At 72.4% G+C, this 113,946-nt stretch carries 106 protein-coding genes and 3 tRNA genes (1 of these 109 only partly in view); 52 read left to right on the plus strand and 57 right to left on the minus strand.

What is annotated here, in order from left to right; genetic code table 11:
- Positions 1-777 precede the first annotated feature (777 nt).
- The 5 genes from GMA12_RS07000 to dnaB all read right to left on the minus strand — a co-directional run bounded on the left by GMA12_RS07000 (position 778) and on the right by dnaB (position 4,523).
- Positions 778-850, minus strand: a tRNA-Gly gene (locus tag GMA12_RS07000).
- A 165-nt stretch (positions 851-1,015) separates the two neighbouring features.
- Entirely contained in the window at positions 1,016-1,288 is a 273-nt protein-coding gene (locus GMA12_RS07005) for a DUF6458 family protein (protein ID WP_156268555.1), read from the minus strand.
- Between the two features lie 124 nt (positions 1,289-1,412).
- Positions 1,413-2,183, minus strand: a complete 771-nt coding sequence (locus GMA12_RS07010; RefSeq protein ID WP_156268557.1) for a hypothetical protein — start codon at positions 2,181-2,183, stop codon at positions 1,413-1,415.
- Positions 2,164-2,802: a calcium-binding protein gene (locus GMA12_RS07015; RefSeq protein ID WP_156268559.1), complete on the minus strand. Its 639-nt coding sequence runs from the start codon at positions 2,800-2,802 to the stop codon at positions 2,164-2,166. The genes GMA12_RS07010 and GMA12_RS07015 overlap by 20 nt, the downstream gene beginning before the upstream one ends.
- Positions 2,803-3,167: 365 nt before the next feature.
- Positions 3,168-4,523: a replicative DNA helicase gene (gene dnaB, locus GMA12_RS07020; RefSeq protein ID WP_442354863.1), complete on the minus strand. Its 1,356-nt coding sequence runs from the start codon at positions 4,521-4,523 to the stop codon at positions 3,168-3,170.
- Between the two features lie 140 nt (positions 4,524-4,663).
- Here dnaB and GMA12_RS07025 point away from each other — a divergent pair, with 140 nt between their 5' ends.
- Positions 4,664-6,094 carry an amidase family protein gene (locus GMA12_RS07025; RefSeq protein WP_156268561.1) on the plus strand — a complete coding sequence of 477 codons (1,431 nt, stop codon included), beginning with the start codon at positions 4,664-4,666 and terminating at the stop codon, positions 6,092-6,094.
- Positions 6,095-6,158: 64 nt separating this feature from the next.
- Here GMA12_RS07025 and GMA12_RS07030 read toward each other — a convergent pair whose 3' ends face one another.
- From GMA12_RS07030 to GMA12_RS07065, 8 genes are all read right to left on the minus strand, one after another.
- On the minus strand, positions 6,159-7,199 hold the full coding sequence (locus tag GMA12_RS07030) for a LacI family DNA-binding transcriptional regulator (RefSeq protein ID WP_162459593.1): 1,041 nt from the start codon (positions 7,197-7,199) through the stop codon (positions 6,159-6,161).
- A gap of 186 nt (positions 7,200-7,385) precedes the next feature.
- Positions 7,386-8,876, minus strand: coding sequence for an aldehyde dehydrogenase family protein (locus GMA12_RS07035; RefSeq protein WP_240898685.1), 1,491 nt, complete (start codon positions 8,874-8,876; stop codon positions 7,386-7,388).
- A gap of 84 nt (positions 8,877-8,960) precedes the next feature.
- A complete protein-coding gene (locus tag GMA12_RS07040; protein ID WP_156268563.1) occupies positions 8,961-9,740 on the minus strand; it encodes a glucose 1-dehydrogenase in 780 nt (259 codons plus the stop codon).
- Between the two features lie 56 nt (positions 9,741-9,796).
- Positions 9,797-10,780, minus strand: coding sequence for an ABC transporter permease (locus GMA12_RS07045; protein WP_156268565.1), 984 nt, complete (start codon positions 10,778-10,780; stop codon positions 9,797-9,799).
- Positions 10,777-11,769 carry an ABC transporter permease gene (locus GMA12_RS07050; RefSeq protein WP_156268567.1) on the minus strand — a complete coding sequence of 331 codons (993 nt, stop codon included), beginning with the start codon at positions 11,767-11,769 and terminating at the stop codon, positions 10,777-10,779. The genes GMA12_RS07045 and GMA12_RS07050 overlap by 4 nt, the downstream gene beginning before the upstream one ends.
- On the minus strand, positions 11,766-13,334 hold the full coding sequence (locus tag GMA12_RS07055) for a sugar ABC transporter ATP-binding protein (RefSeq protein ID WP_156268569.1): 1,569 nt from the start codon (positions 13,332-13,334) through the stop codon (positions 11,766-11,768). The genes GMA12_RS07050 and GMA12_RS07055 overlap by 4 nt, the downstream gene beginning before the upstream one ends.
- A 41-nt stretch (positions 13,335-13,375) precedes the next feature.
- The gene (locus GMA12_RS07060) at positions 13,376-14,449 is read right to left on the minus strand and encodes an ABC transporter substrate-binding protein (RefSeq protein WP_156268571.1); all 1,074 of its coding nucleotides are present in this window, start codon (positions 14,447-14,449) and stop codon (positions 13,376-13,378) included.
- A 37-nt stretch (positions 14,450-14,486) separates the two neighbouring features.
- On the minus strand, positions 14,487-15,575 hold the full coding sequence (locus GMA12_RS07065; protein ID WP_156268573.1) for a mandelate racemase/muconate lactonizing enzyme family protein: 1,089 nt from the start codon (positions 15,573-15,575) through the stop codon (positions 14,487-14,489).
- Positions 15,576-15,790: 215 nt separating this feature from the next.
- Between GMA12_RS07065 and GMA12_RS07070 the strand changes: the two genes are divergently transcribed.
- From GMA12_RS07070 to GMA12_RS07090, 5 genes are read left to right on the plus strand one after another with little or no spacing between them, the layout of a single operon-like run.
- A complete protein-coding gene (locus GMA12_RS07070; RefSeq protein ID WP_156268575.1) occupies positions 15,791-16,753 on the plus strand; it encodes a C-terminal binding protein in 963 nt (320 codons plus the stop codon).
- Complete coding sequence (locus GMA12_RS07075; protein WP_240898686.1) at positions 16,750-17,841, plus strand: zinc-dependent alcohol dehydrogenase; 1,092 nt, start codon at positions 16,750-16,752, stop codon at positions 17,839-17,841. The genes GMA12_RS07070 and GMA12_RS07075 overlap by 4 nt, the downstream gene beginning before the upstream one ends.
- Positions 17,838-18,593: an SDR family oxidoreductase gene (locus tag GMA12_RS07080; protein WP_156268577.1), complete on the plus strand. Its 756-nt coding sequence runs from the start codon at positions 17,838-17,840 to the stop codon at positions 18,591-18,593. The genes GMA12_RS07075 and GMA12_RS07080 overlap by 4 nt, the downstream gene beginning before the upstream one ends.
- Positions 18,590-19,255, plus strand: coding sequence for a bifunctional 4-hydroxy-2-oxoglutarate aldolase/2-dehydro-3-deoxy-phosphogluconate aldolase (locus tag GMA12_RS07085; protein WP_156268579.1), 666 nt, complete (start codon positions 18,590-18,592; stop codon positions 19,253-19,255). Before GMA12_RS07080 ends, GMA12_RS07085 begins: the two co-directional genes overlap by 4 nt.
- The gene (locus GMA12_RS07090) at positions 19,252-20,220 is read left to right on the plus strand and encodes a sugar kinase (protein WP_156268581.1); all 969 of its coding nucleotides are present in this window, start codon (positions 19,252-19,254) and stop codon (positions 20,218-20,220) included. The genes GMA12_RS07085 and GMA12_RS07090 overlap by 4 nt, the downstream gene beginning before the upstream one ends.
- Before the next feature lie 37 nt (positions 20,221-20,257).
- Here the strand turns inward: GMA12_RS07090 and GMA12_RS07095 are convergent, their stop codons facing one another.
- Both GMA12_RS07095 and GMA12_RS07100 read right to left on the minus strand, forming a co-directional pair.
- A complete protein-coding gene (locus GMA12_RS07095) occupies positions 20,258-21,337 on the minus strand; it encodes a patatin-like phospholipase family protein (RefSeq protein ID WP_156268583.1) in 1,080 nt (359 codons plus the stop codon).
- A 306-nt stretch (positions 21,338-21,643) separates the two neighbouring features.
- A complete protein-coding gene (locus GMA12_RS07100; RefSeq protein ID WP_156268585.1) occupies positions 21,644-21,952 on the minus strand; it encodes a hypothetical protein in 309 nt (102 codons plus the stop codon).
- 86 nt (positions 21,953-22,038) lie between these two features.
- On the opposite strand from GMA12_RS07100, the gene GMA12_RS07105 reads away from it, so the two are divergent.
- Entirely contained in the window at positions 22,039-22,656 is a 618-nt protein-coding gene (locus GMA12_RS07105; RefSeq protein WP_156268587.1) for a class I SAM-dependent methyltransferase, read from the plus strand.
- A 74-nt stretch (positions 22,657-22,730) separates the two neighbouring features.
- On the opposite strand, the gene rplI is transcribed toward GMA12_RS07105, so the two are convergent.
- From rplI to GMA12_RS07135, 6 genes are all read right to left on the minus strand, one after another.
- On the minus strand, positions 22,731-23,180 hold the full coding sequence (gene rplI, locus GMA12_RS07110; RefSeq protein ID WP_047805112.1) for a 50S ribosomal protein L9: 450 nt from the start codon (positions 23,178-23,180) through the stop codon (positions 22,731-22,733).
- 19 nt (positions 23,181-23,199) lie between these two features.
- Complete coding sequence (rpsR, locus tag GMA12_RS07115; RefSeq protein WP_017835048.1) at positions 23,200-23,436, minus strand: 30S ribosomal protein S18; 237 nt, start codon at positions 23,434-23,436, stop codon at positions 23,200-23,202.
- Between the two features lie 81 nt (positions 23,437-23,517).
- Positions 23,518-24,150, minus strand: coding sequence for a single-stranded DNA-binding protein (locus GMA12_RS07120; RefSeq protein ID WP_047805111.1), 633 nt, complete (start codon positions 24,148-24,150; stop codon positions 23,518-23,520).
- Between the two features lie 112 nt (positions 24,151-24,262).
- Positions 24,263-24,568 (minus strand): 30S ribosomal protein S6, encoded by a 306-nt coding sequence (gene rpsF, locus GMA12_RS07125; protein WP_156268589.1) that lies wholly within the window; start codon positions 24,566-24,568, stop codon positions 24,263-24,265.
- A gap of 185 nt (positions 24,569-24,753) precedes the next feature.
- Positions 24,754-25,212 (minus strand): TM2 domain-containing protein, encoded by a 459-nt coding sequence (locus GMA12_RS07130; protein ID WP_370830632.1) that lies wholly within the window; start codon positions 25,210-25,212, stop codon positions 24,754-24,756.
- 95 nt (positions 25,213-25,307) lie between these two features.
- Entirely contained in the window at positions 25,308-25,652 is a 345-nt protein-coding gene (locus GMA12_RS07135) for a GNAT family N-acetyltransferase (protein ID WP_162459595.1), read from the minus strand.
- Between the two features lie 136 nt (positions 25,653-25,788).
- Between GMA12_RS07135 and GMA12_RS07140 the strand changes: the two genes are divergently transcribed.
- From GMA12_RS07140 to GMA12_RS07155, 4 genes are read left to right on the plus strand one after another with little or no spacing between them, the layout of a single operon-like run.
- Positions 25,789-26,817 (plus strand): extracellular solute-binding protein, encoded by a 1,029-nt coding sequence (locus GMA12_RS07140; protein ID WP_156268591.1) that lies wholly within the window; start codon positions 25,789-25,791, stop codon positions 26,815-26,817.
- A complete protein-coding gene (locus GMA12_RS07145) occupies positions 26,814-28,505 on the plus strand; it encodes an ABC transporter permease (RefSeq protein WP_156268593.1) in 1,692 nt (563 codons plus the stop codon). The genes GMA12_RS07140 and GMA12_RS07145 overlap by 4 nt, the downstream gene beginning before the upstream one ends.
- On the plus strand, positions 28,502-29,683 hold the full coding sequence (locus tag GMA12_RS07150; protein ID WP_156268595.1) for an ABC transporter ATP-binding protein: 1,182 nt from the start codon (positions 28,502-28,504) through the stop codon (positions 29,681-29,683). Before GMA12_RS07145 ends, GMA12_RS07150 begins: the two co-directional genes overlap by 4 nt.
- 22 nt (positions 29,684-29,705) lie before the next feature.
- On the plus strand, positions 29,706-32,318 hold the full coding sequence (locus GMA12_RS07155) for an AMP-binding protein (protein WP_162459596.1): 2,613 nt from the start codon (positions 29,706-29,708) through the stop codon (positions 32,316-32,318).
- Here GMA12_RS07155 and GMA12_RS07160 read toward each other — a convergent pair.
- The 5 genes from GMA12_RS07160 to GMA12_RS07180 form a co-directional block, all read right to left on the minus strand.
- Positions 32,299-33,432, minus strand: coding sequence for a hypothetical protein (locus GMA12_RS07160; protein WP_156268597.1), 1,134 nt, complete (start codon positions 33,430-33,432; stop codon positions 32,299-32,301). The two genes, GMA12_RS07155 and GMA12_RS07160, sit on opposite strands and share 20 nt — an antisense overlap.
- A 114-nt stretch (positions 33,433-33,546) precedes the next feature.
- Entirely contained in the window at positions 33,547-34,563 is a 1,017-nt protein-coding gene (locus GMA12_RS07165) for an ABC transporter permease subunit (RefSeq protein ID WP_156268599.1), read from the minus strand.
- The gene (locus GMA12_RS07170; protein ID WP_162459597.1) at positions 34,560-35,525 is read right to left on the minus strand and encodes an ABC transporter ATP-binding protein; all 966 of its coding nucleotides are present in this window, start codon (positions 35,523-35,525) and stop codon (positions 34,560-34,562) included. Before GMA12_RS07170 ends, GMA12_RS07165 begins: the two co-directional genes overlap by 4 nt.
- 141 nt (positions 35,526-35,666) lie before the next feature.
- A complete protein-coding gene (locus GMA12_RS19255) occupies positions 35,667-36,899 on the minus strand; it encodes a glycosyltransferase 87 family protein (protein ID WP_370830641.1) in 1,233 nt (410 codons plus the stop codon).
- Between the two features lie 277 nt (positions 36,900-37,176).
- Complete coding sequence (locus GMA12_RS07180; RefSeq protein WP_156268603.1) at positions 37,177-38,601, minus strand: CCA tRNA nucleotidyltransferase; 1,425 nt, start codon at positions 38,599-38,601, stop codon at positions 37,177-37,179.
- 167 nt (positions 38,602-38,768) lie between these two features.
- Here GMA12_RS07180 and GMA12_RS07185 point away from each other — a divergent pair, with 167 nt between their 5' ends.
- From GMA12_RS07185 to GMA12_RS07210, 6 genes are all read left to right on the plus strand, one after another.
- The gene (locus GMA12_RS07185) at positions 38,769-39,269 is read left to right on the plus strand and encodes an NUDIX domain-containing protein (protein ID WP_062735775.1); all 501 of its coding nucleotides are present in this window, start codon (positions 38,769-38,771) and stop codon (positions 39,267-39,269) included.
- Between the two features lie 79 nt (positions 39,270-39,348).
- Positions 39,349-40,971, plus strand: a complete 1,623-nt coding sequence (murJ, locus tag GMA12_RS07190) for a murein biosynthesis integral membrane protein MurJ (protein ID WP_156268917.1) — start codon at positions 39,349-39,351, stop codon at positions 40,969-40,971.
- Positions 40,972-41,125: 154 nt separating this feature from the next.
- Positions 41,126-42,562, plus strand: coding sequence for a hypothetical protein (locus GMA12_RS07195; RefSeq protein ID WP_162459598.1), 1,437 nt, complete (start codon positions 41,126-41,128; stop codon positions 42,560-42,562).
- A 133-nt stretch (positions 42,563-42,695) separates the two neighbouring features.
- The gene (gene trxB / locus GMA12_RS07200) at positions 42,696-43,727 is read left to right on the plus strand and encodes a thioredoxin-disulfide reductase (RefSeq protein ID WP_162459599.1); all 1,032 of its coding nucleotides are present in this window, start codon (positions 42,696-42,698) and stop codon (positions 43,725-43,727) included.
- 146 nt (positions 43,728-43,873) lie between these two features.
- Positions 43,874-44,209 (plus strand): thioredoxin, encoded by a 336-nt coding sequence (trxA, locus tag GMA12_RS07205; RefSeq protein WP_156268605.1) that lies wholly within the window; start codon positions 43,874-43,876, stop codon positions 44,207-44,209.
- A 156-nt stretch (positions 44,210-44,365) separates the two neighbouring features.
- Positions 44,366-45,532, plus strand: a complete 1,167-nt coding sequence (locus GMA12_RS07210; RefSeq protein WP_156268607.1) for an N-acetylmuramoyl-L-alanine amidase — start codon at positions 44,366-44,368, stop codon at positions 45,530-45,532.
- 71 nt (positions 45,533-45,603) lie between these two features.
- Here GMA12_RS07210 and GMA12_RS07215 read toward each other — a convergent pair whose 3' ends face one another.
- The 8 genes from GMA12_RS07215 to rpmH all read right to left on the minus strand — a co-directional run bounded on the left by GMA12_RS07215 (position 45,604) and on the right by rpmH (position 52,583).
- Positions 45,604-46,938 carry a ParB/RepB/Spo0J family partition protein gene (locus tag GMA12_RS07215; RefSeq protein WP_442354864.1) on the minus strand — a complete coding sequence of 445 codons (1,335 nt, stop codon included), beginning with the start codon at positions 46,936-46,938 and terminating at the stop codon, positions 45,604-45,606.
- Between the two features lie 989 nt (positions 46,939-47,927).
- Positions 47,928-48,779, minus strand: a complete 852-nt coding sequence (locus GMA12_RS07220; RefSeq protein ID WP_370830649.1) for a ParA family protein — start codon at positions 48,777-48,779, stop codon at positions 47,928-47,930.
- Positions 48,780-49,147: 368 nt separating this feature from the next.
- A complete protein-coding gene (gene rsmG / locus GMA12_RS07225; protein ID WP_156268611.1) occupies positions 49,148-49,819 on the minus strand; it encodes a 16S rRNA (guanine(527)-N(7))-methyltransferase RsmG in 672 nt (223 codons plus the stop codon).
- Positions 49,819-50,427, minus strand: a complete 609-nt coding sequence (locus GMA12_RS07230) for a Jag family protein (protein WP_156268613.1) — start codon at positions 50,425-50,427, stop codon at positions 49,819-49,821. Before GMA12_RS07230 ends, rsmG begins: the two co-directional genes overlap by 1 nt.
- Before the next feature lie 82 nt (positions 50,428-50,509).
- Complete coding sequence (gene yidC, locus GMA12_RS07235; RefSeq protein WP_156268615.1) at positions 50,510-51,496, minus strand: membrane protein insertase YidC; 987 nt, start codon at positions 51,494-51,496, stop codon at positions 50,510-50,512.
- Complete coding sequence (yidD, locus tag GMA12_RS07240) at positions 51,493-51,933, minus strand: membrane protein insertion efficiency factor YidD (RefSeq protein WP_156268617.1); 441 nt, start codon at positions 51,931-51,933, stop codon at positions 51,493-51,495. The genes yidC and yidD overlap by 4 nt, the downstream gene beginning before the upstream one ends.
- On the minus strand, positions 51,930-52,343 hold the full coding sequence (gene rnpA / locus GMA12_RS07245; protein WP_162459601.1) for a ribonuclease P protein component: 414 nt from the start codon (positions 52,341-52,343) through the stop codon (positions 51,930-51,932). Before rnpA ends, yidD begins: the two co-directional genes overlap by 4 nt.
- A 102-nt stretch (positions 52,344-52,445) precedes the next feature.
- Complete coding sequence (gene rpmH / locus GMA12_RS07250) at positions 52,446-52,583, minus strand: 50S ribosomal protein L34 (protein WP_019181680.1); 138 nt, start codon at positions 52,581-52,583, stop codon at positions 52,446-52,448.
- Between the two features lie 653 nt (positions 52,584-53,236).
- On the opposite strand from rpmH, the gene dnaA reads away from it, so the two are divergent.
- The 10 genes from dnaA (at position 53,237) to GMA12_RS07295 (ending at position 64,689) form a co-directional block, all read left to right on the plus strand.
- Complete coding sequence (dnaA, locus tag GMA12_RS07255) at positions 53,237-54,784, plus strand: chromosomal replication initiator protein DnaA (RefSeq protein ID WP_156268927.1); 1,548 nt, start codon at positions 53,237-53,239, stop codon at positions 54,782-54,784.
- A 619-nt stretch (positions 54,785-55,403) separates the two neighbouring features.
- The gene (dnaN, locus tag GMA12_RS07260) at positions 55,404-56,528 is read left to right on the plus strand and encodes a DNA polymerase III subunit beta (protein WP_162459602.1); all 1,125 of its coding nucleotides are present in this window, start codon (positions 55,404-55,406) and stop codon (positions 56,526-56,528) included.
- A gap of 36 nt (positions 56,529-56,564) precedes the next feature.
- Positions 56,565-57,785 carry a DNA replication/repair protein RecF gene (gene recF / locus GMA12_RS07265; protein WP_162459603.1) on the plus strand — a complete coding sequence of 407 codons (1,221 nt, stop codon included), beginning with the start codon at positions 56,565-56,567 and terminating at the stop codon, positions 57,783-57,785.
- On the plus strand, positions 57,782-58,459 hold the full coding sequence (locus GMA12_RS07270) for a DciA family protein (protein WP_370830659.1): 678 nt from the start codon (positions 57,782-57,784) through the stop codon (positions 58,457-58,459). Before recF ends, GMA12_RS07270 begins: the two co-directional genes overlap by 4 nt.
- A 346-nt stretch (positions 58,460-58,805) precedes the next feature.
- Complete coding sequence (gene gyrB / locus GMA12_RS07275) at positions 58,806-60,905, plus strand: DNA topoisomerase (ATP-hydrolyzing) subunit B (RefSeq protein ID WP_162459604.1); 2,100 nt, start codon at positions 58,806-58,808, stop codon at positions 60,903-60,905.
- Positions 60,906-60,994: 89 nt separating this feature from the next.
- Complete coding sequence (gene gyrA / locus GMA12_RS07280; protein ID WP_156268619.1) at positions 60,995-63,688, plus strand: DNA gyrase subunit A; 2,694 nt, start codon at positions 60,995-60,997, stop codon at positions 63,686-63,688.
- Positions 63,685-64,272, plus strand: coding sequence for a DUF3566 domain-containing protein (locus GMA12_RS07285; protein ID WP_156268621.1), 588 nt, complete (start codon positions 63,685-63,687; stop codon positions 64,270-64,272). Before gyrA ends, GMA12_RS07285 begins: the two co-directional genes overlap by 4 nt.
- Before the next feature lie 100 nt (positions 64,273-64,372).
- Positions 64,373-64,446: transfer RNA gene (locus GMA12_RS07290), tRNA-Ile, on the plus strand.
- A 32-nt stretch (positions 64,447-64,478) separates the two neighbouring features.
- Positions 64,479-64,601 (plus strand): hypothetical protein, encoded by a 123-nt coding sequence (locus GMA12_RS19260; RefSeq protein ID WP_276607371.1) that lies wholly within the window; start codon positions 64,479-64,481, stop codon positions 64,599-64,601.
- 12 nt (positions 64,602-64,613) lie between these two features.
- Positions 64,614-64,689, plus strand: a tRNA-Ala gene (locus GMA12_RS07295).
- 176 nt (positions 64,690-64,865) lie between these two features.
- Here the strand turns inward: GMA12_RS07295 and GMA12_RS07300 are convergent.
- Positions 64,866-65,738, minus strand: coding sequence for a hypothetical protein (locus GMA12_RS07300; protein WP_156268623.1), 873 nt, complete (start codon positions 65,736-65,738; stop codon positions 64,866-64,868).
- 158 nt (positions 65,739-65,896) lie between these two features.
- Here GMA12_RS07300 and GMA12_RS07305 point away from each other — a divergent pair, with 158 nt between their 5' ends.
- From GMA12_RS07305 to GMA12_RS19535, 4 genes are all read left to right on the plus strand, one after another.
- The gene (locus GMA12_RS07305) at positions 65,897-66,442 is read left to right on the plus strand and encodes a peptidylprolyl isomerase (RefSeq protein WP_062735760.1); all 546 of its coding nucleotides are present in this window, start codon (positions 65,897-65,899) and stop codon (positions 66,440-66,442) included.
- Between the two features lie 156 nt (positions 66,443-66,598).
- Entirely contained in the window at positions 66,599-67,393 is a 795-nt protein-coding gene (locus GMA12_RS07310; RefSeq protein ID WP_162459605.1) for a rhomboid family intramembrane serine protease, read from the plus strand.
- A gap of 308 nt (positions 67,394-67,701) precedes the next feature.
- Positions 67,702-68,394 (plus strand): response regulator transcription factor, encoded by a 693-nt coding sequence (locus GMA12_RS07315; protein ID WP_162459606.1) that lies wholly within the window; start codon positions 67,702-67,704, stop codon positions 68,392-68,394.
- On the plus strand, positions 68,391-69,839 hold the full coding sequence (locus GMA12_RS19535; RefSeq protein WP_156268627.1) for a sensor histidine kinase: 1,449 nt from the start codon (positions 68,391-68,393) through the stop codon (positions 69,837-69,839). Before GMA12_RS07315 ends, GMA12_RS19535 begins: the two co-directional genes overlap by 4 nt.
- Before the next feature lie 7 nt (positions 69,840-69,846).
- Here the strand turns inward: GMA12_RS19535 and GMA12_RS07325 are convergent, their stop codons facing one another.
- From GMA12_RS07325 to GMA12_RS07340, 4 genes are all read right to left on the minus strand, one after another.
- A complete protein-coding gene (locus GMA12_RS07325; RefSeq protein WP_156268629.1) occupies positions 69,847-70,647 on the minus strand; it encodes a GntR family transcriptional regulator in 801 nt (266 codons plus the stop codon).
- A complete protein-coding gene (locus GMA12_RS07330) occupies positions 70,644-71,645 on the minus strand; it encodes a zinc-binding dehydrogenase (protein WP_156268631.1) in 1,002 nt (333 codons plus the stop codon). The genes GMA12_RS07325 and GMA12_RS07330 overlap by 4 nt, the downstream gene beginning before the upstream one ends.
- Positions 71,646-71,761: 116 nt before the next feature.
- A complete protein-coding gene (locus GMA12_RS07335; RefSeq protein WP_370830669.1) occupies positions 71,762-72,385 on the minus strand; it encodes a LysE/ArgO family amino acid transporter in 624 nt (207 codons plus the stop codon).
- Positions 72,382-73,212, minus strand: a complete 831-nt coding sequence (locus tag GMA12_RS07340; RefSeq protein WP_156268633.1) for an MSMEG_6728 family protein — start codon at positions 73,210-73,212, stop codon at positions 72,382-72,384. Before GMA12_RS07340 ends, GMA12_RS07335 begins: the two co-directional genes overlap by 4 nt.
- A 73-nt stretch (positions 73,213-73,285) precedes the next feature.
- Between GMA12_RS07340 and GMA12_RS07345 the strand changes: the two genes are divergently transcribed.
- Positions 73,286-74,707, plus strand: a complete 1,422-nt coding sequence (locus GMA12_RS07345) for an MFS transporter (RefSeq protein ID WP_156268635.1) — start codon at positions 73,286-73,288, stop codon at positions 74,705-74,707.
- Positions 74,708-74,969: 262 nt separating this feature from the next.
- On the opposite strand, the gene GMA12_RS07350 is transcribed toward GMA12_RS07345, so the two are convergent.
- The 4 genes from GMA12_RS07350 to GMA12_RS18530 all read right to left on the minus strand — a co-directional run bounded on the left by GMA12_RS07350 (position 74,970) and on the right by GMA12_RS18530 (position 80,209).
- Positions 74,970-76,658 (minus strand): thiamine pyrophosphate-dependent enzyme, encoded by a 1,689-nt coding sequence (locus GMA12_RS07350; protein WP_156268637.1) that lies wholly within the window; start codon positions 76,656-76,658, stop codon positions 74,970-74,972.
- Positions 76,659-76,947: 289 nt separating this feature from the next.
- On the minus strand, positions 76,948-78,363 hold the full coding sequence (locus tag GMA12_RS07355; protein ID WP_156268639.1) for a sugar porter family MFS transporter: 1,416 nt from the start codon (positions 78,361-78,363) through the stop codon (positions 76,948-76,950).
- 169 nt (positions 78,364-78,532) lie between these two features.
- Positions 78,533-79,726 carry an ROK family transcriptional regulator gene (locus GMA12_RS07360; protein ID WP_156268641.1) on the minus strand — a complete coding sequence of 398 codons (1,194 nt, stop codon included), beginning with the start codon at positions 79,724-79,726 and terminating at the stop codon, positions 78,533-78,535.
- Between the two features lie 150 nt (positions 79,727-79,876).
- On the minus strand, positions 79,877-80,209 hold the full coding sequence (locus GMA12_RS18530) for a glutaredoxin domain-containing protein (RefSeq protein WP_162459607.1): 333 nt from the start codon (positions 80,207-80,209) through the stop codon (positions 79,877-79,879).
- Positions 80,210-80,639: 430 nt separating this feature from the next.
- Here GMA12_RS18530 and GMA12_RS07370 point away from each other — a divergent pair, with 430 nt between their 5' ends.
- Positions 80,640-81,473, plus strand: coding sequence for a phosphatase PAP2 family protein (locus GMA12_RS07370; RefSeq protein ID WP_240898688.1), 834 nt, complete (start codon positions 80,640-80,642; stop codon positions 81,471-81,473).
- A gap of 25 nt (positions 81,474-81,498) precedes the next feature.
- Here the strand turns inward: GMA12_RS07370 and GMA12_RS07375 are convergent, their stop codons facing one another.
- From GMA12_RS07375 to GMA12_RS07385, 3 genes are all read right to left on the minus strand, one after another.
- Positions 81,499-83,730 (minus strand): MMPL family transporter, encoded by a 2,232-nt coding sequence (locus tag GMA12_RS07375; protein WP_156268645.1) that lies wholly within the window; start codon positions 83,728-83,730, stop codon positions 81,499-81,501.
- A 123-nt stretch (positions 83,731-83,853) separates the two neighbouring features.
- Entirely contained in the window at positions 83,854-84,243 is a 390-nt protein-coding gene (locus GMA12_RS07380; RefSeq protein WP_162459608.1) for a universal stress protein, read from the minus strand.
- 42 nt (positions 84,244-84,285) lie between these two features.
- Positions 84,286-85,749, minus strand: a complete 1,464-nt coding sequence (locus tag GMA12_RS07385) for an APC family permease (protein WP_240898689.1) — start codon at positions 85,747-85,749, stop codon at positions 84,286-84,288.
- 127 nt (positions 85,750-85,876) lie between these two features.
- Between GMA12_RS07385 and GMA12_RS07390 the strand changes: the two genes are divergently transcribed.
- Positions 85,877-86,944, plus strand: coding sequence for a nitronate monooxygenase (locus GMA12_RS07390; RefSeq protein ID WP_156268647.1), 1,068 nt, complete (start codon positions 85,877-85,879; stop codon positions 86,942-86,944).
- Positions 86,945-87,101: 157 nt separating this feature from the next.
- Here the strand turns inward: GMA12_RS07390 and GMA12_RS07395 are convergent, their stop codons facing one another.
- Positions 87,102-88,628 (minus strand): peptide MFS transporter, encoded by a 1,527-nt coding sequence (locus GMA12_RS07395; RefSeq protein ID WP_156268649.1) that lies wholly within the window; start codon positions 88,626-88,628, stop codon positions 87,102-87,104.
- Positions 88,629-88,790: 162 nt separating this feature from the next.
- On the opposite strand from GMA12_RS07395, the gene GMA12_RS07400 reads away from it, so the two are divergent.
- Positions 88,791-89,405, plus strand: coding sequence for a dihydrofolate reductase family protein (locus GMA12_RS07400; RefSeq protein WP_162459609.1), 615 nt, complete (start codon positions 88,791-88,793; stop codon positions 89,403-89,405).
- A gap of 54 nt (positions 89,406-89,459) precedes the next feature.
- On the opposite strand, the gene GMA12_RS07405 is transcribed toward GMA12_RS07400, so the two are convergent.
- A complete protein-coding gene (locus GMA12_RS07405) occupies positions 89,460-90,287 on the minus strand; it encodes an aldo/keto reductase (RefSeq protein WP_156268945.1) in 828 nt (275 codons plus the stop codon).
- Positions 90,288-90,477: 190 nt separating this feature from the next.
- Positions 90,478-91,293, minus strand: a complete 816-nt coding sequence (locus tag GMA12_RS07410; protein WP_156268651.1) for an NAD-dependent deacylase — start codon at positions 91,291-91,293, stop codon at positions 90,478-90,480.
- Positions 91,294-91,425: 132 nt separating this feature from the next.
- Here GMA12_RS07410 and GMA12_RS07415 point away from each other — a divergent pair, with 132 nt between their 5' ends.
- Together GMA12_RS07415 and GMA12_RS19265 are read left to right on the plus strand one after the other, a co-directional pair.
- Positions 91,426-91,839 carry a hypothetical protein gene (locus GMA12_RS07415; protein WP_156268653.1) on the plus strand — a complete coding sequence of 138 codons (414 nt, stop codon included), beginning with the start codon at positions 91,426-91,428 and terminating at the stop codon, positions 91,837-91,839.
- Positions 91,840-91,939: 100 nt separating this feature from the next.
- Positions 91,940-92,632: an MOSC domain-containing protein gene (locus GMA12_RS19265; protein WP_156268655.1), complete on the plus strand. Its 693-nt coding sequence runs from the start codon at positions 91,940-91,942 to the stop codon at positions 92,630-92,632.
- Here the strand turns inward: GMA12_RS19265 and GMA12_RS07425 are convergent.
- Positions 92,625-93,281, minus strand: a complete 657-nt coding sequence (locus GMA12_RS07425) for a hypothetical protein (protein ID WP_240898690.1) — start codon at positions 93,279-93,281, stop codon at positions 92,625-92,627. The two genes, GMA12_RS19265 and GMA12_RS07425, sit on opposite strands and share 8 nt — an antisense overlap.
- Positions 93,282-93,348: 67 nt before the next feature.
- On the opposite strand from GMA12_RS07425, the gene GMA12_RS07430 reads away from it, so the two are divergent.
- The 3 genes from GMA12_RS07430 to GMA12_RS07440 all read left to right on the plus strand — a co-directional run bounded on the left by GMA12_RS07430 (position 93,349) and on the right by GMA12_RS07440 (position 96,475).
- Positions 93,349-93,837: a MarR family winged helix-turn-helix transcriptional regulator gene (locus GMA12_RS07430; protein WP_156268659.1), complete on the plus strand. Its 489-nt coding sequence runs from the start codon at positions 93,349-93,351 to the stop codon at positions 93,835-93,837.
- A gap of 60 nt (positions 93,838-93,897) precedes the next feature.
- Complete coding sequence (locus GMA12_RS07435) at positions 93,898-94,386, plus strand: DoxX family protein (protein ID WP_156268661.1); 489 nt, start codon at positions 93,898-93,900, stop codon at positions 94,384-94,386.
- Between the two features lie 217 nt (positions 94,387-94,603).
- Positions 94,604-96,475 (plus strand): ABC transporter ATP-binding protein, encoded by a 1,872-nt coding sequence (locus GMA12_RS07440; protein WP_170301033.1) that lies wholly within the window; start codon positions 94,604-94,606, stop codon positions 96,473-96,475.
- Positions 96,476-96,595: 120 nt separating this feature from the next.
- On the opposite strand, the gene GMA12_RS07445 is transcribed toward GMA12_RS07440, so the two are convergent.
- The gene (locus GMA12_RS07445) at positions 96,596-97,168 is read right to left on the minus strand and encodes a mycothiol transferase (RefSeq protein ID WP_156268663.1); all 573 of its coding nucleotides are present in this window, start codon (positions 97,166-97,168) and stop codon (positions 96,596-96,598) included.
- Positions 97,169-97,209: 41 nt separating this feature from the next.
- Positions 97,210-97,773 (minus strand): DinB family protein, encoded by a 564-nt coding sequence (locus GMA12_RS07450; RefSeq protein ID WP_156268665.1) that lies wholly within the window; start codon positions 97,771-97,773, stop codon positions 97,210-97,212.
- 104 nt (positions 97,774-97,877) lie between these two features.
- Here GMA12_RS07450 and GMA12_RS07455 point away from each other — a divergent pair, with 104 nt between their 5' ends.
- Complete coding sequence (locus GMA12_RS07455; RefSeq protein ID WP_156268667.1) at positions 97,878-98,834, plus strand: helix-turn-helix transcriptional regulator; 957 nt, start codon at positions 97,878-97,880, stop codon at positions 98,832-98,834.
- A 12-nt stretch (positions 98,835-98,846) separates the two neighbouring features.
- On the opposite strand, the gene GMA12_RS07460 is transcribed toward GMA12_RS07455, so the two are convergent.
- Together GMA12_RS07460 and GMA12_RS07465 are read right to left on the minus strand one after the other, a co-directional pair.
- Positions 98,847-99,083: a DUF6953 family protein gene (locus GMA12_RS07460; RefSeq protein WP_156268669.1), complete on the minus strand. Its 237-nt coding sequence runs from the start codon at positions 99,081-99,083 to the stop codon at positions 98,847-98,849.
- A gap of 91 nt (positions 99,084-99,174) precedes the next feature.
- Entirely contained in the window at positions 99,175-99,702 is a 528-nt protein-coding gene (locus GMA12_RS07465; RefSeq protein WP_156268671.1) for a 2'-5' RNA ligase family protein, read from the minus strand.
- Positions 99,703-99,807: 105 nt separating this feature from the next.
- Here GMA12_RS07465 and GMA12_RS07470 point away from each other — a divergent pair, with 105 nt between their 5' ends.
- The 11 genes from GMA12_RS07470 to GMA12_RS07520 all read left to right on the plus strand — a co-directional run bounded on the left by GMA12_RS07470 (position 99,808) and on the right by GMA12_RS07520 (position 110,406).
- Positions 99,808-100,917, plus strand: coding sequence for an ABC transporter ATP-binding protein (locus GMA12_RS07470; protein ID WP_156268673.1), 1,110 nt, complete (start codon positions 99,808-99,810; stop codon positions 100,915-100,917).
- Positions 100,914-101,594 (plus strand): ABC transporter permease, encoded by a 681-nt coding sequence (locus GMA12_RS07475; RefSeq protein ID WP_162459610.1) that lies wholly within the window; start codon positions 100,914-100,916, stop codon positions 101,592-101,594. The genes GMA12_RS07470 and GMA12_RS07475 overlap by 4 nt, the downstream gene beginning before the upstream one ends.
- Positions 101,591-102,262: an ABC transporter permease gene (locus GMA12_RS07480; RefSeq protein ID WP_156268675.1), complete on the plus strand. Its 672-nt coding sequence runs from the start codon at positions 101,591-101,593 to the stop codon at positions 102,260-102,262. The genes GMA12_RS07475 and GMA12_RS07480 overlap by 4 nt, the downstream gene beginning before the upstream one ends.
- A 70-nt stretch (positions 102,263-102,332) precedes the next feature.
- Positions 102,333-103,271, plus strand: a complete 939-nt coding sequence (locus GMA12_RS07485) for an ABC transporter substrate-binding protein (protein WP_156268677.1) — start codon at positions 102,333-102,335, stop codon at positions 103,269-103,271.
- A gap of 412 nt (positions 103,272-103,683) precedes the next feature.
- Positions 103,684-105,582, plus strand: coding sequence for an amylosucrase (locus GMA12_RS07490; protein WP_162459632.1), 1,899 nt, complete (start codon positions 103,684-103,686; stop codon positions 105,580-105,582).
- 4 nt (positions 105,583-105,586) lie between these two features.
- A complete protein-coding gene (locus GMA12_RS07495; RefSeq protein WP_162459611.1) occupies positions 105,587-105,904 on the plus strand; it encodes a DMT family transporter in 318 nt (105 codons plus the stop codon).
- Positions 105,905-105,911: 7 nt separating this feature from the next.
- Positions 105,912-106,331 carry a DMT family transporter gene (locus GMA12_RS07500; RefSeq protein WP_162459612.1) on the plus strand — a complete coding sequence of 140 codons (420 nt, stop codon included), beginning with the start codon at positions 105,912-105,914 and terminating at the stop codon, positions 106,329-106,331.
- Positions 106,328-107,788, plus strand: a complete 1,461-nt coding sequence (locus GMA12_RS07505) for an MFS transporter (RefSeq protein ID WP_156268682.1) — start codon at positions 106,328-106,330, stop codon at positions 107,786-107,788. The genes GMA12_RS07500 and GMA12_RS07505 overlap by 4 nt, the downstream gene beginning before the upstream one ends.
- Before the next feature lie 510 nt (positions 107,789-108,298).
- The gene (locus GMA12_RS07510) at positions 108,299-108,829 is read left to right on the plus strand and encodes an SRPBCC family protein (protein ID WP_162459613.1); all 531 of its coding nucleotides are present in this window, start codon (positions 108,299-108,301) and stop codon (positions 108,827-108,829) included.
- A 114-nt stretch (positions 108,830-108,943) separates the two neighbouring features.
- Positions 108,944-109,564 carry a superoxide dismutase gene (locus tag GMA12_RS07515; RefSeq protein WP_156268686.1) on the plus strand — a complete coding sequence of 207 codons (621 nt, stop codon included), beginning with the start codon at positions 108,944-108,946 and terminating at the stop codon, positions 109,562-109,564.
- 320 nt (positions 109,565-109,884) lie between these two features.
- Positions 109,885-110,406 carry a hypothetical protein gene (locus GMA12_RS07520; RefSeq protein WP_156268692.1) on the plus strand — a complete coding sequence of 174 codons (522 nt, stop codon included), beginning with the start codon at positions 109,885-109,887 and terminating at the stop codon, positions 110,404-110,406.
- A gap of 9 nt (positions 110,407-110,415) precedes the next feature.
- On the opposite strand, the gene GMA12_RS07525 is transcribed toward GMA12_RS07520, so the two are convergent.
- The 3 genes in view from GMA12_RS07525 to GMA12_RS07535 are tightly spaced (at most 2 nt apart) and all read right to left on the minus strand, a layout consistent with a single transcriptional unit that may run on beyond the window.
- Positions 110,416-111,585, minus strand: coding sequence for a cysteine desulfurase family protein (locus GMA12_RS07525; protein WP_162459614.1), 1,170 nt, complete (start codon positions 111,583-111,585; stop codon positions 110,416-110,418).
- Positions 111,586-111,587: 2 nt separating this feature from the next.
- A complete protein-coding gene (gene nadC / locus GMA12_RS07530) occupies positions 111,588-112,499 on the minus strand; it encodes a carboxylating nicotinate-nucleotide diphosphorylase (protein ID WP_156268694.1) in 912 nt (303 codons plus the stop codon).
- A protein-coding gene (locus GMA12_RS07535; protein ID WP_162459615.1) for an L-aspartate oxidase crosses the window boundary here: on the minus strand, positions 112,493-113,946 show its 3' portion. The gene runs 343 nt beyond the window's last position; 1,454 of the gene's 1,797 nt are visible here — the last part of the coding sequence; its start codon lies beyond the right edge, outside the window — the gene reads right to left on this strand; the stop codon is at positions 112,493-112,495. The genes nadC and GMA12_RS07535 overlap by 7 nt, the downstream gene beginning before the upstream one ends.

The raw sequence follows: 113,946 nt of genomic DNA on the forward strand, positions 1-113,946 counted from the left end.
CGCCTCCCGGCCCCGGACAACCCGTCCCGGCCGCAGCGACTCAGCTAATTTACCTCCCCGCCCCGCCCCGCGCAACTTGCGCACCCCGCTCAGCAGGACACGACAACACCAGAACGACCTCGGAGAACAACCAGCCACCGGTACAACCGGCCGCCACCACGGGGCCACAACCTCGCCCACCCGCAGCAACTCGGAAGACACTACACCCACCCCCACACACCGTCAAAACACCCGTCACGGGCGCACGTGCGAGCTGTACCCGCAGACTCGGACAGGCATCGGGCAGCTTTCCTGCGACGGACTTTCAGATGCCGAGGGTCCGTGCTGACGGACCACACAGCCCCCTCCCCGACAGCCGCCGGTCGGACGGTGGGGCACTGGCGGCGTCGTCGTGCTGATCCGTGAGCCACCCGAGGATGTGGTGCCGGATCGATGCGGCACCATGCGCCGGCGTGAGCTCCCTCTACTGAGCAACGCGGGCCGGGCCCGGCCGGAACGGTGGCCATGGGAGCTGTGGTGCCTGCCGGGCCGCTCGGCGACGTCGTCGGCTGTTGGAGCCGGCCGCTACCCGGGGGGGGCGAGGCATCGCTGCGGGCGGGGCTGCAGCGGACGTGCTGTGGACGAGGGGTCGGTTCGTGGTGATCGAGCGGTGCGCATCCGCGTGATCACGCGCCACCTCTGTGGCGAGGACATCGGCGGCCGGCGAATGCGTTCTACACCTGGACCCGTCGATGACGGGCAGGTCCTCCGTCTCACCCTGCGAGAGGGGACGGGAAGAGCGGCAGACGGGAGTCGAACCCGCGACCTCCACCATGGCAAGGTGGCGCTCTACCAGCTGAGCTACTGCCGCATTCGTGGCTCCATCAGGAGCCACGGGAAGACATTACCCGATTCTCGCGGCGTGTGCGTCACGCCGGCCACGAAGGCCCGGGTGCGCTCCCCTTTTCCGTGGTCCCGGTCTGTCCCGTGACCGTGGCCATTACGCCTCAGGAGCGCAGGGTCCGCCCGGCCGGGCTCAGAGGTGCGAGTCGCGCTCGGTGACGGACTCCCGGCCGGTGTGGTCGACGTGCCGGGTCTGGGTGGTGGTGCGCCGCGGGATCAGGGAGATCACCAGCAGCACCGCGCCGACGACGGTGAGGATCCACCCCACCGTGACCAGGCTGATGGCGAAGGAGCCCAGGCTGATCGTGTTGCCGCTGGTGGCGAAGACCAGGATCAGTCCCAGAACGAGCGTGATGGCGGCACCGGCGGAGAAGTTGCGGTTCATGGCGGGCTCCTGGTCGTTCATGACAAAGGCATGTGCTTTGCGATTGCGATCATCCTACAGGTGGGTCAGCACGCTGATAAGTGCTGTCGGGATCGAACACGGACCGGCCGGACCGCCGTCGCCCCTCACGGACCGAACCGCCGGCTCAGGGCCAACGGTTGCGGGGCACCCGGTCGAAAGGCTCGGCCGGGCGACGGAGGAGGACGGCTCGGGGGCCGTAGAACTGCGCGTTGAACGGGTCGATGCCCAGAGCTCGGCAGTAGGCCACCACCCGTTCCGGAGTGAGGCGGTCGGGGATGCGCTGGAGTTCATAGGCGGCGGGGTCCTCGAAGTCCAGGTACTCCCCGTCGTCGGTGAACTCCCACTGGTCGTAGGCGTACTCGGCGTGCAGCTGCCGGAGGTAGAAGTCGGGCGGTCCGGCGGACGGGTCGGTGATCGCGAACCCGGTCACCCCGGCCCCACCGAGGGCGTCCTCGTCCAGGTACTGCCCGTCGGCGTCGACCTCCTCCGCCTCGGTGCCCGCCGGGTGCGGGCGCCAGGCCGCCACCACGCCCCTGGTCCCCAGCTGCTCGGCCAGCACACCCACGGCTCGGTCCACGGCCGGGTCGGCCGCCGAGGAGTCGAAGAGCGCCGTCCACCGCCCGCCACCGGTCTCCGCCAGCAGTTCCATGGTCGCCTCGGGGCCCATGTCCAGCGGGTCCAGTCGCCCCAGCAGCTCGGCCAGATCACTATTGAGCGGTTCTACGGCCACGGTGGCCGGACCGTGTATCCGCTCCCGCTCGGGTCTGTCCTTGTTCCGTTCCAGCCGGGTCCGCTCCCGCTCGGTCTCAAAGGTGGTGATCCGCTCCAGGGGCGCGTTCACGAAGACTGCGCACGAAGTGGTCGGTGCGAACTCTTCATCGAGAATGGTCAGCATTCCAGCCTTCCGGAGCCATGGGGCCGTCTTCAGGACAATGATGGCGTCGGGGCCAGCTGGTGCTCCTGGCCGTCAGTGAGGCCATCGGCGTCCGTGTCGGAGGTCGCGGCCGAGGACCCGTACTGGCGCTCCTGGCTGTCGTCGGGTCCGCCGCGGCCCCCGGTTTGCCGTCCTCGACCGACAAGCCCGCCGGCTCGGCGGACTCGCAGCCGGACAGCACGTCGCCGTCGGAGACGCCGTCGCACTCGTCCTTGGCGTTGCCGCCGTCGACGGTGTCCCGGCCGGTGCCGCCGATCAGCAGATCCTTGCCGTTTCCGCCCTGCAGGACATCTGCCCCTGGGCCGCCGAAAAGGACGTCCTGCCCGTTGCCGCCGACCACGGTGTCGTCGCCGCCACCGCCGGAGACGAGGTCGTCCCCCTGTTCCCCGCAGATGACATCGTCCTGGGGAGTCCCCACGAGACGGTCCGCGCCGCTGGTGCCCTGGATCGTGCACCCTGCTCCATGGCGCGGAGCCGCGAACACGGGTTGGTGCGGAGCCAGCCCCAAGATCAGGGACACTGCAGTCAGAAGACTGAGCACCAGGGGAAGAGGGCGTCGATCAGAGGCGAGGTCCGACATGGCAGTTCTCCGTCATCAGGAATCAGTCATCTTCCCTGCGGACGGGTGAGGGGCAACCGCAGGAAGCGTTCCGAGCGGGCTGCTGCGCGCACCGGTCATGCTGATGACAGACATGTGCCAATGCAAATACAAGTAGACGGGCGGCTCGCCGCACCGACGGTGTCCTGATCGACGCCTGCGGAGAGCGAATGCCCAGGTGGCCATCGCGCTGCGGTGCACGAGGACGCCGAATGACGCGGCGCGCGGACGGATCCGGTCATCCTCCGGGACGCCGGATGTACCTCCGGCGAGGGACCCCTGCAAGCGGCCCGTGTGCGGTGGGCACCGAGATCCGAGCTCGCGTCCGGCCGGACGCCGGACGCGCTCTACAGCCCCTCGTGGGCCATGTTGGCGAACCGGGAGTAGTGGCCCTGGAACGCCACCACGATCGTCTTCGTGGGACCGTTGCGGTGCTTGGCCACGATCACGTCGGCCTCGCCCGCGCGCGGGGACTCCTTGTCGTAGACGTCGTCGCGGTGCAGCAGGATCACCATGTCGGCGTCCTGCTCGATCGAGCCCGACTCACGGAGGTCCGAGACCATCGGCTTCTTGTCCTGGCGCTGCTCGGAGCCACGGTTCAGCTGGGACAGCGCGATGACCGGCACCTCGAGCTCCTTGGCCAGCAGCTTGAGGGCACGGGAGAACTCCGAGACCTCCTGCTGACGGGACTCGACCTTCTTGCCCGAGCTCATCAGCTGGAGGTAGTCCAGCACCACGAGCTTGAGGTCGTGCTTCTGCTTGAGCCGGCGGCACTTCGCCCGGATCTCCATCAGCGACATGTTCGGGGAGTCGTCGATGAACAGCGGGGCGGAGTCCATCTTGCCCATCGTGGTGGCGATCTTCGCCCACTGCTCGTCCTGCAGGCGCCCCTTGCGCAGGTCCTGCATGTTCAGCGTCGCCTCGGCGGAGAGCAGACGCATGGCGATCTCGTTGCGGCTCATCTCGAGGGAGAAGATCACCGTGGTCTGGTTGTGCTTGATCGCCGCGGACCGCGCGACGTCGAGGGCCAGCGTCGACTTGCCCATCGCCGGCCGCGCCGCGATCACGATCATCTGGCCGCCCTGGAAGCCCTGGGTGAGCTCGTCGAGCTCGATGAAGCCGGTGGGCACCCCGCGCATGCCCTCCCCGCGGGAACCGGCGGCCTCGATCTCATCGACGGTGGACTCGATGACCTCCTTGAGCACCGTGTAGTCCTCGGAGGAGCGCCGCTCGGCCACCTGGTAGATCTCGGCCTGGGCGGCGTTGACGATGTCGTCGACCTCGCCGTCGGAGCTGTAGCCCAGCTGCACGATCTTCGTGCCGGCCTCCACGAGGCGGCGCAGCACCCCGCGCTCGCGCACGATCTCGGCGTAGAACCCGGCGTTGGCGGCGGTCGGGACGGAGGAGATGAGGGTGTGCAGGTACGCGGGTCCGCCCACGCGCTCGATCTCGCCGCGCTTGGTCAGCTCGTCGGCCACCGTGATGGCGTCGGCGGGCTCGCCGCGCCCGTACAGGGAGATGACGGCCTCGTAGATGGACTCGTGGGCCGGCTTGTAGAAGTCGACGCCGCGCAGCACCTCCACGACGTCCGCGATCGCGTCCTTGGACAGCATCATGCCGCCGAGCACCGACTGCTCCGCGACGTTGTCCTGCGGCGGGGTCCGTCCGAACTCCCGATCGCTCCCGGACGACTGCTCCGACACGTGCCCACCTCTCCCCGCGCCCGCGCGGGGGCACGGGCGAACGAACGACGACGCCGCCTCGTCTGCGGGCGGCCCCACCATTCTCGCACCGACCGCGGACACCGCTTGCCGCCCGGTGGCGTCCGTGGACACCATGGACCATGACGCTCACCACAGACCTCAGCGGTCCCTGTTCGTGGGACATCCGCACCACCCGGGAGGAGCTGGCCGCGGGCCGGATCAGCCATGTGGAGCACCTCGACGCCCTGCTGGAGCGCCTGCCGCCGGCCCAGCGGCTCGGGGCCGTGATCAGCGTGGACCCCGAGCTGGCGCGGGCCCTCGCCCACGCCCTGGACCGCCTGGAGACGTGGGGTCCCCTGACGGGGATCCCCCTGGGCGTCAAGGACATCGTGGACGTGGCCGGGTTCCCCACCACGGGCGGCACGCGGGCGCTGGAGGACCACGTGGTGGTCCGGGACGCCCCCGCGGTGCGGCGTCTGCGGGAGGCCGGCGCCCTCCTGTTCCTGAAGACCAACCTGCACGAGCTGTCCTTCGGCATCACCTCGAACAACGGCTCCTTCGGCCCGGTGCACCACCCGCTGGACCCCGCGCTGGCCGCCGGCGGCAGCAGCGGGGGCTCGGCGGTGGCCGTGGCGGTCGGCCTGGTCCCGGCGGCGGTCGCCGCGGACACGGGCGGCTCCTCCCGCATCCCCGCGGCCCTCTGCGGGATCGTGGGGTTCCGGCCCACGCTGGGCCGCTATCCGTCGTCGGGCGTCCTGCCGATCGCCCACTCCCGGGACACGATCGGCCCCATGGCCCGGACCGTGGACGACATCGTCCTGCTGGACGCGCTGCTGGCCGGCGAGCGCCCGAGCGGTCCGCCCCCCGCCCGGCACCTGGAGGTCGACGACGGCGGTCCCGGCCCGCTGCACGGAGTCCGGCTGGGCGTCCCCGAGCTGTTCCTCCGGGACCTGGAGCCCGGGGTGGACACGGTGTTCGGCGCGGCCCTGCGAACGCTCGAGGCCGCCGGCGCGGAGCTCGTCGAGGTGGACATCTCCCCGGCCCGGGACCACGCGGCTCCCGCCGGGATGGCGATCGCCCTGCACGAGTTCCTGCCGGACCTGGAGGCGTACCTGGCGGACGGGGGCGGCAGACACTCCCTGGAGCAGGTCCGGGGCGGGATCGGCAGCCCGGACGTCCGGCGGATCTGGGAGCTGGCCGAGGTGTTCCGCGCCGCCGAGGACGAGTACCGGGCCGCCCAGCAGGCGCGCCGGCTGGCCCTGCGGCTGTACACCGGGGCGCTGGAGGCCCGGGGCGTCACGGCCCTGGTGCAGCCGACCTGCCCGGTGACGGCCCGCCCGCTCGGCGACGACGAGACGGTGGAGCTCAACGGCCGCCGCGTGCCCACGTTCGAGACCTTCACCCGCCACTCCGACCTCGCGGGCATCATCGGCACACCGGGGATCAGCCTTCCCGCCGGGCGCACCGTGGCGGGACTGCCCGTGGGCCTCGAGCTGGCGGGCGGTCCGGGCTCGGACGCCGTCCTGCTGGACCTCGCCCGGACGGTGGAGGCGCTGCTGCGGGAGCAGTGAGGCTGCGGCGACGCGCTCCTGGACGGGGGCGCCGGGCCGTGGCTGCGGGCGGGGAGCCCCGCGGTCACGCGGTGCCGGGAGACCTCACCGTCGCCGTCGACTCGCGCTCCAGGATGATCGGCTTCTCCGGCAGGACGATGTCCCGCGGCGGCGTCCCCTGCAGCTGGGCCACCAGGGCATCGACGGCCAGCTGTCCCAGTCCCAGCAGGGGGAGCGACATGGTGGTCAGCGACGGTTCCAGGTACTCCGCCAGAGGCAGGTCGTCGTAGGAGAGCACGGACACGTCGCCTGGGACGTCGACGCCCGAGCGCCGGAGCGCCTTCAGGGCGCCGACCGACTGCGAGAAGGTCCCGGCGTAGACGGCTGTGACGTCGGGCCGCGCCTCGATGATCTGCTGGGCGGCGCGGAAGCCGCCTGCCTCGTCGAAGATCTCCCGCACCACGAACGGTGCGGGGTAGCCCGCCGCAGAGGCGGCCGCCACGAAGCCCTTCTCGCGCTCCTGCGCGGGCATCAGGACACCGGGTCCGGAGATGTGGGCCATGCGCTCGTGGCCGAGGCCCTTCAGGTAGTCGAACGCGATCTGGCTCGCGCCCTGCAGGTCCACCGTCAGGCTCCGTCCCGAGCCAGGCACCGAGCGGTTGACGAAGACGTGGGGAATGGCGTCGAGCTGCCCGGAGTCCAGCAGGGGGTGTCCCTGCCGGGCGGAGGCGATGAGCAGTCCCTCCACGCGTCCGGCGCCGACCAGGTCCGTGTAGTCGGACTGGGCGTTCGAGTCCACCGTGTCCTCCGCGAGGAGCACGACGTATCCGTGCTCGCGGGCACGCTGATAGGCGCCGCGCGCAATCCGGGCGTAGACCGCGTTCATCAGGTCCGGGACCAGCAGCGCCAGGGCCTTGGTCCGGGCGCCGGCCAGGGCCTTGGCCCCGGCGTGCGGCGCGTAGTTCAGGGTCCGCGCGGCATCGAGGATCCGCTGCTTGGTGCTGGGTCGCACGTTGATGGTCGTGTCCCCGTTGAGGACGCGCGAGGCCACCGACTTCGTCACTCCGGCCAGCTCGGCGACGTCGACGAGACGGACACGCGTCCGGACGGGCGTGGCGGGTTCCACGGCTGCTCCCCCTGCAGGTCGGTGTGTGCGGTGGACGACGGGCTTCCGGACCCGGTCCGGTGCCGCCCGTGGTTCGAGTGAACCACGACGCCGACCGTCCCGCGTCCGGGGGCGATCGGGACGGGAGCGCCGGGTCCTCGTGCGAGGGACCCGGCGCTCCGCCCGGTTGCCGGCCGGAGGTGGGCCCTACCGCTGCGGACCGTAGTCGACGTAGACGGTCTTGCGGTGGGTGTAGCGCTCGAACCCGTGCTGGCCGTCGTCACCGCCCATGCCGGAGAGCTTCCAGCCGGTGTGGAAGCCGCCGACCTCCTCGGGACCGATCCGGTTGATGTAGACCTCGCCGAACTCGAGGTCGTCGGTGGCGGTCATCGCGACCCGCATGTTCTCCGTGTACACGTGCGAGGTGAGCCCGTAGACCGTGGAGTTCGCCCACTCGATGACCTCCTCGTAGGTGTCGAACGGGATGATCGGCAGCACGGGGCCGAAGACCTCGTGCTGCACGATCTCCATGTCGTTGGTGACACCGGTCAGCACGGTGGGGGCGAACCAGTACCCGCCCTCGTCGACCCCGTCGGGCCGGTCGCCCCCGATCTCGATCTTCGCGCCCTCGGCGACGGCGTTGTCCACGAACTCCTTGACCTTGGCCCACTCCGGCGCGGAGACCTTGGGGCCCATCTGGGACGACTCGTCGGTGGGGTCCCCGACCCTGAGACTCCGCACCTTGTCGACGAAGCGCCGGACGAACTCGTCGTACACGCCCCGCTGGACGTACGTGCGCTCGTTGCAGGTGCAGACCTGCCCGCAGTTCCAGAACCGTGCTTCGAAGGCGTCCTGCACGGCCAGGTCCAGGTCGGCGTCGTCGAACACGATGACGGGGGCCTTGCCGCCCAGCTCCAGGGAGACCGGGATGATCTTCTCGGCCGCCTGGGCGAGGATCTCGCGGCCCGCCCGGGTGGACCCGGTCACGGTGACCATGTCGGTGACGGGGTGCTCCACGAGGGCCTTGCCGATGCTGCGGCCGGGGCCGGTGACGACGCTGAGGAGACCGTCCGGCACCCCTGCCAGCTGGCAGACCCTCGCCATGGCCAGCGCCGAGAGCGGCGTCACCTCGCTGGGCTTGAGGACGATGGCGTTGCCGGCCATGAGCGCCGGGGCGACCTTCCGCGCGAAGATCGCCGCGGGGAAGTTCCAGGGGATGATCGCGACCACGACGCCGACCGGCTCCTCCCGGATCGTCAGCTGGGCCCCGGGCCGGGACGGCGCCACGACCTCGCCCACGTTGCGGTACTTCTGGCTGAGGGCGAAGTCGAAGAAGCTCTTGACGCCCTGGATCTCCCCCCGCGCCTCCGTGATCGTCTTGCCCTGCTCGGCGACGACGATCCGGGCCAGTTCCTCGGCGTGCAGGTCGACCTGCCGCACGATCTCGGCGAGGACGTCGGCGCGCTGCGCCAGGGGGAGGCGGCCCCACGTCCGCTGCGCGGCCCGGGCGCGCCGCAGGGCCTGGTCGACGTGCTCCTCCTCGGCCTCGGGCACGCCGGTGAAGACGTCGCCGGTGGCCGGGTTGTCGACGGGGCGGGTGGCGGGGGTGGAGATCCACTCGCCTCCGACCAGCATCCTGGGCTCGGGCCCCAGGAGCGTGCCGCTGCCCAGGATCGAAGTCGTTGTCGTGGTGGTCAAGATGTCCTCCATCTGTGTCCGTGGCTGGAGTCCCTCCCGGCGCCGGGTCGGGCCGGGGGCTGTGCTCATGACGGCCGGGGACCGTCAGTTGAAGTAGGTGCCGCCCTCGACGTTGTACGTCTGGCCGGTGATGTAGTCGGAGCCCGGTCCGGCGAGGAAGACCGCCAGCGGCACGACGTCGGCCGGCACGGAGGTGCGGCCGAGCGGGATGGTCTCGGCGACGCTCTTGAAGGTCTCGCCCTCGGCCTTGCCGGTGATCTCACCGAACTGCTTGTCGACCTCCTTCCAGTAGGGGGTGTCGACCACGCCGGGCGCCATGGCGTTGACGTTGACGCCGTAGGGGGCCAGGGCGAGCGCCACGGACTGGGTGATGGAGATGACCGTGGCCTTGGACGCGCAGTACGCCGACACCAGGCCCTCGCCGCGCCGGCCGGCCACGGAGGCCATGTTGATGATCTTCCCGCTGCCCTGCCGGCGCATCGGTTCGCTGGCGGCCTGGGAGAGGAAGAACAGGCCCTTGACGTTGACGTCGAAGATCCTGTCCCACTCCGCGGGCGTCGTCTCCCACACGGTCTTGATCAAGCCGATGCCGGCGTTGTTGACGAGGATGTCCAGGCTTCCCTGCTCCGTCACGATCGCGTCCACGAGCTCCTTCGACGCCTCGGTGTCGGTGACGTTGAAGGCCTTGGCCGATGCCGCGCCCCCGGCGCTGCGGATCTCCTCGGCCACGGCCTCGGCGCCGGCCAGGTTGAGGTCCGCGATGACGACGTGCGCTCCCTCGGCCGCGTAGCCGTGTGCCATCGCCTTGCCCATGCCGGAGGCTGCGCCGGTGATGAGGGCGACCTTGTTCTCGAGCGTTCCCATGCTGTTTCCCTTCGTGGTGGTGAGTGGTGTGTGGCGGTGGCCCGGCGCGGACGCGGTCATTGTCTGCGCCGGTTGGTCAGGACGCCCTGGACCACGACGGCCAGGACGAGGAAGAGGCCGGTGGCCAGATCCTGGTAGTAGGCGTTGAGGGAGCCGATCTGGTTGATGACGTTGCCGATGGTGGCGATGAGCAGGGCGCCGCAGAGCGCGCCGAGCATGCTGCCCACGCCGCCCGTCAGCAGGACCCCTCCGATCACGGCTGCCGCGATGGAACGGAGTTCGTAGCCGGTGCCGAGCGTGGCGACGCCGGAGGAGAGGCGGGACGCGAGCAGCGCTCCGGCCAGACCGGCCAGTGCGCCGCTGATCGTGTAGACCGCGACCTTGACGTTGCCCACGTCCACGCCCAGCATCTTGGCCGCGTCCTCGTTCCCGCCCAGGGCGAAGACCCTCGATCCGAAGGTGGTTCGATTGAGCACCAGGGCAGCCAGGGCGAAGGCGGCGAGGAGGATCCAGATCAGGTTCGAGACTCCGAGCAGGGAACCGTTGCCGATCGTGGTGAAGGTCCCTCCGGTGATGACGATGCTGGAGCCCGCGAGGACCAGGGCGATGCCTTTCACCGCGAGCAGCGCCGAGAGCGTGACGATGAACGGCGCCATGCGGGCCTTGCCGATCAGCAGCCCGTTGATCAGCCCCATGACTGCACCCGCCAGGATGGGAGCGGTCAGGGCAAGACCCCACCCGTACGGGGCGGCCAGGGCTGCGACGACCGTTCCGAGCCCGACCATCGATCCGACGGAGAGGTCGATCCCGCCGGAGATGAGCACGAAGCTCTGACCGATGGTGATCAGGCCGATGAAACAGGCCGCCGTGACGATGCCGGTGAGGTTGCCCGGGTTGGCGAAGCTGGGCGAGAAGGCCGTGGCGACGAGTCCGAGCAGGAGGAGCGCGCCGATCACGCCGTAGGACTGGACGAGTTCCAGCAGTCGCCGGCGCCTGGCCGTGGCATCGGAGGTCGTGCGAGAGGAGACCGTGGTGGTCATCGTGCGTCCTTCCACGAACGCTGCAGATACAGGGCGGCCACGATGAGCGCAGCCTTCAGGATCTGGGCGTAGGCAAAGTTGATGTCGTTCATCACGAATGTCGTGTCGATCAGCTGCAGGAACAGTGCGGCGGCCACGGTCCCGAGGACGGTGATTCGTCCTCCGACGAGCGGGGTGCCGCCGATCACGACCGCCGCGATGGCCGTCAGTTCGAGGTTGATGCCGATGAAGCTGGGGTCCGAGGCGCCGATGCGAGCCGAGGCCATGACGCCGGCAATTCCGGCGAGCGTGGCACTGAGCGTGTAGATGCTCACCAGCATGGTGTTGCGCGGTGTGCCCGTCAGGAAGGCGGCGTCCCGGTTGGATCCGGCGAACAGTGCGTAGCGGCCGAACGTGGTGCGGCGGACCAGCAGTGCGACGATCCCGGCCACCGCGAAGGCGATGACTGCCACGGCGGGGATCCCGGACCACGCGGCGGTGCCCAGCCAGGTGAAGAGGCCCCCCGGTGGGATGCTGTTGCGCGAGCCGCCGGAGACCGCCTGGGCGAGACCGCGGACCGCCACCAGCAGGCCGAGCCCGGTGATCAGCGGATTGATTTTCAGGAACGCGATCAAGGACCCGTTGAAGGTGCCGATCAATGCTGCCGCGAGGACGGCGATGATCAGCGCCGCGACCTCTCCGTAGCCGAGGTACAGGGCGATCACAGCGGAGGAGAAGGCCATCACTGAGCCGACGGACAGGTCGATGCCCCCGGTGCCGATCGCCAGGGTCTGGCCCACGGCGATGAGGATGATGGGTGCCGCGCCGAAGAGGATGTTCTCCAGCGTCAGGACGCTGGCGAAGCCGTTGGTCACGACGAGGTTGACGAGGACCAGCGCCACCAGGGCGAGGTAGACGGAGTACTTGCCTGCCCATTCCAGCGCGGTGCCGTGCCTCGGCGGTTTCTGTGTCTGGCCTGGAGCCGTCTGCTCCTGTGTCTGCGTGGTCATGCGGTTCCTCCAGCAGGTGGTGTCCCGGCCTCGGTCTGGGCCCCCTGGCCGGCCAGCAGGGACAGGATGTCCTCGTACTCGATGTCGTGCGGATCCATCTCGCCGGTGGCCCGGCCCTCGTTGAGGACGATCAGCCGGTCGCACAGTGACAGCAGCTCCTCGGTCTCGCTCGAGGTCATCACCACGGCGATGCCGCGGTCGGCCAGGGCCCGGACCACCCGGTGGACCTCCGCCTTCGCGCCCACGTCGATGCCGCGGGTGGGGTCGTCCAGCAGGACGACCTTCGGGTCGATGGCCAGCCAGCGGGCGAGCAGGACCTTCTGCTGGTTGCCGCCGGAGAGCTCGCTGACGGGTTGCTCGCTGTCGGCGGCCTTGACGCGCAGCTCCTCGGAGTACTGCTGCACGAGGTCGTCCTGCGCGGACCGGGGCACGAGACCGAACGTGGAGATCTTCCGGAGCACGGCTGCCGTCATGTTCTCCTTTACGCTCAGCCCGGGGAAGATGCCTTCGTTTCGGCGGTCCTCGGACAGGTAAGCCAACCCTGCGGCCAGCGCCTTGGCGGGTGTGGGCCGGGTCAGTGGCTTGCCGTCGATGAGGATCTCACCGCTGTCGGCCTTCACCGCACCGTAGATCGATTTGCAGGTCTCGGTGCGCCCTGACCCCAGCAGTCCGAGCAGGCCCACGATCTCGCCCTTGCGCACGTCGAAGGAGACATCACGGACACGGCTGGTCCAGTTCAGACGGCGCACCGACAGCCCGATCTCGGCGTGAGCCAGACGGTCGATCCGCTCCCGTTCGTGGTCGGGGTCGTCGGCGCCTTCCGTCAGCTCGACGCCGCCGAGCATCGCGTTGACCAGCTCGGCCCGGGGGAGTTCGGCCGGGGTGCTCTCCAGGACGAACTGCCCGTCCCGCAGGACGGTGAAACGGTCGCACAGCTCGTAGAGCTCGGACATCCGGTGGCTGACGAACAGCAGGGCGACGCCCTCGTCGCGGAGCCTGCGGATGACCTTGAAGAGCACCTCGATCTCGTTGCCGTTCAGCGCGGACGTCGGCTCGTCGAGGATCACGACCTTGGCCTCGAAGGCCACGGCCCGCACGATGGCCACCATCTGCTGCAGGCCCAGGCCCAGGGAGGAGAGCTTGCTGCGCGGATCGATGCTCAGCTCGAAGCGGTCCATGATCTTCTGGGTCTGTTCGACGGCAGCCTTCTTGTCCAGCAGCCCCGCCCGGCGCGGTTCCCGGCCGAGCAGGATGTTCTCGGCCACGGTCCGCTCCGGGATCAGGTTGATCTCCTGGTACACGGTGTTCACACCGGCGTGCTGGGACTCCAACGGTTTGCCGAAGGACACCGGGACACCGTCGAGGAGCAGTTCCCCCTCGTCCGGCTGGTGGAACCCGGTGATGATCTTGATCAGGGTGGACTTTCCGGCGCCGTTCTCCCCGTTGAGTCCGTGCACCTCCCCGGCCCGCAGCGTCAGGGAGGCGCCTTCGAGGGCGTGCACCCCGTTGAAGGACTTGTGGATGTTTCGGGCTTCCAGAACTACTGGTTTCTCGTGCTGGGACATCGATGTCTCTTCTCGTTCGGCTCAACCGGTCGAGGCCCGGGTCAGTAGGCCTTCCCGGAGTCCAGGGCTTCCTGAGCGTTGTCCTCGGTGTAGAGGGAATCCTTCATGATCACTTCCTGCGGCACCTCCTCACCGGCGAACCAGTCCTCGAGCATCTGGATCGCCGCCGGCCCGAACCGCGGGTTGGTCTCCACGACGGCATGGATCTCCCCCTCGGCCACCCGCGAGACGGCGTCCCGCGTGCCGTCGATGGAGACCACTTGGATGTCTTCTCCCGCGGTCTTGCCGGAGTTCTGGATCGCGGTCAGCGCCCCGAGGGCCATGGTGTCGCTGTGCGTGTACACACCGTTGATGTCGGGGTTGGAGATGAGGAGCTGGCTCATGACCTGCTGCGCCTCGCTGGTGGACCAGTTGCCCGGCTGCTGGGCGACGATCTGCATGTCCGGGTTCTCGGAGATGACCGACTCGAACCCTTCGGTGCGCAACGTCGCGACGTCGCTTCCCGGCGCGCCTTGGATCTCGGCGATGCGGCCTTCACCGTCGATGGCCTCGACCATGGCCTCGGCCGCACGCACCCCCTGCTCCCGGAAGTCGGAGCCCAGGAAGGTGAGATAGTCCTCGCACGGGGTGCCCTCGGTCTGCCGGTCGATCGTCACGACCGGAATGCCGGCTTCGTTGGCCGCGTCGAAGGCACTCTGCAGTCCGGTGGCACTGATGGGGGCGACGATCAGCGCGTCGACTCCCTGGTTGATCATCGAACGGATGTCGCTGAGCTGCTTGGCCTGGTCGCTGTTGGCGTTGGTGTACACGAGCTCCTGCGCGTTCTCCTCCACGGCGGCGCGCACGGACTCGGTCTCCGTCGCGCGGAAGGGGTTCTGCTCGTTCTCCGACTGGGAGAAGCCCACCTTCATCTCCGACAGCTGCATGTCCGAGGGGGACGGGTTCGTGCAGGTCTCCGACGACGTCCGCTCGATCACCTGCGAGGCCTCCTCGCTGGTGGCCGCGCCCCCGGAGCCGCCGGAGGCCTCCTCGGCGCTCTTGGTGCAGCCGGTGACAGCGATGGTCGTCGCCGCAGCGAGGACAGCTGTGGTGCGGAGAATGTGCGTGCGTGCCATGGGATCGTCCTTTGCTGGTACGGAAAGGGTGGGTGGATCAGGCTCGGTGGGGCTCGAGGGCCGCGAAGTCGAGGTCGATGCCGTGCCCGGGTGCGTCCGGGGCCGTGACGAAACCGTCCACCACGGGCATCGGCTCGGCGATGTAGGGCTCCAGGCTGAACCCGTGCGCCTCCATGTGGGCGCGGTTCGGGGCGGCGGCCAGGCAGTGCACGGTCAGGTCGTGCACGCCGTGGCTGGTGACGGGAAGGTTGTGCGCCTCGGCCAGGCCTGCGATCTTCCGGAAGACGGTCATCCCGCCGCAGTTGCTGACGTCGGGCTCCGGATAGGAGATCGCCCGCGCGTCGATGGCGGCCCGGAACTCGTGGAGCGTGTGCAGGTTCTCCCCGCCGGCCACGGGGATGCCGCCGTCGCGCAGGATGCGGGCGTGGCCGGGCAGGTCGTCGGGAATGGTCGGCTCCTCGAGCCAGACGAGGTCGAACGCGCGGAGCTCCCGGGCGGCGGCGATGGCCTGGTCGGCGCTCCAGCGCATGTTGGCGTCGGCCATGAGCGGGAACTCGTCGCCGAGGTGCTCCCGCATGCGCTGCACCCGTTCGACGTCCTCGCGCACGTTGGCGCGGCCGACCTTCATCTTGATGGCCCGGAAGCCCTGCTCGAGGAAGCCGTCGGCCTGCTCGAGCAGGCGCTCCGTGCTGAACTGCAGGTCGATGCCGCCCGCGTAGACGGGGACCTTGGGGTCGTAGCCGCCGAAGAGCTTCCACAGCGGCATGCCCGATCGGCGGCCCTTGAGGTCCCACAGGGCGACGTCGATCGCGGAGATCGCCGAGGTCTGGTGCCCGCCGCGGCCGGCGTAGTGCAGGTGCCACCACATCTTCTCCCACAGCGCCTCGATGCGCTCCGGGTCCGCGCCGACGAGCACGTCGGACAGGTACCGGTCGATCATCACCGCCACCGCCGCGCCGCCGGCGTTGACGGTGTAGGTGTAGCCCATTCCCTGGACCCCGTCCGTGTCCGTGATGCGGACGGTGATCAGCTCGAAGTCGTCCATGTCGCCGTGCATGCTGTCGGTCAGCTTGACGGGCAGAGGGACGCGGTAGTGGTCGGTGACGACCGACTCGATCTTCGCCATGGGCACCTTCCAGCGGTGGGGAGTTCTCGGAAAACTGTTTAGAAAACCGGTTTCCTACTGTGGCACGCCTCGGTTAGTGTGTCTAGGGTCACGTTGAAAATCGCTTCTGTGACGGACTCCCCCGACAGCTTCCGTTCGCCGGCACACCCGGCGTCCGGCACCAGGGGTCCCGATCACGGCAGTGCTCGAACGATGGATGTGAGGGGTGGATGCGCATGAGGATCGTCATCACGGACTGTGACCACGAGACGATCGAGGAGGAACTGGACGTCGCGGCGGCGCACGGGGTGGAGGTGGTGCAGGCCCGGTGCCGCTCCGAGGACGAGGTCATCGAGGCCGCGCGCGACGCCGACGGCATCCTGGTGCAGTACGCCCCGGTCACCGACCGCGTCCTCGAGGCGCTCCCCCGGCTCCGGGCGATCGGCAGGTACGGCGTCGGCGTCGACACGGTCGACGTCGACGCGGCCACGGCGCGCCGGGTCGCGGTGAGCAACGTACCGGACTACGGCACCGAGGACGTCAGCGACCACGCGGTCGCACTGGCGCTCGCCCTGGTCCGCGGGGTGGTCCAGCTCGACCGCGGCGTGCGCGCGGGAGAACACGCACTGACGCCCGTCAAGCCGCTGCACCGGGTCAAGGAGCTCGTCTTCGGCGTGGTGGGGATGGGCCGGATCGGCGCCGCCACCGCGGTCAAGGCCCGCGCCCTGGGCTTCACCGTGATCGGCTGCGACCCGCACGTCCCGCCGCGCACGGAGGCGGAGGAGGGGATCGAGGCGGTCGAGTTCGACGCCCTGCTGGAACGGGCGGACGTCGTGTCCCTGCACGTCCCCCTGGACGCGAGCACCCACCACCTCGTCGACGACGCCGCCCTGTCCCGGACCAAGGAGGGCGCCGTGCTGGTCAACACCTGCCGCGGCGGCGTGGTCGACACGGCGGCCGTCGTGCGGGCCCTGCGGTCGGGCCGGCTCAAGGGCGCCGCCCTCGACGTGTTCGAGGAGGAGCCCCTGCCGCTGGACAGTCCGCTCGTCGGGCTGCCCAACACGGTCCTCACCCCGCATGCCGCCTGGTACAGCGAGGAGTCCTACAGCGAGCTCAAGCGCCGCACCATCGAGAACGTGGTGGACGTGTGCGCGGGCCGCACGCCGCGCAACATCCTGAACCCCGAGGTGCTCTCATGACATCCGCGCTCCCCACGTCCGCCACCCGGGCCACCATGCGGGCCGCCGTGTGGACCGGCCCGGACCGCCTGGAGAACCAGCAGGTGCCGCTGCCCGAGCCGCACGACGGCCGGGCTGTGATCCGGGTCGAGTACACCGGTCTGTGCGGGACGGACTTCTCCATCCTGCACGGCACCCACCCGCGAGCGCAGGCCCCGCTCATCATGGGTCACGAGATCACCGGCGTCGTGGAGACCGCTGCGCCGACCGGCCCTGCGGCAGGCACCCGCGTCACGGTGGAGCCCTTGATCTCCTGCGGGACGTGCTCGGCCTGCCGCAGCGGTGCCACCCACGTGTGCCGCCGCCTGGGGCTCTACGGCATCGACGAGCCGGGTTCCCTCGCCGAGTACGTGGCGCTGCCGCCGGAAGCCCTCGTGCCGATCGGCCCCGACGTCCCCGTGCTGGAGGCGGCTCTCGCCGAGCCGCTCGCCGTGGCCGTCCACGCCGTCGCCCGCTCCGGGCTGACCGGTGGGGAGCAGGTCATGGTCTTCGGCGCGGGGCCCATCGGCATGCTCACCGCCCTGGTGGCCCGGCACGCCGGGGCCGGGCACGTCCTCGTCGCCGAGCCGAGCGAGGAGCGGCGCCGGGTCGCCGAGAGCCTCGGGTTCGACACCGTCCCCGCCGGCACGGATCCGGTGGACGCCGTCCTGCGCGCGACCGACGGCGACGGCGCCGACATCGTCTTCGACTCGGCCGCCCACCCCTCCGTGGCCGCCGCCCTCGGCCGCGCCGTGTCCGTTCTGGGGACGGTCGTCCTCGTGGGCGTCTACAAGAAGCCCGCGGAGGTGGACCTCCAGGCCCTGACCTTCGCGGAGAACACCGTGGTCGGCGTCCGGGTCTACACCCGCGCGGACGTGGAGCGGGCGGTGCAGCTGCTGGAGACCGATGCGCTGGGGCTGGGCCGCCTGCCGGTGGAGGTCTTCCCGCTCGAGGACATCGAGGAAGCCTTCGAGAAGGCCATGTCGGCCGGCGGCGTGCTCAAGGTCCTCGTCAGTCCCGCCCGGCCACCCCTCGACCACGACCGTGCAAGGAGCGTGCGCACATCATGACCAGTCCTTTCGACCTGAGCGGGCGAACCGCCGTCATCACCGGGGCCTCCCGCGGCATCGGCCTCGGCATCGCCGCCGGCCTGATCGAGGCCGGCGCGAACGTCGTCGCGATGCAGCGCGCCGCACCCCCCGGTGAACTGCTCGACCGGGCGCGGGCGGCCGGTGCGCGGCTGGACCACGTCGCCGTGGACCTCAGCAGCGAGGCGTCCGTCGCCGCGGCCATCGCGGACACGCTCGCCGAGCACCGGGTCGACATCCTCGTGAACAACGCGGGGACGCAGATCCGGCACGACTCCACCGACTTCCCGCTGGAGGACTTCGACGCAGTCATGAACATCAACCTGCGGTCCGTCTTCCAGCTGTGCCGCGGGTTCGCGCCCGCGATGCTGGAGCGCGGATACGGCCGGATCGTGAACCTGGCCTCCCTGCTCAGCTTCCAGGGCGGCTACCGGGTCCCCGCCTACGCGGCGTCCAAGGGCGCCGTGGCCCAGCTCACCAAGGCGCTGTGCAACGAGTGGGCCGGCCGCGGGGTGAACGTCAACGCCGTGGCACCGGGATACTTCGCCACCGACATGAACGCCGCGCTGCTGACGGACAGCGAGCGCAACGAGCAGATCTCCGCCCGGATCCCGGCAGGCCGCTGGGGCGTGGGCCAGGACCTGGCCGGAGCGGTCGTCTTCCTGGCGTCCCCCGCCGCCGACTACGTCCACGGCGTGGTCCTCCCCGTCGACGGGGGGTGGCTGGCCCGATGAGCGCAGTCGACAGAGCTGCCGCGGCGCAGCACCTGCGGCGGAACCCGGTCATCGCGGTGCTGCGCGCCGACCACGCCCGCGAATACGAACCGGTCGTCGCGGCCCTGGTGCGCGGTGGAGTGCGGAGCATCGAGCTCACCCTGAGCACCCGCGGCGTGTTCGAGCTGCTGCCCGTGCTCGTGGACCGTTTCGGCGACGAGGCGGAGATCGGGGTGGGCACCGTCACCACACCGGAGCAGGCGGAGCGTGCGATGGACGGCGGAGCGCGGTTCCTGGTCACCCCCACGATGGCCCTGCCCGTCGTGGCGAGCGCGGTGGCACGAGGAGTTCCCGTGCTGCCCGGCGGGCTGACGCCCACCGAGCTGCTGTCCGGATGGGAGGCGGGCGCCACCGCCGTGAAGCTGTTCCCGGCCTCCACCGTGGGTCCCGGCTACATCGGTCAGCTGCGAGGCCCTTTCCCGGACCTCCAGGTCGTCCCCTCCGGGGGCGTCGGGATCGAGGACGCGGCGGACTGGATCGCTGCCGGCGCGCTCGCCGTGAGCCTGGGCGGGCCGCTGCTCCGGGACGCCTTCCGGGGCGGGGACCTCGGCGAGCTGTCCGACCGCGCCGGCAGGCTGAGCGCCCTCGTGGCCGAGGCCGTCGCGGCGAAGGAGTCGGCATGAGCGGCGTCGTCCACGGCGGGGCCCCGGACGTCGTCACGTTCGGCGAGACGATGGCGCTGTTCACGGCGGACACTCCCGGACCCCTGCCCCACGTCCCCTCCCTGAGCCTCGGCATCGGCGGAGCCGAGAGCAACGTCGCCGTCGCCCTGCGGCGCCTCGGCACGTCCGTGGCCTGGGTGGGACGTGTCGGTGCGGACAGCTTGGGCGAGCTGGTCGTGCGCGAACTGCGCGGCGAGGGGATCGACGTCGTGCCCGTCCGGGACGAGTCCGCTCCCACCGGGCTGATGATCAAGGAGCGCCGAACCGCCGACGCGCTCAAGGTCTGGTACTACCGTGCGGGCAGCGCCGGCTCCCGGCTCGAGCCCGAGGACGTGCCGGACGATCTCGTCACGGGGGCGCGGCTGCTGCACGTCACCGGCATCACGCCCGCCCTGTCGCCGTCGGCGGCCGCGGCGACCCACCACGCCATCGACCTCGCCCGGGAGGCCGGCGTCCCGGTGTCCTTCGATCTCAACTACCGTGCCGCCCTGTGGTCGCGGGAGGAGGCCGGTGAGCAGTTCCGCCGCATCATGGCCAAGGTGGACATCGTCTTCGCGGGTGACGACGAGGCCGGGATCGCCGTCGGCCCGGCCTCCGACCCCCGGGAGCTCGCGCGCCGGATGGCCGCGGAGGGTCCGTCCCAGGCCGTCCTCAAGCGCGGCGACCAGGGGTGCCTGGCACTGATCGACGGGAAGGAGTACGCCCGGGAGGCCGTGCCGGTGCGCGTGGTCGACACGGTGGGCGCGGGCGACGCCTTCGTCGGCGGCTACCTCGCGGAGCTGCTCGGGGGCGCGGAGGCCGACCGGCGGCTGCGCACCGCGACACAGGTCGGGGCTTTCGCCTGTCTGGTGCCCGGCGACTGGGAGGGCATGCCCCGGCGGTCCGAGCTGCACCTGCTGGCCCCGGAGGACCCGGTGTCGCGGTGACCGGCCGTCGACCCTCGGCGCGGGCAGCCCGCCGCTCCTAGGGGGCGGACCGCGGACCGGGCCGCGGCGCCGGGAAGCCCTCGGCGCGGTCGAGGGCCTCCTCGGTCGCCCGGCGCCCGAAGGCGATGAGCTCCCCGGCGCGGTGGAAGTCCAGGAGGCGGCCGGTCTGCTTGGGCACCGTGATGAGCAGGTCGGGAGGGTAGCCGGCCAGCCGGTAGCGCAGCACCATGGACTGCAGCGCCTCGAGGGAGAGCTGCATGACGTCGAGGGTGCGCAGGCCAGCGGGGAGGGCCCCGAGCACGTCCTCGGCCGCCTCCTCGAGGAGCTCGTCGTCGAGGAGCTGCGGGAGCTCCTCCGGGACCACCCCGGGGAGGTCCTCCCCGAGCCGGCGGGCGCGGGCCGCGGCCCCGCGGCCGCGCGTCTCCGCGATGCGGTCCATGACGGTGCGCGTCAGCTCCCGGTCCAGGAGGTGGGCGGCGCTGCGGCGGAACCGCTCCGCCCGCTCCTCCGCGGGGCGCGCCGCGGCCGTCTCCCGGGCCGGCACCCTGCCCTCTCCGGGCATCCGCTCCCCCGACAGGGTGACCGCCACGGTGACGTCCGCGCGCGAGGCGACGGTCGCGGCGATGGGCACGGGATTCAGGATGCCGCCGTCGGCGAGCAGCCGGCCGTTGATCATGACGGGGGTGATGATGCTGGGCAGGGCGATCGACGCCCGCACGGCGACGTCGACCGGACCCTCCTGGAACCAGACCTCCTTGCGGGCCAGCAGGTCGGTGGCCACGGCGGTGAAGGGCACGGGCAGGTCCTCGATCAGGGTGCCGTCCAGCAGCTCGCGCACCTTGGCCATGATCTTCTCGGCCCGGATCACCCCGGGCGACGACGGCGAGGGATCGAGCAGCCGGAGCACGTCCCGCTGGGTCAGTCCCTGCACCCACTGCGCGTACGGGTCCAGGCGTCCCGCCGCGTGCAGCCCGCCGACGAGCGCCCCCATGGAGCTGCCCGCGATGGTCACGATCTCGTAGCCCCGCTCCTCGAGCACCTCGATCACACCGATGTGGGCGTAGCCGCGGGCACCTCCGCTGCCCAGTGCCAGGGCCACGCGCGTGGTGCTGCTCATCAGCCGTTCCTTCCCCGGCAGCCGGGCTGCCCGTGCGGATCTCCCGCCCAGCCTGACAGGGTCCTCCGCGGGAGGAAAGGTCGGCGTCCGCGGGCCTCGACAGCGCCACCGAGTTTTCCACCCTGTGGACAACCGGTGGAAAACGCCGTGGGCGGCTGTGCACAGGGTGGGGGAAACCCTGTGGAAAGTTGTCCACAGGAGGGCTTCATTCCCGTTGTGACTAGGGCAAACAGTTGCTCACAGGCTGTGCAGGACCGCTCGGGACATCGCCGGTGTCATCCACAGCACAGACGCGCCCGGACATCCTCAGAGCACCGAGGAGACCACGCCCAGCCACAGCAGCGGGTGACACAGCACGGACAGCACCAGCAGCACCAGGAAGCGGACCCGGGCGCCCGCGAACCCGACGGCTCCGGCCAGCGCGACCACCGCCGTCACGGTGGCCCCCACCGCCGCGGCCACGAAGCCGACCACGAAGACCGTCATCGCGGTCTCGGCTCCCCCGGAGTTGCCTCCCAGGAAAGCGACGACGAAAGCCAGTACGGTGAAGAGCAGGCACCCCACCCCGAACCAGTACAGGGCGGACGGTGTGACGCGCGAGATCAGGGACGGCATGCATTCATTGTCCCCCGAGGATCTGCGCGGCACCGGCACACCGCTCCAGGAGCGCCCCCGGGCGCCCGAGCCGCCGAGGAGGCCCCGTGGACGACAGCCAGCGCATGTGGGAGGACCGGTACGCCTCCGGGAAGGACTCCCCGGACGGCACCCGGCCGCACCCGGAGGTCGCCGCCCTCCTGGAGCGGACGGCCGGGGAGCACGCGGGCCGCACCCCGGCCGCGCTCGACCTCGGGGCGGGCACGGGCCGGCACACTCTCGCCCTGGCCCTGGCGGGCTACGACCCCACGGCCGTCGACTTCTCCCCCAGCGCCGCGCGCGTCCTCGCCGACGCGCTGGCCGAGCGGGGCCTGCCCGGCCGCGCCCTGGTGGCGGACCTGCGGACCTGGACCCCCGAGCAGGAGCAGCTCTCCGGGCCCGACGTGGTGCCCCGCCAGTTCGACCTGGTGCTCGCCGTCTACTTCCAGCACGATCTCTCGCTGCTGCGCCGCGCGGCCGAGTGGCTCGTGCCCGGAGGACGGCTGCTGTGGATCACCCACGCCCCCGGCAGCGTGGAGGGCCCGCCGCCGACCGTGCCGCGCCCGGACCTGGAGGAGACGGTGGCCGTGCTCGAGGGCAAGGGCCTGGACCTGCTGCGCGCCGAGCAGGTCCGCACGACGCCGACCGCGCTCGACGTCGTCGTCGAAGGGGTCCGGCCCCGCTGAGGCCCCCGGACATGCGGAAGGGCCCCCGCGGCGCACCGCGGGGGCCCTTCTGCCGTGCAGGACCGGGGGACCGGTCAGGCGGGGACGACCTCGAACTCGACGTTCGCGTTGACGTCCTCGTGCAGGCGCACGGAGGCCTGGTACACACCGGTGGTCTTGATGTGCTGGTTGAGCTCGACCTTGCGCTTGTCCACGGAGCCGAGGCCGGCGGCCTCGACGGCGTGGGCGACGTCCTCGGCCTTGACGGTGCCGAAGAGACGCCCCTCGGCGCCGGCCTTGACCGGGATGGTCACGGTGGCGGAGGTCAGCTTCTGGGCCAGGGCCTGGGCGTCCTCGAGCGAGGCGACCTCGCGCGCGGCACGGGCGGCCTTGATGCTCTCGATCTGCTTCTCGCCGCCGCGGGACCACGGGGTCGCGAAGCCGCGCGGGAAGAGGTAGTTGCGGGCGTACCCGTTCTTGACCTCGACCACGTCACCGGCAGCGCCGAGGCCGGTGACCTCGGTCGTCAGGATGATCTTTGCCATGAGTATCTGTCCTCTCTGATCAGCGGCCGGCGCCGGAGTAGGGCAGCAGCGCGACCTCACGGGCGTTCTTGATCGCCAGAGCGATCTTGCGCTGCTCCTGCACGGTCACACCGGTGACGCGGCGGGCGCGGATCTTGCCGCGATCGGAGATGAACTTGCGCAGCAGCGCAACGTCCTTGTAGTCGATCTCAGTGACTTTGGCAGCCTTGAGCGGGTTCTGCTTTGGTTTGGGCTTACGAAGTTCAGCCTTGGCCATCGTGGTGCTCCTTGTTCTTCAAGTGGAGCCCGCGGCTGGTCACCGCGGGATGGGGTGTGTGTCGGGAAAAGCGGGGAAGGCCTAGAACGGCGGCTCGTCGTCCTGTCCGCTGCCCCAGTCGTAGTTGCCGCCGGAGGACTGGCTCCAGGGATCGTTCTGGGGCGCGGCCTGCGGAGCGGGCTGACGCCCGCCGCCGCCACCGCGGCCGCCGCCGAAGCCGCCGCCCTGCTGGCCGCCGCCGAACCCGGAGTCGCCCCCGAATCCACCGCCGCCCTGCGGGGCGCCGCCGCCGAAGCCGCCGCCCTGCTGGCCGCCGCCGCCGCCGAAGCCGCCGCCCTGCCCGCCGGAGCGGGCGTTGCGGTTGACCTTGGCGGACGCGTAGCGCAGCGAGGGACCGACCTCGTCGACGTCGAGCTCCGTGACGGTGCGCCGCTCGCCTTCCTTGGTCTCGTACGAGCGCGACTTGAGCCGACCCTGGACGATGACGCGCATGCCCTTCTGCAGGGACTCCGCCACGTTCTCGGCCGCCTCGCGCCACACGGAGCAGCGCAGGAACAGGGTCTCCCCGTCCTTCCACTCGTTGGACTGGCGGTCGAAGGTGCGGGGCGTGGACGCAACGGTGAAGTTGGCCACGGCCGCACCCGACGGGGTGAAGCGCAGCTCGGGGTCAGCGGTCAGGTTGCCGATTACGGTGATGACGGTGTCACCAGCCATGTGGACCTCCCGGGTCGAAGAAGTTCGCGGTCGTACGGGACGTGCTGGGGATTTCCAGCATCTCACCGGTGGGCCCTCGGGGGGCACCCTCGGCGATCAGCCTGTGAAGTCCTTACTCGGCGGAGATCTTCTGCTCTTCCGGGCGGATGATCTTGGTGCGCATGATCGCCTCGTTGAGGTTCAGCACACGGTCGAGCTCCTGGGCGGTCTGCGGGGTCGCGGTGAAGCGGACCACGGCGTAGATGCCCTCGGACTTCTTCTGGATCTCGTAGGCGAGGCGACGGCGGCCCCAGATGTCGATGTTGTCGACGGTGCCGTTGTCCTTGGTGACGACCTCGAGGAACTTCTTGAGAGTCGGCTCCACGGCACGATCCTCGACCTCGGGGTTGATGATCACCATCAGTTCGTATTCACGCATGTTCGAACCCACCTCCTTCGGGCTGAGCGGCTGCGGTCCTTCCGCAGCAGGAGGTTCTGTAGCGTCGTCCGCGCGCCGGCGCCGCACGTCGGGCGGCGGGCACACAGACCTCACAACACTACTACATCCGCGGCTCCGCGCCGAACGGGTCGCACGGCCGGGGGCACCGGCGCCCGGCGGGACGCTCACCGGCGGTAGGCGCTCCGGGCGATCGAGGCGTTCACGAAGGCGGTGCGGAACGGCATGGTGAAGACGTCCAGGAACATCAGCAGCGCCCACGGCACGAGGAAGAGCAGGCCGATGCCGATGCCCACGGTGCTCCAGCCCAGACCGCCCAGGAACAGGTAGATCAGGCCCCAGACGGGCTGGCGGAGGTAGAACTTGTGCACGCCCAGCGAGCCCAGGAAGAACCACAGCACGTAGGCCAGGAGCAGGGACTTGCCGCCCACCACGTTCACCACGGGCGCCCCGGCGGGCACGCCGGGGCCGCTCCCGTACGGCTGCCCGTACGGCGCGCGGGAATACCCGCTGGGCGCCTGGTGACCGGTCCCGAACGGCTGGCCGTAGGGCGCGCCGCGGAACCCAGCGCGGCCGGGATCGTCGTTCAGCGGAACGGGGCGGTAGTACTCGGGCTCGGGAGCCACGGGGGTCCTCTCGGGGCGGGCCGTCGGTGCGGACGGGATGTCGGGGGGCCGCCCGGGGGACGGCCTCGACCAGCACAACGACCGGCCGGTAAGCGCTATTCCGGGCGGCGGACGGCCGCGAGGTGCTCGGGCCGCACCGGGCCCACGTGCCCGGTGAAATCCTCGCGCCCGCGCAGCCAGGCGGCGATGAACGGGCACACGGGCACGATCGTCAGGCCTGCGGCCACGGTGTCCTCGAGCGCGGCGGCGGCCAGCCGGCTGCCCAGGCCCTCGCCCTCCCGGTCGTCGTCCACCGTGGTGTGGAAGAAGATCCGCTGGGGTCCGGCCGGAGTCCCGAAGGGGCGGTAGTGGGCCTCCCCGACGACCGTGCCGCCGTCGAGCAGCTCGTAGCGGTGCCGGTCGGGGGCGTGGCGGACGGTGAACGAGGCATCCTGCGGCACGGGTGCTCCTGTCGGGTCGGCGGCGGGCCCCCCGGAGCCGGCCGTGGCCCGGGGGTATTCCGATTAGGCTACGCTTTTCTTGTCAAATGATCGTCGTGCGGTCTCCCGGATCGCCGCGCCCGAGGAAGAGGCCCCGATGCGCCGTCGCCCCCTGTACGTCACCACCGGCATTCTGACCGCGATGACGGCGCTCGTCACGGGTTGCGGCACGCTCGGCCTGGGCGAGCAGCCCGCCGACCTGCAGATCTACTCGGCACGGCACTACGACCTCGAGGGCGCGTTCGGGGAGTTCACGGACGAGACCGGGATCACGGTGGAGTTCATCAGCGGCGACGACGCCGAGCTGCTCGAGCGGCTCAAGGCCGAGGGCGACGACACCCCGGCGGACGTGTTCATGACCGTCGACGCGGGCAACCTCTGGAACGCCGCCCGGCAGGACGAGCTCGCCGCGGTCTCCTCCCCCGCCCTGGACGAGGCGGTGCCCGAGGACCTCCGGGACCCCCAGGACCGCTGGTTCGGCCTGGCGATGCGGGCGCGCACGCTCACCTACAACCCGGACAACGTCGACCCCGCCGAGTTCGACACCCAGGAGAGCTACGCCGGGCTGGCCGACCCGAAGTGGAAGGGACGGCTGTGCATGCGGGACGCCACCTCCGCCTACACCCAGTCCCTGGTCGCGAGCCTGATCGACCTGCACGGCCGGGAGAAGGCCCTGGAGATCGTGGAGGGCTGGGTGGCCAACGGGGTGGAGATCATGAGCAACGACGTCCTGCTGCTCGAGTCCATCGACGCCGGCACCTGCGACGTGGGGATCAACAACCACTACTACCTGGCGCGCACCCTCGAGGAGAACCCGGAGCTGAACGTCGACCTGTTCTGGGCCAGCCAGGACGGCGCCGGCACCCACGTGAACATCTCCGGGGCGGGCGTGGTCGACGGGTCCGACAACGCCGAGGACGCGCAGCGGCTCATCGAGTGGCTGGCCACCGACGGCCAGAACGCGTTCGTCGACGCGAACCACGAGTTCCCCGTCAACCCCGCGGTGGAGCCCGAGCCGACGATCGCCGCCTTCGGGGAGTTCGAGCGCATGCCGCTCAACGCGGAGGCCTACGGGGATCTCAACGCCGAGGCGGTCGATCTGCTGGCCGAGGCCGGATACCGGTGACCGAGACGGCCGTCCTCGCCGAGGCCCGGCCACCCGTCCCGTGCCCGCGCCGGGGCGCGGGCACGGGCCGCCCGTGGTGGACGGCCCTCGTCGTCCTCGTCGCGGTCCTCGTGGCGACCCCGGTCCTGGCCGTGGTGGCCGACGGCCTCGGCAGCCTGGGCGAGGGCAGCCCGCCGCGCGGGCTCGGCCGGATGGTGCTCACCACCCTGACGCTCATGCTCGGCGTCGGGGCGGGGACGCTGGTCGTGGGCGGGGGGCTGGCGTGGCTGGTCACCGCCTACCGCTTCCCGCTGCGCGACGTCCTCGTGTGGCTGCTGGTCGTGCCGCTGGCCATGCCGGCCTACATCCTCGGCTTCGTGTTCCTGTCCACCTTCGACGTCTCCGGGCCGGTGCAGTCCGCCCTGCGGGCGGTGCTGGGCACGGACGCGTGGATGCCCGAGGTGCGCTCGCTGCCCGCCGCGGTCCTGGTGATGACCCTGACCCTCTACCCCTACGTCTACCTCCTGGCGCGGGCCGCGCTGGTCGAGCAGACGGCAGGCACCTACGACGCCGCCCGGACGCTGGGCGCCGGCCGGGCCCGGGCGCTGCGCCGCGTCCTGCTGCCCCTGGCCCGCCCCTCCTTGGCGGCCGGGCTGGCGCTGGTGATGATGGAGACGCTCACCGACTTCGCCACCGTGCAGTACTTCAACGTGCAGACGGTCTCCGTGGGGGTCTACCTGGTGTGGAAGGGCAGCTTCGACTTCCACGCGGCGACCCAGCTCGCCGTGCTGGTGCTGCTCTTCGCGGTGGCCGTCCTGGCCGGCGAGCGCCTGCTCCGCGGCCGGGCCCGGTTCCACCAGCGGGGCGGCCGCGGCCAGGGGCTGCAGCCGGTGCGGCTCTCCGGGTGGCGGGCCGGGGGCGCCACCCTCCTCGGCGTCGCCGCCCTGTCCGCGGGCTTCCTCCTGCCCGTGCTCCAGCTGCTCGTGTGGGCCCTCGGCGAGGTGGTCGGCGATCCCGCCACCCTGACCGACCCCCGCTTCGCGGACCACCTGACCAACAGCCTCGTGGTCGCGGCGATCGCCGCCGCGGCCTGCGTGGTGCTCTCCCTGGCGATCGCGCACGGCGTGCGGATGAGCGGCGGGCGGCTGGCGGCCTCCGCGGCCCAGCTCACCACGTTCGGCTACGCCGTCCCGGGCGCGGTGGTGGGCATCGGCGTCCTCATCGCCTTCGCCGGGCTCGACACCGCCCTGGAGCGCGCGGGCGTCCCGGGCGGCACCGGGCTGCTGGTGACGGGATCGGTCCTGGGGATCCTCTACGCCTACGTGATCCGCTTCCTCGCCCCGGCCTACCAGGCCGTGGACGCGAGCCTGGGCAAGATCTCCCCGACGATCACCTCCTCCGCGCTCAGCCTGGGCGCCTCCCCGCTGCGGGTCCTGGCCCGGGTGCACCTGCCCTTGGCCCGCCCCGGCGTGGCGGTGGCCCTGGTGCTCGTGCTCATCGACGCGGTCAAGGAGCTGCCCATCGTGCTGCTGCTGCGCCCGTTCGGGTTCACCACCACGTCCGTGTGGGTCTACGAGCTCGCCCGCGAGAACTTCTGGGAACGGGCGGCCCTGCCGGCGCTGGTGATCGTGGCGGCGGCGGTCGTGCCCGTGTTCGTCCTGGTCCGGCAGACGCGCCGGGCCGAGCACCACGGAAAGGTGGGCCGATGACCGTGCAGACCGTGAGCGCGGACCGCGCACCCCGCGCCGAGCAGGCGCCCCCCGCCCTGGTCCTCGACCGGGTCAGCAAGCACTACGGGGACTCCGTCGGCGCCAGCGCCCTGGACCTGACGGTGGCGCCCGGGGAGCTGGTGACGCTGATCGGGCCCTCCGGATGCGGGAAGTCCACGACGCTGCGGCTGGTGGCCGGGCTCGAACGGCCCGACGAGGGGACGATCCGCATCGCGGGGGAGGTGGTGGCGGACGGGCGCCGGTTCCAGGAGCCGGAGCACCGCCGGGTCGGCCTGGTCTTCCAGGACCACGCGCTGTTCCCGCACCTGACGGTCGCGAAGAACGTGGCCTTCGGGCTGGACCGGTCCCCGCGCGCCGAGCGCCGGGCGCGGGTCGGGGAGGTCCTCGAGCTCGTGCGGCTGAGCCACCTCGCCGACCGCTACCCGCACGAGCTCTCCGGGGGCGAGCAGCAGCGCGTGGCCCTGGCCCGGGCGCTGGCGCCCCGGCCGGCCGTCGTCCTGCTCGACGAGCCGTTCTCCAGCCTCGACGAGTCCCTCCGCGCCCAGGTGCGCCGCGACACCACGGCCACGCTGCGCGAGACCGGCACCACCGCGGTGCTGGTCACCCACGACCAGACGGAGGCCCTCTCCGTGGGCCACCGCGTGGTGGTCATGCACGACGGGGTGATCGAGCAGGCCGACACCCCGGAGAAGGTCTTCGAGCAGCCCAGCACCCGGTTCGTCGCCTCGTTCATGGGCGACGCGGACTTCCTCCCGGCGCGGGTGCACCGGGCGCTGCTGACCTGCGAGATCGGCATCGTCTCCACGGTGCCGGGCTGGGCCGACAGCGACGTGGCGGTCGACGTGGTGCTGCGCCCGCACGAGGTGGCCCTGCGCCCGGACCCGGACTCCCCCGCACGGGTGTCGGCGGTCGAGTACCACGGCGCGTTCGTGCTCCACCACGTGCGCCTGGCCTCCGGCCGGACGCTGCGCTCCTGGCAGCCCCACAACGTCCGCCACCCCGTGGGGACCCCCGTCGCCGTGACGGTGGCCGCGGGCACCACCCCGACGCTGCTCGTCGACGACCGGGCGGTCACCGCCCCGCCGCGGACCCGGTCGGGGGCACCGGTGGGGCGTTCCCCCATGTCGGACGAACTGGACCAGACCTTTCTTCGCTGATCGACTCCTCTGAGGTGACGCCGTGACCACGCAACCGGATCTGGCCCGCATCCCCTTCGTGGCCGGGCTCGCCCGGCACGGGGACCGTCCTGCCGTCCTCACCCGGGACGGGACGCTGAGCTACCGGGAACTGGCCGGGCGCGTCGACGCCGTCGCCGCCCGCCTGGGCGGTGGACGCCGGCTGGCGGTCCTGGCCGCGGCCAACGACCTCGACTCCCTCGTCGCCTATCTCGGCGCCCTCGCCGCGGGCCACCCCCTGCTGCTGGTCCCGGCGGACAAGCCGGAGGCCCTGGCCTCCCTCGTGGCCGCCTACGACCCCGACGTCGTGCTCCGGTCCGGCAACGGCTCCCCCGTGGTGGAGGAGCGGCGCCCCGGCACCTGCCACGACCTGCACCCCGACCTGGCGCTGCTGCTGAGCACCTCCGGCTCGACCGGCTCCCCGAAGCTGGTGCGCCTCTCGCACGAGAACCTGGCCGCCAACGCCGAGGCGATCGCCGAGTACCTGGCCATCGGTCCCGGCGACCGCGCCGCGACCACGCTGCCGATGTCCTACTGCTACGGGCTGTCGGTGATCAACAGCCACCTGCTGCGCGGGGCCGGGCTCGTGCTGACGGACCTGTCGGTGGTCGACCCCTGCTTCTGGGAGCTGTTCCGCGAGCACGGGGCCACGTCCTTCGCCGCGGTGCCCTACACCTTCGAGCTGCTGGAGCGCGTGGGCTTCGCCGGGATGGATCTGCCCCGGCTGCGCTGCGTCACCCAGGCCGGCGGGCGGCTGGCGCCCGAGAAGGTCCGCCACTACGCCGAACTCGGCCGCCGCCGCGGCTGGGACCTGTTCGTCATGTACGGGGCCACGGAGGCCACCGCCCGGATGGCCTATCTGCCCCCCGACCTGGCGGCCGAGCGCCCCGGGTGCATCGGCGTGCCCGTGCCCGGCGGGGCCTTCCGCCTCGAACCGGTGGAGGACCTGGCCGACGGCGAGCTCGTCTACACCGGCCCCAACGTCATGCTCGGCTACGCCGAGCGCCCGGCCGACCTCGCTGCCGGGCGCACCGTCGCGGAGCTGCGCACCGGCGACCTGGCCCGCCGGCACCCCGACGGGCTGTACGAGGTCGTGGGGCGGCGCAGCCGCTTCGTGAAGATCGTGGGCCTGCGCGTGGACCTCGGGCAGGTCGAGCGCACCCTCGCCGAGCTCGGCGTGACGGCGGCGGCCGCCGGATCGGGCCCGGGCTCGGGCGCGGACGAAGGGCTCGTGGTCGCCGTCGAGGGCGACCACGACCCGCGGATGTTGGGCAAGGTCCTCGCCCAGAGCGTGGGACTGCCCCGCACCGCCGTCGCGGTGCACGCCGTGGAGCGGCTGCCGCGCCTGGCCACCGGCAAGGTGGACTATCCCGCCGTCGCCGCGCTCGCCGCCCCCCGGACCGTTCCCACCCCGCCCGCCGGCAGCGCGGCGGAGGGGCCGCAGGACGTCAAGCGGATCTTCGCGGAGGTGCTGGACCGCCCCGACGTCGACGACGACGACACGTTCGTCTCCCTCGAGGGCGACTCGCTGTCCTACGTGGCGGCCTCGGTCCGGCTGGAGCACGCCCTCGGGCACCTGCCGCCGGACTGGCACGTCACGCCCGTCCGGGACCTGCTCCCCCGGCCGGCCCGGCCCCGGCGGCGCCTGGTGTCGTTCCTGGAGACCGGCATCGTCCTGCGGGCGGTCGCGATCGTGTGCATCGTCTGCACCCACGTGGAGCTGTTCACCTTCCAGACCGCCCACCTGCTGTTCGCGGTGGCCGGCTACAACTTCGCCCGGTTCCAGCTGACCGGGCGGCGCCTGCCCCGCCTGCGGCGCCAGCTGCGCAGCCTGGGCCGGATCGTGGTCCCCTCCGTGGCCTTCATCGCCGTGGCCCACCTGCTCACCGACGACTACACGGCGGCCAACGTGGTGCTGCTCAACGGGATCGTGGGCCCGCAGGAGCTGACGAGCCAGTGGCACTTCTGGTTCGTCGAGATGCTCGTCTACGTCCTGGTGGCCGTCACGGCCCTCATGGCGCTGCCCTGGGCCGACCGCGCCGAGCGGCGCCTCCCCTTCGCCTTCCCGCTGCTCCTGCTCGGCGTGGGGCTGCTCAGCCGCTACGACCTGGTGGACCCCGGCCTGCCCAAACCGGCCCCGGTGTTCTGGATCTTCGCCCTGGGCTGGGCTGCCGCCCGGTCCCGGACCACGCTGCAGCGGTGCCTGGTGTCGGCCCTGACGGTGCTGAGCATCCCGGGCTACTTCGACAGCGCGCTGCGGGAGGGCACGCTGGCCGTGGGGATCCTGCTGCTCCTGTGGGTGCCGACCCTGCCCGTGCCGGCGGGGCTGCGGCGCCTGACCGGCCGGCTGGCCGCGGCGTCCCTGTGCATCTACCTGACGCACTGGCTGGTCTATCCCGTGCTGCTGCCGGTGCACCCGGTCCTGGCCGTGGTCGCCTCGCTCGCCGCGGGCGTGGCCTACTGGCTCCTGGCCGAACGGGTGCTCCGCAGCAGGATGTTCGGGGGTGGGGCGCTCGGCGGCCGGGTGCTCGGCGGCCGCGCGCCGGGGCGCCGCCGGCGGCCTCGGGCGGGCACGCCGGACCCGGTCCGGCCCGCGGCTACTCCAGGCCCACGCTGATCTCCGCGCTCTGTCCGGTGGAGCGCACGGTGGCGGGCACCGGGAACTCCACGCGCTCCGTGACCGGCTCACCGTCCTCCAGGTAGCTCAGCCGCGCCTCGGCGGGCCGGTACGGGTCCGCGACCCAGCGCAGGGGGTCCTCCGGGGAGCCGACCAGCACCAGGGCGGGCCGGGAGACGAGCCGCCAGCGGACGTCGGTGATCCCCGGGTCCGCCACCTCGTCCGCGTCGGGAAGGCCCGCGGCGGCGTCCGGGGACCCCTCCGGACCGGTGTGGCGCGCCGAGCCCGGGCAGCCCTCCGGGGCGAGCTCCTCCGAGGCCATGCAGGTGCGCAGCCACTGGGTGATCCGTTCCTCGGTCTCCTGCCACATCCGCGGGGAGGGCTCGATCCGCAGGTCCACGGACGCCGGGCGCGGATCGCGGAAGGCCATCCGCACCGGGGGCAGGGGCACGGGCACCCGGTAGTAGGAGTTGCCGGGCAGTCCGATCGCGTAGTCCCCGGGCAGGGCCTCGAAGCGCCACGCGCCGCCGGGGCCGGTGGGGTCCGGCACGCGCTCGTCGGGGTCCGGGCGGATGCTCTCCCCGTTGACGGAGATCTCGTCCAGGGGCGCCGGGAGGTGGACGGCGAGGGGCGCCACGTCCGGGGCGTCCAGCTCCCAGTGGTCATTGAAGGGACCGCTGCGCTCCACCCGGTGCACGCCGTAGGTGTGCACCTCCTCCCGGACCCGGTCCCCGCTCCCGGGCCCGTCCCACCACACGCGCGCCCGGATCTCGGCGTGGTCGCCCTGCACGTCCACGCGGAGCACCTCGTGGCCGCTGATCCGCCCGGCCGCGTTGCGGTAGACCCGGTTGGCGAAGATGTTGAGGGCGGGATCGGCGACCACGGCCTCCGCCCGGGACAGCAGCTGCCGCGAGCGCCCGTCCTCGAGGCCGCCGAGCCAGGTGTGCACGGGGTCCTGGGGGGCGCGGTCCACGAAGAACCAGTTGAACGCCGAGCTCAGCCCGGTGACCAGGACGACGACCGCCGCCAGCCAGGTCAGCAGCGTCCGGCGCAGCCCGTGGGCGTCCTCGGCGGTGAGGACCGCGCCGGGCTCCCGTTCCCGTGGCACCGTCACCGCAGCCTCCCCGTCCGACGCCAGTTCGTCCGGCGCGCGCCGGTGCTCCGGGCCGCGCGGCGGCCCACCGGCTCACATCGTAGATCGGGCGCCGGGGCGGTGGGCGGAGGAGCCCTACAGTGCGCGTTTCTTCGTGACGAGGATCCCGGCGAGCACGAAGAGCAGTCCCCAGGCGCCGTAGACCAGACCGGACTCCACGTGGTTGAGCACGGCGTCCGAGGGCTGGTACACCGCGGTGAGCTGGGCCCCGGCCGCGGCCGGGGAGTAGGGCTTGGCGTCCTCGAGCCACTCGAAGGACAGGGCGAAGAGGACGATCTCCAGGACCAGCAGCAGCACCACGAGCACCACGATCCCCCAGGTGGTGGACTTCAGCAGGGCGCCCAGCCCGAAGCCCAGCCACGCGGTGATCATGTAGAACAGGCCCACGGCGAGGATGTTCAGCAGGATGGGCTCCTGCCACAGGTCGTAGCCCAGGTCCCCGCCGGCGAGGATCGGCTGGACGAGCAGGTGGCACAGGACGGCGCTGATCAGCCCGAACAGGAAGGTGACGACCGAGAGCACCGCCACCTTGGCGAGCATCACCGGGGTGCGCCGCGGCACCGCCGTCATGGTGGTCTGGATCGACCGGGTGGCGTACTCGGAGCCGATGAACAGCACGGCGAGCGCGCCCAGCAGCAGCATGACCAGCTGCAGGCCGCCGTTGGCGCTGGACATGGCCATGTACTCGCCGAAGCCCATGCCGTCGGGCAGGGACAGGCCGGAGCCCTCCGCCATCTGCTGCTCGGACTGGGCCAGGAACTCGTCCCGCTGCTGCTGGACCTGCTCCTCGGTGAGGCCGATCTCCTCCGGGCTGCGGCCGTCCAGCATGTCGTCGACCTGCTGCTGGGCGGCCTGCTCGTTGATGTCGATGAAGGTCAGCGTGCTGGAGGCCGAGAGGGCGGCGAAGCCGAGGGAGAGCAGCAGCGCCACGGCCAGCAGGATCCAGTGCGAGCGCAGGGAGCGGAACTTGATCCACTCCGAGCGCAGGACCCGGCCGAAGCCCAGCCGGGCGTCGAACGCGGGGCCGGCGTGCCCGGTGGGGCCCGGGGTGGTGGTCTCCGGGCGGGGTGCGGTCGAGGTGCTGGTGCTCATGCTCGGTCTCCGGTTCGTGCGGCGGCGCCCGCCCAGGGCGCCCGGGTGGTCTCGACGGGGGCGCCGCCGGAGCGGTACTCGACCTCGTCCTGCGTCATGGCCATGTAGACGTCCTCGAGGGTCTCGGTCTGCGGGGTGAGCTCGTAGATCAGCACCCCGGCGGACAGCGCGGCCTCGGCGATCCGCCGCGGCGCGGGCCCGGTGACCAGGGCCCCGTCGTCGTCGAACTCCGTGATCTCGGCGCCCTCCTCCCGCAGGGCCCGGCGCAGGGCCTCCCGGTCGGTGGTGCGCACGCGGGTGCGGTTGCGCTCCCCGGCCAGCAGCTGCCCGATGGGCGCGTCGGCGAGGATCCGGCCGCGGCCGATCACCACGAGGTGGTCGGCCGTCTGTGCCATCTCCGACATCAGGTGGGAGGAGAGGAAGACCGTGCGGCCCTCCGAGGCGAGGTACTTGGCGAGGTGGCGCACCCACACGACGCCCTCGGGGTCGAGGCCGTTGACGGGCTCGTCGAGGACCACGGTGTGGGGGTCGCCGATCAGGGCGGCGGCGATGCCCAGCCGCTGGCCCATGCCCAGGGAGAAGCCGCCCACCCGCTTGTCCGCCGCGGCGCCGAGCCCGGTGAGGTCCACGACCTCCTGGACGCGGGAGCGGGGAATGCCGTGGGTCGCAGCGAGCGCGGACAGGTGAGCCCGGGCCGTGCGCCGGGGGTGGACGGCCTTGGCGTCGAGGAGCACGCCGACCTCCGAGAGCGGAGCGCGGTGCTCGGCGTACGGGCGGCCGTTGACGCGGGCGTGCCCGCTTGTGGCGGACTCCAGGCCCACCAGCAGGCGCATGGTGGTCGACTTGCCGGCCCCGTTGGGCCCCAGGAACCCGGTGACCCGGCCCGGACGGACGGTGAAGCTGACGTCGTCCACCGCCGTCTTGCCACCGTAGGTCTTCGTCAGGTTCTCGATCTCGATCACCGGCGCTCCTCCCGAGCACTCGTCATTGCGGTCCACCCTCAACCTACGGGACCCGGGACGCCGTCCGGCACCCTCGGAAGGATGAGCTCTGCGGCCCTCCGCGGGCCCGCTCTCCCTCTTCCGGAGGAGGGGCGCCGGCGTTCACTCCGCCTCGGGTACGCCGATCTGCATCGCCCGGCGTCCGCGCAGGACGTCGACGGCCACCACGACCAGGAACCAGACCAGGAACAGCACCCGCACGGCCGCCAGCAGGTCCTGGGCGTCCCAGCCCGTGCGGCCGGTCCACGGCAGGACCGGCCACGCCGCCTCCGGCAGCACCAGCGTGGTCCACCACAGCACCTCGACGAGCTGCCAGGCCCCGAACTCGATCCAGTTGCGCCGGCTGAGCACCACCAGCGGGGCGAGCCACAGCGCGTGGACCAGCGAGTAGCCCGGGCCGGTGAGCACCAGCACGGTGAGCAGCAGGAACGCCACCTGGACGACGCTGGGCTCCTGGCGGGTGAGCAGGGTGAGCACCAGCACCGCCGCGCAGCCGAGCACGAGGGCCAGGAGCACGTGCTGCCCGGTCTCCGCCGCCCCGGGGACGGCGTCCGCACGGCTCCACACGCTCCACAGGGAGGAGCCTGCCACCGGGCGGTCGGCCGCCGCCCGGAACCGGCCGAGCCACTGCTCCCACGCCGCGATCATGAACGGGCCGTTGACCAGCAGCCAGGCGGCCAGGGTCCCGGCCAGGACCACCGCGAAGTCCCGGAACTGTCGGTACCGGGCGGCGAGGAACAGCACGGCCAGCAGGACCACCAGGGGGAACAGCGCCACGGACGCCCCCAGGCCGAGGAACACCCCGGCCGGTCCGGGGCGGCCGCGCACGTGGAAGAGCAGCGCCAGCACCATGAGCAGCACCGCCCAGAGGTCCCACGTGGTGAAGCCCACCAGCGCCGCCACCGGGGCCAGGGCCAGGACGAAGGCGTCGGCCCGGCGGCGGCCGGAGAGCCCGGAGACCACGGCGACCGTGGCCAGCCACAGGAGGGCGAGCAGCACCACGGACAGGTTCGCGAACACGCCGCCGCCCACGTCCGTGCCGAGCAGCGCGGAGAGCCGGGCCGCGACCCACCCGAGCACCGTGGTGATCATGCCGACCAGGGCGGGCTGGTCCCCGGTGGGACCTCCCGTGAAGAACCCGTCCAGCGTCCCGGCCGTGGCCGCCGGGGTCACCTCGGTGGCGCACAGCGCGGGGAGCTGCTCGGCGGCCGCCCCACCGGGCACCCGGCAGGGCAGCCGCAGCAGGTAGGCCACCATGACCGTGTAGAGGCACAGGCCGGCCAGCTGCAGCCCGTGCCCGCCGAGGCGCCCGCCCAGCCGGCTCACCGGGTCCACCGCCGTCCGCGCGGCCCGTGCGCCGCGACCCGGGCCGGTGGAGGGGCCACCGCCGCCGGGTGCAGGACCCCGTCGGCCCGGACGCCCGCCGAGAGCAGGACATGGACGCCCGGATATATGCCGTGAACGACATTCGCGCTGCTGGTCCCGGTGCCGCGGACGGGCGTCGGGCCTCCGGTGGGGCGCGTCCGCGGCACCGGGTGCTCCAGCAGCGCGGGGTGCCGCCCCGGGTCCGGGGCGGTGCGGGGGGCGTCCGGGGCGGGCTCCACCCGGGTGCTCACAGTGCGTCCGCCGCCCAGGCCCGCAGCCGCCGCTCCGCCTCCTCGGGGCCCAGCTCCCCCTCGTCGAGACGCAGGTCCAGCAGGAAGCGGTAGGCCCGCCCGACCACGGGACCCGGCGGGACGCCGAGCACGGCCATGATCTGCTGGCCGTCCAGCTCGGGCCGCACCGCGTCGAGCTCCTCCCGCGCGGAGAGCTCGGCGATGCGCTGCTCCAGGTCGTCGTAGGCGGCGGACAGCCGTGCCACCTTCCGCCGGTTCCGGGAGGTCACGTCCGCCCGCGTGAGCCGGTGCAGCCGCTCGAGGCACTCCCCCGCGTCCCGGACGTAGCGGCGCACGGCGGAGTCGGTCCACCCGGCGTCCCCGTAGCCGTAGAAGCGCATGTGCAGCTCCACCAGCCGGCTCACGGTGCGGATCGTGTCGTTGTCGAAGCGCAGCGCCCGCATCCGCTTCGCGGTGAGCTTGGCGCCCACCACCTCGTGGTGGCGGAAGCTCACCGCGCCGTCGGCCCCGAAGCGGCGGGTCGCGGGCTTGCCGACGTCGTGCACGAGGGCCGCGAAGCGCAGGGCGAAGTCCGGGGCGGGCACGGGACCGTCCGGTCCGGACTCCAGCTCCGCCGCCTGCTCGAGGACGGTGAGGGAGTGCTGGTAGACGTCCTTGTGCCGGTGGTGCTCGTCCGTCTCGAGCTGCAGGGCGGGCACCTCGGGCAGCACGACCGCGGCGAGCCCCGTCCCCACGAGGAGATCGACCCCCTGCCGGGGCCGGCGCCCGCAGATCAGCTTGACGAGCTCGTCCCGGACGCGCTCGGCCGAGACGATCGCGATCCGCTCCGCCATGTCCGTCATGGCCGCGCGCACCTCCGGGGCGACCTCGACGTCGAGCTGGGAGGCGAAGCGGGCGGCGCGCATCATCCGCAGGGGGTCGTCCGAGAACGAGTCCTCCGGGGCCCCGGGGGTGCGCAGCACCCGGGCGTGCAGGTCCTTGACCCCGCCGTGCGGGTCGACGAGCTCGAGCCCGGGCAGCCGCAGCGCCATCGCGTTGATCGTGAAGTCGCGGCGGAACAGGTCGTCCTCCAGGGAGGTGCCGAAGGCCACCTGCGGCTTGCGGGAGTCCGCGTCGTAGGCCTCGGCCCGGTAGGTGGTCACCTCCAGCTGCACGTCGCCCCGGCGCATCCCGATGGTCCCGAAGTCCCGGCCGATCTCCCACACCGCGTCGGCCCAGCCCGCGACCACGCGGAGGGTCTGGTCGGGCGTGGCGTCGGTCGTGAAGTCCAGGTCCAGGGCGGGCCGGCCGAGGAAGAGGTCGCGCACGGGCCCGCCCACGAGCGAGAGCTCGTGGCCGGCGTCGGCGAACCGCCGCCCCAGGTCGAGGGCGGTGGGGTGGATCGCGTCGATGTCGGGGAGCTGCGTCATGGTGCCGCCCATTGTTCCAGACCCGGGAGCGCCGGCCCGTCCGGGCGGGCCCCTCGGGCGGGCCGGGAACCGGTCCGCGGACCTGTGCCCGACCGGGTGCACCGGCGCGTCGGGGGGCCCCTGCACGGAGCCTCCGGTGCTCGGGCGGGAGCCCGGGGGATTGTGGCAAGGTAGGAGACATGGCTTTCCCCGTCCCCAGCGCACCGAAGAAGCGGCCCACCGCGCCGGCCGCCGCGCTGCCCACGGTCGAGGAAGTCTCCGCCGGGGGGATCGTCGTCGACCTCGCCACGCCCTCCCACCCGGTGGCCATCATCGCCCGGATCAACCGGGGCGGACGCCTCGAGTGGTGCCTGCCCAAGGGCCACCCTGAGGGCGAGGAGACGAACGAGGAAGCCGCGATCCGCGAGATCGAGGAGGAGACCGGCATCGCCGGGGAGGTGCTGAGCCCGTTGGGCAGCATCGACTACTGGTTCACGGTCTCCGGGCACCGAGTGCACAAGACGGTGCACCACTTCCTGCTGCGCGCCACCGGCGGGCACCTCACCACGGACAACGACCCCGACCACGAGGCCGTGGACGTCGCGTGGGTGGACATCGACGACCTCGGCCGGAAGCTCTCCTTCCCCAACGAACGGCGCATCGCCGACATCGCCCGTGAATACATCATCCATCAGCTCTGAGACCGTGCGCTCCCCCGGCGAGGGCCAGGACGCACCCCCCGCCCCGGCCCGGCGCTCGGGCGCGGCCTCCAGTGCCATCATGGCCTCCGGCACGCTCGTCTCCCGCGCGCTGGGGTTCGTCAAGACCGTGCTGATCACGGTGGCCATCGGCTCGGTCACCACCGTCTCCGACGTCTTCGAGCTGGCGAACACGCTGCCGAACCTGATCTACGTCCTCGTGGCCGGCGGCATCTTCAACGCCGTCCTGGTGCCCCAGATCATCAAGGCCTCCAGGACCGCCGACGACGGCGGGGCCGACTACATCTCCCGCCTGCTCACCCTGGCCGTGCTCGCGCTGCTGGGGGTCACGGCGGTCGTGGTGGCCCTGGCGGGACCCATCGTGCGGACCATGGGCACCGACTGGACCGAGGCGCAGCTCTCGCTCGGTCTGACCTTCGCGCTGTTCACGTTCCCGCAGATCTTCTTCTACGGCCTCTACACCGTGGTGGGGCAGGTGCTCAACGCCCGCGGCGCCTTCGGCTGGTACATGTGGGCGCCGGTGGTCAACAACGTGGTGGCCATCGCGGCGCTGCTCGTGTTCATCCAGCAGTTCGGGGCGTTCGCCGAGGCGGAGCACTCCCTGGACAACTGGACGCCGGCCAAGACGTTCTGGCTGGCGGCCATGGCCACCCTGGGCGTCGCCACCCAGGCCCTCGTGCTGTTCTGGCCGCTGGGCCGGCTGGGACTGCGGCTGCGCCCCCGCTTCGGCTGGCGCGGCATCGGGCTCTCCACCGCCGCGCGGCTGGCCGGCTGGACCCTGGCCACGGGGATCATCGCCAACCTGGCGTTCCTGGCCCTCACCAAGGTCGCCGCGATCCCCACCGGCTCCCGCCCGGAGTACCTCGCCATGGACCCGCCGCAGCAGATCGCGGGCGTCGCAGCACTCAACCAGGCCTCGATGCTGTACTCCCTGCCGCACGGGGTGATCGGGCTGTCCATCGCCACGGTGCTGTTCAACCGGATGGCCGCCGCCTCCACGGAGGGGGACCGGGCCGGCATGGTGGCGTCCCTGTCCTCGAGCCTGCGCATCACGGGCGTGGCCACGGTCTTCGCCACCGTCGCCCTCATCGTCTTCGCGGGACCCCTCGGCATGCTCTTCAGCGGCGGCGTGCCCTCCGCCGGAGCCGTGATCGGCCAGGTGGTCACGGTGATCGCCATCGGCGCGCCCTTCATGTCCACCTCCTTCATGCTCGGCCGGGCCTTCTACGCGCAGGAGGACGCCCGCACCCCGTTCCTGGTGCAGGTGGGCGTGGCCCTCTTCACCGTCGCCTGCGCGCTGCTGATCGCCTCGCTGGCCCCGCCGCACCTCGTCATCTTCGCGGTCGCCGGCTGCTACGCGGCCCAGAACATCCTGAGCACGCTCATCTACCACCTGGTCCTGGTCCGCCGGATCGGGGACTACGACCTCGCCCGGATCATGGACTCCCACGCCCGGATCCTCGTGGCGTCCCTGCTCGCCGGCGTGGTGGGCGCCGTGGCCCTGTTCCTGCTCGGCGGCTACGACCCGGACGGCTTCCCCTGGACCAACCAGCTGACCGCGATCGCGACCGTCGCCGTGGGCGGGACCGTCATGGGCATCGCCTATCTGGGCGCCCTCAGGCTCTGCCGCGTCCGGGAGCTCGACAGCCTCGTGCGCCCGGTCCTCGCCCGGCTCGGCCGCTGACCGTGTGACACGGCTCTCCGCCGCGGGCCGCCGGGACCGGTAAAGTGCTGAGTGGTCGGTGACGTGGGTCAGGAACACCCCTTCTGCCCCGCCGGCCACCCCCGCCCGCGAATTCCGGCCCCCTCCGCGAATTCCCGACCCCCAGGGAGCCAACGTGCCCGCACCGATGAAGCTCGGTTCCGTCCTCGGCGGCCGCTACAAGGTGGTCACCGACGTGCTGGCCACCGCCGAGGGCGACCACGTGCTCGAGGGCCAGGACCAGATCCTGGGCCGACGCGTCTCGATCCTGCTGCCCGCGGAGCGGCACACCTCCCTGCTGGTGGAGAACGCCCGCTCGATGGCCAACGGCAGCATCGGCGCCCCGTTCCAGATCCTCGACCTGGGGCAGGCGGAGGCCCACACCTACCTCGTGACCTCGCACACCCCGGCCGCAGACATGCTGGACTCCCTGCTCGTGGAGCCCGACGAGATCGAGGACGAGTCGCTCGGCGACGACATCTTCGGCGCACCGCGCGGCACCGGCAGCGCCTCGTACGTCTACGACGAGCCGGACCCCACCAGCCCGACGCCGGTGGTCGCCACCGAGCCCTCGGACGACCTCGGCGCCGCGGCCCCCGAGCCCAAGGTCACCCGGTGGCGGGACGACGACTCCTACGACGACGCCGCGCCCGCGCCCTCGGTGCGCACCCGCCTCGGCCGGCCGGTGCGGGTCAGCGCCACCTCGACCCGCTCCACGCTCTTCGACCGGGCGGCCGCGAGCGGCACCGCCGCCGTGGCCGGCCGCACCGCCGGCACCGACATCGATCCCGGCTACGACGGCGACAACCGCTACGACAGCTACTACGAGGAGCACCAGGAGGCTCCCCACCGCGAGCCGGAGACGGCCGTGGGCCCGCCGCCGCGCGGCAAGGACACCGCTGCGCGCACCCGGAGGAGCGGCAAGGGCCTCCTCCTGCTGGTCGTGGTGCTTCTGGCCCTGCTGATCGGGGCCGTGGTGTTCAGCTTCGACCGCCTGGGCGGGCTCTTCAACGGGCTGAACGCCTCCGACCCGGCCGCCAGCGCCCCCGCCGGGGAGGAGGGGGCGGACCAGTCCCCGCCGAGCGCGGAGGCCGAGCCGGCGGCCCCGGAGGCGGACCCGCAGCCCACGGCCGTGACCCGGATCGTGCCCGGCAACGCGAACTTCATGGCCGACCAGGACGCCCAGCTGGGCCAGACCGTGGACGGGAACCCCTCCACCTACTGGATCAGCTACGGGTTCTCCGACCAGAGCTTCAGCAACCAGGCGCCCAGTGTGGGCCTGGCCGTCCAGCTCGAGGAGGCCGCACCGGTGGAGACCCTGCGGCTGAGCCAGTCCGCCGGCTCCGGCGGCATGTTCGACGTCTATGTCAACGACGCCCCGACCCTGGACGGCGCCCGGCAGGTGGGCTCCGGCTCCTTCACCGGCCCGGAGATCACCGTTCCGCTGGCCGCCGGGGCCCAGGAGGAGAGCCACCAGTACGTGATCGTCAACTGGACCCAGCTGCCGCAGCTGACCAACCCCATCGCCGGGTTCAACTACGGCCTGCGGGTCGGGGAGATCCAGCTGGACTGACGGCCCCACTCCCCCGGCGGACGCGGCCGGGCGTGCGCGGCACCGGAATATCCGCCGTGCGCGCCCGGTTGTGCCAGTGGTCCCCGCGGCCGGACCCGTCCGGCCGCTCCCTGTACGGAAGGTCAGCAGAACAGTGAGCCCCGACTTCGGTCCCGTGATCAACGCCCTGGATCTCACCCCGCGCGACGGCGAGCCGACGTCCGCCCCCGAGGACGAGACCGTCCACGAGGTGATCGTCGTCGGCTCCGGCCCCGCCGGGTACACCGCCGCGATCTACGCCGCGCGCGCCAACCTCCACCCCGTCGTGTTCGCGGGCTCCGTGACCGCCGGCGGCGAGCTGATGAACACCACCGAGGTCGAGAACTACCCCGGTTTCATCGACGGCATCCAGGGCCCGGAACTGATGTCCAACATGCAGCAGCAGGCCGAGCGCTTCGGCGCCGACATCCGCTACGAGGACGTCGTCGCCCTGGAGCTCGAGGGCGAGGTCAAGACCGTGACCCTCGAGGACGGCTCGGTGCACCGCGCGCACGCCGTGATCATCGCGACCGGCTCCGCGTACCGGGAGCTCGGTCTGCCGGACGAGAAGCGGCTCTCCGGCCACGGCGTGAGCTGGTGCGCCACCTGCGACGGCTTCTTCTTCAAGGAGCAGCACATCGCGGTCGTCGGCGGCGGGGACTCCGCCCTCGAGGAGGCCACCTTCCTCTCCCGCTTCGCCTCGAAGGTGACCATCATCCACCGGCGGGACAGCTTCCGCGCCTCCGAGATCATGCAGCAGCGGGCCTTCGAGGACCCGAAGATCGAGGTGCTCTGGAACGCCGAGGTCGTGGCCATCAACGGCGAGGAGAAGGTCCGCTCCGTCACCGTGCGCGACACCGAGTCCCGGGAGACCTCGGAGCTGCCCGTGACGGGGCTGTTCGTCGCGATCGGCTCCGATCCGCGCACCGCGCTGGTCGCCGACCAGCTCGAGCTCACCGTCGACGGCACGATCCGGGTGGACGGACGCGGCTCCACCACGAGCCTCGCCGGAGTCTTCGCCGCGGGCGACGTCGTGGACGCGACCTACCGCCAGGCCATCACCGCCGCCGGCTCCGGGTGCGTGGCCGCGGTCGACGCCGAGCACTACCTCGCCGCACTGCACGACCGCTCGGTGCTGCACAGCTGAGCGTCCCCGGCCCCGCGGCCGGTCGGGACGGCTCCGACCGCCCCGCCCGGCATGGGCCATAATCGAACCAGTTCCGCCCCTCGCACCAGTTGCACAGAGCGCGCCGAGCACGCCACGAGCGTGCCGGCGCCCGGACAAGGAGAAACATGAGCGCCGCCAAGAACGTCACCGACGCCGACTTCCGGACCGAGGTCCTCGAGTCGGACAAGCCCGTGATCGTCGACTTCTGGGCCGAGTGGTGCGGCCCGTGCCGCATGGTCGGTCCCGTCCTCGACGCGATCGCCGCCGAGCACGCCGAGGCCATCGAGGTCGTCAAGCTCAACGTGGACGAGAACCCTGCGGTGGCCTCCCAGTACGGCATCACCTCGATCCCCGCGATCTACCTGTTCTCGGGCGGCGAGGTCGTCAAGAAGGCCATCGGGGCGAAGCCCAAGAGCGCCCTCGAGAAGGAGTTCGCCGACTACCTGACCCCCGGGAGCTGATCGGTCGCACCGACATCCTGGCCACCTCGCGCTCATCCGTCCTCTCCCCCGAGCGGGAGGGGACGGATGAGCCGTTGTACTGGCACTGACGACGACCCGACGACCCGTGGGACACCTGTGAAACTCGACGACACCGAACCGATGCTGCGCCGGACCATGACAAACCGGCGCGTGGTGGGCCTCCGGGAGCGTCTGCTCCGCGCCGGCGTCACCGTGGCCTACCTCGCGCCGCAGGACGTGAACAACCCCTCCTACTTCGACGACCACGTCGACGCCGCCGTGCGGGCCTTCCAGCAGGAGCGCGGCCTGATCGTCGACGGACTGGTCGGCCCCGAGACCGACCGCTGCCTCAACGAGGCCCAGTACGCACTCGGCGACCGCCCCCTCTATCTCGACGAGGACCGCCCGATGCGCGGCGACGACGTCACCAGGCTCCAGCACAACCTGTCCAGGTTGGGTTTCTACTACGGGCACCTCAACGGCGTGTTCACCCGCAGCACGCACCATGCCGTGCTGGAGCTGCAGCAGAGCCTCGGCGTGGCCGACACCGGGGTGGTGGACCTCGACACCATCGCGGCCCTCGCCCGGATCAACAAGAACATCACGTCCTCGAAGGCCTTCTCGCTGCGGGACTACCACCGCCTGGAGCGCGCCACCTCGGCCCTCCGGGGGCGGTCCGTGGTCCTCGTGCCCTCGCGCGCCGCCGGTCAGCAGCCACCGGCCTCGGCCGCCCCGGACTTCGCCGCGCACGCGGACGAGGTCACCACCGACGTCGCCGTCCTGGCCTTCGGCCTGCTGCAGGAGATCGGCGCCGACCCGGCGATCGTGGCACCGGAGCCGACCCTCCGGGACCGCCGCGGTGAGCTGGTCCGCTGCGTGTCCTCCGTGCACGAGGCCACCGGCGACCGACCCGACTCCGTGGTCGTGTCCCTGCACTGCGACTGGAACGAGTCGCCCGCCGCCACGGGACTCGCCTCGTACTACTGGGGCGAGCAGGACCACTCGGAGGTCTACTCCCCCATCGGTGAGCGGGCCGCCGGGCTCGTGCTCCGGGAGATGGTCGCCCGCACCGGTGCTCTCGACCTCGGCAGCCACGCCCGGCAGTGGGAGCTGCTGCGCACCCACGACGCCCCGACCGTCTGGCTGGACCTCGGCTACCTCTCCAGCGCCACGGACCGCGCGGCTCTGGCGGATCCCGAGCACCGCAGCCACCTCGCGGAAGCCATCGTGTTCGGACTGCAGCGGATGTTCCTGCTCGCGGAGGACGACGTGCCCACGGGGACCATGCGCCTGGACGACGTGGCGGAGTTCAACGGACGCTGAGAACGTCTCCACCCAGCACGGAGCCCCGGTGTTTCACGTGAAACACCGGGGCTCCGTCGTGCACGGCTCGGTCAGGAACGCTCGATCCCCGGATCCAGGACCTCGATGATCCGGTTCAGGTCCTCCACCGAGGCGAACTCGATGGTCATCTTGCCCTTCCGCGCTCCGAGGGCGATCTTGACGCTGGTGTCCAGACGGTCGGCGAAGGCCTCGGCGATGTAGTCGAGCCGCTCCTTGTGCCGACCGGCCGGCGCCGCCGCACGCGGGACCTTCCGCTCCGTCCCCTCGGCCAGTGCCACGGCCTCCTCGGTGGCCCGGACGGAGAGCCCCTCCGCGACGATGCGCTGCGCCAGGCGCTCCATCTCCGCGGGGTCGGCCAGGGACAGGAGTGCTCGCGCATGCCCGGACGAGAGCACACCGGCCGCCACCCGGCGCTGGACGAGCGGAGGCAGCCGCAGCAGGCGAATGGTGTTGCTGATCTGCGGGCGGGACCGCCCGATGCGGCGCGAGAGCTCCTCCTGCGTGGTGCCGAACTCCTGCATGAGCTGCTGGTACGCGGCGGCCTCCTCCAGGGGGTTCAGCTGGCTGCGGTGCAGGTTCTCCAGCAGCGCGTCGCGGAGCAGGTCGTCGTCGGCGGTCTCCCGGACGATCGCCGGAATCGTGCTCAGGCCGGCGCGCTGGGTGGCCCGCCAGCGCCGCTCCCCCATCACCAGCTCGTACGAGGTGTCACCGTCCTCGCGGCTGGGCCGCACGACGATGGGCTGCAGCACGCCGAGCTCGCCGATCGAGTAGGCCAGCTCCGCGAGCTCCTCCTCGTCGAAGACCTGGCGCGGCTGCTTGCGGTTCGGATGGATCGCGGCGACGGCGATCTCGGCGAACGAGGCACCGGGAACGGCCGTCAGCTCCTCGACCGAGGTCTCCGTTTCACGTGAAACACGAGCGGCGCCCTCCGGTTCTCCGCCTGTGGCGACGTCGTTCTCATCGCGGAGTGAAGGCGTGGGCGTCTTCTGGTCGGCAGCAGCCTTGCGGGGCCGCGACGCCGTTTCACGTGAAACGTCGTCCGCCGGGGACGCCGGATCCGGCGTGCGGGTCCGCGATCGATCACCGCGCGCGGGCGTGACGTCGTCCGCCGTGTCGGTGGTTCCGCTCGCCGCGTCCTCGCCGTCAGGACGGTGACCGGTCGCCTCCCTGTCCGCGGACCCCGTCGGCGAGCCCGAGGGCAGGAAGAACATGTCGGACGGACGACTGACCAGCGTCGTGTTGCGCAGCGCCTCGCCCATGTCCATCCGGGACTTCATGGCCTTCTGGCGCGCCGCCGGGCTCACCGCCCGGCCGCGCGGACCGGTGCCCGCACGGCCGGTCGGCGCGGCGGTCTCCTCGGAGCGGCTCGGGGCCGCGTCGTTCACCCCGGCGGCGGACTCCGTCGTCCCGCTCCGGGAATGGTCCGTGCCAGGAGCACTCCGGCCGGCGGTGTCCTGCGCCGCGGCCCGGCCGGACGCACTCGGCGACGGCTCAGCGGACTGGGCGGACGCCGTTCCGGCGCCGGTGGCGGACCCGGTCGGCCGCTTCGTCGCCGCATCCGCCCGCCGTGTGGGCGCGGTGCCGCCGGACCCCGACGCCGGCCGTGCTGTGCCACTGCTGCGGTCGTCCTCCGCGGTCGAGGTGTCCGGCGTTTCACGTGAAACATCCGCGGGGGCGGTCGCGGAAGCCGGGGGAGTGGAGTGCAGCCGCTCGGACTGCCCTGCCACTGCCGTATCGGCCGGCGACGCCGGTCCGTCCGGAGCCTCCGTCGGTGCCTCTGCGGCCGGAGCGCTCGGAATGAGCGCTCCCAGTCCCCGACCCAGACCACGTCGTCGTTCGCTCACGGTGTTCCTCTCTTCGCGCGGCAATCCGGTCAATTCTAGCGGAGGAGGCGTCGGGGCCCGGTCGCTGCCCACCCCGCGCCGCACCACTGGAGAAGCGCCGCTGGGGCGCCGGAGAGCAGGCCGCCGGTCACGGCGGCATCAGGCCCTGCACGGATGGAGCCCCGCACGCCGGGCCGGCGTGCGGGGCTCCATCAGCAGTTCGGGCCGTGGTCGACGCTCGAGTCACGCCGGTGGCCGGATGCCGACCAGCACGTGAGCCTCGATTTTCTGGTGCAGGACTTCGGCCGCCTGCAGCAGTCCCGCAGCGGAGTTCGCGTGCACGTCGCCCGCGGCTCCGAAGGGCCGAGCGCCCCCGCACGGTTGCCCAGGTGCCCCCGGGCGGTTCCCGGCCCGGCGGGTGGGGCATGCGCCGGACCGCGTTTCACGTGAAACATGCTGACGCCTGGGCCTCGGTACGACCTGTCGCGACGGTGGGCACACAGCAGAGCGCCCGCCTCCGGCGGAGGCGGGCGCTCGGGGAGTGGGGTCGTTCAGCGAGCGGCGCGCTGTGCGATCTCGGCGGCGGCCTCGAGATAGGACAGGGCGCCGGTCGAGCTGGGGTCGTAGTTGATGACGCTCTGCTGATAGCTCGGCGCCTCGGAGATCCGCACCGAGCGGGGGATCACGGTCTCGAGCACCTCGGCCGGGAAGTGGGTCCGCACTTCCTCGGCCACCTGGGACGCCAGGTTGGTCCGGCCGTCGTACATGGTGAGCAGGATGGTGGACACCGTGAGCTCCGGGTTCAGGTGCTTCTGGATCATCTCGATGTTCTTCAGCAGCTGGCTCAGTCCCTCCAGTGCGTAGTACTCGCACTGGATGGGGATGAGCACCTCGGTGGCCGCGACGAACGCATTGAGGGTCAGCAGGCCCAGGCTGGGCGGGCAGTCGATGAAGACGTAGTCGAGCCGCTCCAGACCGTCCGCCTCCCGCTGCCGCGCGTAGGCCTCCAGTGCTCGTCGCAGCCGGTGCTCCCGCGCCACCATGGACACCAGCTCGATCTCGGCGCCGGCGAGGTCGATGGTCGCCGGCACCACCCACAGGTTCTCGGCCTCGACGGAGGTCTTCACCACGTCGGCGATCGGCATCTCGTCGATGAGGACGTCGTAGGTGCTGTCCACCTCGGAGTTGTGCTCCACGCCGAGGGCGGTCGAGGCGTTGCCCTGGGGATCGTTGTCGATCACCAGGACGTTCTGCCCCTGCCGCGCCAGGGCCACGGCGAGGTTCACGGAGGTGCTCGTCTTGCCGACGCCGCCCTTCTGGTTGCTGATGGTGAAGACCCGCGTCGCGGCGGGCTTCTCCAGCTGGACCTTCTTCAGCCTGGCGCGTCGCCTGGTCTCTTCCACGAGCGTCCTCCCCAGCGGCGTGTCGTCCGCCATCGTCGTCATCTTGGACAGCTGTCCGTCGGTTTCACGTGAAACACGGGTGCCACGGTCAGGAACAACCTTCAAAGGTTGATCCGCCGGATCCGGCGGGAACTCCTCGCCGAAGCCCACCGGGCTTTCCTCGCCGTCGTCGATCGGCATCTGACTGCGCACCTTCCCGGTTCGTCTCGATGTGGTTCCGTCCGGGCACAGCCTCCCGCGGGAGGGCGTCCGGGTCCGGCCGCCGGGCGGGGGAGCGGGGACCACCCCGAGGGGACAGCCACGGCGCCACGCCCGCGGCACACGCCCCCCAGCCTACCGTCGCCGCACGTCGCCGACGGCGGGACCGCTCAGAGTCGCACCCGGACCACCGTGGTCGGCTCCGCCAGCAGGTCGTCGCCCACGGTGAGGACCTCGGTGGAGCGGGCGCCGTGGCGGGCCAGCTTCTTCTGCGCCTTCTCGATCTCCTGCTCGGCGGAGCGTCCCTTGAGCGCGAGGAGCTCGCCCGTGCCGCGCAGCAGCGGGAGGGTGATGTCGAGCAGGCCCACGAGCGCGGAGACGGCTCGGGCCGTGACGACGTCCACCTCGCCCACCTCGTCCTTGGCCTGTTCGGCCCGGGCGCGCAGCACCCGGACGTTGGTCAGTCCGAGGTCGGCCACGACCTCGTCGAGCCACTGCACCCGGCGCTCCAGCGGCTCGATCAGCGTGAGCCGCAGATCGGGCCGGGCCAGTGCCAGGCACAGCCCCGGCAGCCCCGCTCCGGAGCCGACGTCCGCCACGCGCGCGTCCTGCGGGACGAGCTCCTCCACCACGGCGCAGTTGAGCACGTGGCGGCTCCAGAGCCGCGGCACCTCGCGGGGACCGATGAGACCGCGCACGATCCCCGAGGACGCCAGGTGCGCGACGTAGCGCTCCGCGAGGGCCAGCCGGTCCCCGAACAGCCGCTCGGCGGCCAGACGCTCCTGGGGATCCGCCAGCGGGGGCTCCTGCGCGGTGGGGGAGGGGCGGGGGTCGCCGGCCATCAGGCCTGCTCGGCGGAGACGACGATGTGCCGCCCCGCCCCCTCGCCCTCGGACTCGCTGACCAGTCCCTGCTCCGCGACCACGTCGTGCACGATCTTGCGCTCGTAGGCGGACAGGGGCTCGAGGTGCACCCGCCCCCCGGTCTCCTGCGCCTCCCGGACGGCGGCGAGGGCCATCTCCTGGAGCGCGGAGGACCGACGCTGCCGGTAGCCCGCGACGTCGAGCACGAGCCGGGAGCGGCGTCCGGTCGCGGCCAGGACGGACAGCCGCACGAGCTCCTGCAGCGCCTCGAGGACCTCTCCGTCCTCGCCGACGAGCACGGACAGGCTCTCGTCGTCGTCACCCTCCGCGACGACGGACAGGTACGTGCGGCCGTCGCGGACCTCGATGTCGATGTCCCCGTCGAGGTCCGCCGTGTCCAGCAGCTCCTCGAGGTAGTCCGCCGCGACCTCTCCCTCCTCCTCGAGGGGATCGAGCGCAGGGTCCGTGCCCGGATCCTGCTCCTGGCCGGTCTGCGCGGCGTCGCCCGCCGGCGCGTCGTCCCCGACGGGGAGGGGGGTCGCCTGCGCCTCGTCGGCGTCCTGGGTGGTCTGCCGGATGTCGCTCATGTCGTCTCCTGGGGCCGTGGAAGCACGGGGCCGGGAATCCCGGCCCCGTGCGGGGAGGAAGTCGCGGGGTGACCCGCAGCGGTCATCGCGCCTGTTTCTTCTTCGCCTGCTGCCGCTGACGCTTCTTGCCGACCGGCTGCTGACGCTGCCCGGCGGCGGCGCGGGCACGCTGCTCCTCGACCTCCGCCTCGTGCTCCTCGGCGGTCTTGCCGAACGGGGGCAGGCCCTTGGCGGCGCGGCGCTCGTTGAGCTCCTGCTCCGCCTGGGAACCGGGGGTCGGGTTGTTGCGGATGACCCACCACTGCTGGCCCATGGACCACACGTTGGAGACGGTCCAGTAGATGAGGACGCCGATGGGGAAGTTGATGCCGCCGATCGCGAAGACGAGCGGGAACAGGTAGAGCATCATCTGCTGCTGGCGGTACATGGGGGAGGCCTTGGCGGTCTCGCTCATGTTCTTGGCCGTCAGCTGCTTCTGGGTGAAGAACTGCGAGGCGGACATCGCGATGATCATCACGACGGCCAGGACGATGGTCGCGACGTGGTTGCCGTCGCCCGGGTTGAGCAGGGTGGAGAAGAGCGGGGCGCCGAAGAAGGTGGCCTCGTTGAAGGACTGCACGGTGGCGGCGTTGAGCACGTGCACGCCCTCGCCGGCCGCCGCCGACGTGGGCACCCCGTTGAGGACCTGGAACAGGCCGAAGAAGATCGGCATCTGCACCAGGATCGGCAGGCAGGCGGAGAACGGGTTGGAGCCGTGCCGCTTGTACAGCTCCATCTGCTCCTGGGCCATGGCCTGGCGGGAGAGCTGGTCCTTCTTGCCCTTGTACTTGGCCTGCAGCTTGGCCATCTCGGGCTGCAGCTCCTGCATGCCGCGCATGGACTTGATCTGCTTGAGGAACAGCGGGATGGTCAGCGTGCGCATGACCAGGGTGAGGCCCACGATGCACAGCACCCAGGTGATGCCCGCGGCGGGATCCATCCCGACGGCCGTCAGCAGCTCGTGGAAGACCCACAGCACGGCGGAGACGACCCACCTGAAGGGGAAGAGGATCAGTTCGAACAGATTCATGGGGAAGGCTCTCCTTGGGCCGCGGGGCCGGTGCCTCCGGCGGGGTGGTGCTGGTGGCGCTCGGCAAGGGTGGGGTGGTTCAGCAGGACGATCTTGGGCAGGGACGTGAAGTCGGGAAAGCTCCGACCGCCGTCCGGGACCCTGTCGATCCCACCGGCCGCCCAGGGGTGGCAGCGCAGGAGCCGGCGGACGCTGAGGCCGAGACCGCGCACGGCGCCGTGCACCGTGACGGACTCGAGGGCGTAGGCCGAACAGGAGGGGAAGTACCGGCAGACGTCCCCGTACAGGGGGGAGACGATGGTCCGGTAGAGCTTCAGGCCCGCGATGAGCGCGTTCTGCGGCAGGAACCAGAGAGCCTGCCACGCCGACGCCGGGCGGACGTACTCGTGGGGAGCCGCGGCGAGGAGGTCCTCGTGCCCATGGGCGTGCTCGCTCATGACGCTGGCTCCTCCCGTCCGGGTCGGTGGTCTTCTGCCGGGCACGTCCCGGTCGCGGCGCGGGGCGCGCCCGCGCGCGCGGACGCCGTCCGCCAGGCCTTGGCGTAGTCGGCGGCCAGCTCCGCCCAGTCCGCGGCGGAGGCGGGCGGGAGCGCACGGACGACCACGTCATAACCGTACGGGACCTGTCTGACCGTGGTCTGGGCGAGTTCCCGCAGGCGCCGCTTCACCTTGTTGCGCCGGACGGCGTTGCCCACCGCCTTCGAGACGACGAACCCGAAGCGCGCCGGGCGGTCCTCGGCGGTGGGACGCACATATACGACGACGTTCCGGCGCCCGTTGCGGGCGCCGGAACGCGTGGTGGCCGAGAACTGGGCCGAGGTCCGGATCCGGTGCTGGTCAGGCAGCACGGTGAGGCTCCTGATGGGCCCTGTGCTCCGTCGGTCCCGGCACGGGTCCTGCCACCCGGGGAGGGGTGGTCGTCCGGGACGCCGGTGCCGACACGGGCCGGCTCAGGCCGAGAGTTCGGTGCGGCCCTTGCTGCGGCGGGCGGCGAGGATGGCGCGGCCGGCGCGGGTGCGCATCCGGGCGCGGAAGCCGTGCTTCTTGGCGCGACGGCGGTTATTCGGCTGAAAAGTCCGCTTGCTCACTGGTTACTCCAAAGGCGTCGGGGTGTGCGCCGCGTGGTCCTCGGCGCACCGGGTCGGTACGGCGAGGGGGCGAGCGCAGCAGTGCTGGTGGATGCGTCCGAGCATGCGGAAGGCATGACAGGGGACACAAGAGACTAGCTCACCCTAGACAACGGGCCGGGGACGGTCAAATCCGCGGACGACGACACCCCTGCGCGCCGGCTCCTCCGAGCGGTCCCGCAGTGCGCCGGAGGGAACGTGACGGGCACCGGTGCGGCTTCCGGGGACCGGGCGGTGCTGTGCAGTGCACATCCTACCCACAGCTGTGCACGGATCTTGCTCACATCCTGTGGAAAACCCGTGCGGTCCCGGCCGCGGAACGGCGCGGATCAGGGCCTGAACTACACGTCTGTAGTTCCCGGAGCCCCAGCAGATCAGCTATGAACAGCTTCGCGGCATGTTCTAGGCTGGCAGTCGCGGTCGGCCCCCGAACAGCTTTTCCACCGTTGTGAACAACTCTGTGGAAAAGGCCACCGCAGCAGGGCCGGGACGACCCGTCAACCGCCTCGTCATCCCGACGACATCTCGATGACATCCCGACGACAGCAGGAGTACGCGTGGGCACGCAGGACAATCAGGCGCTCAGCGCGCAGTGGGCCGAATGCGTGCAGTACATGTACGAGGACCCCATGACCACGGGTCGGTACCGGGGGTTCATCTCCCTGGCCCAGCCGCAGGGGCTCATCGGCACCACGCTGCTCGTCGCGGTTCCCAACGAGCTGACCCGGGAGTTCTTCCAGAACCAGATGGCCTCGGTCCTGCGCTCCTCCGTGGGGCGGGCCTTCAGCCCGGAGACGCTCGTGGCATTCGTCGTGGACGCCGACCTGGAGGCCGCTCCCGCCCCGGAACCGGGACCGCAGACGGCCGCGCTGCCGCCGATCGGTGAGCTCGAGGCCGAGCGCAATCGCACCGACGGCCCCACCCGGAGCGATCCCGGGAACACCGCCGACGCCATGGGGATCGACCAGCGCATGCTCGACCTCGCCGCGGTGCGCCCGGAGCCGGTCGCACCGGCCGTCGGCGACCGTACCCTGCCCCCGCCGCGGGATCCGCAGGCCGCCCCGCCCCGCCGCCCCGTGCAGGACACCGGCACCGCCCCCGCGGTGGTGGGGGAGTGGGACAGCTCCGCGCGGCTGAACCCGAAGTACGTCTTCGACTCCTTCGTGATCGGGCAGTCCAACCGGTTCGCCCACGCCGCGGCGTTCGCGGTGGCCGAGACCCCGGCGAAGGCCTACAACCCGCTGTTCATCTACGGGGAATCCGGCCTGGGCAAGACCCACCTGCTGCACGCCATCGGCCACTACGCCAAGCGGCTGTATCCGCAGGTGCGCGTGCGCTACGTGAACTCGGAGGAGTTCACCAACGACTTCATCAACTCGATCCGCGACGACGAGGGCTCCTCCTTCAAGGAGATCTACCGCAACGTGGACATGCTGCTGATCGACGACATCCAGTTCCTGGCGGGCAAGGAGCACACGCAGGAGGAGTTCTTCCACACCTTCAACGCGCTGCACAACCACGAGAAGCAGATCGTGATCACCTCGGACATGCCACCCAAGCAGCTCACCGGATTCGCCGAGCGCATGCGCTCCCGGTTCGAGTGGGGCCTGATCACCGACGTGCAGCCCCCGGAGCTCGAGACCCGCATCGCGATCCTGCGCAAGAAGGCCACCAGCGAGGGCATGGACGCTCCCGACGACGTGCTGGAGTACATCGCCTCCCACATCTCCACCAACATCCGCGAGCTCGAGGGCGCCCTGATCCGCGTCACCGCCTTCGCCTCGCTGAACAAGCAGGCCGTGGACCTGCCCCTGGCCGAGCTGGTGCTCAAGGACCTCATCACCGACGACGGGGCGCAGGAGATCACCGCGGCCTCGATCCTGGCCCAGACCGCGGTCTACTTCGACATCACCCTCGAGGAGCTCAAGAGCAAGTCCCGCACCCGTACCCTGGTCACGGCGCGGCAGATCGCCATGTACCTGCTGCGCGAGCTCACCGACATGTCCCTGCCGAAGATCGGCCAGGAGCTCGGCGGCCGCGACCACACCACGGTGATGCACGCCGACCGCAAGATCCGCACCCTGATGGCCGAGCGCCGGCAGATCTTCAACCAGGTGACCGAGCTGACGAACCGCATCAAGCAGCAGCAGCGCGAGGGCTGAACGCCGCGCACCCGTCGCCGACGGGCCCGCCGGGACACCGGTGGGCCCGTTTTTTGTCATTCGTCCACAGGCCGCCGCCGCGCCGTTCCGGGCCGGGCACGTCTCTTCTGCACAGGAATCGGCCCCTTGTGGAGCGCCTGTGCACAGGACAGAACCCACACCTGTGGATAAAATTGTGGAATACCGCCGCGCTGCGGTGGAGAACCTCGGCACAACTGCGGCCCGGGCTGTGGAACCCGCGGAACCGCGCGGATCTTGTCCACCGGGAGCACGGCTTCCGGTGGACCGCGAATCACAGGAACTCAACAGGGCGCTGCCGCCCGGCGTCTGGCCGAGAGGCAGTTATCCACAGATTCCACAGCGGTTATTAACACTCCCGTCCTTAAAGAGATCTCCGGCCAAACAACAAGAATCCTGTGCTCCCGGCCCCCGGCGAGCCCTTCGGGACCGCCGAACCACAAGAAGTCCGCCACGGCCGGCCGAATGGCCGTCCGCCGAAACGGACGGATACGATGCAGGGGGCGAAGCCCCGGTCGGCCGCACCTCGCGGCGCGGCGGACGCCGTCCTCCGGGCGCGGGCTCCGCCGCCCCTGCTCAGACTGAAAGGCAGCAACCTCTCGTGAAGTTCTCCGTCGAACGCGATGTTCTCGCCGAGGCCGTGACCTGGACCGCCCGGTCCCTCTCTCCTCGGCCCCCGGTGCCCGTGCTGTCCGGTCTGCTCATCCGGGCGGAGGGCGGGTCGCTGTCCATCGCCAGCTTCGACTACGAGATCTCGGCACGGCTGTCGATCAGCGCCGACGTCCAGGAGGAGGGCACCACGCTCGTCTCCGGGCGGCTGCTCGCGGACATCTGCCGCTCGCTGCCCTCCGCACCGGTCGAGGTCCAGGCCGACGAGGGCAAGGTCACGCTGACCTGCCGTTCCTCGCGGTTCAACCTCGCCGCGATGCCCGTGGGCGACTACCCCGAGCTGCCGGCCCTGCCGGACGTCTCCGGCGTGGTCGCCGGCGACGAGTTCGCCCTTGCCGTGTCCCAGGTCAACATCGCGGCCAGCAAGGACGACACCCTCCCGATCCTCACCGGCGTGCGCGTGGAGATCGAGGGCGAGAAGATGACCCTCCTGGCCACCGACCGGTACCGGCTCGCCATGCGGGAGCTGACCTGGAGGCCCTCCTCCCACGACATCTCCACGGCCGCCCTGATCAAGGCCCGCACGCTCAACGACATCGCCAAGACCCTGGGCCCCGCCGGGGACATCAACATCGCGCTGTCCGACTCCGCCGAGCTCGTCGGCTTCGAGTCCGGCGGACGCCGGACCACCAGCCTGCTCATCGACGGCGAGTACCCCAAGATCCGCTCGCTGTTCCCCGAGCACACCCCGATCACGGCCGCGGTGCGCACCACCGAGCTCGTGGAGGCGGTGCGGCGCGTCTCGCTCGTGGCCGAGCGCAACACGCCCGTCCGCCTGGCCTTCACCCAGGGCCAGGTGGCCCTGGACGCCGGGACCGGCGAGGACGCCCAGGCCTCGGAGGTCCTGGACGCCCACCTGATCGGGGAGGACATCACCGTGGCCTTCAACCCCACGTACCTGTCCGAAGGCCTGCACGCCTTCTCCTCGGACTACGTGCGGTTCTCCTTCACCGCCCCGCCCAAGCCGGCGGTGCTCTCCGCGCAGGCCGAGCCGGAGGGCGAGGACCGGGACGACTACAAGTACCTGCTGATGCCGGTCCGGCTCCCGAGCCAGTGACCGGCCGGCCCCGAAGCGGAAGCTGCTGATCCGGGCGTGTTCGTCGACCACCTCTCCCTGCTGGACTACCGGACGTATGCCCTGCTGGACATACGTCTGGGGCCCGGGACCACCGTGTTCCTGGGCCCCAACGGCGTGGGCAAGACGAACATCGTCGAGGCCCTGGACTACACGGCAGGGCTCTCCTCGCACCGCGTGTCCTCGGACGCGCCGCTGATCCGCTTCGGCGCCGAACGGGCGATCGTGCGGGTGCGGGTGCGGCGCGGCGGCCAGCAGACGGTCCTCGAGCTCGAGCTCAACGACGGCCGCGCCAACCGGGTGCGCATCAACCGGGCCGCCCCCGTCCGCGCCCGGGACGCCCTCGGCATCGTGCGGACGGTCCTGTTCTCCCCGGAGGACCTCTCCCTGGTCAAGGGCGACCCCTCGCACCGGCGGCGGTTCCTGGACGACCTCGCCCGGTCCATGCGCCCGGTCCTCGCCGGCACCATGGCCGACTACGAGAAGGTGCTCAAGCAGCGCAACGCCCTGCTGAAGTCGGCCCGCCGCAGCGGTCGCTTCACCGAGACCCACCGCTCGACGCTGGCCGCGTGGAACGACCAGTTCGCCCGCACCGGGGCCGTCATCCTGCACGCGCGCCTGCAGCTGATCGACGCCCTGGCCCCGCAGGTGGCCACCGCCTACGACCAGCTCACCGACGGCACGAAGCCCACCGCGCTGCGCTACGTGTCCTCGGTCCTGCCGGAGAGCGCCGGCGGGGACGTCGGGCAGCTGCGCGACTTCACCCCGGCGGACCTGCACCGGCTGATCCTCGAGGCGTGCGAGGACGCCGAGCAGCGGGAGCTCGAGCGGGGCCTGACCCTGATCGGCCCGCACCGCGACGAGCTCGAGCTGCTGCTGGGTCCGGCCCCCGCCCGCGGCTACGCCTCGCACGGGGAGACCTGGTCCTACGCCCTCGCCCTCCGGCTGGGCTCGTGGTACGTCCACCTCGCGGACGATCCCACGGAGGGCGCCGCGCCCATCCTGCTGCTCGACGACGTGTTCGCGGAGCTCGACGCCCGGCGCCGGAGCCGCCTGGCCGCGATCGTGGCCTCCGCGGAGCAGGTTCTGGTCACCGCCGCGGTCGAGGAGGACCTGCCCGCCGAGCTCGTGGCCGGCCCGCACGACGTGGTGCGGGTGGGGCCCGGGACGGCCGTGCGCGACGACGAGCGCCCGCCCGCGGTGACCGGCCCGGAGGCGGGGGAGGCTCCGTCGTCGTGAGCGGGCCCGAGCGCGGGGACCGGCTCCCCGGTCCCCCGGACGATCTCCCGGCGGACCCCTCGGCGGCCCCGCCGGAGGCGAACGTCGTGCGGATCGAGGACGAGATCGACGCCCCCGCGGCGCTGCTGACCCGGATGCGCCACGCCGCCGAGGCGCGCGGGGACGGCCGGCTCTACGGGGCGGCCGCGCGGCGCAACCTCAAGAACTTCGGGGCGGCGATGGAGTCGGCCACCGCGTCCCCCGCCGAACGCCTGGGGCGCCGCGGCAACGACGTGGACCCCCGGGCGCTCGGCGGGTACTCCGGGGCGGGCCGCTCCGCCCGCGACCCCCGGGGCGTGGGCTCGGTGCTGGACGCCCTCGTGTCGGGGCGGGGCTGGAAGTCGCCGGTCGCCGTCGGCTCGGTGCTCTCCCGCTGGGACGAGCTCGTGGGCCCGGGGATCGCGGGGCACTGCCGGCCGGAGAGCTTCGACGAGACGGTGGTGCGCGTCCGCTGCGACTCGACCGCCTACGCCGCCAACCTGCGGCTCATGGTCCCGCAGCTGCTGCGCATGTTCGACGAGCACCTGGGGGAGGGCATCGTCACCCGGATCGAGATCCTCGGCCCGGCCGCGCCCAGCTGGAAGCGCGGCCGCCGGTCGGTGCAGGGCCGGGGCCCCCGGGACACCTACGGGTGAGGCCGGCGCCGCGGAGCGCTGAGCGGCCTCGTGGCGCGCTGCGGCCCCCCGGGAACGATCAGCTGGTGGTGGAGAGCAGGAAAATTCGTCCTGAGGGCCTTTTCCGGCCGCTCAGGGGCATCTGCGGGCACCCCCGGCCCGTCGTTTTCCGATAGAATCGGTGTCAGACAGGAATCGACGGACCGGGCCCCCACGGCCGATCGCGGCACCCGCCCGCGGCGCGGACGCCCGGAGTCGTCGAACCGTTCCGACCCTGCACGAGCCGATGAGTCGTCGAGCGTCTCATCGGCGTTCTCTTGTGCTGTCCGGAGCGGCCGGAACGCCCAACAGGAGGAGCCAGGAACCCGTGGCAACAGAGGATCCGCAGAAGCGCGAGTACGGTGCCGGTGACATCACCGTCCTGGAGGGGCTCGAGGCCGTCCGGAAACGACCCGGCATGTACATCGGCTCGACCGGCCCGCGCGGGCTGCACCACCTCGTGTACGAGGTGGTCGACAACTCGGTCGACGAGGCGCTGGCCGGCTACTGCGACCACATCGAGGTGACGCTGCAGGCCGACGGCGGGGTGCGGGTCGTCGACAACGGCCGCGGCATCCCCGTGGACGTCCACCCGACCGAGGGCCGGCCGACCGTCGAGGTCGTCATGACGATCCTGCACGCGGGCGGCAAGTTCGGCGGCGGCGGCTACGCCGTCTCCGGCGGCCTCCACGGCGTGGGCATCTCGGTGGTCAACGCCCTGTCGCGCCGCGTGGAGACCGAGGTCCGCCGCCAGGGCCACGTCTGGCGGATGGTCTTCGCCGACGGCGGCCGGCCGCAGGGCGAGCTGGTCCGGGGCGAGGAGACCGAGGAGACCGGCACGACCCAGGTCTTCTACCCCGACCCCGAGATCTTCGAGACCGTGGACTTCGACTTCGAGACCCTGCGGGCGCGCTTCCAGCAGATGGCGTTCCTCAACAAGGGCCTCAAGATCAGCCTGACGGACGAGCGCGTGGCCGAGGAGTCCGGTGAGGAGATCGCCGGTTCCGCCTCCGACCACTCGGCGGTCCGCCCGGCCGGCGGCGCGGCCGCGGAGCCCGTCGAGGGCCGCGACGGCGGCACGGACGTCCCCCGGCTCAACCACGAGGACGAGAACGACTCCGGCCACCGCCGGGTCGTCTACAAGTACGACCACGGCCTGCTTGACTACGTCACCTTCCTGAACACGTCCAAGAAGGCCGATCTCGTCCACGACGACGTCATCGCGATCGAGACCGAGGACGCCGACCGCAGGATGTCCCTCGAGCTCGCCATGCAGTGGACCACCGCCTACACCGAGTCGGTGCACACCTACGCGAACACGATCAACACCCACGAGGGCGGCACCCACGAGGAGGGCTTCCGCTCGGCCATGACCTCGCTGGTGAACCGGTACGCGCGGGAGAACAAGCTGCTGCGGGACAAGGACGAGAACCTCACCGGCGACGACGTGCGGGAGGGCCTGACCGCGGTCATCTCGATCAAGCTCGCCGAGCCGCAGTTCGAGGGCCAGACCAAGACCAAGCTCGGCAACTCCGAGGCGAAGGCCTTCGTCCAGCGCGAGGTCAACGACCGGTTCGGCGACTGGCTCGAGCGCAACCCGGCCGCGGCGCGGGAGATCATCCGCAAGGCCATCAACGCCTCGCAGGCGCGGCTCGCGGCCCGGAAGGCGCGCGAGACCACCCGCCGCAAGGGTCTCCTCGAGTCCGGCGGGATGCCGGGGAAGCTCAAGGACTGCTCCTCCAAGGACCCGTCCCTGTCCGAGATCTACATCGTGGAGGGCGACTCCGCGGGCGGCTCCGCGGTGCAGGGCCGGGACCCCGCCCACCAGGCGATCCTGCCGCTGCGCGGCAAGATCCTCAACGTGGAGCGGGCGCGGCTGGACCGGGCGCTGTCCAACGCCGAGGTCCAGTCGATGATCACCGCCTTCGGCGCGGGGATCGGCGACGACTTCGACATCGAGAAGGCGCGCTACCACAAGATCGTGCTCATGGCCGACGCCGACGTGGACGGCCAGCACATCACCACCCTGCTGCTGACGCTGCTGTTCCGCTTCATGCGCCCGCTCATCGAGCACGGCTTCGTCTACCTGGCCCAGCCGCCGCTGTACCGGATCAAGTGGTCCAACGCACCGCACGACTACGTCTACTCGGACGCCGAGCGGGACCAGGCCCTCGCCCGGGGCCTGGCCAACAACCAGCGCATCCCCAAGGACAACGGGATCCAGCGCTACAAGGGTCTCGGCGAGATGGACTACACCGAGCTCTGGGACACCACGATGGACCCCGACCACCGCACGCTGCTCCAGGTGACCATGGAGGACGCCGCGGCCGCGGACCAGGTCTTCTCCGTGCTCATGGGCGAGGACGTCGAGTCCCGCCGCGAGTTCATCCAGCAGAACGCCAAGGACATCCGGTTCCTCGACATCTGACCCGCGACATATAACCGTTTCGGCACATTCAGCCGGGACCGGGACGCCGGCCGGACACCGAGAACCAGCAGACAGAACGGAAAGACCGTATGAGTGACGAGAACCAGGACGGACAGACCCCGGAGGACGCCGGCCTCGCCGGCGACCTCGAGACCTCGCCCGTGCTGACCGACCGCGTGGAGCAGGTGGACCTGCAGACCGAGATGCAGCGCTCCTACCTCGACTACGCCATGGCCGTCATCGTCGGCCGCGCCCTCCCGGACGTCCGGGACGGGCTCAAGCCGGTGCACCGCCGCGTCCTCTACGCGATGTACGACGGCGGCTACCGCCCGGACCGGTCCTTCAACAAGTGCGCCCGCGTGGTGGGCGAGGTCATGGGCCAGTACCACCCGCACGGCGACTCCGCCATCTACGACGCCCTGGTGCGCCTCATCCAGCACTGGGTGATGCGCTACCCGCTCGCGCTGGGACAGGGCAACTTCGGCTCCCCGGGCAACGACGGCGCGGCGGCCCCCCGGTACACCGAGACGAAGATGGCGCCCATCGCCATGGAGATGGTCCGGGACATCCACGAGGAGACCGTGGACTTCCAGGACAACTACGACGGCAAGAACCAGGAGCCGTCGGTGCTGCCGTCCCGGTTCCCGAACCTGCTGGTCAACGGGTCCTCCGGCATCGCGGTGGGCATGGCCACCAACATCCCGCCGCACAACCTGCGCGAGGTCGCCGACGGCGTGCAGTGGTACCTCCGCAACCCGGACGTCTCCAACGAGGAGCTGCTCGAGGAGCTGCTGCAGCGGATCAAGGGCCCGGACTTCCCGACCGGGGCGCAGATCCTCGGCCACAAGGGCATCGAGGAGGCCTACCGGACCGGGCGCGGCTCGATCCCGATGCGGGCCGTGGTCAACGTCGAGGAGATCCACGGCCGCACGTGCCTGGTGGTCACGGAGCTGCCCTACCAGGCGAACCCGGACAACCTCGCGATGAAGATCGCCGACCTCGTCAAGGACGGCCGGATCACCGGCATCGCCGACATCCGGGACGAGACCTCCGGGCGCACCGGGCAGCGCCTGGTGATCGTGCTCAAGCGGGACGCCGTGGCCAAGGTGGTGCTCAACAACCTCTACAAGCACACGCAGCTGCAGGACAACTTCTCCGCCAACATGCTCGCCCTGGTGGACGGGGTGCCCCGCACCCTCAGCCTCGACGCCTTCATCCGGCACTGGGTCACCCACCAGATGGACGTCATCGTGCGGCGCACCCGCTACCGGCTGCGCCAGGCCGAGGCGGAGGCCCACATCCTGCGGGGCCTGCTCAAGGCCCTCGACGCCCTCGACGAGGTCATCGCGCTCATCCGCCGCTCCCCGACGGCCGACGACGCCCGCACCGGGCTCATGGAGCTGCTGCAGATCGACGAGGACCAGGCACAGGCCATCCTCAACATGCAGCTGCGCCGGCTCGCCGCCCTCGAGCGGCAGAAGATCCAGGACCGGCACGCGGAGCTGGAGCGGCTGATCGCCGAGTACACCGAGATCATCGCCTCCGAGGCCCGCCAGCGCGACATCATCTCGACCGAGCTCGAGGAGATCGTGGGCCGCTACGGCGACGACCGTCGCTCCGAGATCCAGTACGGCTACGACGGCGACATGTCGATGGAGGACCTGATCCCCGAGGAGGAGATGGTCGTGACCATCACCCGCGGCGGATACGTCAAGCGCACCCGCTCGGACCAGTACCGGTCCCAGCGCCGCGGCGGCAAGGGGGTCCGGGGTGCGCAGCTGCGCGCGGACGACGTCGTCGAGCACTTCTTCGTGACCACCACGCACAACTGGATCCTGTTCTTCACGAACCTGGGCCGGGTCTACCGGACCAAGGCCTACGAGCTGCTCGAGGCCGGCCGGGACGCCAAGGGCCAGCACGTGGCCAACCTGATGGCCTTCCAGCCGGGGGAGCGGATCGCCCAGGTCATGGAGCTGCGCTCCTACGACGACGCCCCCTACCTCGTGCTCGCCACCCGCAACGGGCTGGTGAAGAAGACCCGGCTGCTGGACTACGACACCAACCGCTCGGCCGGCGTGATCGCGATCAACCTGCGCGAGGACGACGAGCTGGTCTCCGCGCAGCTGGCCTCCGCGGAGGACGACCTGCTGCTCGTCTCCCGCAACGGGATGTCCCTGCGCTTCACCGCGTCGGACGACGTGCTGCGCCCCATGGGCCGGGCCACCTCCGGGGTCACCGGCATGAAGTTCCGCGACGGCGACGAGCTGCTCTCGGCCAACGTGGTGACCGACGACGCCTACGTCTTCGTGGTCACCGAGGGCGGCTACGCCAAGCGCACCAAGGTGGACGAATACCGGGTGCAGGGCCGCGGCGGGCTCGGCATCAAGGTGGCGAAGCTCGCGGAGCAGCGCGGCCGTCTGGTCGGCGGCCTGATCGTGGGCGAGGAGGACGAGGTCCTCGTGGTCATGGAGTCCGGGAAGGTCGTGCGCACCGGGGCCTCCGAGGTCCCCGCCAAGGGCCGGGACACGATGGGCGTGATCTTCGCCAAGCCGTCCGCGGGCGACTCGATCACGGGCGTGGCCCACAACGCCGACCGCGAGATCGCCCAGGAGGTCGACGCCGAGGCCGTGGCCGAGATCGACGTCCAGCAGGACGAGTCCATGGAGACGGCCGACGTGCAGCAGGCCGAGGACACCGATGAGCTCGATTCCGTCCCCGGAACCGGGGACACGTCGGACGATGAAGTAGCGTTGGACGCGAACAACAACGGAGGTAACGCATGAGCTCGAGTTCCGGCTCCAACGCCGCCGGCAAGTCCGGACGCGCCCCCCTCGCGTCCGCGCCCCGGCCCGGTGCCGCGGCGCAGCCGGGCCCGGCCACGTCCGCGAGGTCCGGGACGGCCGCCCGCACCGCCCCCAGGCCGGTGAAGTCCGCCCCGGCCCCGGCCAAGAGCAGCCGGCCGGCCGGCTCCACGAAGGGACTGGTCCGCCCCGCGCCGCGCCCGAGGGTCCGCCGGGCGCGCCTCGTGGTCTCGAAGGTGGACACCTGGTCGGTGCTCAAGCTCGCGTTCCTGCTCTCGGTGGCGCTCGGGATCATCACCGTGGTCGCCTCCGTGGTGCTGTGGATCGTCCTGGACCTCACCGGGATGTTCGACGGCATCAACGAGCTGCTCGGCATGCTGGGCGGCGCGGGCGGGGCGCTGAACGTGAAGGACTTCCTCTCGCTGGGTCAGATCGCGATCTTCGCGACCATCGTCTCGGTGGTCAACGTGATCCTCCTGACCGCTCTCTCGGTGCTCGCGGCACTGCTCTACAACATCGCCGCGGCCCTCGTGGGCGGGGTCGGTCTCACCCTCACGGACGACTGACCCGGCGCGGTGCGGCACCGGGCGCCGGCCCGTGCCGGGCTGGATTTGGCACGGGTCGGCAACTCCGGTATCGTTTCTTCTCGGTCCGCAAGGGCCGGAAGGGCGTATAGCTCAGACGGTTAGAGCGCTTCGCTGATAACGAAGAGGTCCCAGGTTCAATTCCTGGTACGCCCACGGTTCCCTTTTTCGCATGTCAGGAGGCAGGCGTGAACAGGAAAGTGGCTGCGGTTCTCGCCGTGGTCGGAGCGTCGGTCGCGGTGCTCTCCAAGCTGCGGGAGACCGACGCCGACCGTACCGCGTGGGCGGACGCCACCGACGAGGTGGAGTAGTCCGGGCACTGCGGGGGCGTGGCGCAATTGGTAGCGCATCTGCTTTGCAAGCAGAGGGTTAGGGGTTCGAGTCCCCTCGCCTCCACCACCTGAGATCCCGATCGAGCGCCTGCTCGGTCGGGATTTTCTGTGCCCGGCCGCCGGGCCGATCCGACCGCCGGTGACGCGACGCACCGTCCCGGTGCCGCGTCCCCGATCCTGCACCACGGCGAAGGCCCCCGCTCCCGGGACGGGAGCGGGGGCCTTCGCGGCGGGAGCGAGGGCTCAGGACTCGTTGTCGTCCTTCTTGCCCTGGATCTGCTCCTTGACCTCGTGGATCGTGGCCTTGGCGTCCTCGCCCACGGACTGGGCGTTGTCCTTGACCTCGGCGGCGGCCCCGGAGACACCACCGGACTGGCCGGCCGGAGTGGTGGCGTCCTTGACGTCGTCCACCTGCACGCCGGTGCCGGCGGCCACGGTGGTCTGCTGGGCGACCGGGGAGGCCGTCACGCGCGGGGACGTGGCCGCGGGGGTCTTCCAGGGGTCCTCGACCGGGCGGGACGCCTTCCAGGCGGCCACGCCGGCGACGCCGCCGGCGACCAGCAGGCCCAGCACCAGCAGGCCCTTGTGCGAGCTCTCGGCCTTCTTCTGCTGCTTGGCGTAGTCCTTGGCGACCTTCGCGGCGGCCTTCTTGGCGTTGGCCACGGCCTTCTTGTCACCGGTCAGCTTGGCGACGATGGCCTCGAGCTGCTCGGGGGTGTCCGCGTCCGCGAACTTGCCCGCGAGCAGGGCGGCGGCACCGGCGTACTTCGCCTGCACCGCGGCGCGGCCCTCGGCGGCGCGGTCGGCGGCCTTCGCGGCGACGGGGGCCGCGGCCTTGGACGCCTTCGCGGCGACCGGTGCGGTGACGGCGGCGGCCTTCAGCTTCGCGGAGCCGGACAGGTCGTGCGCCCGGCCGAGGCTCTCCTGGACCTTCGGCCCGGCGGTCGCCACACCACCGGCGAGGGCGGCGGCACCCGCCTCGACGCTGTGCTGCAGGCGGGGTGCCAGCTCGCCGATCTCCTTGGACGCCCACTTGCCGGCGTCGAGCACCTTGCTCTCCGCGGCCTTCTGCGCCGCGGTGGCCTTCTTCTCGCTCTTGGACTTCGTGAAGCTCATGAATCCATCCCTCCTCGGGTCGTGACAATCCATGGTCAGCATACGGGCAGATCCCACCCGGATGGAGGCGCTCCCGCGCGATACCGGGGCTTTTCACTGTGCGCTGAACGCCACGGGACGTCACGGAGCGGCCTCTGCCCGCGTGCAAGAATGACCCCATGACTTCTGCCATCCCCACCGCCAAGGCGACGATCCACACGAACCACGGTGACATCGTCGTGAACCTGTTCGGCAACCACGCCCCGAAGACCGTCAAGAACTTCATCGGCCTCGCGGACGGCACCCAGGAGTGGAGCGACCCGCGCACCGGCGAGAAGCAGACCGGTCCCCTGTACCAGGACGTGGTCTTCCACCGCATCATCCGCGACTTCATGATCCAGGGCGGGGACCCCCTGGGCCAGGGCATCGGCGGGCCGGGCTACGAGTTCGACGACGAGATCCACCCCGAGCTCAACTTCAACGAGCCCTACATCCTCGCCATGGCCAACGCGGGCAAGCGCAACGGACGGGGCACCAACGGGTCCCAGTTCTTCATCACCACGGCCCCCACCACCTGGCTGCAGGGCAAGCACACCATCTTCGGCGAGGTCGCCGACGACGCGTCGCGGAAGGTCGTCGACGAGCTGAACAACGTCCGCACCGGCGGCATGGACCGTCCGGTCGAGGACTGCGTGATCACCTCGATCGACGTCGAGCAGCTCTAGGCCCCAGCAGGACCCCCGCCCCGGCGCCGCCGGGGCCACGGCGCAGGCCCGTCCGGAGCGATCCGGGCGGGCCTGCGCCGTACTCGTCCACCGAATCCTCTGCCACCGATCCTTTTCACCGATGCCGGCCCGCGGGCCGGGCCACGAGGAGTCCCAGTGAGCGGCGAGCGACCGCAGTACGGCGCGTCCACCGGGGGAGCGGTCCCCGTGTGCCCGCGCCACCCGGACCGCCCCAGCTACGTCACCTGCCAGCGGTGCGGCCGCCCGGTGTGCCCGGAGTGCCAGCGCACGGCCGCGGTGGGGGTGCACTGCGTCGACTGCGTGCAGGAGGCCTCGCGCCGCCGCCCCGCCGTGCGCACCGGCCTGGGCGGCCGGGCGCCGCAGGGCTCGCCGATGCTCGTCACGTGGTGGCTCATCGGCGCCAACGCCGTGGTCTACGCCCTGCAGTGGCTGGTCCAGGCCGCGGGCGTGAGCCTGCTCCAGATGTTCGCCTACGCTCCCGTGATGACCACGTCCGAGCCGTGGCGGATGCTCACGAGCGGCTTCCTGCACTCGATGTCCAGCCCGTTCCACCTGCTCCTGAACATGTACATGCTCTACCTGTTCGGACGGATGCTGGAGCCCGCGCTGGGCCGCACCCGGTTCCTGGTGCTGTTCCTGCTCTCCGTCCTCGGCGGGTCGGTGGGCGTCCTGCTGCTCTCCCACCCGCTGAGCCTGGTGGTCGGCGCCTCGGGCGGCGTCTTCGGGCTCTTCGGCGCCCTCTTCGTCCTCCAGCGGCACCTCGGGCAGTCGATCACCCCCATCGCCGTGCTCATCGGCGTCAACATCGTCTTCGGCTTCCTCTTCCCCGGCATCGCCTGGCAGGCCCACCTCGGCGGACTGCTCACCGGGGCCCTCGTGGCCTTCGGCTACACCGCGGCCGCACGACGGCGCGCGGGCCGCCGGCGCTGATCCGCACGGGTCCTGCCACAGGGTTCTCCACAGGCTCTGTCCCCAGCTGTCGACAAGTTACAGCCGTGGAATTCCACACCTGTGACCCCTGCTGTGGACGGCGCCACGGCGGCGTCCACAGCTGTTAATAACGCTGTGGAGAGACGGCTGTGCACACGGTTCTCCACACCTGTGGACAACGTTGTGCACCGGTTGGGGAGAAGGCGCCGGCGGAGCGGGCGCGCCGTCCTCAACGGATCCTCAGGGCGGTGCGGGACACTGGAGGCGGGCCGCACGGTCCCGTGACGGCCGGTGAGGAGGGAGGACGCGTGCGCGTGCTGCTGGTGGAGGACGAGGTGGACCTCGCGGAGTCGGTGCGCCGCGGCCTGACGAACGAGGGCTTCGTGGTCGACGTGGCCCACGACGGCATCACCGGGGCGTGGCTGGCCCGGGAGAACCCCTACGACGTCGTGGTCCTGGACCTCATGCTGCCCGGCAAGAACGGCTACGCCGTCCTCGAGGAGATGCGCGCCGCCGAGAACTGGGTCCCCGTCCTGATGCTCACCGCCAAGGACGGCGAGTACGACCAGACCGACGCGTTCGACCTGGGCGCCGACGACTACCTGACCAAGCCCTTCAGCTTCCTCGTCCTCGTCGCCCGGCTGCGGGCGCTCATCCGCCGGGGCGCCCCCGAGCGGCCGGTGGTGCTCTCCGCCGGCTCCCTGGAGCTGGATCCCGTCCGCCGCACCGTGACCCGCCGCGGGCAGCGCCTGGAGCTGACCGCGAAGGAGTACGTCATCCTGCAGTACCTCCTGCAGAACAAGGAGAAGGTGGTCTCCAAGCTCCAGATCATGGACAACGCCTGGGACGCCGGCTTCGAGGGCTCGGAGAACATCGTGGAGGTCTACGTGGGCTACCTCCGGAAGAAGATCGACGCCCCCTTCGGCCTGTCCACCCTCCAGACGGTCCGCGGCATGGGCTACCGCCTGGTGCCCGACGAGCCGGGGGCACCGGGCGCGTGACCGCCCGCCGGAGGTCGCCGTTCGAGCGGTGGGGCGTGCGCCGGCGCAGCACGGCCGCCGCGGGCCTGCTCATCCTGCTCGTGGTCGCCGTGGCCGGGGCCGTGCTGCTCGAGCTCCTGCACCGCACCGCCGTGGGGGCCGCCCACGACCAGGCCGTGGCCCGGCAGGCCGAGATCCTGCAGGACCTCGGCGTTCCCTGGCAGCCGCGGACGGCCGGCGGCACCGCCCGGGAGACGGCCGTCTACACGACCTCCGGCCTCGGGGAGCTGATGCAGCGGATGGCGCGGCCGGGCGTGCTCGTGCAGCTGCAGGACGCCGACGGGCGGCTGGTCGCCGCCTCGCCCGCCTCCACACTGGACGCCGGCCTGTCCCCGCCCACGCTCGAGCCGGGGCAGTCCTTCGACTCCGCGGGGGACACCGCCGGACCGGGTCCGCGAGCCGACGACTTCGTCTATGTCTCGCACGGCATGTACATCAACGACGTGCCCTTCACGCTCACCGTGGCCGTGCCCATGGCGCTGCAGCAGACCACGATCCGGACCGTGAGCCTGTTCCTGGTCGTCGGCGGGCCGGTGCTGGCCCTGCTCGGGTCCGCCCTCATGTGGTTCCTGGTCGGCCGCTCCCTCGCCCCGGTGCGGCGGATCACCGGGCAGGTGCGCCGGATCGGCACCGCCAACCTCGGGGAGCGGGTGGACGTGCCGCCCACCGGGGACGAGGTCGCCGCGCTCGCCGGGACGATGAACGGGATGCTCGACCGGCTGGAGGCCTCCGACCGGGCCCAGCGCCGGTTCGTGGCGGACGCCTCCCACGAGCTGCGCAGCCCGCTGGCGACCCTGACGACCACCATCGAGGTGGCCGCCTCGGACCCGTCCGCCACGATGTGGCCCGAGGTCGCTCCCGTGCTCCGGTCCCAGTCCCGCCGGATGGGCCGGCTCGTGGAGGATCTCCTGACCCTGGCGAAGGTCGACGACGCCGGGCTGCGGCTGCGCGTCGCGGACACCGACCTCGACGAGGTGGTGCGGGAGGAGGTCGCCCGGATGCGGCCCGCGTCGCGGCACGAGGTCCGTGTGCACGTGGAGCCGGTGCGGATCCGCGGGGACGGGAGCCGGCTGCAGCAGGTGCTGCGCAACCTGCTCTCCAACGCGGAGCGGCACGCCGAGTCGTGGATCGCCGTGTCCCTGCGGACGGAGGGACAGGAGGCGGTCGTGACCGTGGACAACGACGGCACGGGCATCGCCCCGCAGGACCGGGAGCGGGTCTTCGAGCGGTTCGTGCGCCTGGACGACTCCCGGACCCGGGACACTGGCGGCTCCGGTCTGGGACTGGCGATCAGCCGGGAGATCGCGTCGGCCCACGGGGGCACGATCACCGCGGGCGACGACGGGAAGGGCCACTGCCGCTTCGAGCTCCGGCTCCCGCTCGGGCCCGGCGGCGCCGGGATCTGAGCCGCGCTCAGTACCCCGAGGAGGCCTCGCCCCAGATCCGGTGCACCAGGTCCGGGACGTCCTGCTCGGGGGTGCCCCGGGCGCGCAGCGCCTGGCCGATCTGCCGCTCTGCCGTCGAGGCGAGGTGCTCGCGCATCGCCTCTCCCGCGGCGTCCCCGTCCCGGGCGAGCACCGCCTGCACCAGGGCGTCGTGCTCCCCGGCGAGCTCGCCGACCGGGCGGAGCGTCGTGGCCGTCACGACGCCCAGGAAGGACGTGGTGGCGCGCAGCCGCTCCACGAGCCGCGCCGCCTGCTGGTTCCCGGCGAGCTGGAGCAGGACCAGGTGCAGCCCCTCGTCGGCCCCGGCGGTCGCTTCGAGGTCCTGCGCCCGCGCGGCCGCGTGCATCGTCTCCCACTGCGCCCGGACCCCCTCGAGGTCCGGCGGCTGCGCGAGGCCCGCCGCCCGCCGGGCGGCGGGGACCTCCAGGGCGGTGCGCACGGCGAGGATCTGCGCGACGTCGGTGGGGCTGACCTCGACGATCTCGAAGCCGCGGTTGCGGTGGAACCGGATCAGCCCGGCCTCGCCCAGCCGGAGGAGGCCCTCCCGCACGGGGCTGCGGGAGACGTTCATGACGGAGGCCAGCTGCTGCACGGAGTACAGCCGCCCGGGCTCCATCTGCCCGGCCATGACGGCCCGCCGCACCGCCGCCATCACCTGGACGGCGAGCGAGCTCTGGGTCGTGGCGGTCACGGCGGGCAGGGCGGGGGTGCCGGTGGAGGGGCGGTCGTCCGCCGCGGAGCCGGCGAGGGGACGGAGGCGCTCGGTCACGGCGTCACGGTGAGCTTGATGTCGCCGGGGCGGTGCTCCTCGGCCCGCCGCATGGCCTCGGGCAGCCGCTCGAGGGGGAGCTCGGGGCCCAGGCAGTGCTCCACGTCGATCTCGCCCTCCGAGATCCGGCGCAGCGCCTCGCGGAAGGACGTCAGCCCCGGCTCGGCCTGCGCCGCCACGGAGCACTGCAGCCGCAGGTTCTTGCGGAACGCCGTCCACAGCGGGATGTCCGTGGGCCCGTGCCGCTCCGGCAGGCCGAAGAAGCCCACCACGCCCCGGTGGGCCGCGAGGTCGACGGCCTGGTCGCGCAGCACGTCGTGCCCCACGGCCTCGATCACGAGGTCGGCGCCGCGCCCGCCGCTCACCTGGGCCACGACCTCGCCCAGGTCCTGCTCCGGCACGTGCACGGGGGTGGCGCCGAGTCCCCGGGCGACCTCGAGCCGGCCGGGGTCGAGGTCGGAGGCGACGACGCGCTCGAAGCCCAGCCGCCGGGCCTCCTCCACGAAGAACAGCCCCGCGGAGCCGGCGCCCATCACCACGCAGGTGTGCGCACGCCGGGCGGGCGTCTCCACGGGCCAGAACTGGCGCATGGCGTAGAGGCAGGTGCCGTACTGCTGGGCCATCATGAGCCGACGCAGCTGCCGGGAGTCGGTGGGGTCGGTGCCGGCGGGAAGCTCGACGACGTGCCGGTCGTCCAGCAGCTGCAGCTCGGCGAAGCACCCGCCCGTCTCCCCCTGCGGAACGGTGAGCACGAGCGCGCCCTCCGGGACGTGCTTCGACCGGGACTGCACCACCACCCCGACCCCTTCGTGACCGGGATAGCCGGGTCGGCGGGGGCCCTCGGCGTGCAGCAGGCCGTGGAAGACCACGTGCAGGTCCGAGCCGCAGATCGAGGCGTGCAGCATCCGCACCACCAGCTGACCCGGCTCCGTGGCCTGCGGATCCGGCCAGTCCGTGACGGTGATCGTCCCCGTGGCGGGAACGTGGGACCCTCGCATGTGCGCCTCCTGCCGTCCGGCACGACGGGCACCGGGTGAGTGACATGCTACCGACCCTTTGCCTCGGTGCTCCCGCATGACAGGAGATGAATGGGGGCGCGCCCGCCGGGTGCCCGTCAGGCGCCCAGCGCGAGCTCCAGGGCGAGCACGAGCATGAGCAGCGCGAGCGCGCCGTCGAGCACCCGCCAGGAGGCGGGCGCCGCGAAGAACCGCCGCAGACGGGTGGCGCACCACCCCAGACCCCCGAACCACAGCACGCTGGCGGTCATCGCCCCGGCGGCGAACCACCAGCGCAGCTGCTCGCCCTGGGCATTGGCCAGCGATCCCATGACCAGGACGGTGTCCACGTAGACGTGGGGGTTGAGCCAGGTCAGGGCCAGCGCGGTGAGCGCCACCCGGCCGCGGCCGGGCGGCGCCGCACCTGCCGCCACCAGGCCGCCCGCGGGTCGCAGCGCCCGCCGGGCGGCCAGCAGCCCGTAGCCCAGCAGGAACGCCGCCCCGGCCCAGCGCAGGGCGCTCATCAGCCAGGGCGCCACCTGCTCCAGGAGGGAGGTGCCGGCCACGGAGGCGGCGATCAGGATCAGGTCGGAGACCGCGCACAGCGCCACCACGGTGCCGACGAACTCGCGGCGCAGGCCCTGCCGGAGGACGAAGGCGTTCTGCGCCCCGATGGCCACGATGAGGGCCAGGCCCGAGCCCAGGCCCAGCAGGGCCGGGCCGAGCACGACGGCCGGGCTCACGCGCCGGCGCCCACGGCCTCGGCGGGGACGGCGAAGACTGGGCGCGGGGACTGCAGCCGTGCGGGGGCCGGCAGCTCCCGGCGCAGGACCCGTTCCCCGGGCTCGAGCTCGAGGGAGAACCCCGCGACGGCGTGGTGCACGTTCTCGCGCAGCACGGTCCGCTCCACGAGCTGCTCGGGGCCGGGCGGCCCGTGCAGCAGGAGCACGGGCTCACCCTCCTGCAGCTCCTGCTCGACGCGTGCCACCGCCGCCATCCAGTGGTTCTCCCGCACCCCCTCCGGCACGCGGAACGGGACGAGGACGGCGCCGCCGGCGGCCTCGTGCGTCCCCGGCGCCAGGACCCAGGCGCGCCGGCCGTGCGGCGGCTCGGCGGGAGGAGTGCGGGCCTGCGCGGGTTCCGGCCACACGTAGTCCAGGCCGGCGGTGTCGTCCGGGAACACGTCCCGGTAGAGCTCCTCGTCCTTGCTCAGCAGCTTGGACCGGTGGGAGCGGTGGAACGCGTCGTCGCCCAGCCACGGGGGCGGCTGCGCCACTCCGTCGTCGGGATACCGGTCCCAGGCCTCCGGGGCGAACTCCCGGATCTGCCACGCGGTGCTGTCGGCCCCGCCGCGGGCGGTCCACTCGTCGACCATCGCCCGCCCGTAGGCCACCAGTGCGGGCACGTGCCCGGTCCACATCGCCGTGGCCGGGTGCCGGTACCAGCCGTAGCCGGGAACCGTGGCCGCGCGCAGCACCTGGAGGGCCTCCACCCGCTGCTTGCCGAGCCGCTTGCGGTCCAGGGCACGGGCGGAGCGGGCGAAGTCCGGGTAGGGGAGGAAGGTCTGCACCGCCCCAGTCTGCTACGGACCGGGCGGTGGCCACCACCGCGGCGTCCCGTGGACCGCTCCGTAGACTGGCACCATGCCCCTGCCCCGCGCGCTGGAGCCCTTCCGGCTCGGCGAGTACCGTGTGCTCGCCTTCGCGATGTTCGTCAGCGTCTTCGGCGCGGGGATGTGGGCGGTGGCCCTGGTGAACCAGGTCCTGGAGCTGGACGGGACGGCCGTGGACCTCTCGGCCGTGACGGCCGTGGGTGCCCTGGGCATGCTGGTGGTCGTGCTCGTGGGCGGCATCGCGGCGGACCGCTTCCCGCTGGCGGCCCTGCTGCGCCTGGTCGAGACCGCGAATGCCCTCACGGCGGGGACGGTCGCGGTGCTCGCCCTGACCGGTGGGCTGCGACTGTGGCACCTCGGCGCCGCGGCGTTCGTGTTCGGCGCCGGCGTGGGTTTCTTCTACCCGGCGTACTCGGCCGCGCTGCCCCGGGTCCTGCCCGCGCGGCAGCTGCTCGCCGCCAACGGGGTGGAGGGCACGGCGCGCCCGCTGCTGCAGCAGGCGGCCGGCCCCGCCGTGGCCGGCGTGCTCATCGGGCTCCTGGCTCCCGGCGGGGCGGTCGCCCTGATCGCCGCCTGCCACCTCGCGGCGCTCGTGCTGCTGCTGCGCCTGCACGTGCCCGAGCGGGAGTCGCTGCCCGTGACGGGCCCGACGGCCCGGGCGCAGCTCGGGGACCCGGCCGCGGCATCGACGGTGGAGCCGACGGTGGAGCCGGAGGTGAGGTCGGCTGCGGAGTCGGCCGTGGAGTCGGCTGCGGAGCCGGTCGCCGGCTCGGTGCCGGGCGCGGAGTCCGTCGCGGGGACGTCGGAGACGTCCGGGGGCGTGTTCGCGTCCGTGCGGCGCGATCTCATGGAGGGCGTGCGCTACACCGTGCACACGCCGTGGCTGCTGTGGACCCTGCTGTGGGCGGTGTGCGCGGTCTTCCTGCTGCTGGGGCCCCTGGAGGTGCTCGTCCCTTTCCTCGTGCGGGACCGGCTGGGCGGGGACGCCGCCACCTTCGGCTACCTGCTGGCGTGCTACGGCGGGGCCAGTGCGCTGGCCTCGCTGGTGGTGGCCTCACTGCCCCTGCCGCGGCGCTATCTCAGCTGGATGATCGGGCTCTGGGGGCTCGGGACGCTGCCGTTCGGTCTGGTGGCGACCACGGAGTCGTTCTGGGTCATGGCGGTGTGTCTCGCGTGCGTCGGCGCCGGTGACGGCGCGGGCATGGTGCTGTGGGGCACGCTACTGCAGCGCCGGGTCCCGCGGCACATGCTCGGACGGGTCTCCAGCCTCGACTTCTTCGTCTCCATCGCCCTCATGCCGGTGTCGATGGCGATCGCGGGGCCCGTCGCCCAGGTCGTGCCGCTGCCGGTGATCTTCTGGACCGTGGCCGTGCTGACCCCCGTGCTGGGGTTCGTGGCGCTGTGGGCCGGCCGGATGCGCGAGGACGAGCTGGCGCACCCCTTGGCGGGCTGAGGCCCCCCGGGCGCTGCGGCCTCCGCCGACGGGCCGAGCCCGCCCGGTCCGCGGCATCCGCCGGCGGTGTCTGCGTGCGCCCGCGCGCTCTGCGGCCTCCGCCGGGAGCCGGATCCGCCCGAACACGCCGGCGCCCCGGGAGCGTCGGCACCCCGGGGCGCCGACGCTCCGGGAACGCCACCAGTGGCGCGCCGGCGGCCGTCTCCCGTGACAGGGATCGGTCGCCGGCGCGCGCCGGTCAGGTGCGCCGGCCGGAGCCGGGTCAGTAGGCCTTGACGCGCTGTTCGACGATGAGGTGGATCAGGGCGAAGCGGCCTTCTTCGTCGATGGCGTGCAGGGCGGCCTCGAGGGCGCCGGGGATGTCCGCCTGGTGCTCCACGCGCACCCCGTAGCCGCCGAAGGCGGCGGCCATGAGCGCGAAGTCGGGGTTGACCAGCTGGGTGCCCGAGACCCGGTGCGGGTAGTCGCGTTCCTGGTGGGTGCGGATGGTGCCGTACTCCTGGTTGTCCATCACGATCACCAGTGGGGTGGCCCCGTACTGGGCGGCGGTGGCCAGTTCCTGGCCGTTCATCAGGAACTCCCCGTCCCCGGCGATGGTCACCACCCGCCGGCCCGGGTAGCGCAGCGAGGCGGCCACCGCCGAGGGCACCGAGTAGCCCATCGAGCCGTTGCGCGCGGAGATCATCGTCGCGTAGCCGCGGGTGGGGAAGTAGCGGTGGGCGAAGTTGGTGTGCTCCCCGGCCCCGAAGGTCACCATCGCATCGTCCGGCAGCCCGGCCACCAGGTGGGCCAACATGGTGTCCATCCGCGCCGGGGCGTCGGCCGGGGTCTCGGCGGTGACCATCGGGGCGGGGGTGGAGAACTCGACCTGCTTGGCCCGCAGGCGGGCGGTCCACTCCTTCCAGACCTCCTTGACGGGCAGGTCGATGCGCACCAGGTCGCGCACGAACACATCGGGCTTGGCCACGATCTGGTAGGACACCGGACCGGAGCGCCCGCGCAGGGAGGGGTCAATGGTGACCAGGAAGTTCTTCTTCTCCCAGTCCTGGCGGACCAGGAACCCGTTGGTGATCACGTCCCCGGGCACCGTGCCCACGAACACCAGCAGGTCGGTCTCCTCCAGCATCTCGAAGGTGGCCTGCGGGCGGCCGTAGCCGATCGGGCCCACGTAGGAGTCGGAGTCGAACGGAACGGTGCCCTCGGTGCGCCACTCCGCGGCGGCCGGCAGGTGGTGCTCCTCCAGCCACCGGGTCAGGCCCTCGGCCCCGGCGGTCGTCCAGTCGTTGCCGCCGGTGACGAACAGCGGCTTCTCCGCCGCCGAGAGCGCATCGCGCAGGGCCTTCCAGTCGTGGACCGTCATCCCGCCGGTGGCCACCGGGATCGGCGGGTGCAGGGCGGGGTCGATCTGGGTGCGGATGATGTCCTCGGGCAGCCCCACCACCACCGGGCCGGGCCGGCCGGAGTTGGCGGCGAAGAACGCCTCGGCCACGATCTCGGAGGCCCGCTCGGCGTGGTCGAGGACCATCACCCGCTTGGCCCCGGAGTCGAACCAGGCGTGCGGGTCGAACTCCTGGAAGGCCTCCTTGTCCCGGTGCTCGAAGGGGATCAGCCCCACGAACAGCACCATCGGGGTGGAGTCCTGCCAGGAGGTGTGCAGCCCCACGTGGGCGTTGGCCGCCCCGGGCCCGCGGGTCACCATCGCCACCCCGGGCACCGGGTTCATCTTCCCGTCGGCCTCGGCCATGTACGCCGCCCCGCCCTCGTGCCGGCACACCACCGTGGCGATCGGGGAGCCGTGCAGACCGTCGAGCACGTCGAGATAGGACTCGCCCGGCACCACGTAGGCGCGTTCCACCCCGTGCGCCACGAGCGTGTCCACGATCACGTGGCCCGCCGACTTCCGGGCAGTGGTCTCAGCAGGGGATGCGGGATCCGCAGTGGTCTGGGTCAACGTGGTTCCTTTTCGCCGTTGAAAATGGAGCGGTGGGACTGGGTGGGTCGGGACCGGTTCGGGGGCCCGGGCCGCACACAGCTGTCCCGAAAATACCCGAAGTCGGCGGCGATGCGTGTCCTGGCAGTCACCGAGGGGTAACGAAGAGTGCACAGCCCGCGTCCGGCGCCGTGCGGTGGTGAACACGGGGAGCACCGCGGAGGACGCCTCCGCAGCGGGAAACGACGGCGGTCCGCCTCCCCCGGAAGGGAAGGCGGACCGCCGTCGTCGCCGGAGCCGGGGCGCCGGCTCAGTCCTGCATGTCCTCCAGCTCGATGCCGGTGGTCTCCCGCACCATCTTGATCGTGAACACCAGGGAGATCAGCGCGAAGAGCGCGTACAGCCCGTAGGCGAGCCCGAGGGAGGCCTCGGCCAGCGGCGGGAAGGTCACGGTGACCAGGAAGTTCGCGACCCACTGCACGAAGCCGGCGACGGCCAGGGCCGCGCCGCGGATGGCGTTGGGGAACATCTCGCCGAGCAGCACCCACATCATCGGGCCCCAGGAGACGCCGAAGAACACCACGAAGAGGTTGGCCGCCACCAGGGCGACCGGCCCGGCGACGGGGCCGAGCACCGGGGCGCCGTCGACGACGTCGGCCGTGGCGAACAGGACGGCCAGGGTCGCCAGGGACAGGGTCATGCCCGTGGACCCCACGAGCAGCAGCGGCCGGCGTCCGACCTTGTCGACCAGGGCGATCGCCACGACGGTCACGACGACGTTGGTGACCGAGGTGATCACGGTGATCGTGAACGAGTCGGCCTCGGTGAACCCCACCGACTGCCACAGCACGTTGGAGTAGTAGAAGATCACGTTGATGCCCACGAACTGCTGCAGCGCGGCCAGGCCGATGCCCACCCACACGATCGGCTTCAGCCCGGCCATGCGACCGCGCAGGTCGGACATGCGGGGCCGGTGCTCGGAGCGGACGGACTGCTGGATCGCCTGGACGCGGTCGTTCGCCGAGACGATGCCCTGCAGACCGGTGAGCACGTGCCGGGCGTCGTCGGCCCGCCCGGCGAGGACCAGGTACCGCGGGGACTCCGGAATGGCGAAGGCACCGATGCCGTAGGTCACCGCGGGAACGGCCATCGCCAGGAACATCCAGCGCCAGGCCTCCAGGCCCAGCCAGAGGGTCTCGTCCGCGCCGCCGGCCCAGGCGGCCAGCAGGGCGTCGACCGTCAGCGAGACGAAGATGCCGAGCACGATGCCCAGCTGCTGGAGCGAGCCGAGGCGACCGCGCACGGCGGCGGGGGCGACCTCCGCGATGTAGGCCGGGGCGATGACGGAGGCGACGCCGACGGCCACGCCGCCCACCACCCGCCAGAGGATGAACCAGCCCAGGTGGTACGCCAGGCCGCAGCCGAGCGCGCTGAGCAGGAACATCACGGCGGCGATCTTCATGACGGGCACGCGGCCCAGCCGGTCGGCGATCCGGCCGCCGAAGAAGGCGCCCACCGCTGCGCCGAGGAGGGCCGAGGCCACGGTGGTGCCGAGCACGGCGGCACCGATGTTGAACTCGGTCCGGATGGACGCGACGGCTCCGTTGATGACGGCGGAGTCGTAGCCGAAGAGGAATCCGCCGAAGGCGGCGATGATGCTGATCTTGATGACGGCCGAGGTGTTGGGGTGCTCCGCGACCGGCGGGGTCGTGGCGTCTTGACTCATCGGACAGCTCCCTTGCTGGTGAGGATTTCGGCGAGGGGCCGGGGCGCCGGCCTCCGCACCCCGGGACGGACGCACCGGCCGACGTCGAGGGGATCGTGTGGTCCGGTCCACAGTAGAACTCGGCGCACCGGATGTCCATTAGTTGAACACGATGGACGCGCTCTCCCGCTCAGCGGGTCGGCCCGGCCCCGGCCGGCAGCTCCGCGTGCTGCAGGGCCAGGATGACGGCGCCCGCCACGTGGGCCTGGATGCCGAGCCGGGCGGCCTCGATCCGAAGGTCCTGCACGCTGCCGCGGACCCCGTAGCGGGAGACGATCTCGCGCAGCGGGTCGAGCAGCAGGTCCCCGGCGCGGGAGATCTCCCCGCCGATGACCACGAGCTCGGGGTTGATGATGTTGCACAGGTTGGCCACGCTGGTGCCCAGCATCCGTCCCGTGTCCCCGATCACCCGGGCGCAGCCGACGTCCCCGGCGGCCGCGGCGGCCACGAGGTCGCGGATCGTGAGGTCCGGGCCGTGCGTGTCGGCCAGCAGCCGGGTGGTCTCCTCCGAGGAGACGTAGGTCTCGAGGCAGCCGCGGTTGCCGCACCGGCACACCCGGCCCCGCTCGTCGACGGTCGAGTGGCCGATCTCGCCCGCCGATCCCGTGGCGCCGCGGAAGAGGGCGCCGTTGAGGATGAGGCCCGAGCCCACCCCGTGGCCGATCTTGATGTAGGCCATGTTGCGCGCTCCGCGCCCGGCGCCCCACACGTGCTCGCCCAGAGCACCCGCGTTGGCGTCGTTCTCGACCACGACGGGCAGGCCGAGCCGCCGGCCGGCCTCCTCGCGCACGTCGATCCCGCTCCAGGCGGGCAGGATCGCGCTCGCACTGATGAGCCGGCCGTCCAGGTCGACGGGCGCCGGCAGGGTGAGGCCCGCGGCGAGCAGCTCCGGGCGGGCGGTGCCGAGGCCTTCCAGCAGGTCATCGAGGGCCCGCCCCGCGAGCTCGAGGTCGTCGGCGAAGCGGTGCCCGGCGGGCAGGTCGTGGCGCCGCTGGGCGAGGATCCGCTGGTTGAGGTCGGCGACCGCGACCGTGAGGTGCCGGTGCCCCACGTCGATGCCCACCACGTGGCCGGCCGACCCGCTGAAGCTGATCAGCTGGCCGCGGCGGCCCGCGTTGTCGGCCTCCATGACGAGCAGCCCGGCGCCGATGAGCTCGTGCACGATGTTGGACACGGTCGACGGCGCCAGCGCGGTGCGCCGGGAGATCTGGGCCTGCGTCAGGCGGCCGTTGCGGCGCACGGTGTCGAGCACGCGGCGCTGGTTGGCGTTGCGCAGGGACGTCTGCGAGCCGGGCTTGGCGCGGGGCTCGGCGGACTCGGACATCGCCGTCCTCTTTCGCCGGTGAACATGTGCTGAATTGTGATTCTACCCATCATTCATAGGTTGAAGACAGGGGTCAGCCGTCGTCCTGGGGCCGCCCCGCTCGCACCCCGCGGTCCGGCCGGGGGGCAGCGGCGCACCGGGCGCCGGCGCTCAGCGCGCGGCGGCGGAGTTCGCGATCAGTGCCCTCGTGCGGGCCACCTGCTCGCGGGATGCCGCCACGAAGTGCTCGTCCCGGGTGACCACCGTGGGCACGGTGGCGTTGCCGTCGTTGAGGGACTCGACGAACGCCTGGGCGTCGCGGTCCTCCCAGATGTTCGTCCACGTGGCGCGGTCGGCGTCCTCGGCGAGGCCGCGTTCGAGCATGCCGCAGAACGGACAGCCGGGCCGCCAGTAGATCGCGACCCCTCCCTCCGCCACGTGCTGAGCGGCCTCGGTGTGGGAGGCGGCCGGTCGGGCGCGGCGGGACGGGTCCTTCTTGAACACGGGTGCTCCATCGTCGGTCGGGTGGTGCGGGGCCTCGTTGGCCGATCAGTCTAGTGCGGCTCTCGCGGCACGTCATTGTCCCCTGGATGGGGGACGAGCCGACCGTCTCGGGGTCGTCGGCGGTGGCCCACCCCGCGTCGAAGGGTGGGCAGAGGCACAACTTCTCCCGCTTGATCTTCGTGCCAATCCCGCAGTTGTTCCACGTGAAACGGAACAGCGCTGAGATCATCAGCCTCTGGGGGTTGCGGGGTCCGCAGGTGACCGGAGCCACGACACGTGGCGTCATGCGAGCGGTCGGGTGCCGTGCTGTCCCCCGAACAGCTTCATGATTTGTCATTCTCTGTGTCCGGGCGGAGAAATTTTCGCGAAGACCCTTGTCAGAGGCCTGCTCGGCCGTTGCACGCACGTGGTGTATGTCATGGTGGGCACCATGGCATTACCGGCACAGCACTCTTCCCCCCGGCCGGCCCGCTCCACCTGGTCCCTGCCCCAGCTGCACCAGTGGGTGGTCGTCCCCTTCATCGTCGTGCTCGCCACGGCGACGGTGGGGCGGCTCCTGGTGTACTCGCCGGGGATCGCGGCTCGTGAGACCGAGGTCCTGCAGCAGCTCGACGTCGCGCGCTCCGGCGCGCTCGACCTGACGGCGCTCGTCCTGCACCACGCCTTCTCCACCCCCGGGGCGTTCGCCATCGTCATCGCCCTCACCGCCTGGCTCGCCCGGAGCCGGCGGCGCCCCTGGGACGCGGCCGGCTTCGCCGTCACCGCGCTCTGCGGCTGGGGCGCGGTCGCCCTGACCAAGGTGGCGGTCGGGCGGGCCCGCCCGGATGCCGCGACGCTCGCCGAGCCGCTCGTCCTGGTGGACGGCATCACGTCGTTCCCCTCCGGGCACACCGGCGCCGCCCTGGCGATCGCGGCGGCCTTCTGCCTCGCGGTGCGCCGGTCCGGGCGGGGGCCGGCGGTCCTAGCCGCGGGCGTGGGGGTCGCCGCGCTCGTCGGGGTCTCCCGGCTCTACCTGGGCGTGCACTACCCGCTCGACGTCCTCGCCTCGTTCCCCGTCGCGTGGGCCGGGCTCGCCGTGGGCTGCGGACTGGCCAACCTGCTCGTGCCCGCGCTGGCCTACGGGTTCGGCTGGCAGCAGGAGGGCGCGGGGTGGGACGCCGCCGAGCAGGCACCGGCGGCGGAGCCGGTGGCCGAGGAGGAGGCGCGTCCGGTGACGAACCGGATCCCCGTCGTCGCCCGCCGCTCCGGCCACCACGCCGCCTGAACGGGCACCCCGGGGTCCTGCCGGGTCAGGGCTCGATCCGCCGGTGGGCGGGCCACCAGATGGCCCGCCCGATGTCGTAGGTCAGGGCGGGCACCAGCAGCGAGCGGACGATCAGTGCGTCCAGCAGCACCCCGAACGCCACGATGAACGCCAGCTGCACCAGGAACATGATCGGGATGACGGCCAGGGCCGCGAACGTCGCCGCGAGCACGATCCCCGCGGAGGTGATCACCCCGCCCGTGAGGGTCAGTCCCCGCAGGATGCCGGCCCGCGTGCCGTGCACCAGGGACTCCTCCCGCACCCGGGACATCAGGAAGATGTTGTAGTCGATGCCCAGGGCCACGAGGAACACGAAGCCGAACAGCGGCACCGAGGGGTCGGCGCCGGGCAGCCCCAGGACGTGCTCGAACACCAGGGCGGAGACGCCCAGGGCGGAGAAGAACGAGATCACGGTCGTGAGGATCAGCAGCACGGGGGCCAGTACCGAGCGCAGCAGGAGCATGAGGATCAGGGTGATCACCACGAGGATCACCGGGATGATCAGCGTGCGGTCGGCGATCGAGGTCTCGTTGGTGTCGAGGTTCGTCGCAGTGGTCCCGCCCACCAGGATCTCCTCGTCCACCGCGGAGAGGTTCTCCCGCAGCTCACGGACGGTCTGCTCGGCGGCGGGGGAGTCCGCGGCGTCGGCCAGGGTCGCCTGGAGCTGGTAGAGGCCCTCGGCCTCGGTCGGCTCCACGCCGGCGAACGGACCGACCGGCGGGGCCGCGTTCTCCCCCAGGGGCAGGGTGCCGGAGGGCGAGTCGTTGGCGACGGCGGCCACGTCGGCGACGCCCTCGGTGTCCTCGACCGCCGCGACCGCCGCGTCCAGGGACCCGGTGGGCACCAGCACGACCGCCGGGCTGCCGGAGCCGCCGGGGAAGTGCTCCGCGAGGGCCTCCTGGCCGTCCCGGGCCTGCGACTCCCCGAGCACGAGCTCGCTCTGCTCCACGCCCGTGGCCTGGAACTGGGTGCTGAACCCTGCCAGCACCAGCAGCACCGCCGTGGTCACGACCCAGATCGCCCGCGGGGCGCGGGCCACGAAGCGGGCCACGGACGCCCACACGCCCCGGCCCTCCACGGTCGGACGGTGGCCGGCCCCGTGGCCGACTACGCGCACGCGCTCGGCCCCGGAGGCGTCGAAGCGGGGCCGGAACGGCCAGAAGGCGCCGCGGCCGGTGGCGTAGAGCACCGCGGGCAGGAAGCTCAGGGCGGCCAGGATCGACATCACGATGCCCACCGAGGCCACCGGGCCGAGCGCCTGGTTGGAGGCGAGGTCGGACAGCAGCAGGCACAGCAGACCGGCGATGACCGTGGCGCCGGAGGCGACGATCGGCTCGACGGACCCCTTGAGCGCCGCCCGGGTCGCCTCGGCCCGGCCGCGGTGGTGCAGCAGGGCATCGCGGTACCGGGCCGTGTACAGCAGGGAGTAGTCGGTGGCCGCGCCCACCACGAGGATGAACAGGATGCCCTGGACCTGGCCGCTGATGGTCACGAGGTCGTTGGCGGCCAGCCAGTAGACGACCAGGATCGCGGCGCTCAGGGCGAAGACCGAGGTCAGGAGGACGAGGACGGGCAGGACCGGGGAGCGGTAGACCACCAGCAGGATCACGAAGACCACGGCCAGCGCCACGCCCAGCAGCAGGCCGTCGATGCCCTCGAAGCCGGCTACCAGGTCCGCGGTGAACCCGGCGGGGCCGGTGACGTAGGCCTGCAGTCCCTCCGGGCGGTCTTCCGCGAACCGATCCGAGAGCGTCTCGACGTCCTCGACCACCTCACCGTCCGGCAGCGGCACCACGACCTGGAGGGCCTCGCCGTCCTCGGAGGGGATGGGCGGGGACAGGCGGCCCTCGACCGGTTCGCTGTCCTGCACGGAGGCCACGGTCTGCTCCGCCCACGCGCGGTCCGCCGGCTCCAGGCCGCCCTCCCGCACGAGGAGCACGATCGCGGGGATCGCGTCCGAGTCCCGGAACTCGCCCTGCAGGTTCGTGACGCGGGTGGACTCGGTGGACTCCGGCAGGAAGCTGGACTGGTCGTTCGTGGAGACCTCGGAGATCTTGCCGAAGTACGGCCCGCCGACGCCGGCCACGGCCAGCCACCCCACGATGAGCAGCGCCGGCAGGAGCACGCGCAGCAGCGTGGTCCAGCGGGAACGACGCGGCGGCCGGGTGTCGTCGGCCCAGGGGGCGGGGCGGGACCTGGTGGGGGCCGAGGAGGGCATGGCGGGCCTTTCGAAAGCGGCTGGAGCGGTCCCGGCGGCGTCGGGACGGGCCCGGCTCGGCGGCCGCCGATCCCGGGTCCGGCACCAGCCTAATATTTCGAAAACAGAAACAACACGTGGTGCTCAGTCGTAGACGGCCTTCACGCTCAGCACCGGGCAGGGGCTCTCGAGCAGGACGCGCTGGGCGGTGCTGGCCATGATGATCTTGCCCACGGGAGAGCGGCGGCGGATGCCGAGCACGATGAGCTCGGCCTCCCGCTCCCGGGCGGTGTCGAGGATGACGTCCGCGGGGTCGCTGTCGTGGTCGGGCTCCCGCAGCTCGTAGCGCAGCCCGGAGCGGGAGAGCTTCTCCCGCTCGACGTCGATGTCGGCCCCCACCTCCGGCGGCTGGTGGCGCTTCGGCCGCGGCTGGACCACCACCAGGTCGGTGCCACGGCGCTCGGCCTCACGGATCGCGGCGTCCAGCGCGGCGTGTCCGGGGGCGGTGGGCATGTATCCGACGACGACGGTCACGGTCTCTCCTCGGTCAGGGCCGCCCCGAACGGGCGGACCGGGTCACTGGGTGCGGTGCGGGTCCCCGCCCCCGGGCTCGTCCTCCATCCGGGCGAGGTCCTCGGGATGCTCGAAGCGCACCTTGCGGCCGAGGAACAGCCGGTCGTAGACGAAGTTGACGATCCACAGGCCCAGGCCGATCAGCAGCAGGACCACCGCGATCTGGTACTCGATGGGGTCCTGCGCCCACGGCCCCACGAGGTAGGCGCACGTGAGCGCGCCGAGGTACGGCAGGACCCGCGGGGCGTGGAAGTAGTCGTGCGTGGGACCGTGGTCCTTCCGCAGGACGATCGCCGCGATGTTGACGATGGTGAACACTCCGAGGAGCAGGAGCGCGGTGGTGCCGCCGAGGGCGCTCGCCGTCCCGCTGCCGAGGAGATTGTTGATCACGACGATCAGGCCCATGGCGAGCAGGGTGGTGAACACGATCGCGGACCAGGGGGTCCGGCGCCCGTGCAGCACGTGCCCCAGGAAGTCCGGGAGCACGCCCTGCCGCGCCATGCCGTAGAGCAGGCGGGAGGCCATGAGCATGTTGATCAGGGCGGTGTTGGCCACGGCGAAGATCGTCAGGAACGGGTAGATGGTGTCGATCGGGATGTTGGGGGCCCCGATCCGGACCATGTCCAGCAGCGGCGTGGTGGACTCCCCGAGCACGCCGATGGGCACGACCGCCACGGTGAAGATCGAGACCAGGAGGTAGACGGCGCCCGTGACGCCCAGGCCGAAGAGCATCACGCGCGGGAAGTCGCGGCTGGGGTTCTTGGTCTCCTCGACCATGTTCACGGAGTCCTCGAACCCCACGAAGGAGAAGAACGCCAGCGAGGTCACGGCGGTCAGCGCCAGGAAGATGCCCTTGTCCTCGGAGGTCTCGAAGATCATGGTCTGGCTGAAGTCCGCCTTGCCCTGGAAGGACGCCCAGAACCCGACGAGGATCACGATGAGCAGGCCGGTGAGCTCGATCGAGGTGAGGACCACGTTGAAGGCCAGTCCCTCGGTCACGCCCCGGATGTTGATCGCGGCGAGGATCGCGATGAAGCTCACGGCGATCACGGTGATCCCGGTGGTGCCCACCTCCAGGCCGAAGCCGCGGGCGAAGTTCGAGGCCACGGCGGAGGCCGCGGTGGACGCCGAGGTCAGCCCCGAGCTGAGCACGGCGAAGGTCACCAGGAACGTGATGAAGTGGATGCCGAAGGCCTTGTGCGTGTACAGGGCGGCGCCGGAGGCCCCGGGGTACTTGGTCACCAGCTCCAGGTAGGAGAACGCGGTGATGGTCGCCACCACGAAGGCCACGAGGATCGGGGCCCAGGCGGCGCCGCCGATCTCCCCGGCGATGTTGCCGGTGAGGGCGTACACGCCGGTGCCGAGGATGTCCCCGACGATGAACAGCAGGAGCAGCCCCGGGCCCATCACCCGTTTGAGCTCCGGCTGCGGACGGGACCGGGTCTTGGAGTCGGCGGACTGGGCCATCGGGTGCCTCGAATCGGTCGTGCCCGGCGCACGCCCGGCCGGACGGTGGTCTGCGCACAGCCTATGCCACGGCCGGGGCACGGCGCAGGGGGTGACGCGGGCCCCGCGTGTTCCTAGCCTGGGTGCCATGACCAGCATCGCGCCCCGCTTCCGGCTGCCCGACCTCTCCGTCCCGTTCGTGGGCGCCCCGATGGCGGGCGGGCCGTCGACGCCCGCGCTGGCCGCGGCGGTCACCGCCGCGGGCGGCCTGGGGTTCCTCGCCGCCGGCAACCGACCGGCCGCAGGGGTCCGGGCGGACGTCGAGGAGGTCCGGGCGCTGACCGGCGGCCCGTTCGGGGTGAACGTCTTCGTGCCGCAGGCCGCGAACACCGCCGCACCGGGCGCCGCCGTGGACCCGGCCGTGCACCGGTCGGTCGCCGCCTACCGGGAGGCGCTGCAGGAGGCGGCGCGGAACTACGGGGTGGAGCTGCCCGCCACGGACCCGGCCGACGACGACGGCTGGACCGCCAAGCTCGAGCTCCTCGAGCAGCTGCGGGTGCCGGTGGTCTCGTTCACCTTCGGCCTGCCGGCGGCGTCCGTCCTGGACCGGCTGGCGGCGGTGGGCAGCACGACGTCCGTCACGGTGACCTCGGTCCCGGAGGCGGAGGCGGCGGCCCGGGCCGGCGCCGACCTGCTCACCGTGCAGGGCCCGGCCGCCGGCGGTCACCGGGGCACGCACCGTACGGAGGACGTGGCGGGCGAGGAGACCCTGGCCGAGCTCGTCGCGGCGGTCCGCGCCGCGGTCGACCTACCGCTCGTGGCGGCCGGAGGCATCGCCTCGCCCGCGGACGCGGCGGCCGTCCGGGCCGCCGGGGCGGATGCGGTCCAGGTCGGCACGCTGCTGCTGCGCACCCACGAGGCCGGGACCTCCGCCGCGTACCGGGAGGCCCTCGGCTCGGGCCGCTACCGGGAGACGGTCGTGACCCGGGCGTTCTCCGGCCGCCTGGCCCGGGGTCTGCGCAACGGTTTCATCGACCGCTACTCGAATATTGCTCCAGCGGCATATCCCGAGGTCAACCAGCTGACGAAGCCGTTGCGGGCGGCAGCGGCGGCAGCCGGGGACCCCGAGGCCATCTCGCTGTGGGCGGGAACGGCCTTCGCCGCGGCGCGGGAGTGCCCCGCGGCGGACGTGGTCGCGCAGATCGCGGGCGGCTGAGCCGGGGCTCGTCCTCCGGCGCAGCAGCGCCGGAGGACGAGAGGAGGGAACCGCCCGCCGCGGCCGGGGACCCGGCCGGCACCGTCCCCCGGGCCGGAACCCAGCCGGGCGCCGTGCGACGGAGTCCGGTCGGGTGCCGCCGGGGGTCAGGACCCGGTCAGCGCACCCCCCGCATCCGGCGGCGGATCCACGGGGAGAGCACCAGCAGGCCCGCGCCGATGACGATCGTCACCGCGCCGAGGGCGCCGAAGTAGGCGGCCTCCGACTGCTCGCTGTAGTACCCGGCCAGGGACCCGGACAGAGCGGTGCCCAGGGCCACGGAGAGGTAGAACAGGGAGACCATCAGCACCGGATAGGCCCGGGGGGCCAGCCGGGTGGACAGGGAGAGCCCGACCGGGGAGACCAGCAGCTCGCCGAGGGTGGCGACGAGCAGGATCAGCGCGGCCCACAGCACCGGCACGGAGGACACCCCGACCATCGGCAGGAAGATCAGGAACGCGGACCCCATCAGGATGATGCCGAGACCGAACTTGGCGGGGGTCGACGGCTGCCGGTCGCCCAGGCGCGTCCACAGCACCGCGAACACCGGGGCGAGCAGGATGATGAAGAACGGATTGAAGGACTGCACCCAGGAGATCGGCATGGTCCAGTCCCCCAGGGTCCGGTCCAGCCGGGTGTCGGAGTAGATGGTGATCACGGTGAACTGCTGCTGGAACAGCGCCCAGAAGGCGGCCGAGCCGATGAACATCGGGATGAACGACCGCACGCGGGAGCGCTCGTCGTCGTCGACCTTCGCGCTGGTGAGCAGGAGCACGAACAGGGCCACGGCCGCCAGCACGGTCACGGCCACCACGACGTCCGCCAGGTTGCCCGCGTTGAGCAGGCCCGTGAGCACGGCCGCCGCGACCACGGCGAGCGCGGCGACCGCGACGCCGATCCACCGGCCGTACTGGCTGCGGGGCAGGGGGTTGGGCACGTGGTGGACCTCGCCGGGCAGCCGGCGCCGGCCCAGCGCGTACTGGGTGAGCCCGAACGCCATGCCGATCGCGGCGAGGCCGAAGCCGAGGTGGAAGCCCCACGTCTGCTGCGCGAGGCCGGTCAGCAGCGGGCCGGTCAGGCCGCCGATGTTGACGCCCATGTAGAAGATCGAGAACCCGGCGTCCCGGCGCGGGTCCCGGCGCTCGTAGAGGGAACCCACGAGATTGGTGATCGTGGCCTTGAGCCCGCCCGAGCCGACGGCGATGAGGATCAGCCCGATCGCCAGGCCGGTAACCGCAGGGAGGAGGGCCAGCGAGATGTGCCCGGCCATGATGAGCACGCCGCTGACGAACATGGTGCGCTCGGAGCCGAGCAGCCGGTCGGCCACCCACCCGCCGAGGATGGCGAACAGGTAGACGGCGCCGCCGTAGGCGCCCACGATGCCGGCGGCGGTCGACTGGTCGATGCCCAGCCCGCCCTCGGTCGTGGCGAAGTACATGTAGAGCAGGACGATGCCCTGCATGCCGTAGAAGGAGAAGCGCTCCCACAGCTCCACGCTGAACAGGTTCGCCAGCATGCGGGGCTGGCCGAAGAAAGTCTTTCCCGCGGGGCGGGGCAGGTCCGCGCCCGGGATGTTGTCGGGGGTGCCGTGCGGGGCGGCGGCACTGGTGGTGCCGTCGCCCGCCCGGGAGGTGTCGGTGTTCATGACCACCATGGTTCACCCGTCGACCGGTTCCGCACCAATCGGCGGCCGGGCCGGGCGGGCCCGGCCGCCGTGCAACGGTTCTGTCACGGGCCGTTCCGCCGCTCCGCCGCCGGGCTAGCGTGGGGACCGGTCGGCCGCGGAGGCGGGACGAGGAGGAGCAACGTGGGGACGGGGCGGGACGAGGACGCCGGGCGGGGCAGGTCCGGCTGGGCCGGGCACGTGTACATCGGGGTCAGCGTGGACGGGTACATCGCCCGTCCGGACGGAGACCTGGCCTGGCTCGAGAGCCGCGGGGCCGCCGCCGCGGAGGCGGGGGCCGGGGACCTGGGCTACGAGGCGTTCATGGCCGGGATCGACGCCGTGGTCCTCGGCCGCGTCACCTACGAGCAGGTCCTGGGTTTCGGGGACTGGCCCTACGGCGGGCGTCCCGTCGTGGTGCTCGGCTCCGGAGGCCCGGGCCCGGAGGCGGGGGCTCCCCCGGTGCGGTGGGCCACGTCCGTGCCCCGGGCGGTCGAGCTGCTCGACGCCCTGGGCGCCCGCCACGTCTACGTGGACGGCGGCGCCACGATCCGCTCCTTCCTCGACGCCGGCCGGATCGCCGATCTCGTGCTGACCCGCGTGCCGGTGCTGCTGCGGGAGGGCATCTCCCCGTTCGCCGGGGCGGGCACGGACGTCCCGCTGGAGCTGGTGGACGTGCGGTCCTTCCCGGGCGGGCTGGTCCAGGAGACCTACCGCGTGGCCGACCCGCACCGGGCAGGACACCGCCCGCACCGGTGAGCACCGGTGCGGGCGGGCGTCAGGGGCGGGGAACCGTCCCCGGACGTCGAGGGCTCAGTTGAAGTCCTTCGGGTCCGAGCCGATGCGCCCGCCGTTGTCGAGGCCGTTGATCGCCTCGACGTCCTCGGGGTCCAGCCGCACGTCGAGGGCCGCGAAGTTCTCGCGGATCCGCTCGGGGGTGACGGTCTTGGGGAAGACCACGTTCCCGATCGCCAGGTGCCAGGCGATGATGACCTGGCCCGGGGTCGCGCCGTGCTTGCGGGCGATCGAGGCGATGGCCGGGTCCTTCAGCAGGTCGCCGCCCTGGCCCAGGGGGGACCACGCCTCGGTGAGGATGCCGTGGGAGGCGTTGAAGTCGCGCAGCGCGGCCTGGTTGAAGTAGGGGTGCAGCTCCACCTGGTTCACCACCGGGACCACGCCGGTCTCGTCGATGATCTCCTGCAGCTCCTCCCGGGGGAAGTTGGAGACGCCGATCGAGCGGGCCTTGCCGCTGTCGCGGATCTCCTGGAAGGCCTTCCAGGTCTCCAGGTACTTCCCGCGCTTCGGCGTGGGCCAGTGGATGAGGTAGAGGTCCACGTACTCCAGGCCGAGGCGCTCCAGGGAGGCGTCGATCGCCTGCAGCGCCGAGTCGTAGCCGTGGTCCTCGTTCCACAGCTTGGTGGTCACGAAGATCTCCTCGCGCGGGATGCCGCTGTTGGCGATGGCCCGGCCGACGCCCTCCTCGTTGCCGTAGATCTTGGCGGTGTCGATGTGCCGGTAGCCGGCCCGGAGGGCCTGGCCCACCACGTCCTCGGCGATGTCGGCGTCGACCTGCCAGACACCGTAGCCGAGCTGCGGGATGGTCCTGCCGTCGTGCAGGGGCAGGGTGGGGGACTGCGTCATGGACTGGGTCATGGACCGTGCCTTTCGTGGGGAGCCAGCCGGTGGCTGGAAGGGGTGGGCTCCGGGACGGGGTCCCGGAGCCGGTGTCCGTCGTTCAGTCTGTGGCTGCCGGGGGTCCGTGACAAGAAGACCAGGCTGCTTTCTGCTCTCAGCTATCAGTGCCCGGCGCCCGACGCGGCGCCGTGGGCGCTCACCGGGACGGTGCGGGACGGATCCCTGCGGGCGGGAGCTCGGGCGGCAGCTCGGGCAGGAGGCGGGGCAGCGCCTCGGCGGAGCGGGCCCGCACGGCCCAGTCCGCGTGGGGCGTGAGGGCCGTGTCCTCGGGATTGACCTCCACCACGGGGACCCCGCGGCCGGCGGCGAGCAGCGGGAGGGAGGCCGCGGGCTGCACCAGCCCCGAGGTGCCCACCACGAGCACGAGGTCGGCCTCCGCCACGGCGTCGGCGCCGCGCTCCAGGGCGCCCTCGGGCAGCAGCTCCCCGAACCAGACGACCGAGGGCCGGACGGCCCCGCCGCACGCCGGGCACACCGGCGGGCGCTCGCGGATCGGCTCCTGCAGGTCCGCCGAGCGCTCCGGGGACAGGCCGGGGACGAGGGCCTCGGGGAAGGGCGCGCCGCAGGCCGAGCAGCGGAAGGCGAACAGGCTGCCGTGCAGGTGGGCGAGGACCTCCGAGCCGGCCCGCTCGTGGAGGTCGTCCACGTTCTGGGTGACCACCTGCACCCGGGCCCGCTCGGCCCACCGGGCGATCGCCCGGTGCCCGGCGTTGGGGCGCAGCCGGCGCAGCTGCCGCGCCCGCCACAGGTACCAGGACCACACGAGCTCCGGGTCGGCCTCCCAGGCCTCGGGCGTGGCCAGCTCCTCCGGGGACCACCGGGCCCACAGTCCCGTCCCGGCGTCGCGGAACGTGGGCACTCCGCTCTCCGCCGACATGCCGGCGCCGGAGAGCACGGTGACCGTGCGGGCGGAACGGGCGAGCTCGAGCAGCTCGGGATCCAGGTCGTCCATGCCGCCCACGGTATACGCGGAGGGCCGCCAGTGCCACGGTCCGCCCCTCGGCCGGCCGCCACCCTGGGTGCGGGCCGGGAATCGACCGGGCGCGTTGGTCGATCCACGCGCGCGCGTGATGGAATGGAACCCATGAAGTTCAACGTCCAGCGCGTTCTCACCCCGGCCTACCTGACCTCCATCGCCCTCATCGTGATCGGAGTGCTCCTCGGCCTGGCGTGGTACCCCGTCGCGGCGTGGGTGTTCGTGCTCCTCGGCCTCGCGCTCAACGCGATGGCCGTGTCCGTCACCGAGATCCACGACGCCCCGCGCGCGGCCGGCCGGCGCCGCCCGTCCCTGCCCTCGAGGGCGCCGCGCACCCGGCGCCCCGCCGGCGAGCTCGGCGACGAACTCGGTGACGAGCTCGCCGACGACCCGGACGGCGGTGCCCCGGGGGGCCGCCCCGAGGGGGGCCTGCGCCGGGCGCCCGTCGAGCCGGAGGCCGAGACGGCCGCGACCCCCACCGTGCCGCACACCGGCTCCAAGGCGCTCCGCCACCCGCGCTGACACCCTGCCACCCGGATCCCGCCGTGTATCCTCCGACGCACCACCGCGGGTTCGCGGAGGGCACCGAGGGGGTCCCCGACCCCGGGGAGGACCGCCGGCCATGACCGCACACGTCCGCAGCGTCAACGTCGGCCGGGCCGAGGAGAACCCCGCCCGGTCCTCCCTGCCCACCGGCATCCGCAAGCGCCCGGTGGCGGGTCCCGTGGAGATCCGCGAGCCCGGACCGCGCAAGGGCGGCCTGGGCTCCGGGGTGGCCGGGGACTTCATCGGCAACAGCACCTACCACGGCGGCACGGACCAGGCGGTCTACGCGTTCGCGCGCGAGGAGCTGGACTTCTGGGCGCGGGAGCTGGGCCGGGAGCTGCCCGACGGCTCGTTCGGGGAGAACCTCACGCTCTCCGGCGTCGACGTCGACGGCGCCCGGCTGGGCGAGGTCTGGCGGATCGGGGACGTGCTGCTGCAGGTGACCGACGCGCGCATCCCCTGCGGCACGTTCCGCGGGGTCATGCAGGTGCGGGGGTGGCTGCGGCGGTTCACGGAGCGCGGCCGCTCGGGGGCCTACCTCAAGGTGCTCGCACCGGGCACGGTGCGAGCCGGGCAGGCGGTCGACCTGGTCCGCCGGCCCGAGCACGGGGTGGGCGTGACGGACGCCTTCCGCGCCCAGACCACCGAGCGGGAGCGCCTGCCGGAGCTGCTGCAGGCGGGGGAGGACCTGTGCGAGCAGCTGCGCCGGCGGATCGAGAAGGAGCGCCGGGCGGAGGCCCGCCGGGCGCAGCGGGAGGGCGTCAGTTGAGGGCGGCGCCCCGGTAGACCTGCTCGACCTGCGCCTCGGAGAGCCGTGTGTCGATCACCGCGGTGCCCTCGGGGTCGTCGCGCAGGAAGCGCACCGGCCCGTGCGAGCCGACCTCCAGGAGCAGGGCCGCGTCGGCGTCGTAGACCGCCTCCACCACCGTGCGGAACCGGGAGCCGCGGACCGGGTTGACGGACAGCTCCAGGCGGGCACGCACCCGCCCACCGTCCTCGGGGGCCTCCGCGGCGGCACCGTCCTGCGCCGTGAGGGGCTCCAGGGTCAGCTCCCGGACCACGCCCACCCCGTGGTCCACCACGTGGGCCAGGCGGGAGCCGAGCCGCCCCTGGGCCGCGGCGAAGGCGCGGCGCAGCCGGGACGTCCACCACAGCGCGGTGGCCACGAGGATCGCGGCGATCAGCGCGAGCGGCCACGCGGACCCGGAGCGGGACCACTGCTGCCACAGCAGGACCACGGCCAGTGCGGTCAGCAGCGGGACCACGAGCAGCATCGAGGTGCCCAGCCTCTCGCCCCACGACGGACGGTCGGAGGCGCCGTCCTCGCCGTGCGCGGTGCGCAGGCGCTTCATCACCTGGACGTCGAAGTCGCGATCGTCCGCGGGAACGGGCCGGGGCCAGGTGCCGAGGGAGTCCATGGTTCCCATTATGGGGCGCGGGCGGTGCGGGACCGGTGGCGGGGTCCCGGCTCGTAGAATCGTGCCCATGACCGAGACCCGATGGCTGTCCCCCGAGGAGCGCGAGGCCTGGTTGGCGCTCGTGTCCATCATGTTCACCCTGCCCGGCAGCATCGAGTCCCAGTTGCAGGCCGAGGCCGACCTCAGCCTCGCCGAGTACCTCGTCCTGGCGATGCTCTCCGAGGCCCCGGACCGGCGGCGGCGGATGTCGGACCTCGCCACGGCCACCAACACCTCGCAGTCCCGGCTGTCGCGGATCGTGGCGCGCCTCGAGCGCGACGACCTCGTGGTGCGCACGGGCGACGAGAGGGACAAGCGCGTGGTGCTCGCGGAGATCACCGACCGCGGCATGGAGAAGGTCGAGCAGGTGGCGCCGGGTCACGTCGCCCACGTCCGCCGCACGGTGATCGACCGGCTCACCCCCGTCCAGGTCCAGCAGCTCGCCCTGATCGGGCGTCTGGTCGAGGACGACGCCCAGGGCCCCACCGCCCGCGGCATGGCCGCCGACCAGCTGTGACCCCATAAGCATGCGGCAGCAAAAGTTGTAGGGGAAAGTATTTTCGGCTAGGGTCGGACCATGTCCACGACACACACGCCTGAGCGCGCCACCGCCACCCGTTCCTCCGTCCCGGCCGCGGCGGCCGCGGGCGCCGGCCCCACCCTCGGTCTGACCGTCCTGCGGGCCGTCCTCGGCCTCACGTTCCTGCTCCACGGCTGGCAGAAGGTCAGCGAGTGGACCCTCGCCGGCACCCAGGCGTCGTTCGCCCAGATGGGCGTGCCGCTGGCCGAGGTCGCGGCGCCGGCCGTCGCCGTGCTCGAGCTCGCCGGCGGGGCGCTGCTGGTCCTCGGCCTGGGCACCCGGGTGGTGGCCGCCCTCCTGGCCCTCACCATGCTCGGGGCCCTCGTCCTCGTGCACCTGCCCGCCGGCTTCTTCGCGGCCGACGGCGGGTTCGAGCTCGTCCTGCTGCTCGCCGCGGGCACGCTGCTCCTCGCCCTCACCGGTGCCGGCCGCTGGTCGGTGGACCACGTGCTCGCCGCGAAGCGCCGGGCTGCCGCCCACGCCTGATCCCCAGCACCCGTTCCGGCCCTCGTGCGGCCGGAACCACGGACCCCGTGCCGCAGCGTCCCGCGGCACGGGGTCCGTCGCCGTCGGTCCGCCGCGCCGCCCGGCCCGCGGCGGCGGTGTCGGCACGGGGGCGTAAAATCGGTCCGGCGCGGCGCGCACCACCACGGCGCCGGGCCGGTTCCAGCGCGGGCGACCCCCGCAGATCGGGGGCTCACCCATGAGCATGCAGAACTCGCCGTACATGGTCCTGTGGCGGACGGTCCAGGGTCAGGAGGTCAAGGACCGCCGGATCAACCGGGCGACCCTGCGGCGCATCGTGGTCTTCGCCCGCCCGCACCGCTCCCCGCTCACCGTGTTCCTGGTGATCTCGGTGCTCACGGCCCTGCTGGGCGTGGTCACGCCCATCCTGGCCGGTGACGTGGTCAACGCCATCACCGGCGGCGACGACGTCTCCGTGGTCGTGTGGCTCGCCGTGGCCATCGCCGCGGTCGCGGTGGTGGACGCCGCGCTGGGCATCGTCAACCGCTGGCTGTCCTCCCGGATCGGGGAGGGGCTGATCCTCGACCTGCGCACCGCGGTCTACGAGCACGTGCAGCGGATGCCGATCGCCTTCTTCACCCGCACCCGCACCGGGGCGCTCGTCTCCCGGCTCAACAACGACGTCATCGGCGCGCAGCGGGCGTTCTCCAACACGCTCTCCGGCGTGGTCAGCAACATCGTCTCGCTGCTGCTCACCGTCGTCGTCATGGTCACGATCTCGTGGCAGGTCACGGCCCTGTCCATGCTGCTGCTGCCGATCTTCCTGGTCCCGGCCCGCGCCATGGGCGGGCGTCTGGCCCGGCTCCAGCGGGAGGCGGCCCAGCACAACGCGTCCATGTCCACGCAGATGACCGAGCGGTTCTCCGCCGGCGGCGCCACCCTCGTCAAGCTCTTCGGCCGGCCGGAGACCGAGTCCGCCGAGTTCGCCCGCCGGGCCGGCCGCGTGCGGGACATCGGCGTGCGGGTGGCGATGCTGCAGACCGTCTTCGTCACCGCGCTCACCCTGGTGTCCGCGCTGGCCCTGGCCCTGGTCTACGGGCTGGGCGGCGCGCAGGCCATCCTCGGCAACCTGGACGCCGGCGACGTCGTGACCCTCGCCCTGCTCCTCACCCGGCTCTACGCCCCGCTGACGATGCTCGCCAACGCCCGGATGGACATCATGAGCGCCGTGGTCAGCTTCGAGCGCGTCTTCGAGATCCTGGACCTCGTGCCCCTGATCCAGGAGCGGCCCGGGGCCCGGGCCCTGCCCCCCGGCCCGGCGTCGGTGGAGTTCGACGACGTCCGCTTCGCCTACCCCTCCGCCGAGGAGGTCTCCCTGGCCTCCCTCGAGGACGTCGCGGTGCTCGACTCCCGGGGCGGCGAGGAGGTGCTGCACGGGGTGAGCTTCACGGTGCTGCCCGGGCAGACCGTCGCCCTCGTGGGCTCCTCGGGCGCGGGCAAGTCGACCATCGCCCAGCTCGTGGCCCGGCTCTACGACGTCACCTCCGGGGCCGTGCGGATCGGCGGCACGGACGTGCGGGAGGTGACCTTCGCCTCGCTGCGGGAGACCATCGGGATGGTCACCCAGGACGGGCACCTGTTCCACGAGTCGATCCGGGAGAACCTCACCCTGGTGCGCCCCGAGGCCACGGACGAGCAGCTGTGGGACGCCCTGGCCCGGGCCAGGATGGAGCACGTGATCCGGGCCCTGCCGGACGGGCTGGACACCGTGGTGGGCGAGCGCGGCTACCGGCTCTCCGGCGGTGAGCGCCAGCGGCTGACGATCGCGCGCCTGCTGCTGGCCGCCCCGCGCGTGGTCATCCTCGACGAGGCGACCTCCGCGCTGGACTCCACCAACGAGGCCTACGTGCAGGCCGCGCTGGGCGAGGCGATGGAGGGGCGCACCGCCCTGGTCATCGCCCACCGGCTCTCGACCATCCGCTCCGCCGACCAGATCCTGGTGGTGGAGGGCGGCCGGATCGTGGAGCGCGGCCGGCACGCGGAGCTGCTGGCGTCGGGTGGGCGCTACGCCGAGTTGTACGAGACCCAGTTCGCGGACCAGGAGGTCTGACGGACCCTCGGCGACGTCCCGGCGCGCCTCGGGGTGGACGCCCGGGCGCGCTGCCGGGGACGGGCCCACCCTCGCCGCGGTACCCGGGCGGGCACCTGGTGCCGCGGGAGCTGCCGGCGGTCAGCCCTCCGGAGGCCACTCCTCCCCGTCCGCCAGGGCGTTGAGCTCGTAGGCGGTCCTGCCGTCGATGCTCTCGCGCAGGATGTCCGCGTGCCCGGCGTGCCGGGCGTTCTCCTCGACCATGTGCAGCGCCACCCACCGGGCGGGCCACGTGTCCAGGTCGGGCGGGAACCAGGGCGCCTTCGGGACGGGGATCCGCGCCTCGGGATCCATGGTGCGCAGACCGGCCTCGACACGGTCGGCCAGCGCGAGCAGGGCCGCGCGCAGCGACTCGGCGGTGTCCGCCGGGCGCACGGCCTCGGGCAGGACCGCGCCGGCCGCCCAGTCCGCGCCGTCCTGCGGCTGCTCCGGTGTCCGGCCGGGATCCGTCAGCTCGGCGAAGGCGCCGTGCTCGCCGATGAACAGGACGTGGCGGGCCAGCGCGCCCAGGCTCATGGCGCTGGCGGAGGGCGTCGCCCGCAGCTGACGGCCGTCGAGCCCCTGCAGGGTGGTGGCGATCTGCCGGATCTGCTGGGCGGCGAAGGTCGCGAGGGCGTCGCGCTCGTCGGTGACGGTGCGGGTGAGGAACGGCATGGTGGTCTCCTGGTGTCCGGGGCGGTGGGTCAGCGGGTGGTTCAGCGGGTGTGGGCGTACAGGTCGCGCAGCAGGGCGAGCTCCGCGCCGTGGTGGATCAGCTCGCGGTTGATGTGCAGCACCAGCGCGAGCATCGGCAGCTCCGCGTACGGGCCCTCCGCCGGGCCGCACGGGCGCGCCAGGTCCGCTGCCGACAGGGAGCGCACCCCGGCCGTCCAGCGCGCGTACTCGCGGTCCAGCTGGTCCAGGGCCTGCTCGGCGGTGCCGGCGTAGGCCCAGTCCTGGTAGGAGGCCTCCGGGCCGCCGAAGTGCCCGTGGCTGCGCACCGCGAGGATCCCGACGACGACGTGGGCCATCCGCCAGGCGATGGTCGTGAACGGCGCGGGCACCGGCTCGGGGACGGCGAAGTCCACCACGAACTCCCCGCGGCCCGCCTGCATCGGCGTGCGCCGCTCCGCCCGGGGGTGGACCGTCCACGCGGACCCGCCGGTGGGGTCGAAGAGGTACTCGTCATCGGTCAGGCCGGCGAGGCGGGGCCTCAGCTGACGGGTCCAGTGCCACTCGATCTGGTCGGTGGCGCAGGCGGTGACGTCGAGGTCGGGCATGGCGGTTTCCTCCTGTTCCGGCCCTCGGCGGGTGCGGGGCCGTGCAGCCAGTGTCCGCGCAGGAGCGGACAGATCCTGTCCGCTGCCGCGAGGACACTGGTGCCATGACGGATCCGACCCGCCGCGTCCTGCGCCTGCTCTCCCTGCTGCAGTCCCGCCCGGTGTGGACCGGGCCCGAGCTGGCCGCGGAGCTGGGCGTCACGGTCCGCTCCGTGCGCCGGGACGTCGACCGGCTGCGGGAGCTGGGCTATCCCGTGCCGGCGGACCGGGGGCACGGCGGCGGCTACCGGCTGGGGCCGGGGCGCCGGCTGCCTCCCCTGCTGCTGCAGCCGGAGGAGGCGGTGGCCGCGGCCGTGGGGCTGCGGCTGGCGGCGGCCTCCGGGATCGACGGGCTGGGCGAGGCCGCGCTGCGGACGCTGACGACCCTGGACCAGATGATGCCGCCGGGTCTGCGCGAGGAGGTCTCGGCCGTGGCCGGAGCGGTCGACGTCGTCGTCCCGGCCGGGCCGAGTGTGGACGCGGACGTCCTGGTCCTGCTGGCCCGGGCCGTGCGGACGCGGGTGCTGGTGCGGCTGGACTACGAGACCCGGGACGGGCGGCGCGCGGAGCGGCGGATCGAGCCGTACCGGGTGCTGTCCCTGGGCCGGCGCTGGTACCTGTTCGCCTGGGACGTGGACCGGGACGACTGGCGCACGTTCCGGCTGGACCGGATCCACGGCGGACGCACCACCACGTTCCGCTTCGTCCCGCGCCCGGTGCCCGACGTGGAGGAGCACGTGCGCCGGTCGGTCACCACGTGGGCCTACGCGCACACCGTGCGGGTGCGCCTGCTCGTGCCGCTGGAGCGCGCCGGAGACGTCGTCCCGCCGCAGGCGGGGCGGCTCACGGCCGACGGCCCGGCCGCGTGCGTGCTCGAGGCGGGCGGGGACGACCTGGCCGAGATCGCCCTCCACCTGGTGCGGACCGGCTTCGAGCTGGAGGTCCTGGACCCTCCGGAGCTCACCACGGTCCTGCGGGAGATGGGGCAGCGGATGCTGAGGGCGGGCCCGGGATCGGGGTGAGGGCCCCGGGGGTCAGCCCTTGACGGACCAGAAGCGGCGGTCCCGGTCCCACTGCACCGTGCCGCCGTGGGCCTTGCGGAACTCCGCGAGGACCTCCTTGCTGATCGCGGTGTGCCCGTTCTCCAGGGTGCGGACCCACTCGGTCCCGAAGGTCTCCGGGATCTCCTGCACGGCCTGCTCCTGGGACAGCCGTCCCTCGGTGCGGATCCGGTCGACCATCCAGCCGGCGATGTCCTGTGCGCTCGTCATGCCTCGAGCCTACGCGGCTCCGGCGCCCCTGCCGCACCGGAGCCGTCCCCGCCGCGGGGAGCTCCGGGCCGGGACCCGGGCTCCGGCCCGGTCAGGCGAGCCGGACCACCGTGCGGGCGTCCGAGTCCCAGCGGCGCAGGGACACCGCCCGCAGCGGCGCGGGGTGCGGCTCGAGGACGTCGAGGGCCACGGCCACCTGGTCCGGGCGCATCCGGCGGGCCAGGGTGATGTGCGGGGTCCAGGCCCCGGGGAAGGAGGTGCGGGCCTGCCCGGGCACGGTGCCGACGGCGTCGCAGACCCGCCGGTGGAGCTCGAGCAGCTCGGGGGTGGTCACCACCTGGCGGACCACCACGTAGCCGCCCCGCCCGGGGCCGAACAGCAGCACCCCGGCGCTGGCCAGCGGCAGGTCGACGAACCCGGCGGCGGCGGCGACCCGCTCGTCGATGCCCGGGATCGTCTCCGGGGTCAGCGAAGGCGCGGCCACCACGGTGATGTGCGGGCGGTTGGACGGGGAACGGTGCCGGCCGGAGCTGGGCAGGCCCGCCTCGATCAGCCGGTCCCAGTCGGCGCGCACGGACACCTCGGCGTCCTCGCCGAGCAGCAGTTCCAGGCTGTGCACCGCCCACCTCCTCCGGGTGCGGACGGCCCGCTCCGGTGGACGCGAGTCTAGTCGGGCGCCGGAGCTCCTTGCCTATACTGGCGGCACGGCAACGGGAGGATCTCCATGACCGACATCGCCATCCGTTTCCAGGGTGCCGGCAAGACCTACCCGGACGGGACGACCGCCGTGGAGGCCCTGGACCTCGAGATCCCGCGGGGGTCGCTGACCGTCTTCGTGGGGCCGTCCGGCTGCGGGAAGACCACGTCCCTGCGGATGATCAACCGCATGGTGGAGCCCACCTCCGGCACCGTCACCGTGGAGGGCCGTGACATCACCTCCGTGCCGGCCCACGAGCTCCGCCGCTCCATGGGCTACGTCATGCAGCAGTCGGGCCTGATGCCGCACCGCACCGTGGTCGACAACATCGCGACCGTCCCCCGGCTCAACGGCGTGCCGAAGAAGCAGGCGCGCGAGCGGGCCCGGGAGCTGCTGGCCACGGTCGGCCTCGACGCGGGACTGGGCTCCCGCTATCCGTCCCAGCTCTCCGGGGGGCAGCAGCAGCGGGTGGGCGTGGCCCGGGCGCTCGCGGCCGATCCGCCGATCCTGCTCATGGACGAGCCGTTCTCCGCCGTGGATCCCGTGGTGCGCCAGGACCTGCAGCGGGAGCTGCTCGACCTCCAGCGCCGGCTGCACCGCACGGTCGTGTTCGTCACCCACGACATCGACGAGGCGATCCTGCTCGGCAACAAGGTGGCCGTCTTCGCCACGGGCGGGCGCCTGGCCCAGTACGCCACCCCGGAGGAGCTGCTGCGGGCGCCGGCCGACGACTTCGTGGCGGACTTCGTGGGCCGCGACCGCGGCTTCCGCTCCCTCACCTTCGACTCCGCCCGCGACATCCCGGTCCGCTCCGTGGCGGTCCTCCGCCCGGACGGCAGCCCGGGCGTCGTCGGGCCCGGGGACGGTCCCTTCCCCGGGGGGTGGACCCTGCGGATCGACGACGACGGCGCCCCGCGCGGCTGGGTGCGCACCGGGGCCGAGGCCGACCCCGTGGTCGGCGGCACCCTGCACCGGCCCGGCGGCTCCCTGCGCAGCGCCCTGGACGCCGCCCTGTCCTCGCCCGCGGGCCTGGCCGTGGTGGTCGACGACGACGGGCGGGCGATCGGGGTCATGGAGCCCGGCGAGATCATCGCCGCCATCCAGGACGCCCGGCTCGGCGGGAGGACCCCGCGGTGACCTGGACGAGCCGGAACTGGCCCTACGTCCTGGAGCTCACGGGCGCGCACCTCGTCCAGTCGGTGCTCCCGCTGCTGCTCGGCGCCCTGATCGCGATCCCGGTGGCCCGGCTGGGCGCCCGCAACCGCACGCTGCGCCCGCTCTTCGTCACGGGCTCGTCCCTGCTCTACACGATCCCGTCCCTGACCCTGTTCGTGGTCCTGCCCCTGCTGCTGGGCACGCAGATCACCTCGGTGGTCAACGTGGTCGTGGCCCTGACGATCTACGTGGTGGCCATCCTCGTCCGCTCCTCCGTGGACGCCTTCGAGTCCGTGGACCGGGACGTCCTGCAGGCCTCCACCGCGATGGGCTACCGCCCGCTGCGCCGGTTCTTCGGGGTGGAGCTGCCGCTCGCGGTGCCCGTCCTGGTCGCCGGGCTCCGGGTCGCCTCCGTCAGCAACATCTCCATGGTCAGCGTGGGCGCGGTGATCGGCGTGCAGTCCCTCGGCACCCTGTTCACCGACGGGCTGCGCCGCTCCATCCTCGAGGAGATCGTGGTCGGCATCGCCCTCACCGTGCTCCTGGCCGTGCTCCTCGACCTGGTGCTGCGCGGGGCCGGGCACGCCCTGACCCGGTGGCAACGGGCCGGCGGGACCCGCCCGCCCGTGCCGCGCGTGCGCAGAGGAGCCGTCGCATGAGCCTCGTCGGCACCGCCCTGTCCTGGCTGACGGACCCCGAGAACTGGTCCGGCGCCGCCGGCATCCCGGTCCGGCTGCTCGAGCACCTCGCCTACAGCGGCATCACCCTGGCCGTGGCCCTGGCCGTGGCGGTGCCGCTCGGTCTGTGGGTGGGCCACACCGGACGCGGCTCGGGCCTGGTCGTGGGTCTGACCGGAGCCCTGCGCGCCCTGCCGACGCTCGGCCTGCTGACCCTGTTCACCCTGCTGCTGGGGCTCGGGCTCGTGCCTCCGATCATCGCCCTGGTGCTGCTGGCGATCCCCCCGATCCTCTCCGGCACCTACGCCGGGATCGCGAACGTCTCCCCGGCCCTCAAGGACGCCGGGACGGCCATGGGCATGACCGGGGGGCAGGTGCTGGCCCGCGTGGAGCTGCCCAACGCGCTGCCGGTGATCCTGGGCGGGATCCGCAACGCCGCCCTGCAGGTCGTGGCGACGGTGACCGTGGTCGCCTACATCAACCTCGGCGGGCTCGGCCGCTACCTCATCGACGGGCTGGCGGTGCGCGACTACTCGCGGATGCTGGGCTCCGTGGTGCTCGTGGCGGTCCTCGCGCTCGCCGTGGACGCCGCGCTCGCCGTGGCCCAGCGGCTGTCCACCTCGCCGGGCCTGCGCGCGGCCTCTCCCTGACCGCCCGACGTCCTCCGACATCCACCGCCCGCACCGACCACCGCCTGCACCGACCGACAGGAGAACCACCATGACCACTGCTCCCGCTTCCCTCCGCCGCGCCGCCGGGCCGGCACTGGGCGCCGCCCTGCTGCTGGGGCTGACGGCCTGCGGCTCCGGCGGCGATCCGCTCGCCGGGGGCGAGGAGACCTCCACGGGGTCCTCGGAGACCGTGACCGTGGGCTCCGCCGACTTCCCCGAGAGCGAGATCGTCGCCGAGCTCTACGCCGGCGCGCTCGAGTCCGCCGGGATCCAGACGGAGACGTCCCTGGGGATCGGGGCCCGCGAGGCGTACGTCGGGGCAGTGCAGGACGGGTCCGTGGACGTCGTCCCGGACTACTCCGGCAACCTCCTGCTCTTCGCCGACCCCGAGGCCACCGCGAGCTCCGCCGAGGAGATCATGGACGCCCTGCCGGGCGCCCTCCCCGAGGGGCTCACCGTGCTGGAGCCCTCCGAGGCGCAGAACAAGGACGCGATGGTCGTCACGCCGGAGACCGCGGAGCAGTACGGGCTCACGAGCATCGCCGACATGGCGGCGGTGTGCGACCAGCTGGTGATCGCCGGTCCGCCCGAGTTCGCCGAGCGCGCCTACGGCCTGGACGGCCTCGAGGAGAAGTACGGCTGCGTGCCGCAGTCGTTCGAGCCGATCAACGACGGCGGTGGCCCCCTGACCGTCGAGGCCCTGCTCAACGGTGACGTGGACGTCGCCGACATCTTCACGACCACACCGGCGATCGCCGACAACGACCTCGTGGTGCTGGAGGACCCGGAGAACAACTTCATCGCCCAGCAGGTCCTCCCGCTGGCGGCGGCCGACCGGCTGCCCCCGGAGGCCGTGGACGCCCTGAACGAGCTCTCCGGCAAGCTCACCACGGAGGACCTCATCGACCTGAACCGCAAGGTCAGCGGTGACCAGCCGGTCAGCCCGGCGGACGCGGCCCAGGAGTGGCTCTCCGCCAACGGCTACTGAGCCCGGCCGGTCCCGCCGCGGCGGGACCGGCCCTGCACAGGGTTCTCCACACGCGCGTCCCCCGCCCCGACATCGCCGGACCCGTGCCCTGCCGGGGCGGACACGGCGGCAGCGACCGGTTTTCCCCGGTTTCCCCAGAGGCCGTCCACACCTGTGGACAACTCTGTGCACAGGGATGTGGAGGGGTGTGCCGGTCAACCGCTGAAAACCCGGGAGCGCATCAGTATGCTGAGGTGCGGGCCGCCCCCTGCCGACGCGCGCGGGACGCGCCCGTGACCATCCGAGGGCTCGTCGTCAAGGAGGATCTCGAGTTCGGAGACCGCCCCGCCCAGGAGTGGACGACCGAAGGAGCAGTGTGCCGAACACCAGTCCGCCCGGGATCCCGGGTCTCTCGCAGGAGAACCAGGCCCGTGTGATCACCGAGTGCGTGCGCCAGCAGGTGCGCGAGCGCCGTCCGGCCGAGCTGCCGGAGACCGGCTGGAAGGACTTCGACCGACGGTTCGACGAGCACTTCCCCCGGTTGACGCTGCTCTTCGCCGAGGTCTACGGCCACCGCGAGGACTTCATCGAGCAGCTCACCGAGCTCGGCCTGCAGCTGGCCCGCTCCTGGGCCGAGCGCCCCGACGACCTCAAGGCCCTGGACGCACGCCGGGAGCAGGACCCGGCATGGTTCGGCTCGCGGCAGATGCTCGGCGGCGTCTGCTACGTCGACCGGTACGCGGGGAACCTGCGGGGCATCCGGGAGCAGATCCCGTACTTCCAGGAGCTGGGCCTGACCTACCTGCACCTCATGCCCCTGTTCGAGGCCCCGGAGGGCAACTCGGACGGCGGCTACGCCGTGTCGTCGTACCGCCGCGTGGATCCCCGCCTCGGGACCATGGAGGAGCTCGCCGAGCTGAGCCGGGAACTGCGCCGCCACGGCATCAGCCTGGTGCTCGACTTCGTCTTCAACCACACCTCCAACGAGCACGAGTGGGCCCGCCGGGCCTCGGCGGGGGAGACGGAGTACGAGGACTACTACTGGATCTTCCCGGACCGCACCGTCCCGGAGCAGTTCGAGCGCACCACCCGCGAGATCTTCCCGGACGACCACCCCGGCTCCTTCACCCGCATCCGCGCCACCGAGGAGGACCCCCGGTGGGTGTGGAGCACGTTCTACTCCTTCCAGTGGGACCTCAACTACACCAACCCCGCGGTCTTCCGCGCCATGGCCGCGGAGCTGCTCTTCCTCGCCGCCCAGGGCGTGGAGGTGCTGCGGATGGACGCGGTGGCGTTCATCTGGAAGCAGCTGGGCACCGCGTGCGAGTCCCTGCCGCAAGCCCACGTGCTGCTGCGGGCCTACAACGCGCTGTGCCGCATCGCCGCGCCGTCGGTGCTGTTCAAGTCCGAGGCGATCGTCCACCCGGACGAGGTGATCCGCTACGTCGAGCCCGGCCAGTGCCAGCTCTCCTACAACCCCCTGCAGATGGCCCTGACCTGGGAGGCGATGGCCACCCGCGAGCCCAAGCTGCTGGCCCAGGCCCTCGAGGAGCGCCACGCCCTGCCGCCCGGCACCGCGTGGGTGGACTACGTGCGGGGCCACGACGACATCGGCTGGACGTTCTCCGACGAGGACGCGGCCCGGCTCGGTGTCGACGGCCACGACCACCGCCGGTTCCTCAACGCCTTCTACACCGGCCGGCACCCCGGCAGCTTCGCCGACGGGGTGCCGTTCCAGGAGAATCCGCGCACCGGCGACTGCCGCGTGTGCGGGACCACCGCGTCGCTGCTCGGTCTCGCGGAGGATCCCGGTGCCGCGGTGGACCGGGTCCTGCTCGCGCACTCCGTGGCCATGAGCACCGGCGGCGTCCCGCTGCTGTACCTCGGGGACGAGGTCGGCCAGCTCAACGACCCCGCCTGGGCCGAGGACCCGGCCCACGCCGGTGACGCCCGATGGGTGCACCGGCCGCCGCGGCCCGTCCGGGACTACGAGCGGCGCCATGAGCTCTTCTCCGTGCAGGGCCGGATCTTCGGCGGCATCCGCCGGATGATCGAGCTGCGCCGCAGCGCCCCGGAGTTCGACGGCAACGCCCTCATCCCCTTCGACACGCGCAACCCGCACGTGCTGGGCTACCAGCGCCCGGGCAGCAACACGATGATCCTGTGCCTGGCCAACTTCTCCGACTGGTCCCAGTTCGTCACGGGGGAGACCCTCTCGGGATTCCTGCACCAGGCCGTGGAGCTGCACGGGAACACCGAGCTCGACCTGCGCCACGGCCTCCTGATCGACGCTCACGGGTTCCTCTGGATCCGTGTGGTCCCGAAGAGCTAACCCCGTGGGAGCCTGGGTCGTGCTGGTCCTCTCGGGGCTCCTGGAGGCGGTGTGGGCGTCCGCGCTCGCCGCCTCGGACGGCCTCCGCCGCCCGGTGCCGGTCGCGGTGTTCGCGGTGACGGCGGCCCTGAGCCTGTTCGGCCTCGCCCACGCCATGACGAGCCTGCCCACCGGCACGGCCTACGCGGTGTGGGTGGGCATCGGCGGAGCCCTCACCGTGGCCTGGTCCATGCTGACCGGCCGGGAGGCCGCGACCGCCCTCAAGATCCTGCTCGTGCTCGGGATCATCGGCTGCGTGATCGGACTGCGGCTTGTCGCCTGAGCCTCCGGTGACCCGCCGCACGTCGTCGTCGCCCGCCCCGCCCCCGCGTTCCCCCGCGGCCTCGCCGGACGCGGCGGCGCGGCGTTCCCGGGCGTGGGCGCTGCTGCTGGTGAGCGGCGTCCTGGAGGCCGTCTGGGCCACGGCCCTGGGCGCCGCGGAGGGACTCACCCGCCTCGGCCCCACCGTGCTCTTCGCGGCGGCGCTGGTGCTGAGCATGGTCACCCTGGCCCGCGCCGCCCGGGTCGTGCCGATGGGCACCGCCTACGCGGTGTGGACCGGGATCGGCGCCGTGCTCACGGTCGCGTGGGCGGCCGGCACCGGGCAGGAGCAGATGTCCTGGCTCAAGGCCCTCTTCCTGGCCGGCATCGTCGCGTGCGTCGCCGGGCTGCACGCCGCCGACCGGCCGCGCAGGGGGCCTGCCCGGTGAACCCGCCGGGGGAGCGGGAGCAGGCCCCGGGGGCGAACCTCATGATCGTGCTCACGGCCACGATGGCGGTGGGCCCGTTGCTGACGCACAGCCTCTCCGCGATGAGCCCCCTGGTGATCCAGGATCTCCGGCTCACGGAGTCGCAGTTCGGGCTGCTCGCCACCGTGACCTTCTTCGTCGCCGCCGTCACCGCCGTGCGCACCGGCCGGTGGGCGGACCGGCTGGGCGCGCGCACCCTGCTGGCCGTGATGTTCGGCGGGGCCGTCCTGGCCATGCTGCTCGCGGCCGTCGCGCCGGACTACACCGTGCTGCTGCTGGCCATGGTGCTCTCGGGCCTCGGCCAGGTCATGGCCAATCCGGCCACCAACCGGCTCATCCGCCTGCACGTGCCCGCCCACCGGCGCGCGAGCTGGCTCGGCATCAAGCAGGCCGGGGTGCAGGCCGCCCAGCTGGTGGCCGGACTGACCTTTCCCGCGCTCGGGCTGCTCCTGGGCTGGCGCACCGCCGTGGCCGTGGCCGCCGGAGGAGTCCTGCTCCTGCTCGTGCACGGGTGGCTCACCGTCCCGGAGAACCACGCCGGTGACCGACCGGCCGCGCGGTTCGGCAGGGGACCGGAGCCCGGTGCGGACGCGGGATCCCGTACGGCCCTGGCGGCCCGTCGGGACCCGGCGCCCGGTGCGGCTGCGGTGGCCCCGACGACCTCGGCATCCGGCACGGTTCCACGGCCCGGCGCAGCTCGGGCGCCCCGTGCGGCCCCGGATTCCGGCGCGGGGCCGGGATCTCGTCCGGGGCCGTCCTCTCCGGACCGGCCGGGACGGACGGGCGGCCGCCCGCCGATGCCCGGCGTCGTGCGCGCGTACGCGGCCGCGGCGGCGCTGACCGGCCTGGGGGCGCAGGCGGCCAACGTCTACCTGCCGCTCTACGCCCACCGGGAACTGGGCCTCGACGTCGTCGTGGCCGGGGCCACGGTCTCGGTCGCCGCGCTGGTGGGCATCGCCTCGCGCGTGCTGTGGGCGCGGGTGATGGACCGGCCGGGCGCCGACGGATTCGTCCTGCTCGCCGGCATGGCCCTGGGGGCGGCCGTGAGCGCGGGCCTGCTGGTGCTGGCACCGCTGCATCCCGGGCTGGCGTGGGCGGTGTGGCCGGCCGCGGTGCTGCACGGCGGGGCGGCTCTCGCGGTCAGTGTGATCGTGATGTCCGGGGCGATGCGCGCCGTGCCGGCCGAACGGGTGGGCGCCTCCACCGGCGTGGTCACCATGGGGCTCTACGCCGGGTTCTGCTCCGGACCGCTGGTCATGGGCCTCCTGCTGCAGCTCACCGGATCCTTCGCCGTGGGCTGGGCCCTGGTGCTCGTCTGCTATCTGGCCTGTGGACTGCTCTCCGTGCTCGTCCGCCGACGCTCCCGGCTGCGGGCCGGGCCGACTGCCGGGAGCCCGTCCGTGGGCCCCAGGCGCTGACCATCTGCTCCCGGCGCTCCTCCCGGAGGCCCTGACGCCGGGGGCCGTGCGTTCCGGTGTCCCCGGTTCCCGGCCCGGACGTCCCGGGCCGATACGTCCTGTCCCGGTCCTGTGCGTCCCGGTCCTGTGCGTCCCGGTCCGGATGGACCGAACGACGCTCCACGACCTTCGATGACCTTCCGGGTGCGGGCTTCTCAACATCTTCTCCACAGGCGTTGTCCACAGCGTGGATAACTTCCACCGGTGGAATTACGCATGGGCAGGACCCGTCTTCCCTGCTTTGACGTGCATTTCTGCCTTCGTGGCAGAAACGGGCGTACGGGTGTTCGACGTTTGCACACGCTCGTCCACACCTGTGGACAAGCTTCTCCACCGGGTGTGCACGCAGGGCTGGCCGGACCGGACGCAAGGTCGCTAAAGTAAATGTCTGTGCATGGATGGAGGATCCCGCCCATGCCTCCGGGGCCGTGCGGCGGCGTCCCGGGCCCTGGGACCGGCATGGAGGTTGGAATGGCACTCGTCCCGGCATCGTTCTGCGTCGACGCCAAGGCGGTGATCGGCGTCGACCCCGGCGTGGTGGAGCGCTTCCTGCTCGACAGCGGCTGCTTCCCGCTGTGGCACCGGGGCGTGGCGGGAGTGCCCACCATCAGCACACCGGTGCTGCAGACCGGGACCTCCGTGGAGTTCTTCGGCCGCGTCGGCCCGCTCCGATTTCCCTATGTCACGATCGTCTCCGCGCACGAACCGGGGCGGAAGCTGGCGCTCCGGACCACCCGGGGGATCGTGGACCTCCTGGCGGTCACCACGTGGACGGCGGCGGACGGCGGCACCGAGGTGCGGACCACCGTCGACGGCCGCCTCACCGCGGCGAGGGCCGGCCTCGCCACGTGGGCCGAGCGGATCGTGCGCCGCAACCTGGGTGCTGAGCTCGGCGACCTCAAACGGCTGCTGGAGACGGGGCAGTTCGAGTTCACCGTGCCGTCCCAGCTCACGGCGCACCCGCCCCGTTGCCCGCTCGAGACGCCACCCGACTTCTTCTGAGGCCCCGCGCGGCGGGCCCGTGTGCACCGTACGCTGGTGGCGGAACCTCCTTGACCCCTGCTCGCGCGCGGGACGAGGGTGGAACCACACGACAGCTATCGAAAGGATTCTCCTATGGCCGAGAAGTACACCCTTCCCGATCTCCCCTACGACTACGCGGCGCTCGAGCCCCACATCTCCGCGAAGATCATGGAGCTGCACCACGACAAGCACCACGCCACCTACGTGGCCGGCGCGAACACGGCCCTCGAGAAGATGGCGGAGGCCCGCGCCAACGGCGACGGCGCCGGTGCGGCCAAGCTGTCCAAGGACCTCCAGTTCAACCTGGGCGGCCACGTGAACCACTCGATCTTCTGGAACAACCTCTCCCCGGAGGGCGGCGACAAGCCGACCGGTGAGCTGGCCGCGGCGATCGACGACCACTTCGGGTCCTTCGACGCCTTCCGCGCCCACTTCACCTCCGCGGCGACCACGATCCAGGGCTCCGGCTGGGCGATCCTGGCCTACGAGCCCATCGGCGGCAACCTCGTCATCGAGCAGATGTACGACCAGCAGAACGGCGTGCCCGTCGCCACGATCCCGCTGCTGCAGCTGGACATGTGGGAGCACGCCTTCTACCTCGACTACCAGAACGTCAAGGCGGACTACGTCAAGGCGTGGTGGAACATCGTGAACTGGGCCGACGTCCAGCAGCGCTTCGAGAAGGCGCGCGCCGGGGGCGCGTCGATCGTCTGATCCCCACCCCGCACGGTCGGCGCGGAGCGCCCCGCCCACCGCGCACAGGACCCCTGGACCGCACGGTCCGGGGGTCCTATGCTGTCCGTGCGGCACAGGTCCGGGCCCGCAACCCCCGGCCGGGCCCCGCCTCTCCCGCCGGACGCATCCCCTCGCGGTCGTCCACCGTTCCCCGGGCGCGGCCGCACCGTGGGCATGTCGTCCCATGTCATGGCGGGGTCACAGATCGATCACGGAACTGGATCCGTCCCCGGCCCTCCATTAGCGTTCGGGAAGGCGCCGGGGGAGCCGCGCCGGGGGACGGGGAGACGGGGCGGCACATGCAGAAGGTCATCGCGGTACTGGCGGCCCTGGCAGGGGTGGCCTTCGGGCCGGCGGCGCCGCCGTGGGCGGTCTCGGAGCTGCACGAGGACGGCACGGGGTTCGTGACCGGCAACGACGTCCGGGCCGCGCTGGGCTGGGACGACGCGACCCTGCGGGCTGAAGCCGCGTCGCTGGAGTTCGTGGCCGAGTCCGAGTCGGTCACCGGCATCTCCTGGTCGTGCGTCCACGCCGGGACGGCGGAGGTCCTCCCGCAGCGGACGGACCTGGTCGTCACCGAGTCCCGGGCGATCACGAGCCGGCCCCGGACCATGTGGTGGGGGACGGTCGCCGGCTTCCGGCTGCAGGGCTTCGACGGCCGCGGCGCCTCGAGTGCCGTGCCCGAGGGACCGGCTCCCGGCTCCTGTCCCGCGGGTCCGTGGTCACTGGTCGAGGGCAGCATGCAGACCGTGGAGACGACCGGCGACCCGGTGCTCATGGTGCGCCACGACGGGGCGCAGCACCCCGTGCCCGTGGGCTGAGCCGCGGGCTCAGCCGTGCGGGGCGCCCAGCCGCCGCACGACGTCCCGCGTGGCCGCGACGATCCCGTCCACCTGCTCCGGCGTGATGTCGGCGGAGAGGGTGAAGCGCACCGCGGTGGTGGCGACCTCCGGCGGGCAGCCCATCGCCGTGAGCACGTGCGAGGGCTCGGTGTCCCCGGCCGAGCAGGCCGACCCCGAGGAGACGAGCAGTCCCCGCGACTCCAGATCCACCAGGACCGTCTCGCCGTTGACCCCCGGGAAGCAGAAGGACGCGTGCCCGGGCAGCCGGGACTCGGGGTGCACCCGCGGGTCGGGGCCGGTGAGGAGTGCCGTGGGCACCTCGGCCAGGACCCCGGTGATCAGCCGGTCCCGCAATGCGGCCAGGTGCGCCGCCTTCCCCGGCCGCTCCTCGGCGGACAGCCGCAGGGCCGTGGCGAGACCGACGGCGCCCGCCACGTTGGAGGTGCCCGAGCGGCGGCCGCGCTCGTGCCCGCCGCCGCTCATCAGGGGGCGCAGGGGCGTGCCCCGGCGCACGTAGAGCGCTCCGACGCCCTTGGGCGCCCCGATCTTGTGCCCGGCGAAGCTCAGCGCCGCCACGTCGAGCGCTTGTACGTCCAGCTCCAGCGACCCGGCCGCCTGGACCGCATCCGTATGGAACGGGACCTCCCGCGCCCGAGCCACCGCAGCCAGCTCGGTGACCGCCTGGACCGCACCCGTCTCGTTGTTCGCATGCATCACGGATACCACCGCCGTGCCCGGACGAACAGCCCCTGCCAGGTCGGCGGGGTCGACCAGACCCTCGGGCGAGACGCCCAGTTCGGTCACCTCGAAGCCGTCCCAGCGGGCCAGGTCGCGCGCGGAGTCGAGCACGGCGTGGTGCTCCACCGCGCTCGTCACCACGTGGCTCGTCGACGCGTCCCGGTCCCGGCGGGCCAGCGCGATGCCCTTCACCGCCAGGTTGTCCGCCTCGGTCCCCCCGGAGGTGAAGACCACCTCCGCGGGCCGGCAGTTGAGCACCTCGGCCACGGTCTGCCGGGCCGCGTCCAGTCCGGCCAGCGCCCGGCGGCCCACCTCGTGGTGGCTGGAGGCGTTGCCGAACTCCTGGGTGAGATAGGGCCACATGGCCTCCAGGACCTCCCGCCGCACGGGAGTGGTGGCGGCCGCGTCGAGGTACAGCACCGTCAGTCCTCCCGGACGTCCAGGACGACGTCGAGGCCCAGGTCGAGGTTGCGGGCCGAGTGGGTGAGCGCGCCCACCGAGATGACGTCGACCCCGGTCGCGGCGATCTCCCCGACGGTCTCCAGGCCCACCCCGCCGGAGGCCTCCACCGTCGCGCGGCCGTCGATGATCGCCACGCCGCTCACGAGGTCGTCCACCGAGAAGTTGTCCAGCAGCACCGTGTCCGCGCCTCCGGCCAGCACGGCCTCGATCTGGTCCAGCCGGTCCACCTCCACCTCGAGGTGCACCGTGTGCGGCAGCCGACGGCGCAGCTGCCGCAGCGCGCCGGTCAGGTCGGTCCCGTCGGCGGTGAGCAGCGCCAGGTGGTTGTCCTTGGCCATCACGGCGTCTGAGAGCGAGTGCCGGTGGTTGTGCCCGCCGCCGCTGCGCACGGCGTGCTTCTCCAGCGCCCGGAGCCCCGGGGTGGTCTTGCGGGTGTCCGTCACCCGGGTCCGGGTGATCGTGCCGGGGGGCAGGTTCGCCGCCTGCTCCACGCGGGCGACGGCCTGCTCGACGGCGGCGACGTAGCGGGCCGTCAGCGTGGCGATCCCGCACATCCGCTGGGTGAGGTTCAGGGCCACGCGCTCGCCGGTCAGCACCGCGCGGGCGGGCCCGGCCACCACGGCCAGCGTGTCCCCGGCGGCGAAGGAGTCCCCGTCGGCGGGGATCAGCTCCACGGCCACGGCGGGGTCCACGGCGGCGAACGCGGCGGCGAAGACCTGGCCGCCGGAGAAGACGCCGTCCTCGCGCGCGACGAGCTCGGCCCGTGCGAGGGCGGTGGCGGGAATGAGCAGCTCGGACGTGATGTCGCCCCAGGGCGCGTCCTCGGCGAGGCCTCGCTCCACGACCTCGGTGATGGCGGTTCGGGTCAGCATGCGGAGATCCTCCCGTACATGTCGTTGTGCGTATATGTCTCTGTGATGGTCGGGTGCCAGGTGCGGGGTGCGGACGGCACCCGACGCCAGAAGGCGCGGCCGGCGCGGGCGGGGTCGGGGACCGGGCAGTCCTCCCGGAAGTGGGCGCCCCGGGACTCGGTGCGGTGCAGGGCGGCGGCGGCCACGGCCCGTCCCACGCTGAGCAGGTTCCGGTCCTCGACCGCTCGTCGGGAGAGCGCGGCGGGCGGCCAGAGCGCGGCCAGCCGGTGGGCCAGCGCCTCGAGACCGGGACCGTCCCGCAGGACGCCGGCGCCGGCCCACATCGCGGCCTGGAAGGCCTGCCGGTCGAACGGGACGTCCGCCTCGGCGGGGTCCGGCAGGGCCAGCACGCCGCCGGGCGCGAGCCGGGCGGGGTGCCGCCGGGCGGAGCGGGGCGGAGCGGGGTGCGTCCGGTCGGTGCCGTCGGCCCGGAGCTCCCCGGTCGCTGCGGAGCGGGACCGGGTCGAGTGCGGCCGGCGGGTGCCGTCGGTACGGAGGTCCTCGGCCAGGGCCTCGGCGGTGCGGGTTCCGAACACGGCGCCCTCCAGCAGCGAGTTGGAGGCCAGCCGGTTGGCGCCGTGCACGCCCGTGGCCGCGCACTCGCCCACGGCGTACAGACCCGGGACGCTCGTGCGGCCGCGGTCGTCGGTCGCGATCCCGCCCATCAGGTAGTGCGCCGCCGGGGTGACGGGCACCGGCTCCCGGGACCAGTCCACGCCGTGCGCCCGCACGGCGGCGTCGATCGTGGGGAAGCGGCGCGCCAGGTGCTCGGCGGTGTCCGGCCCCGCGTGCCCGCCGCCGGCCGGGGCGGTCATGCCGGTGCAGTCGAGCAGCACGGGCCGGCCTCCCTGGGCCAGCGACCGGCGGACGATCTCCCGGGCCACGACGTCCCGCGGGGCGAGCTCGGCGAGCGGGTGCGCGTCCTGCAGGAAGCGCCGTCCGGTGGCGTCGCGCAGCACCGCACCCTCGCCGCGCACGGCCTCGGAGACCAGGAAGCAGCCGGGAACGGCGAGGGCGGTGGGGTGGAACTGCACGAACTCGAGGTCCGCCACGACGGCTCCCGCGCGCAGGGCCGCGGCGATGCCGTCGCCCGTGGCCACCGCGGGGTTCGTGGTGTGAGGATAGAGCTGTCCCGCCCCGCCGGTGGCCAGCACCACGGCGTCCGCCCGCAGTTCGCGCGGCCGGTCGCCGTCGAGGACGAGCGCTCCGTGCACGCTCCCGTGGTGGTCCGCGACCAGGTCCACGAGCATCGTGTGCCGGAGGACGTCCAGCCGCCCGGAGGTCTCGGCGTCCAGTGCCGCCGCCACGAGGGCGCGCTGGATCTCCCGGCCGGTCGCGTCCCCGCCGGCGTGCAGGATGCGGGGCACGGAGTGGGCGCCCTCGAGACCCTCCACCCACGGGGAGTCGG

Origin of the sequence: Kocuria sediminis (assembly GCF_009735315.1) — a bacterium.
GTDB classification, from domain to species: domain Bacteria; phylum Actinomycetota; class Actinomycetes; order Actinomycetales; family Micrococcaceae; genus Kocuria; species Kocuria turfanensis.

Coding starts and splice junctions, on each gene's coding strand:
- nadC (WP_156268694.1), bottom strand. CDS start 112,499: ATGCTGACCCGAACCGCCATCACCGAGGTCGTGGAGCGAGGCCTCGCC.
- murJ (WP_156268917.1), top strand. CDS start 39,349: ATGGCCTCCGGCACGCTCGTCTCCCGCGCGCTGGGGTTCGTCAAGACC.
- GMA12_RS07120 (WP_047805111.1), bottom strand. CDS start 24,150: ATGGCTGGTGACACCGTCATCACCGTAATCGGCAACCTGACCGCTGAC.
- GMA12_RS07010 (WP_156268557.1), bottom strand. CDS start 2,183: ATGCTGACCATTCTCGATGAAGAGTTCGCACCGACCACTTCGTGCGCA.
- GMA12_RS07360 (WP_156268641.1), bottom strand. CDS start 79,726: ATGTCCGAGTCCGCCGAGCCCCGCGCCAAGCCCGGCTCGCAGACGTCC.
- GMA12_RS07510 (WP_162459613.1), top strand. CDS start 108,299: ATGGCACTCGTCCCGGCATCGTTCTGCGTCGACGCCAAGGCGGTGATC.
- GMA12_RS07435 (WP_156268661.1), top strand. CDS start 93,898: ATGTCCACGACACACACGCCTGAGCGCGCCACCGCCACCCGTTCCTCC.
- GMA12_RS07345 (WP_156268635.1), top strand. CDS start 73,286: ATGCCCCTGCCCCGCGCGCTGGAGCCCTTCCGGCTCGGCGAGTACCGT.
- GMA12_RS07015 (WP_156268559.1), bottom strand. CDS start 2,802: ATGTCGGACCTCGCCTCTGATCGACGCCCTCTTCCCCTGGTGCTCAGT.
- GMA12_RS07210 (WP_156268607.1), top strand. CDS start 44,366: ATGACAAACCGGCGCGTGGTGGGCCTCCGGGAGCGTCTGCTCCGCGCC.
- GMA12_RS07060 (WP_156268571.1), bottom strand. CDS start 14,449: ATGGCACGCACGCACATTCTCCGCACCACAGCTGTCCTCGCTGCGGCG.
- rpsR (WP_017835048.1), bottom strand. CDS start 23,436: ATGGCCAAGGCTGAACTTCGTAAGCCCAAACCAAAGCAGAACCCGCTC.
- rsmG (WP_156268611.1), bottom strand. CDS start 49,819: ATGGCCGGCGACCCCCGCCCCTCCCCCACCGCGCAGGAGCCCCCGCTG.
- GMA12_RS07230 (WP_156268613.1), bottom strand. CDS start 50,427: ATGAGCGACATCCGGCAGACCACCCAGGACGCCGACGAGGCGCAGGCG.
- GMA12_RS07480 (WP_156268675.1), top strand. CDS start 101,591: ATGAGCCTCGTCGGCACCGCCCTGTCCTGGCTGACGGACCCCGAGAAC.
- GMA12_RS07185 (WP_062735775.1), top strand. CDS start 38,769: ATGGCTTTCCCCGTCCCCAGCGCACCGAAGAAGCGGCCCACCGCGCCG.
- trxA (WP_156268605.1), top strand. CDS start 43,874: ATGAGCGCCGCCAAGAACGTCACCGACGCCGACTTCCGGACCGAGGTC.
- GMA12_RS07150 (WP_156268595.1), top strand. CDS start 28,502: ATGACCGTGCAGACCGTGAGCGCGGACCGCGCACCCCGCGCCGAGCAG.
- GMA12_RS07445 (WP_156268663.1), bottom strand. CDS start 97,168: ATGCCGTTCCTCACCCGCACCGTCACCGACGAGCGCGACGCCCTCGCG.
- rplI (WP_047805112.1), bottom strand. CDS start 23,180: ATGGCAAAGATCATCCTGACGACCGAGGTCACCGGCCTCGGCGCTGCC.
- GMA12_RS07165 (WP_156268599.1), bottom strand. CDS start 34,563: ATGAGCACCAGCACCTCGACCGCACCCCGCCCGGAGACCACCACCCCG.
- GMA12_RS07285 (WP_156268621.1), top strand. CDS start 63,685: ATGAGCTCGAGTTCCGGCTCCAACGCCGCCGGCAAGTCCGGACGCGCC.
- GMA12_RS07515 (WP_156268686.1), top strand. CDS start 108,944: ATGGCCGAGAAGTACACCCTTCCCGATCTCCCCTACGACTACGCGGCG.
- GMA12_RS07045 (WP_156268565.1), bottom strand. CDS start 10,780: ATGACCACCACGGTCTCCTCTCGCACGACCTCCGATGCCACGGCCAGG.
- GMA12_RS07300 (WP_156268623.1), bottom strand. CDS start 65,738: ATGAGCTTCACGAAGTCCAAGAGCGAGAAGAAGGCCACCGCGGCGCAG.
- GMA12_RS07485 (WP_156268677.1), top strand. CDS start 102,333: ATGACCACTGCTCCCGCTTCCCTCCGCCGCGCCGCCGGGCCGGCACTG.
- yidC (WP_156268615.1), bottom strand. CDS start 51,496: ATGAATCTGTTCGAACTGATCCTCTTCCCCTTCAGGTGGGTCGTCTCC.
- GMA12_RS07040 (WP_156268563.1), bottom strand. CDS start 9,740: ATGGGAACGCTCGAGAACAAGGTCGCCCTCATCACCGGCGCAGCCTCC.
- GMA12_RS07070 (WP_156268575.1), top strand. CDS start 15,791: ATGAGGATCGTCATCACGGACTGTGACCACGAGACGATCGAGGAGGAA.
- GMA12_RS07430 (WP_156268659.1), top strand. CDS start 93,349: ATGACCGAGACCCGATGGCTGTCCCCCGAGGAGCGCGAGGCCTGGTTG.
- GMA12_RS07050 (WP_156268567.1), bottom strand. CDS start 11,769: ATGACCACGCAGACACAGGAGCAGACGGCTCCAGGCCAGACACAGAAA.
- yidD (WP_156268617.1), bottom strand. CDS start 51,933: ATGAGCGAGCACGCCCATGGGCACGAGGACCTCCTCGCCGCGGCTCCC.
- GMA12_RS07055 (WP_156268569.1), bottom strand. CDS start 13,334: ATGTCCCAGCACGAGAAACCAGTAGTTCTGGAAGCCCGAAACATCCAC.
- GMA12_RS07410 (WP_156268651.1), bottom strand. CDS start 91,293: ATGGACGACCTGGATCCCGAGCTGCTCGAGCTCGCCCGTTCCGCCCGC.
- GMA12_RS07455 (WP_156268667.1), top strand. CDS start 97,878: ATGACGGATCCGACCCGCCGCGTCCTGCGCCTGCTCTCCCTGCTGCAG.
- GMA12_RS07440 (WP_170301033.1), top strand. CDS start 94,604: ATGAGCATGCAGAACTCGCCGTACATGGTCCTGTGGCGGACGGTCCAG.
- GMA12_RS07395 (WP_156268649.1), bottom strand. CDS start 88,628: ATGAACACCGACACCTCCCGGGCGGGCGACGGCACCACCAGTGCCGCC.
- GMA12_RS07450 (WP_156268665.1), bottom strand. CDS start 97,773: ATGCCCGACCTCGACGTCACCGCCTGCGCCACCGACCAGATCGAGTGG.
- GMA12_RS07005 (WP_156268555.1), bottom strand. CDS start 1,288: ATGAACGACCAGGAGCCCGCCATGAACCGCAACTTCTCCGCCGGTGCC.
- GMA12_RS07065 (WP_156268573.1), bottom strand. CDS start 15,575: ATGGCGAAGATCGAGTCGGTCGTCACCGACCACTACCGCGTCCCTCTG.
- dnaA (WP_156268927.1), top strand. CDS start 53,237: ATGTACGAGGACCCCATGACCACGGGTCGGTACCGGGGGTTCATCTCC.
- GMA12_RS07075 (WP_240898686.1), top strand. CDS start 16,750: ATGACATCCGCGCTCCCCACGTCCGCCACCCGGGCCACCATGCGGGCC.
- GMA12_RS07390 (WP_156268647.1), top strand. CDS start 85,877: ATGACCAGCATCGCGCCCCGCTTCCGGCTGCCCGACCTCTCCGTCCCG.
- GMA12_RS07470 (WP_156268673.1), top strand. CDS start 99,808: ATGACCGACATCGCCATCCGTTTCCAGGGTGCCGGCAAGACCTACCCG.
- GMA12_RS07140 (WP_156268591.1), top strand. CDS start 25,789: ATGCGCCGTCGCCCCCTGTACGTCACCACCGGCATTCTGACCGCGATG.
- GMA12_RS07370 (WP_240898688.1), top strand. CDS start 80,640: ATGGCATTACCGGCACAGCACTCTTCCCCCCGGCCGGCCCGCTCCACC.
- GMA12_RS07025 (WP_156268561.1), top strand. CDS start 4,664: ATGACGCTCACCACAGACCTCAGCGGTCCCTGTTCGTGGGACATCCGC.
- rpsF (WP_156268589.1), bottom strand. CDS start 24,568: ATGCGTGAATACGAACTGATGGTGATCATCAACCCCGAGGTCGAGGAT.
- GMA12_RS07405 (WP_156268945.1), bottom strand. CDS start 90,287: ATGACGCAGTCCCCCACCCTGCCCCTGCACGACGGCAGGACCATCCCG.
- GMA12_RS07355 (WP_156268639.1), bottom strand. CDS start 78,363: ATGAGTCAAGACGCCACGACCCCGCCGGTCGCGGAGCACCCCAACACC.
- GMA12_RS07415 (WP_156268653.1), top strand. CDS start 91,426: ATGAAGTTCAACGTCCAGCGCGTTCTCACCCCGGCCTACCTGACCTCC.
- GMA12_RS07385 (WP_240898689.1), bottom strand. CDS start 85,749: ATGGCCCAGTCCGCCGACTCCAAGACCCGGTCCCGTCCGCAGCCGGAG.
- GMA12_RS19265 (WP_156268655.1), top strand. CDS start 91,940: ATGACCGCACACGTCCGCAGCGTCAACGTCGGCCGGGCCGAGGAGAAC.
- GMA12_RS07375 (WP_156268645.1), bottom strand. CDS start 83,730: ATGCCCTCCTCGGCCCCCACCAGGTCCCGCCCCGCCCCCTGGGCCGAC.
- GMA12_RS07095 (WP_156268583.1), bottom strand. CDS start 21,337: ATGAGCAGCACCACGCGCGTGGCCCTGGCACTGGGCAGCGGAGGTGCC.
- GMA12_RS07305 (WP_062735760.1), top strand. CDS start 65,897: ATGACTTCTGCCATCCCCACCGCCAAGGCGACGATCCACACGAACCAC.
- GMA12_RS07080 (WP_156268577.1), top strand. CDS start 17,838: ATGACCAGTCCTTTCGACCTGAGCGGGCGAACCGCCGTCATCACCGGG.
- GMA12_RS07520 (WP_156268692.1), top strand. CDS start 109,885: ATGCAGAAGGTCATCGCGGTACTGGCGGCCCTGGCAGGGGTGGCCTTC.
- GMA12_RS07085 (WP_156268579.1), top strand. CDS start 18,590: ATGAGCGCAGTCGACAGAGCTGCCGCGGCGCAGCACCTGCGGCGGAAC.
- gyrA (WP_156268619.1), top strand. CDS start 60,995: ATGAGTGACGAGAACCAGGACGGACAGACCCCGGAGGACGCCGGCCTC.
- GMA12_RS07180 (WP_156268603.1), bottom strand. CDS start 38,601: ATGGGCGGCACCATGACGCAGCTCCCCGACATCGACGCGATCCACCCC.
- GMA12_RS07330 (WP_156268631.1), bottom strand. CDS start 71,645: ATGCGAGGGTCCCACGTTCCCGCCACGGGGACGATCACCGTCACGGAC.
- GMA12_RS07090 (WP_156268581.1), top strand. CDS start 19,252: ATGAGCGGCGTCGTCCACGGCGGGGCCCCGGACGTCGTCACGTTCGGC.
- GMA12_RS07100 (WP_156268585.1), bottom strand. CDS start 21,952: ATGCCGTCCCTGATCTCGCGCGTCACACCGTCCGCCCTGTACTGGTTC.
- GMA12_RS07425 (WP_240898690.1), bottom strand. CDS start 93,281: ATGGACTCCCTCGGCACCTGGCCCCGGCCCGTTCCCGCGGACGATCGC.
- GMA12_RS07460 (WP_156268669.1), bottom strand. CDS start 99,083: ATGACGAGCGCACAGGACATCGCCGGCTGGATGGTCGACCGGATCCGC.